General features: G+C 70.5%; 100 protein-coding genes and 1 pseudogene (2 of these 101 only partly in view). 36 read left to right on the top strand and 65 right to left on the bottom strand.

Going from position 1 to position 113,932, the window contains the following annotated elements:
- The 3 genes in view from ABZ664_RS02575 to ABZ664_RS02565 are tightly spaced (each overlapping or abutting the next) and all read left to right on the top strand, a layout consistent with a single transcriptional unit that may run on beyond the window.
- On the top strand, window positions 1-1,043 hold the 3' portion of the coding sequence (locus ABZ664_RS02575) for an iron chelate uptake ABC transporter family permease subunit (protein WP_362501914.1). The gene continues 43 nt to the left of window position 1, outside the view; only the last 1,043 of its 1,086 coding nucleotides appear in the window; its start codon lies beyond the left edge, outside the window; it ends in the stop codon at window positions 1,041-1,043.
- The gene (locus ABZ664_RS02570) at window positions 1,040-2,194 is read left to right on the top strand and encodes an iron chelate uptake ABC transporter family permease subunit (protein ID WP_362501912.1); all 1,155 of its coding nucleotides are present in this window, start codon (window positions 1,040-1,042) and stop codon (window positions 2,192-2,194) included. The genes ABZ664_RS02575 and ABZ664_RS02570 overlap by 4 nt, the downstream gene beginning before the upstream one ends.
- On the top strand, window positions 2,191-2,985 hold the full coding sequence (locus ABZ664_RS02565) for an ABC transporter ATP-binding protein (protein WP_362501910.1): 795 nt from the start codon (window positions 2,191-2,193) through the stop codon (window positions 2,983-2,985). The genes ABZ664_RS02570 and ABZ664_RS02565 overlap by 4 nt, the downstream gene beginning before the upstream one ends.
- A gap of 15 nt (window positions 2,986-3,000) precedes the next feature.
- On the opposite strand, the gene ABZ664_RS02560 is transcribed toward ABZ664_RS02565, so the two are convergent.
- On the bottom strand, window positions 3,001-4,644 hold the full coding sequence (locus tag ABZ664_RS02560; RefSeq protein ID WP_362501908.1) for a DUF885 domain-containing protein: 1,644 nt from the start codon (window positions 4,642-4,644) through the stop codon (window positions 3,001-3,003).
- Window positions 4,645-4,796: 152 nt separating this feature from the next.
- On the opposite strand from ABZ664_RS02560, the gene ABZ664_RS02555 reads away from it, so the two are divergent.
- Window positions 4,797-5,117, top strand: coding sequence for a co-chaperone GroES (locus tag ABZ664_RS02555; RefSeq protein ID WP_350947367.1), 321 nt, complete (start codon window positions 4,797-4,799; stop codon window positions 5,115-5,117).
- 102 nt (window positions 5,118-5,219) lie between these two features.
- Here the strand turns inward: ABZ664_RS02555 and ABZ664_RS02550 are convergent, their stop codons facing one another.
- A complete protein-coding gene (locus ABZ664_RS02550; protein WP_362501907.1) occupies window positions 5,220-6,182 on the bottom strand; it encodes a hypothetical protein in 963 nt (320 codons plus the stop codon).
- A 277-nt stretch (window positions 6,183-6,459) separates the two neighbouring features.
- Here ABZ664_RS02550 and ABZ664_RS02545 point away from each other — a divergent pair, with 277 nt between their 5' ends.
- The gene (locus tag ABZ664_RS02545) at window positions 6,460-8,496 is read left to right on the top strand and encodes a phosphatidylglycerol lysyltransferase domain-containing protein (protein WP_362501905.1); all 2,037 of its coding nucleotides are present in this window, start codon (window positions 6,460-6,462) and stop codon (window positions 8,494-8,496) included.
- Here the strand turns inward: ABZ664_RS02545 and ABZ664_RS02540 are convergent.
- The 3 genes from ABZ664_RS02540 to ABZ664_RS02530 form a co-directional block, all read right to left on the bottom strand.
- Window positions 8,444-8,722 carry a hypothetical protein gene (locus ABZ664_RS02540; protein ID WP_362501903.1) on the bottom strand — a complete coding sequence of 93 codons (279 nt, stop codon included), beginning with the start codon at window positions 8,720-8,722 and terminating at the stop codon, window positions 8,444-8,446. The genes ABZ664_RS02545 and ABZ664_RS02540 overlap by 53 nt on opposite strands.
- A gap of 168 nt (window positions 8,723-8,890) precedes the next feature.
- On the bottom strand, window positions 8,891-9,721 hold the full coding sequence (locus ABZ664_RS02535) for an ABC transporter permease (protein WP_362501901.1): 831 nt from the start codon (window positions 9,719-9,721) through the stop codon (window positions 8,891-8,893).
- 169 nt (window positions 9,722-9,890) lie between these two features.
- Window positions 9,891-10,901, bottom strand: a complete 1,011-nt coding sequence (locus tag ABZ664_RS02530; RefSeq protein ID WP_362501899.1) for an ATP-binding cassette domain-containing protein — start codon at window positions 10,899-10,901, stop codon at window positions 9,891-9,893.
- A 137-nt stretch (window positions 10,902-11,038) separates the two neighbouring features.
- On the opposite strand from ABZ664_RS02530, the gene ABZ664_RS02525 reads away from it, so the two are divergent.
- Window positions 11,039-11,809: a TetR/AcrR family transcriptional regulator gene (locus ABZ664_RS02525; protein ID WP_362501897.1), complete on the top strand. Its 771-nt coding sequence runs from the start codon at window positions 11,039-11,041 to the stop codon at window positions 11,807-11,809.
- A gap of 279 nt (window positions 11,810-12,088) precedes the next feature.
- Here ABZ664_RS02525 and ABZ664_RS02520 read toward each other — a convergent pair whose 3' ends face one another.
- From ABZ664_RS02520 to soxR, 4 genes are all read right to left on the bottom strand, one after another.
- Window positions 12,089-12,463, bottom strand: coding sequence for a hypothetical protein (locus ABZ664_RS02520; RefSeq protein ID WP_350947360.1), 375 nt, complete (start codon window positions 12,461-12,463; stop codon window positions 12,089-12,091).
- Between the two features lie 292 nt (window positions 12,464-12,755).
- Window positions 12,756-13,328, bottom strand: a complete 573-nt coding sequence (locus ABZ664_RS02515; RefSeq protein ID WP_362501895.1) for a TIGR02611 family protein — start codon at window positions 13,326-13,328, stop codon at window positions 12,756-12,758.
- A 244-nt stretch (window positions 13,329-13,572) separates the two neighbouring features.
- Complete coding sequence (locus ABZ664_RS02510; protein ID WP_362501893.1) at window positions 13,573-16,536, bottom strand: cellulose binding domain-containing protein; 2,964 nt, start codon at window positions 16,534-16,536, stop codon at window positions 13,573-13,575.
- Window positions 16,537-16,859: 323 nt separating this feature from the next.
- Window positions 16,860-17,312, bottom strand: a complete 453-nt coding sequence (soxR, locus tag ABZ664_RS02505; protein WP_362501891.1) for a redox-sensitive transcriptional activator SoxR — start codon at window positions 17,310-17,312, stop codon at window positions 16,860-16,862.
- Window positions 17,313-17,380: 68 nt separating this feature from the next.
- Between soxR and ABZ664_RS02500 the strand changes: the two genes are divergently transcribed.
- The 3 genes from ABZ664_RS02500 to ABZ664_RS02490 all read left to right on the top strand — a co-directional run bounded on the left by ABZ664_RS02500 (window position 17,381) and on the right by ABZ664_RS02490 (window position 19,381).
- Window positions 17,381-17,779: a PPOX class F420-dependent oxidoreductase gene (locus ABZ664_RS02500; RefSeq protein ID WP_362501889.1), complete on the top strand. Its 399-nt coding sequence runs from the start codon at window positions 17,381-17,383 to the stop codon at window positions 17,777-17,779.
- 56 nt (window positions 17,780-17,835) lie between these two features.
- The gene (locus tag ABZ664_RS02495; protein ID WP_362501887.1) at window positions 17,836-18,666 is read left to right on the top strand and encodes a patatin-like phospholipase family protein; all 831 of its coding nucleotides are present in this window, start codon (window positions 17,836-17,838) and stop codon (window positions 18,664-18,666) included.
- 136 nt (window positions 18,667-18,802) lie between these two features.
- Window positions 18,803-19,381: an AAA family ATPase gene (locus ABZ664_RS02490; RefSeq protein ID WP_362502244.1), complete on the top strand. Its 579-nt coding sequence runs from the start codon at window positions 18,803-18,805 to the stop codon at window positions 19,379-19,381.
- Window positions 19,382-19,407: 26 nt separating this feature from the next.
- Here the strand turns inward: ABZ664_RS02490 and ABZ664_RS02485 are convergent, their stop codons facing one another.
- Window positions 19,408-20,187 carry a putative hydro-lyase gene (locus ABZ664_RS02485; RefSeq protein ID WP_362501885.1) on the bottom strand — a complete coding sequence of 260 codons (780 nt, stop codon included), beginning with the start codon at window positions 20,185-20,187 and terminating at the stop codon, window positions 19,408-19,410.
- A gap of 327 nt (window positions 20,188-20,514) precedes the next feature.
- Here ABZ664_RS02485 and ABZ664_RS02480 point away from each other — a divergent pair, with 327 nt between their 5' ends.
- Both ABZ664_RS02480 and ABZ664_RS02475 read left to right on the top strand, forming a co-directional pair.
- Window positions 20,515-21,474, top strand: coding sequence for a LysR family transcriptional regulator (locus ABZ664_RS02480; protein ID WP_362501883.1), 960 nt, complete (start codon window positions 20,515-20,517; stop codon window positions 21,472-21,474).
- Window positions 21,475-21,683: 209 nt separating this feature from the next.
- A complete protein-coding gene (locus tag ABZ664_RS02475) occupies window positions 21,684-23,192 on the top strand; it encodes a hypothetical protein (RefSeq protein ID WP_362501881.1) in 1,509 nt (502 codons plus the stop codon).
- A 31-nt stretch (window positions 23,193-23,223) separates the two neighbouring features.
- Here ABZ664_RS02475 and ABZ664_RS02470 read toward each other — a convergent pair whose 3' ends face one another.
- The 5 genes from ABZ664_RS02470 to ABZ664_RS02450 form a co-directional block, all read right to left on the bottom strand.
- Window positions 23,224-24,063, bottom strand: coding sequence for a sugar phosphate isomerase/epimerase family protein (locus ABZ664_RS02470; protein WP_362501879.1), 840 nt, complete (start codon window positions 24,061-24,063; stop codon window positions 23,224-23,226).
- Between the two features lie 277 nt (window positions 24,064-24,340).
- Entirely contained in the window at window positions 24,341-25,561 is a 1,221-nt protein-coding gene (locus tag ABZ664_RS02465; RefSeq protein WP_362501877.1) for a substrate-binding domain-containing protein, read from the bottom strand.
- A gap of 31 nt (window positions 25,562-25,592) precedes the next feature.
- The gene (locus ABZ664_RS02460; protein ID WP_362501875.1) at window positions 25,593-26,531 is read right to left on the bottom strand and encodes an ABC transporter permease; all 939 of its coding nucleotides are present in this window, start codon (window positions 26,529-26,531) and stop codon (window positions 25,593-25,595) included.
- On the bottom strand, window positions 26,528-27,571 hold the full coding sequence (locus tag ABZ664_RS02455) for an ABC transporter permease (RefSeq protein ID WP_362501873.1): 1,044 nt from the start codon (window positions 27,569-27,571) through the stop codon (window positions 26,528-26,530). The genes ABZ664_RS02460 and ABZ664_RS02455 overlap by 4 nt, the downstream gene beginning before the upstream one ends.
- Entirely contained in the window at window positions 27,568-29,040 is a 1,473-nt protein-coding gene (locus tag ABZ664_RS02450) for a sugar ABC transporter ATP-binding protein (RefSeq protein WP_362501871.1), read from the bottom strand. Before ABZ664_RS02450 ends, ABZ664_RS02455 begins: the two co-directional genes overlap by 4 nt.
- A gap of 286 nt (window positions 29,041-29,326) precedes the next feature.
- On the opposite strand from ABZ664_RS02450, the gene ABZ664_RS02445 reads away from it, so the two are divergent.
- On the top strand, window positions 29,327-30,514 hold the full coding sequence (locus tag ABZ664_RS02445; protein ID WP_362501869.1) for an ROK family protein: 1,188 nt from the start codon (window positions 29,327-29,329) through the stop codon (window positions 30,512-30,514).
- A 111-nt stretch (window positions 30,515-30,625) separates the two neighbouring features.
- Here ABZ664_RS02445 and ABZ664_RS02440 read toward each other — a convergent pair whose 3' ends face one another.
- From ABZ664_RS02440 to ABZ664_RS02420, 5 genes are all read right to left on the bottom strand, one after another.
- Window positions 30,626-31,591 carry a UDP-glucuronic acid decarboxylase family protein gene (locus ABZ664_RS02440; RefSeq protein WP_362501867.1) on the bottom strand — a complete coding sequence of 322 codons (966 nt, stop codon included), beginning with the start codon at window positions 31,589-31,591 and terminating at the stop codon, window positions 30,626-30,628.
- Window positions 31,588-32,667: a glycosyltransferase family 9 protein gene (locus ABZ664_RS02435; protein WP_362501865.1), complete on the bottom strand. Its 1,080-nt coding sequence runs from the start codon at window positions 32,665-32,667 to the stop codon at window positions 31,588-31,590. The genes ABZ664_RS02440 and ABZ664_RS02435 overlap by 4 nt, the downstream gene beginning before the upstream one ends.
- Window positions 32,668-32,701: 34 nt before the next feature.
- Window positions 32,702-33,928: a glycosyltransferase family 9 protein gene (locus tag ABZ664_RS02430; protein ID WP_362501863.1), complete on the bottom strand. Its 1,227-nt coding sequence runs from the start codon at window positions 33,926-33,928 to the stop codon at window positions 32,702-32,704.
- A 409-nt stretch (window positions 33,929-34,337) separates the two neighbouring features.
- Entirely contained in the window at window positions 34,338-34,781 is a 444-nt protein-coding gene (locus ABZ664_RS02425; protein WP_350947339.1) for a deaminase, read from the bottom strand.
- A gap of 87 nt (window positions 34,782-34,868) precedes the next feature.
- Window positions 34,869-36,041 carry an RNA-guided endonuclease TnpB family protein gene (locus ABZ664_RS02420; RefSeq protein WP_362501861.1) on the bottom strand — a complete coding sequence of 391 codons (1,173 nt, stop codon included), beginning with the start codon at window positions 36,039-36,041 and terminating at the stop codon, window positions 34,869-34,871.
- A gap of 22 nt (window positions 36,042-36,063) precedes the next feature.
- Between ABZ664_RS02420 and tnpA the strand changes: the two genes are divergently transcribed.
- Complete coding sequence (gene tnpA, locus ABZ664_RS02415; RefSeq protein WP_362501859.1) at window positions 36,064-36,486, top strand: IS200/IS605 family transposase; 423 nt, start codon at window positions 36,064-36,066, stop codon at window positions 36,484-36,486.
- Between the two features lie 90 nt (window positions 36,487-36,576).
- Here tnpA and ABZ664_RS02410 read toward each other — a convergent pair whose 3' ends face one another.
- Window positions 36,577-37,281 carry a dihydrofolate reductase family protein gene (locus ABZ664_RS02410; RefSeq protein WP_362501857.1) on the bottom strand — a complete coding sequence of 235 codons (705 nt, stop codon included), beginning with the start codon at window positions 37,279-37,281 and terminating at the stop codon, window positions 36,577-36,579.
- Between the two features lie 464 nt (window positions 37,282-37,745).
- Between ABZ664_RS02410 and ABZ664_RS02405 the strand changes: the two genes are divergently transcribed.
- From ABZ664_RS02405 to ABZ664_RS02395, 3 genes are all read left to right on the top strand, one after another.
- Window positions 37,746-38,726, top strand: coding sequence for an inorganic phosphate transporter (locus ABZ664_RS02405; RefSeq protein ID WP_362501854.1), 981 nt, complete (start codon window positions 37,746-37,748; stop codon window positions 38,724-38,726).
- Window positions 38,723-39,382, top strand: a complete 660-nt coding sequence (locus tag ABZ664_RS02400; RefSeq protein WP_350947336.1) for a DUF47 family protein — start codon at window positions 38,723-38,725, stop codon at window positions 39,380-39,382. Before ABZ664_RS02405 ends, ABZ664_RS02400 begins: the two co-directional genes overlap by 4 nt.
- A gap of 82 nt (window positions 39,383-39,464) precedes the next feature.
- On the top strand, window positions 39,465-40,130 hold the full coding sequence (locus ABZ664_RS02395) for an AIM24 family protein (protein ID WP_362501852.1): 666 nt from the start codon (window positions 39,465-39,467) through the stop codon (window positions 40,128-40,130).
- 10 nt (window positions 40,131-40,140) lie between these two features.
- Here the strand turns inward: ABZ664_RS02395 and ABZ664_RS02390 are convergent, their stop codons facing one another.
- The gene (locus tag ABZ664_RS02390; RefSeq protein WP_362501850.1) at window positions 40,141-41,358 is read right to left on the bottom strand and encodes a damage-control phosphatase ARMT1 family protein; all 1,218 of its coding nucleotides are present in this window, start codon (window positions 41,356-41,358) and stop codon (window positions 40,141-40,143) included.
- Between the two features lie 95 nt (window positions 41,359-41,453).
- Between ABZ664_RS02390 and ABZ664_RS02385 the strand changes: the two genes are divergently transcribed.
- Window positions 41,454-42,083 carry a cupin domain-containing protein gene (locus tag ABZ664_RS02385; RefSeq protein ID WP_350947333.1) on the top strand — a complete coding sequence of 210 codons (630 nt, stop codon included), beginning with the start codon at window positions 41,454-41,456 and terminating at the stop codon, window positions 42,081-42,083.
- Between the two features lie 166 nt (window positions 42,084-42,249).
- Here ABZ664_RS02385 and ABZ664_RS02380 read toward each other — a convergent pair whose 3' ends face one another.
- The 14 genes from ABZ664_RS02380 to ABZ664_RS02315 form a co-directional block, all read right to left on the bottom strand.
- Window positions 42,250-43,626 carry an NAD(P)/FAD-dependent oxidoreductase gene (locus ABZ664_RS02380; RefSeq protein ID WP_362502241.1) on the bottom strand — a complete coding sequence of 459 codons (1,377 nt, stop codon included), beginning with the start codon at window positions 43,624-43,626 and terminating at the stop codon, window positions 42,250-42,252.
- On the bottom strand, window positions 43,581-45,074 hold the full coding sequence (kynU, locus tag ABZ664_RS02375) for a kynureninase (protein ID WP_362501848.1): 1,494 nt from the start codon (window positions 45,072-45,074) through the stop codon (window positions 43,581-43,583). Before kynU ends, ABZ664_RS02380 begins: the two co-directional genes overlap by 46 nt.
- Window positions 45,075-45,235: 161 nt before the next feature.
- Window positions 45,236-46,258: an LLM class flavin-dependent oxidoreductase gene (locus ABZ664_RS02370; protein ID WP_362501846.1), complete on the bottom strand. Its 1,023-nt coding sequence runs from the start codon at window positions 46,256-46,258 to the stop codon at window positions 45,236-45,238.
- A 170-nt stretch (window positions 46,259-46,428) separates the two neighbouring features.
- Window positions 46,429-46,788 carry a TIGR04076 family protein gene (locus tag ABZ664_RS02365; protein ID WP_362501844.1) on the bottom strand — a complete coding sequence of 120 codons (360 nt, stop codon included), beginning with the start codon at window positions 46,786-46,788 and terminating at the stop codon, window positions 46,429-46,431.
- Between the two features lie 13 nt (window positions 46,789-46,801).
- A complete protein-coding gene (locus ABZ664_RS02360; RefSeq protein ID WP_362501842.1) occupies window positions 46,802-47,791 on the bottom strand; it encodes a zinc-binding dehydrogenase in 990 nt (329 codons plus the stop codon).
- On the bottom strand, window positions 47,788-48,231 hold the full coding sequence (locus ABZ664_RS02355; protein WP_362501840.1) for a DUF4440 domain-containing protein: 444 nt from the start codon (window positions 48,229-48,231) through the stop codon (window positions 47,788-47,790). The genes ABZ664_RS02360 and ABZ664_RS02355 overlap by 4 nt, the downstream gene beginning before the upstream one ends.
- Complete coding sequence (locus tag ABZ664_RS02350) at window positions 48,228-49,598, bottom strand: amidohydrolase family protein (protein WP_362501838.1); 1,371 nt, start codon at window positions 49,596-49,598, stop codon at window positions 48,228-48,230. Before ABZ664_RS02350 ends, ABZ664_RS02355 begins: the two co-directional genes overlap by 4 nt.
- Window positions 49,595-51,466 (bottom strand): hydantoinase B/oxoprolinase family protein, encoded by a 1,872-nt coding sequence (locus ABZ664_RS02345; protein WP_362501836.1) that lies wholly within the window; start codon window positions 51,464-51,466, stop codon window positions 49,595-49,597. Before ABZ664_RS02345 ends, ABZ664_RS02350 begins: the two co-directional genes overlap by 4 nt.
- Complete coding sequence (locus tag ABZ664_RS02340) at window positions 51,459-53,153, bottom strand: hydantoinase B/oxoprolinase family protein (RefSeq protein WP_362501834.1); 1,695 nt, start codon at window positions 53,151-53,153, stop codon at window positions 51,459-51,461. The genes ABZ664_RS02345 and ABZ664_RS02340 overlap by 8 nt, the downstream gene beginning before the upstream one ends.
- Complete coding sequence (locus ABZ664_RS02335; RefSeq protein WP_362501832.1) at window positions 53,150-55,207, bottom strand: hydantoinase/oxoprolinase family protein; 2,058 nt, start codon at window positions 55,205-55,207, stop codon at window positions 53,150-53,152. The genes ABZ664_RS02340 and ABZ664_RS02335 overlap by 4 nt, the downstream gene beginning before the upstream one ends.
- Before the next feature lie 8 nt (window positions 55,208-55,215).
- Window positions 55,216-57,366 carry an ABC transporter ATP-binding protein gene (locus ABZ664_RS02330; RefSeq protein WP_362501830.1) on the bottom strand — a complete coding sequence of 717 codons (2,151 nt, stop codon included), beginning with the start codon at window positions 57,364-57,366 and terminating at the stop codon, window positions 55,216-55,218.
- A 6-nt stretch (window positions 57,367-57,372) separates the two neighbouring features.
- Window positions 57,373-58,218, bottom strand: a complete 846-nt coding sequence (locus ABZ664_RS02325; RefSeq protein ID WP_362501828.1) for an ABC transporter permease — start codon at window positions 58,216-58,218, stop codon at window positions 57,373-57,375.
- Window positions 58,218-59,228, bottom strand: a complete 1,011-nt coding sequence (locus tag ABZ664_RS02320) for an ABC transporter permease (protein ID WP_362501826.1) — start codon at window positions 59,226-59,228, stop codon at window positions 58,218-58,220. Before ABZ664_RS02320 ends, ABZ664_RS02325 begins: the two co-directional genes overlap by 1 nt.
- A gap of 3 nt (window positions 59,229-59,231) precedes the next feature.
- Window positions 59,232-60,908 carry an ABC transporter substrate-binding protein gene (locus tag ABZ664_RS02315; RefSeq protein WP_362501824.1) on the bottom strand — a complete coding sequence of 559 codons (1,677 nt, stop codon included), beginning with the start codon at window positions 60,906-60,908 and terminating at the stop codon, window positions 59,232-59,234.
- Window positions 60,909-61,354: 446 nt separating this feature from the next.
- Here ABZ664_RS02315 and ABZ664_RS02310 point away from each other — a divergent pair, with 446 nt between their 5' ends.
- Entirely contained in the window at window positions 61,355-61,540 is a 186-nt protein-coding gene (locus tag ABZ664_RS02310) for a hypothetical protein (RefSeq protein WP_362501822.1), read from the top strand.
- A 138-nt stretch (window positions 61,541-61,678) separates the two neighbouring features.
- Here ABZ664_RS02310 and araA read toward each other — a convergent pair whose 3' ends face one another.
- The 4 genes from araA to ABZ664_RS02290 form a co-directional block, all read right to left on the bottom strand.
- Window positions 61,679-63,175: an L-arabinose isomerase gene (gene araA / locus ABZ664_RS02305; RefSeq protein WP_362501820.1), complete on the bottom strand. Its 1,497-nt coding sequence runs from the start codon at window positions 63,173-63,175 to the stop codon at window positions 61,679-61,681.
- Window positions 63,172-63,840, bottom strand: a complete 669-nt coding sequence (locus ABZ664_RS02300; protein WP_362501818.1) for an L-ribulose-5-phosphate 4-epimerase — start codon at window positions 63,838-63,840, stop codon at window positions 63,172-63,174. Before ABZ664_RS02300 ends, araA begins: the two co-directional genes overlap by 4 nt.
- A gap of 115 nt (window positions 63,841-63,955) precedes the next feature.
- On the bottom strand, window positions 63,956-65,659 hold the full coding sequence (gene araB, locus ABZ664_RS02295; protein WP_362501816.1) for a ribulokinase: 1,704 nt from the start codon (window positions 65,657-65,659) through the stop codon (window positions 63,956-63,958).
- Between the two features lie 170 nt (window positions 65,660-65,829).
- Complete coding sequence (locus tag ABZ664_RS02290) at window positions 65,830-66,819, bottom strand: LacI family DNA-binding transcriptional regulator (RefSeq protein ID WP_362502238.1); 990 nt, start codon at window positions 66,817-66,819, stop codon at window positions 65,830-65,832.
- Between the two features lie 640 nt (window positions 66,820-67,459).
- Here ABZ664_RS02290 and chvE point away from each other — a divergent pair.
- The 4 genes from chvE (at window position 67,460) to ABZ664_RS02270 (ending at window position 72,748) form a co-directional block, all read left to right on the top strand.
- Window positions 67,460-68,602, top strand: coding sequence for a multiple monosaccharide ABC transporter substrate-binding protein (gene chvE, locus ABZ664_RS02285; RefSeq protein WP_362501814.1), 1,143 nt, complete (start codon window positions 67,460-67,462; stop codon window positions 68,600-68,602).
- Between the two features lie 100 nt (window positions 68,603-68,702).
- On the top strand, window positions 68,703-70,232 hold the full coding sequence (gene mmsA / locus ABZ664_RS02280) for a multiple monosaccharide ABC transporter ATP-binding protein (RefSeq protein WP_350944271.1): 1,530 nt from the start codon (window positions 68,703-68,705) through the stop codon (window positions 70,230-70,232).
- An 8-nt stretch (window positions 70,233-70,240) separates the two neighbouring features.
- Complete coding sequence (gene mmsB, locus ABZ664_RS02275; RefSeq protein WP_362501812.1) at window positions 70,241-71,524, top strand: multiple monosaccharide ABC transporter permease; 1,284 nt, start codon at window positions 70,241-70,243, stop codon at window positions 71,522-71,524.
- A 186-nt stretch (window positions 71,525-71,710) separates the two neighbouring features.
- A complete protein-coding gene (locus tag ABZ664_RS02270; protein WP_362501810.1) occupies window positions 71,711-72,748 on the top strand; it encodes a TerC family protein in 1,038 nt (345 codons plus the stop codon).
- Window positions 72,749-72,804: 56 nt separating this feature from the next.
- Here ABZ664_RS02270 and ABZ664_RS02265 read toward each other — a convergent pair whose 3' ends face one another.
- From ABZ664_RS02265 to ABZ664_RS02250, 4 genes are all read right to left on the bottom strand, one after another.
- Window positions 72,805-73,533, bottom strand: a complete 729-nt coding sequence (locus ABZ664_RS02265) for a maleylpyruvate isomerase family mycothiol-dependent enzyme (protein ID WP_362501808.1) — start codon at window positions 73,531-73,533, stop codon at window positions 72,805-72,807.
- Window positions 73,534-73,764: 231 nt separating this feature from the next.
- On the bottom strand, window positions 73,765-75,387 hold the full coding sequence (locus tag ABZ664_RS02260; protein WP_362501806.1) for a serine/threonine-protein kinase: 1,623 nt from the start codon (window positions 75,385-75,387) through the stop codon (window positions 73,765-73,767).
- A gap of 277 nt (window positions 75,388-75,664) precedes the next feature.
- The gene (locus ABZ664_RS02255) at window positions 75,665-76,222 is read right to left on the bottom strand and encodes a dihydrofolate reductase family protein (protein WP_362501804.1); all 558 of its coding nucleotides are present in this window, start codon (window positions 76,220-76,222) and stop codon (window positions 75,665-75,667) included.
- 118 nt (window positions 76,223-76,340) lie between these two features.
- Window positions 76,341-76,928, bottom strand: coding sequence for an NAD(P)H-dependent oxidoreductase (locus ABZ664_RS02250; RefSeq protein WP_362501802.1), 588 nt, complete (start codon window positions 76,926-76,928; stop codon window positions 76,341-76,343).
- Window positions 76,929-77,090: 162 nt separating this feature from the next.
- Here ABZ664_RS02250 and ABZ664_RS02245 point away from each other — a divergent pair, with 162 nt between their 5' ends.
- Together ABZ664_RS02245 and ABZ664_RS02240 are read left to right on the top strand one after the other, a co-directional pair.
- Window positions 77,091-80,648, top strand: coding sequence for a BTAD domain-containing putative transcriptional regulator (locus ABZ664_RS02245; protein WP_362501800.1), 3,558 nt, complete (start codon window positions 77,091-77,093; stop codon window positions 80,646-80,648).
- Window positions 80,649-80,688: 40 nt separating this feature from the next.
- A complete protein-coding gene (locus ABZ664_RS02240; protein ID WP_362501798.1) occupies window positions 80,689-82,965 on the top strand; it encodes an SDR family NAD(P)-dependent oxidoreductase in 2,277 nt (758 codons plus the stop codon).
- A 37-nt stretch (window positions 82,966-83,002) separates the two neighbouring features.
- Here ABZ664_RS02240 and ABZ664_RS02235 read toward each other — a convergent pair whose 3' ends face one another.
- The 3 genes from ABZ664_RS02235 to ABZ664_RS02225 all read right to left on the bottom strand — a co-directional run bounded on the left by ABZ664_RS02235 (window position 83,003) and on the right by ABZ664_RS02225 (window position 84,837).
- Window positions 83,003-83,512 carry a GNAT family N-acetyltransferase gene (locus tag ABZ664_RS02235; RefSeq protein ID WP_362501796.1) on the bottom strand — a complete coding sequence of 170 codons (510 nt, stop codon included), beginning with the start codon at window positions 83,510-83,512 and terminating at the stop codon, window positions 83,003-83,005.
- Window positions 83,513-83,767: 255 nt separating this feature from the next.
- Window positions 83,768-84,445 (bottom strand): metalloregulator ArsR/SmtB family transcription factor, encoded by a 678-nt coding sequence (locus ABZ664_RS02230; RefSeq protein WP_362501794.1) that lies wholly within the window; start codon window positions 84,443-84,445, stop codon window positions 83,768-83,770.
- A 5-nt stretch (window positions 84,446-84,450) separates the two neighbouring features.
- Window positions 84,451-84,837: a cupin domain-containing protein gene (locus tag ABZ664_RS02225; protein WP_362501792.1), complete on the bottom strand. Its 387-nt coding sequence runs from the start codon at window positions 84,835-84,837 to the stop codon at window positions 84,451-84,453.
- 60 nt (window positions 84,838-84,897) lie between these two features.
- Between ABZ664_RS02225 and ABZ664_RS02220 the strand changes: the two genes are divergently transcribed.
- From ABZ664_RS02220 to ABZ664_RS02210, 3 genes and pseudogenes are all read left to right on the top strand, one after another.
- On the top strand, window positions 84,898-85,128 hold the full coding sequence (locus ABZ664_RS02220; protein WP_362501790.1) for a hypothetical protein: 231 nt from the start codon (window positions 84,898-84,900) through the stop codon (window positions 85,126-85,128).
- Window positions 85,129-85,167: 39 nt separating this feature from the next.
- Window positions 85,168-85,668, top strand: a pseudogene (locus ABZ664_RS02215) (GDSL-type esterase/lipase family protein); the annotation flags it as partial.
- Complete coding sequence (locus tag ABZ664_RS02210; RefSeq protein ID WP_362502235.1) at window positions 85,645-86,118, top strand: cellulose-binding domain-containing protein; 474 nt, start codon at window positions 85,645-85,647, stop codon at window positions 86,116-86,118. The pseudogene ABZ664_RS02215 and the gene ABZ664_RS02210, both read left to right, overlap by 24 nt.
- 266 nt (window positions 86,119-86,384) lie before the next feature.
- Here the strand turns inward: ABZ664_RS02210 and ABZ664_RS02205 are convergent, their stop codons facing one another.
- The 11 genes from ABZ664_RS02205 to ABZ664_RS02155 are packed head-to-tail and all read right to left on the bottom strand — an operon-like array spanning window position 86,385 to window position 97,524.
- Window positions 86,385-86,912: a hypothetical protein gene (locus ABZ664_RS02205; protein ID WP_362501788.1), complete on the bottom strand. Its 528-nt coding sequence runs from the start codon at window positions 86,910-86,912 to the stop codon at window positions 86,385-86,387.
- Window positions 86,912-88,189, bottom strand: a complete 1,278-nt coding sequence (locus tag ABZ664_RS02200) for an aconitase family protein (protein WP_362501786.1) — start codon at window positions 88,187-88,189, stop codon at window positions 86,912-86,914. Before ABZ664_RS02200 ends, ABZ664_RS02205 begins: the two co-directional genes overlap by 1 nt.
- A 2-nt stretch (window positions 88,190-88,191) precedes the next feature.
- Complete coding sequence (locus ABZ664_RS02195; protein ID WP_362501784.1) at window positions 88,192-89,007, bottom strand: ABC transporter ATP-binding protein; 816 nt, start codon at window positions 89,005-89,007, stop codon at window positions 88,192-88,194.
- Window positions 89,008-89,036: 29 nt separating this feature from the next.
- On the bottom strand, window positions 89,037-89,873 hold the full coding sequence (locus ABZ664_RS02190; protein ID WP_362501782.1) for an ABC transporter permease: 837 nt from the start codon (window positions 89,871-89,873) through the stop codon (window positions 89,037-89,039).
- 13 nt (window positions 89,874-89,886) lie between these two features.
- A complete protein-coding gene (locus ABZ664_RS02185; protein ID WP_362501780.1) occupies window positions 89,887-90,318 on the bottom strand; it encodes a RidA family protein in 432 nt (143 codons plus the stop codon).
- 5 nt (window positions 90,319-90,323) lie between these two features.
- On the bottom strand, window positions 90,324-91,394 hold the full coding sequence (locus tag ABZ664_RS02180) for an amidohydrolase family protein (RefSeq protein ID WP_362501778.1): 1,071 nt from the start codon (window positions 91,392-91,394) through the stop codon (window positions 90,324-90,326).
- Window positions 91,391-92,437: a hypothetical protein gene (locus ABZ664_RS02175; protein ID WP_362501776.1), complete on the bottom strand. Its 1,047-nt coding sequence runs from the start codon at window positions 92,435-92,437 to the stop codon at window positions 91,391-91,393. The genes ABZ664_RS02180 and ABZ664_RS02175 overlap by 4 nt, the downstream gene beginning before the upstream one ends.
- Window positions 92,438-92,446: 9 nt before the next feature.
- A complete protein-coding gene (locus ABZ664_RS02170; protein WP_362501774.1) occupies window positions 92,447-93,340 on the bottom strand; it encodes an alpha/beta fold hydrolase in 894 nt (297 codons plus the stop codon).
- On the bottom strand, window positions 93,340-94,341 hold the full coding sequence (locus ABZ664_RS02165) for an ABC transporter substrate-binding protein (RefSeq protein ID WP_362501772.1): 1,002 nt from the start codon (window positions 94,339-94,341) through the stop codon (window positions 93,340-93,342). Before ABZ664_RS02165 ends, ABZ664_RS02170 begins: the two co-directional genes overlap by 1 nt.
- A 16-nt stretch (window positions 94,342-94,357) precedes the next feature.
- On the bottom strand, window positions 94,358-95,977 hold the full coding sequence (locus ABZ664_RS02160; protein ID WP_362501770.1) for an FAD-dependent monooxygenase: 1,620 nt from the start codon (window positions 95,975-95,977) through the stop codon (window positions 94,358-94,360).
- Entirely contained in the window at window positions 95,974-97,524 is a 1,551-nt protein-coding gene (locus tag ABZ664_RS02155) for an AMP-binding protein (RefSeq protein ID WP_362501768.1), read from the bottom strand. Before ABZ664_RS02155 ends, ABZ664_RS02160 begins: the two co-directional genes overlap by 4 nt.
- A gap of 261 nt (window positions 97,525-97,785) precedes the next feature.
- Between ABZ664_RS02155 and ABZ664_RS02150 the strand changes: the two genes are divergently transcribed.
- The gene (locus ABZ664_RS02150) at window positions 97,786-98,490 is read left to right on the top strand and encodes a GntR family transcriptional regulator (protein WP_362501766.1); all 705 of its coding nucleotides are present in this window, start codon (window positions 97,786-97,788) and stop codon (window positions 98,488-98,490) included.
- Between the two features lie 63 nt (window positions 98,491-98,553).
- Here ABZ664_RS02150 and ABZ664_RS02145 read toward each other — a convergent pair whose 3' ends face one another.
- Entirely contained in the window at window positions 98,554-99,483 is a 930-nt protein-coding gene (locus ABZ664_RS02145; RefSeq protein WP_362501764.1) for a nucleoside hydrolase, read from the bottom strand.
- A 245-nt stretch (window positions 99,484-99,728) separates the two neighbouring features.
- On the opposite strand from ABZ664_RS02145, the gene ABZ664_RS02140 reads away from it, so the two are divergent.
- The 5 genes from ABZ664_RS02140 to ABZ664_RS02120 all read left to right on the top strand — a co-directional run bounded on the left by ABZ664_RS02140 (window position 99,729) and on the right by ABZ664_RS02120 (window position 103,476).
- Window positions 99,729-100,256, top strand: a complete 528-nt coding sequence (locus tag ABZ664_RS02140; RefSeq protein WP_362501762.1) for an RNA polymerase sigma factor — start codon at window positions 99,729-99,731, stop codon at window positions 100,254-100,256.
- A complete protein-coding gene (locus ABZ664_RS02135; protein ID WP_362501760.1) occupies window positions 100,253-101,056 on the top strand; it encodes a zf-HC2 domain-containing protein in 804 nt (267 codons plus the stop codon). Before ABZ664_RS02140 ends, ABZ664_RS02135 begins: the two co-directional genes overlap by 4 nt.
- Window positions 101,053-101,889 (top strand): ABC transporter ATP-binding protein, encoded by an 837-nt coding sequence (locus tag ABZ664_RS02130; protein WP_362501758.1) that lies wholly within the window; start codon window positions 101,053-101,055, stop codon window positions 101,887-101,889. Before ABZ664_RS02135 ends, ABZ664_RS02130 begins: the two co-directional genes overlap by 4 nt.
- 130 nt (window positions 101,890-102,019) lie before the next feature.
- Entirely contained in the window at window positions 102,020-102,823 is an 804-nt protein-coding gene (locus ABZ664_RS02125) for a hypothetical protein (protein WP_362501756.1), read from the top strand.
- Complete coding sequence (locus tag ABZ664_RS02120) at window positions 102,820-103,476, top strand: sensor histidine kinase (protein ID WP_362501754.1); 657 nt, start codon at window positions 102,820-102,822, stop codon at window positions 103,474-103,476. The genes ABZ664_RS02125 and ABZ664_RS02120 overlap by 4 nt, the downstream gene beginning before the upstream one ends.
- Before the next feature lie 41 nt (window positions 103,477-103,517).
- Here ABZ664_RS02120 and ABZ664_RS02115 read toward each other — a convergent pair whose 3' ends face one another.
- The 3 genes from ABZ664_RS02115 to ABZ664_RS02105 all read right to left on the bottom strand — a co-directional run bounded on the left by ABZ664_RS02115 (window position 103,518) and on the right by ABZ664_RS02105 (window position 104,973).
- A complete protein-coding gene (locus ABZ664_RS02115) occupies window positions 103,518-104,195 on the bottom strand; it encodes a metalloregulator ArsR/SmtB family transcription factor (RefSeq protein WP_362501752.1) in 678 nt (225 codons plus the stop codon).
- Between the two features lie 5 nt (window positions 104,196-104,200).
- Window positions 104,201-104,689, bottom strand: a complete 489-nt coding sequence (locus ABZ664_RS02110; protein WP_362501750.1) for a cupin domain-containing protein — start codon at window positions 104,687-104,689, stop codon at window positions 104,201-104,203.
- A 161-nt stretch (window positions 104,690-104,850) separates the two neighbouring features.
- Window positions 104,851-104,973 carry a hypothetical protein gene (locus ABZ664_RS02105; RefSeq protein ID WP_350944302.1) on the bottom strand — a complete coding sequence of 41 codons (123 nt, stop codon included), beginning with the start codon at window positions 104,971-104,973 and terminating at the stop codon, window positions 104,851-104,853.
- A gap of 174 nt (window positions 104,974-105,147) precedes the next feature.
- Here ABZ664_RS02105 and ABZ664_RS02100 point away from each other — a divergent pair, with 174 nt between their 5' ends.
- Together ABZ664_RS02100 and ABZ664_RS02095 are read left to right on the top strand one after the other, a co-directional pair.
- Entirely contained in the window at window positions 105,148-106,101 is a 954-nt protein-coding gene (locus ABZ664_RS02100) for an ATP-binding cassette domain-containing protein (RefSeq protein ID WP_362501747.1), read from the top strand.
- A complete protein-coding gene (locus ABZ664_RS02095) occupies window positions 106,098-106,907 on the top strand; it encodes an ABC transporter permease (RefSeq protein WP_362501745.1) in 810 nt (269 codons plus the stop codon). Before ABZ664_RS02100 ends, ABZ664_RS02095 begins: the two co-directional genes overlap by 4 nt.
- Here the strand turns inward: ABZ664_RS02095 and ABZ664_RS02090 are convergent.
- Window positions 106,889-110,029 (bottom strand): BTAD domain-containing putative transcriptional regulator, encoded by a 3,141-nt coding sequence (locus tag ABZ664_RS02090; protein WP_362501743.1) that lies wholly within the window; start codon window positions 110,027-110,029, stop codon window positions 106,889-106,891. The two genes, ABZ664_RS02095 and ABZ664_RS02090, sit on opposite strands and share 19 nt — an antisense overlap.
- A gap of 200 nt (window positions 110,030-110,229) precedes the next feature.
- On the opposite strand from ABZ664_RS02090, the gene ABZ664_RS02085 reads away from it, so the two are divergent.
- Window positions 110,230-112,275, top strand: a complete 2,046-nt coding sequence (locus tag ABZ664_RS02085) for a hypothetical protein (protein WP_362501741.1) — start codon at window positions 110,230-110,232, stop codon at window positions 112,273-112,275.
- A 267-nt stretch (window positions 112,276-112,542) separates the two neighbouring features.
- On the opposite strand, the gene ABZ664_RS02080 is transcribed toward ABZ664_RS02085, so the two are convergent.
- Both ABZ664_RS02080 and ABZ664_RS02075 read right to left on the bottom strand, forming a co-directional pair.
- Complete coding sequence (locus tag ABZ664_RS02080; RefSeq protein WP_362501739.1) at window positions 112,543-113,649, bottom strand: CapA family protein; 1,107 nt, start codon at window positions 113,647-113,649, stop codon at window positions 112,543-112,545.
- Window positions 113,650-113,819: 170 nt separating this feature from the next.
- Window positions 113,820-113,932 carry the end of a GNAT family N-acetyltransferase gene (locus ABZ664_RS02075; protein WP_362501737.1) on the bottom strand. It continues 862 nt past the right edge of the window, so 113 of the gene's 975 nt are visible here — the last part of the coding sequence; its start codon lies off the right edge, out of view; its stop codon occupies window positions 113,820-113,822.

Genomic DNA, 113,932 nt, shown 5'->3' with positions numbered 1-113,932 from the left:
GGAAACCGGACGGGTCGCGTCCCAGGCGAGCGGGAGGGCCGAGCAGGCGCCCGGTGACGCTCGTGGCCGGGCTGCTGGCGGGGCTGGCCGCGCTGGTGCTGCTCACGATGGTCAGCATCGCGGTGGGATCGCGCTCGGTCCCGCTGTCCACGGTCCTGGACGCGCTGCTCACGCCCGACGGGTCCCCGGACCACACGGTCATCAGGGAACTTCGCGTACCGAGGACCCTGATCGGCATCGGCGTGGGCGCGGCACTCGGCCTGGCCGGGGCGCTGATGCAGAGCCTCACCCGCAACCCGCTCGCCGACCCCGGACTGCTCGGCGTCAACCAGGGCGCCATGTTCGGGGTGACGGTCGCGATCGGACTGCTCGGGGTGGGCGACCCCTCCCTCTACGTCTGGTTCGCGTTCGCCGGCGCGGCCGCCGCCGCCGCGCTCGCCTACGCGCTCGGCTCCGCCGGGCGCTCGGGTGGCGGGCCGGTACGGCTCACCCTCGCCGGTGTCGCGCTGGGCATGGTCTTCAACGCCGCCGCCTCGGCGATCCTGCGGACCGACAACGCGACCTTCGACCGGATGCGGTTCTGGCTCACCGGCTCGCTGGCCGGAGTGAGCGGCGACGTCGCGATACGGCTCGCCCCGTTCCTCGCGGCCGGACTGGTGCTCGGACTGCTGCTCGCCAAACCGCTCAACGCCCTCGCACTCGGCGACGAGGCGGGACGCGCGCTCGGCGTGAACATGGCCCGCACGCGCGGGCTCACCGCGATCGCCGTCACCCTGCTGTGCGGAGCCGCCACCGCCGCCGCCGGACCGCTCTGGTTCGTGGGCCTGGCCGTGCCACACGCGGTGCGCGCCCTCACCGGGCCCGACCAACGCTGGGTCCTGCCCTACACCCTCGTGCTCGCCCCCGTGGTGCTGCTCGGCTCCGACATCCTCGGCCGGGTCGTCGCCGCCCCCGGCGAGGTGCAGGTGGGCATCATGTGCGCGGTCGTCGGCGCCCCGGTGTTCATCCTGCTCGCCCGCCGCCGGAGGCTCGCCGCCCTATGAAGATCACCTCACGGCGGACGGACACCCCGAAGACCCGCCGCACGAACCCTCTCCTGAGAATCACCTCACGGACGACACCCGCCGCGGAGACCCTCCACTTCGCGAACGGCTCACCGCGAACACCCGCGGCGAAATCCCTCCCCACCGCCCTGCGCCTGCGTTCCTGGTCGCTGCGACTCCCACCGCGCGGTCTCGCCGCCGGGGCCGCCGTCACCCTCCTGGGACTGGCCGTCAGCCTCGTCGCGCTGTCCACCGGCGAGTTCACCGTTCCCATCCCCGACATCGTGGCCGCGCTGTTCGGCGAGGGGCCTCCGGTCGCCGAACTCATCGTGAGCCGCCTGCGGGCGCCGCGTGTGGTGACCGGCCTGCTGGTCGGCGCCGCGTTCGGGCTGAGCGGCGCCATCCTCCAGAGCCTCACCCGCAACCCGCTCGGCAGCCCCGACTTCATCGGCTTCACCGCCGGGGCCTCCACCGGAGGCATCGCCGCCGTCATCCTGGGCGGCACCGCCTGGCAGATCGCGGGAGCCTCCCTCGCCGGGTGCGTCCTCTCCGCACTGGTGGTCTACGCCCTCGCCTACCGGCGCGGGGTGCAGGGCTACCGGCTGATCCTGGTCGGCATCGGGGTCGGCGCGCTGCTGGTCTCCGCCGACTGGTACATGCTCACCCGCGCCGACATCAACGACGCCGCCACCGCGGGAGCGTGGATCACCGGCAGCCTCAGCGGGCGCGGCTGGGAACACGCGATCCCGGTCGCGTACGCGCTGGCGGTGCTCCTGCCCGTCTGCGCCTGGCTGTCTCGCCCGCTGCGGATGATGGAGATGGGCGACGACGCGGCCAGGGCCGCGGGCATCCGCGTCGAGCCGGTGCGCGCGACGGCGATCGCCGTCGCGGTGCTGCTGTGCGGGGTCGCCGTCGCCGCCGCCGGACCCGTGATCTTCGTGGCGATGGCCGCACCGCAGCTGGCCCGCCGGATCACCCGCTCCCCCGGCGTCACCCTGCTCACCTCGGCGCTGACCGGCGCCACCCTGCTGGTCGGCGCCGACCTGGCCGCACAGCGCGTCTTCGCACCGGTGCAGTTACCGGTCGGGATCATGACCGCCGCGATCGGCGGGATATACCTGGTGTTTCTACTCCGGAGGGAACGACGTTGAGACTGTACGGCACCGACCTGACGCTCTCCTACGACAAGCGCGTGGTGGCCAGCGACCTGAACGTCACGATCCCCGACGGGTCGTTCACCGTGATCATCGGCCCCAACGCGTGCGGCAAGTCCACCATGCTGCGCGCCCTGGCCCGCATGCTCAAGCCCCGCGCGGGGACGGTCCACCTGGACGGGGCCGCGATCACCTCGCTGCCGTCCAAAGAAGTGGCGCGCAGGCTGGGCCTGCTGCCGCAGAGCTCGATCGTGCCCGACGGCATCACGGTCGCCGACCTGGTGGGCAGAGGCCGCTACCCGCACCAGCGGCTGATGCGGCAGTGGTCCCGCGAGGACGAGGTCGCGGTGGCGGCGGCGATGGAGTCGACCGACGTGACCGAACTGGCGGACCGCTGCGTGGACGAGCTCTCCGGCGGCCAGCGCCAGCGGGTCTGGCTGGCGATGGCGCTCGCCCAGGAGACGCCGATCCTGCTGCTCGACGAACCGACGACCTTCCTGGACATCGCCCACCAGATCGAGGTGCTCGACCTCTGCGCCGACCTGCACGAGCGAGGCAGGACCCTCGTCGCCGTACTGCACGACCTGAACCAGGCCTGCCGCTACGCCACCCACCTGATCGTGATGCGCGACGGCCGGATCGTCGCCGAGGGCGACCCCTCCTCGATCATCACGGCCGCGCTGGTGGAGCAGGTCTTCGAACTGCGCTGCGAGATCATCGAGGATCCGCAGAGCGGCACCCCGCTGATCGTCCCCGAGACCCGCCGCCGCGCCCCCGTCCGCGCCTAGGCGCGATCCCGCCGCTCAGCCCTCCAGCGCGACCCGGCGGGCCAGTCCCAGGGGGAGCCCGCCGGAACCGGCCAGCGTGTCGTGGAAGGCGCGCAGGTCGCCGCGGCCCGCGGCCAGGTAGTCGTCGCGGATGCGGTCGATCTCCAGGGCACCGGTGAGGTAGGAGGGCGCCTGGGTGGGCCACGCGCAGTAGCGATCGACCTCGCCCCTCGCCGTGCCGGGGGTGAGCGACGATCTCGTGGTCATGTACTCCTCCGCCTGCTCGATCGTCATGTCGCCGCAGTGCAGTGAGGTGTCGACGACGATGCGGGCCGCACGGAAGAGCCTGAAGTCAAGGTGGGCGAGCTCCTGGGCCGGAGTGGTGAAGTAGCCCTGCTCGTGCATGAGCTTCTCGACGTACAGGCCCCAGCCCTCGGCGAAGTACGGGGTGCGAAACAGCCTGCGGGCCCGCCGGGGGTTGTCCGCCACCCACGACAGGTGCCAGTGGTGGCCGGGGTAGGCCTCGTGGACGGCGATGGAGGGCATCTGCGCCCTGGCGTTGGTACGCAGCCGCTGGCGGATCTGGTCCTCGGTGAAGGACGAAGGGGTGTACGGGACGAAGAAGTGCCCGATCCTGGAGGTCGACAGAGGCGGGGGCGACATGTAGGAGGCGACGGAGACGATGGGCCGCTGGAACTCCGGCGACGGGACGACCCTGCACTCCTCGCCCCGCGCGAAGGTCACCAGGCCGCGCTCGCGGACGAACCTCCTGGCCCGCTCCGTCTCGGCCTCGTACTCGGCCCGCATGTCCTCCAGCGTCGGCGCGTGGTCGTCCTGGAGTTCGGTGATGACCGCGTGCCAGTCACCGGAACCGCCGTCCAGCCTCGCCGCGACCTCGCGCATCCGCGCGTCCAGCTCGTCGTAGGCGGCCTGTCCCCGATCGCGCAGCTCGCCGGCGCCGTAGCCGAGCATCTCCCGCTCACGCAGCAGGGCGGAGTAGAGCTCCTCCCCCATCCGCCAGGTGCCGGTCGCCCGGAAACCTTCGAGGAACCCCACCAGCTCGTCGAAGGCCGCCGCCGCGGGTTCGGCCGCGGCCGCCAGCCGGGCGCGCAGGGCCTCGTCGGCGACCTGGCCGGGGACCGTCTCGGTGAGGAAACGCCTGGCGGTCCGCGACTGGCCCAGCCCTCGCTGGACCAGCAGCGGAGCCGCCAGGGCGGGATCGAGGTTCGCCCGGCAGGCGGCGATGACGTCCGGCACCTCGGCCAGCCGCGCGACGGCCGCGTCCACCAGTTCGGCCTCGGGAGACAGCCGCTGCAGGAACGGACCGAACATCGAGGAGAAGATCGGCCCCACGTAGGCGGAAGGATCGCGCCTCCAGAGGGGCCACGTCTCGTACGCGATCTCACCGCGCAGCATGGACATGACCAGCTCCCGGTCGATCTCGTCCTCGAAGCCCTCGGACCTTTCGGAGCCCGCGGGACTTCCGGGGCTCTTGGGAGCCTGGACCTGCTGGAGGCGCTCCAGCCATCGGCGCATCTCACGCTCCCTGGCGAGGATGCCGGACTCGGTGAAGTCACCGAGAGTCCTGTCGTACCCCTGCGCGCCCGCGAGGGCGGCGTAGGAGGGATTCGCCGCCAGATACCAGTCGAGAAAGCCGCTCACGAGCTCAGGAGACGTCATAACGCCGGATCCTACTGGGCGGATGATCTCGTCACCGGTGTTGCCGCCCGCCGGTTCCCCCGCGGCCGGAATCACCCTGACGTGTGGGCCTCGGGTGGACCGGAGTGCGCGGACGAGCGAGCACGACCCCGCGGTTCCCATAAACTCGTCTCGTGGGTGACCCGAAATTCGAGATCCAGATGCTCCACGACCGCGTCATGGTCAAGATCGAGCAGGAGTCCGAGGAACGCCGCAGCACGGCCGGCATCGTCATCCCGGCGACGGTGAAGATGGCCAACCGTCTCGTCTGGGGTGAGGTCTGCGGCGCGGGCCAGAACGTCCGTGCGGTGAAGGTCGGCGACAAGGTCCTGTTCAACCCCGAGGAGCAGTACGAGGTCGAGGTCCACGGCCAGGTCTATCTGGTGATGCGCGAGCGCGACCTGCACGCCATCGCCACCCCGCAGACCGACAACGGCACCGGCCTGTATCTCTGACGCCGTCGGCCGGTGTCTTCCGGCCGCACCCGCCTCCTCGGTGTCTCCGGGAGAAACCGCCCGCGCACCGCACCCGTGCGCGGACGTCTCACACGCCGTCGGTCACCGCCGGGTGTAGCCGAGATAGAGCTTGTTGGACCAGTCGGAGGCGGAGAAGGCCGCCAGGACCCGCGTCACCTTGCCCTTCAGCGTGGACAGGACCACCTGGTAGTGGCCCGAGGAGGGGACGACGGCGATGAAGTGCGTCTCGTCCCACCAGCCCCACAGGGCCTTCGGCTTGATGCTCGGCACCTTGGTCGTGAGCTTGCCCGAGGTACGGTCCCAGACGCAGACGTGCTCGGTGTAGCTGGAGGGGCACCAGGTCATCAGGCCCCGCCCCGAAGGGGTGAAGGCGTCCTCCCCACCGGCGGGCCTGCCTGTCTTGGCCAGGGTGCGGCGGATCGCGCCGTCCTGCCCGTAGAAGCGGGTGCCCCCCGCGTATTCGGCCACGACGTCGACACCGTCGGAGCTCCAGCGGAACCTCGCGGCCTTGTCGACATTGGCCACGGTCACCGTCTTGGCGGTCTTCGCCACCGTGTCGACGACCACGAAGCCGGAGGTCACCCACGCGGATCCGCTCTTCCTCTCGACGGTCAGCACCGCCTTGTCGCCCCTGCGGTTCCAGTGGACGTAGTGCGCGACGAGCGGCTTCTTCACCGTACGGATCCTGGTGCTCTTGGAGGCCGCGAGGTCGAGCAGGACGACCGAGTCGTAGCCCTCCTGGTAGGAGGCGGGCACCGCGAGGGCCTTGGTCGCCTTCGGCGCGACCGTGATCTCCTGGTAGGCGGCCTGCCGGGTGAATCCGGCGCCCCTTCGCAGGTAGGTCATCTTGCCGAAGGAGTATGAGGTCACTCTGAGCGCGTCCTTGGAATCCTCCCTGACGGTGACCCGGGTGCCGGGCAACACGATGTCTACGGGCGCGGCGAGAGGCACGGCGGCGGGTGCGGCGGCGGCCGGCTCGGCGGCGTGTGCGGCCGCCGGAACCGGCACGAGCACCGAGACCATGAGCGCGAGGCTTCCAACCACTCTGTAAATCCCAGGAGTCACGGACACGGCGGCATCCTAAGCCGGAAAGCCCTCAAGATCGTGATCTAGAACGAATCGGTTAGAAAAGGTGTGAGAGAGAGGGAACGGGGTGAGGGGACACTGGAAGCGCGTGGGACGGGAAATCGGGAACACGAGCGAGCGACAAACCAGGAATACGAGTGGGCAACGCAAAGTCGCCCGGACGAAGTGGGCTGGATTCGACCACGGTGAGTCCTGTCATGGAGTTAGAGACCGTATCGCCGATTAATGTCCTCCCATGAGGGATCGGTCATGTGCGCCTCGCTCCTGGGTGCCCACCGCGGCCGGTTACGCGGCGATGGTGATCGGCGTCCTGGACATCGTCAGGGCCGTGCTGCCCGCGTTCAGGAGAAGCCGGGTCGGCGAACTCACCGGACTCCTGCCGGGGACGTTCACCTCGCTCGCCCAGGCCGCCTCGCTCGTCCTGGGAATCCTCATCGTCATGCTCGCTCACGGCCTCCGGCGCAGGAAGAGAAGGGCCTGGCAGGCGGTGATGGTGCTCCTGCCGCTGAGCGTTCTCACCGAGTTCCTGCACTCGCACCGCCCCTTCACCGCCCTCCTCAGCACGCTGGTCGTCGCCCTGCTCGTGATCAGACAGCGCGAGTTCTACGCCCTCTCCGATCCCCGGACCCGCTGGCGGGCGCTGTGGAACCTCCTCGCCCTGAGCGCCCTGGACATCGTCATCGGCTGGGTCGTGGTCAACGCACACCCCCGGACGATCATCGGTGATCCCAGTGCCGGAGAGCGGCTCCAGCACGTGCTGCTCGGCCTCATCGGGGTGGAGGGCCCGGTCGGATACTCCTCGGAGCGGACCGCCGACCTGGTCTACTTCTCACTCCTCGGTCTCGGCGCGCTCACCGCGGTGACGACCCTCTACCTCGCGCTGCGGCCGGAGAGGCCCGTCGCCGAGTTGGGCCCCGAGCAGGAGGCCGCGGTCCGTGAGCTGCTCGCCGGACACGGCGCCCGCGACTCGCTGGGCTACTTCGCGCTGCGCCGCGACAAGAGCGTCATGTTCTCCCCGACGGGCAAGGCGGTGATCGCCTACCGCGTGGTCTCGGGGGTCATGCTCGCCAGCGGCGATCCCATCGGGGACGTCGAGGCGTGGCCGGGCGCGATCAGGCGGTTCATGGAGGAGGCGGAACGGCACGCCTGGGTGCCCGCCGTGATCGGTTGCAGCGAGACGGGCGGCGAGGTCTGGACGAGGGAGGGCCGCCTGTCCGCCCTGGAGATCGGTGACGAGGCGATCGTCGACGTCGCCGGCTTCACCCTTGAGGGCAGGACGATGCGCAACGTCCGGCAGATGGTGAAGCGGGTGGAGCGCGCGGGCTACACCTGTCTCGTACGGCGGGTCGGGGATCTCACCGAGGCGGAGAAGGACCGGATCCGGCACGCCGCCGACTTCTGGCGCGGCACGGACACCGAGCGGGGCTTCTCCATGGCCCTCGGCCGCTTCGGTGACCCCGCCGACGCCGAATGCGTCGTCGTCACGGCGCACAGGCCCGCCGAGGGCGCCGGAAACACCGCGAAGACCACGGATTTCAGGGATTCCAGGGATTCCAGAAGTTCCACGGATCGCGAGTACGGCGAGGGCGACACGGACGGCACAGGCGGTGAGGAGGCCGGGGACGGCGACAGGGACGGCGAGGGCGACGTGAACGGCACGAGCGGCACCACCGGCGCGGGTGGTGAAGGCGGCGCGAGCCGCATGACCGGCGCGGACGGCGCGGACGGCGCGGACGGCGCGGACACCATAGGCGGCAAGGACGCCGCGAAGGACGAGCGCGAGCCGGGTGAGGACATCCGCGCCATCCTGCACTTCGTCCCCTGGGGGGAGCACGGCATCTCCCTCGACCTGATGCGCCGTGACCACTCCGCCGACCCGGGCCTCAACGACCTGCTCATCGTCAAGGCCCTGCAGGCGGCCCCGGCCCTCGGTGTGAGCGTGGTCTCGCTCAATTTCGCCATGTTCCGCGCCGCGCTCGCCAGGGGCGAGCGACTGGGTGCGGGCCCGATCCTCCGTCTCTGGTACGGCGTCCTGGTCTTCCTGTCCAGGTGGTTCCAGATCGAGTCGCTGTACAGGTTCAACGCGAAGTTCCAGCCGCTGTGGAAACCTCGCTTCCTCGTCTATCCCTCGGCGCGGGACCTTCCGCGGATCGGTCTGTCGGCGCTCCAGGCGGAGGCCTTCGTCTCCCTCCGCCTTCCCAGGATCGCCTTTCGCCGCGTCAGGCCCCTCCGCCCGGCGCCTCCCCGCACCTCACGCACTCCATCTCCATGACCATGGGAACGTGGTGGCGCCGGTGCTCGTAGAACCGGTGACCGAGCCCTGCGGCGACGAGCACCCCGCCGAGCAGCACAAGCATGAACGGCCCGTACTTCTCGTGCCCTATCAGACCCATGACGAGATGGGCTATACCGGCGGCGACGATGATCGCGCCGACGTTGAGCAGTTCCCTGTTGAGCGTCCACCCCGAGGCGGATCGTTCCCGTTCCGTCTCACTCATGCCCTCAGATTCGCTACGGTCAGTTACAGGCCCCGACGGATTCCGTCACCGCGATGTAAAACGCGGAGCGGCGATGTAAAACGCGGAGCATCTTCTCGCGGTGGCAAATGTTGTGACCCATTGAGAAACAGGATTTTCCCCGCCCGCACGAAAGATCTGACCACTCCGTCAGCCGCCGAGCCGGCGGAACCTGTGCGCCGACAACGGCAGGAAGACGGCGATCAGTAGCAGCGGCCAGATCACCGCCATGAGCGTGGCGTTCTGCACGATCCACGACTCCCCTGCCCAGCCCGGGTTGTCGAAGAGCCGTCTCGCCGCCGTGGCGGTGGCCGAGAGCGGGTTCCACTCCGCGATCGCGCCGAGCCAGCCGGGCATGGTGGCGGGGTCGACGAACACGCTGGACAGGAAGCCGACCGGCCAGACCAGGATCTGCACCGACGTCACCACCTCCGGTCCTCCCGCGACGAGGCCGATGTAGATCCCCACCCAGATCAGGGCGAAGCGCAGCAGCAGGAGCAGGCCCACGGCGACCAGCGCGTCGGGCACCCCTCCTCCGGCACGCCAGCCGAGCAGCAGCCCGGCCCCGATCATGACGGCCAGCCCGACGACCGAGTTGAGCATGTCGGCGATCCCGCGGCCCATCACGACCGCCGAGGCGCTCATCGGCATCGAACGGAACCTGTCGGTCACGCCCTTGGCCGCGTCGGTGGTGACCGCCATCATCGTGCTCTCCAGGCCGAAGAGCATCGTCATCGCGAACATGCCGGGGATCAGGAAGTCGAAGTAGCCGCCCCCGCCGGGGACGCCGATGGCGCCGCCGAACAGGCCGCCGAACATCAGCACCATCAGGACCGGGAAGAGCCATCCGACGGCGACCGTTCCCGGGCGACGGCCCCAGTGGCTCAGGTCGCGCAGGGTGATGGTCCAGGAGTCGGCCAACGCCCAGCCGAACCGGGCGAGCGGGGAGGCGGCGGGCGTGGTCGGGGTCGTCGTGCTCACGTGGATGCCTCCGTATCGAGGGTCGGGATCGTGGTATTCACGCGGATGCCTCCGCATCGGGGATCGTCGTACTCGGCGGGGGCCCACCGGGAACGGTGACCGTCCGTGCCGGGGCGCAGGGCGGCGATGTCCGTCCGGCCCCTTTCACGGGAGAGCGAGGTCACGGTGCTCACGCGGACGCCCCGGCGCGGGCGGTCGCGCTCTCGGCACCGCCCGTGAGGTGCAGGAAGACCTCGTCGAGCGTGGGGCGGCGCAGCGTGACGTCGACCGGTTCGACCCCGGCGTCGCCGAGCGCGGTGGCCATGGTGACGAGCGCCCGGGTGCGCTCGTCGACCGGGATGCTGACCCGGCGCGACTCGGCGTCCACGTGGACCTCGCCGGAGGCGACCCGCGCCGCGAGGGCCTCGGTCGCGGCCACGTCCGCCGGATCGGCGAGGACGATGTCGAGCCAGTCGCCGCCGATGGCGGACTTCAGCTCCTCCGGGGTGCCCTCGGTCACCACCCGGCCCGCCCCGAGCATGGTGATCCGGTCGGCCAGCCGGTCCGCCTCCTCCAGATACTGGGTGGTGAGCAGCACTGTCGTGCCGGAGCCGACCAGGTCGCGGATGGCCGACCACACCTCCTGGCGGGCGGCCGGGTCGAGGCCGGTGGTGGGCTCGTCCACGAAGAGCACCTGGGGCGAGACGATGAGGCTCGCCGCCAGGTCGAGCCGCCTGCGCATACCGCCGGAGTACTCGCCGACCGGCTTGGCCCCGGTGTCGGCCAGTGAGAACCGCTCCAGCAGCTCGTCGGCCCGCCTCCGCGCCCCGGCCGCGGGCAGATGGTTCAGCCTGCCGAACATCACCAGGTTCTGCCGCCCGCTGAGGATCTCGTCGACCGCCGCGTACTGGCCGACCAACCCGATCCGTTCGCGTACCTGCCGCGCCTGTGTACGGACGTCGAATCCCGCGACGCTCGCCCGGCCCGAGTCCGGGCGCAGCAGCGTGGACAGGATTCTGATCGCCGTGGTCTTGCCCGCGCCATTGGGGCCGAGCAGGCCGCAGACCGTTCCTGCCGCCACCTCCAGATCGAACCCGTTGAGACCCGTGCCATCGGCGGCACCCGCGTAGTTCTTTCGCAGGTCGTACGCGGCGATCGCCGTCGCGTCCCGTCCGGCCGCCCTCGCGTCTGCTGGTTTCACTCTTCGCACCCGTCTTCCCGTCCGGTACCTACCGGCAGTTCGCCCGACCTCTGCGCACTTCTAGAACGTAGACCGTACCGTACACCGTACGGCTCGGCTACGGTGGTCCCAACGCCGAGAATCTGGAGACTGTTCCCGTGAGTGCGAAGAAAGCTTCCGACGCCGACCCGGCACGCAGCCTGGCGCTCCTGTGGGGCTCGCACAGCAAGCCGGGACGCTCTGGGCTGACGGTGCGTTCGATCGTCCTGGCGGCCATCGAGCTGGCCAACGCCGAAGGACTCGAAGCGGTCTCGATGCGCCAGGTCGCCGAGCGGCTGGGGGTCGGGACCATGTCCCTCTACACCCACGTCCCCGGCAAGGGCGAGCTGGTCGACCTCATGGTCGACACCGCGTACGGGGAGCTCTACGACGATGTGGACGCCCCGTCCCGGCAGCCGGGCGGGTGGCGGGGCGCGCTGGAGTTCGTCGCCGCCCGAAACTGGGACCTCTACCGGCGCAACCCGTGGATGCTGCAGGTCATCGACGCCCGCTCCACACTGGGGCCGAACGCCTCGCTCAAGTACGAGGCCGAGCTACGCCCGCTGGACGGCGTCGGCCTGACGGACGTCGAGATGGACTCCGTCCTGGCCCTGGTCCTCAGCCATGTGCAGAGCACCGCCAGAGCGGCGGCCAACCAGGCACGGGTCCAGGAGGAGAGCGGGATGACCGACGTCGAGTGGTGGGTGTCCAACGCCCCGCTGCTCGACAAGATCATGGACGGCACCCGCTTCCCTGTCGCCTCCCGGGTCGGCCAGGCCGCGGGCGAGGCCCACCAGGCGATCTCCGACCCCGCACACGCCCTCACCTTCGGCCTGGACCGCATCCTGGCCGGAATCGCCGACCTGATCGCGGTCCGGAATCGCTCATGAACCCGGATCCCATGGAGGGCACCGCGGACGATCCGTCACATGAGAACGGACGCCATCCCCTCAGGCCGTTCCCTCTCTTTCTTTCGGGACTCAGGTAGCGATCGTGGCCGCACATCGCGGGCGCACCCCCGCGCTGCTCGTGGAGGGGGGCCGACGACCGGTTCGCCGTCCTGCGCCGGTCGCGGGCGGGGATCGGTGCCCGGAAACAAAAAAGCGGGGTGTGCGGGACGGGAAGGGCCTTGGTGGCCGTCTCCGTCCCGCACACCCCGGAGGGCCGGTTTAGTAGTAACCGGTGCCCGTGATGGCCGCCGGCTGGTTGCCCATGTTCTTCACCCGGTAGCGGATGCACTGGGCGGGCGGGGTGGTGGTGGCGGCGACGTACGCGGCGTGGTCGTTCGCGGCGATCGGCACCGACCCGACGTACCTGCCGCGGCAGTTACCGATCTTCACCTTGACGGGCACGCTGTTCTCGTCAAGCTTGACCAGAACGTTTCCGCCGTACCGGGCGCCGGGGACGAGTTCGGGCGTGAGGAACACCTCCTCGCCCGGCTGGACCCTCGCGGCCAGGTTGACGTCGTCGGCGTGGGCGGGGGTGCCGGTCAGTGCGACGGCTCCGGCGGCCGCCAGGACCAACATCGAGGACAGGGCGCGCATCGAACGTCACTCTCCTTTACTCGTCTCTACGGATCGGACGTGGAGACACTACGAAGAGTCACATCCTCGAAAGATAACGAGGTGGAAGGGCCTGGGTAAAACTCCGGGGAGCGCCGGTCCCGTTTCCCGGACAGCTTGCGTCATAGGCGGTCAGAGTGCCGCCGGCGCCGTTGCCGTGGGTGACGGGCACGGGCGGGACATTCCGGTGAAAGCCCTGCGGGACGGACCGGAGGCCGCCGTCGCGGCGGGCGCAGGGGAAGGCGGAGCAAGGGCCAGGCGGGAGCGAGGGCGGCTATCGGGTGAGGAACTTCTGGGCCTCGACGACCAGGTCGATGTGGAGGCTGAGCTTGAGGCCGTAGTAGACGATCGCGGTGGCGGTCACCGCCGCGACGGCGACGACCAGGATCTTGACGCTCCAGCCCCGGCGGCCCAGCCAGGCCGTCCAGGCCGACAGGGTCCGCTTGCCGAACTCCAGCAGCCGGTGCGCCCAGTGGAACTCGGTGGCCAGCACCGCGAGCCCCGCGAAGACGACCAGCCAGCCGGGGCCGGGGAAGGGCACCATGATCAGTCCGCCGATGACCAGCACGGCGCCGATCACGCCGATGACGATCTTCAGGGTGAGGCGGCCCGCGCTGGTGGACCTGACGCCGTCGAGCCAGCCGTGGATGCCGGCCCGCCCGGCCGCCGCGTCTTTCAGCGCGTCGGCGTCGCCCAGCTCGACCCGGCCGTCACCCCCGACGCCGCCGATGGCGGCCTCGCCCTGGACGCCACCGAGGCCGGTCTCTCCGCGTACGCCGCCGGTGCCGGTCTCAGACGGCTGCCCGGTCGCGCCGTGAGGCTCGCGCACCCCATCTGAGATCGTCATGTTCTCCCCAGCACAGTCGGTTTCTTCCACAATAGGCTCTGCTGGGCGACCCGGCCCCGCTGACGTCTTCAGATCATCCTCAGGGGGGAGGAGCGGGGGTCCTCAGGGGGGAGTCCCGAGATCGCCGCGGTCGTCCCTCTAGCCCTTTCCGGGCGCGAGGAACGACCTGACGGCATTCGGTCGCCTCCTGGGTGAGGCCCGCCCGCCCTCTACGGAAAACGGTGAGAGAGCGGGCGGGAAGCGGTCAGGGGGCAGTGCAGGTGACGCTGGAGGGGACTCCGTTGGTGCCGGTCCAGGAGGCGCCGAAACCGAACGACGTGGAGGCTCCGGGGGCCAGGACGCCGTTCCAGTTCACGTTCTTCACGGTGACGTCCGCACCGGTCTGGGTGTGGGTGCCGCTCCAGAGCTGGGTGATCGTCTGACCGTTCGGGAACGACCACTTCACGGTCCAGCCGGTGGTCGCCGAGGTGCCGGTGTTCTTTACGGTCACCTCGCCCTGGAAACCGCCGGGCCAGGAGTTGGACACCGTGTAGGTCGCGGTGCAGCCACCGCCGACCTGCCCCGCGAGGGTCTTGAAGGTCACCGGGGTGGAGGCGTCCGAGCTGTTGCCCGCCGCGTCACGGGCGATCACATAGAAGGTGTACGACGTATCAGCGGTCAACCCGGTGAGCGCGAACGACGGCGAGGTCGGCGAACCCACCTTCACGTCCGTCGCCCCCGCCTCACGGTAGACGTCGTAACCACTCACCCCGACGGCATCCGTCGAGGCCGTCCAGGTCAACGTCGCACCCGACGACGTGATCGCCGAGGCCACCGGAGTACCGGGCCTGGTCGGCGGGACGGTGTCGGGGGGCGGGACGGTCCCGTCGTTGTCGGCGTACAGGATGCCCCGGCCGTTGGTGCCCAGGTAGACGCGACCGTAGACGCGCGGGTCGCCGGTGATCGCCTCGCCCGCGTTGCCGTACTGGTGCTTGTCGTCGTTGATCCTCACCCAGCTCGCGCCGGTGTCGTCGGAGCGGAAGACGCCGGTCACGCCGCCGATCGTGGCGACGGTGTACAGCGCCTGGTAGCCACCGGCGGTGGCGGATTTACCGAAGCCGATGTTGACGGCGCTCGTGACGCCGGACAGCTTGGTGAACGACGCGCCGCCGTTGGTGGAGCGCCAGATGCCCGAGGTGGTGCCCGTACCCCCGGCCAGCCAGATGTCGCCCTCACGGCCGGGTACGGCCTTGAACTTGACGTCGCCCTCCGTGGGGAGCCCGGTCGCGGCGGTGGCCGTGAAGGAGGCGCCGCCGTTGGTGCTGGCGTAGAACTTCCCGCCGCTGAAGCCGTAGAACTTGTTGGAGTTCACCCGGTCGGACTCGACGACGGCTCCCGTCGGGAGTCCGGTGGAGGGGGTCCAGGTGTTGCCGTAGCCGACCGAGTAGTGCACGCCCACGCCCTTGGGCGCCCAGACGAACCGGGAGCCGTTCGCCGCCGCGGCGATCGTGCCGCCCTCGTTGATGCCACCGGGTTCGGTGCCCTGGAACCAGTTGGCGCCGCCGTCCGTGGAGAACGCGGCGTGACTGTCGTTCGGCCGGTCGGCGTCGGTGAAGTTGCCCGCGCGGACCATGATCGCCGGGTTGGTCTCGGCGTAGTCGAGGCTGGTCGTCGAGGTGAAGACCGGCGAGGTGAACAGCATGGGCGGTACGGCGTCGAGGTTGGTGTGCCGGAAGCCTCCCAGGTCACCCAGGGCGCTGACCAGCGGGGCGCCGGTCGGCGGGCTGATCAGGTCGAGGACGGCGGTCTCCTCAAGCCCCTTGACCATGGGCTTGATGGTGAACCGGCCGCCGGTGTCCCACTTCTTGAGGTCCTCGGTGCCGTACACCGTGGCACCGGTGCCGTACATCATCCGGTTGCCGTCGAACGGGTCGATCTCCAGCGACTCCGTCATCCAGCCGAGCTTGGGCGTCGTCTCCGGCGGCTGCGGGTTGGTCCCGAAGGTCAGCCACGGCGAGGAGGAGATGTCCATCGTGTAGCGGAAGCTGCGCTCCGGGTAGGAGGTGAAGTCCCAGACGCGGGTCCAGGTCGCGCCGGAGTCGGTGGACCTGAAGAAGATCACGTCCGGCCACCAGGAGATCTGGGTCGCGACCATGATCGTGCCGGGGTTCTGCCGGTCGATCGTGAGGCCGCTGTAGCCGAAGTAGTTGTCGGACGAGCTGGAGGGGATCGGGCTGATCTGGGTCCAGGCCCCGGTGGTGGTGTTGAGCTTCCACACATCGCCCTTTGAGCCGTCGTACGGGCCGCCGGTGTCACTGGTGGCGATGTAGAGCGTACGGCTGACGTGATCGAACACGCCCTTGTGCGCCATGTAGCCGGTGGGCTGTCCGGCGACCCTGCTCCAGGTGGTCCCGCCGTCCGAGGAGCTGTAGACGGTGTTCGCCTTGTCCGCGACGCCCACGTAGATCTTCTGTGTCGTGTTCCCCGCGGTTCCCGAGGTCGGGTCGAAGGTCACCCAGACCACGCCGGGACGGTGGCTGAGGTAGCCGTTGGGATCGGAGGGGTCCTGGGCGTAGTTTCCCGGGTTGGGGAAGCTCGCGACCTTGGCCCAGGTCACCCCCTTGTCGGTGCTGCGCCACAGACCGTTGCCGTCGGGCGCGCCGAGGTAGACGATGCTGTTCCTGTTGGGGTCGACGGCGAGCCGCTCCCCCATCCCCCGGCCCGGCATGTTGCCGCCGAGTTTGAAGGGCAGCGGTGTGGCCTGCCAGGTCGCGCCCTTGTCGGCGGAACGCAGGATGGCCCCGTTGTTGGGATCCCAGCTGTTGGTGTACATCCCGGCGGCGACGTAGACGCGGTTGGTCTCCACCGGGTCGGTGGCGAGGCTGACCACACCGTTGTAGCCCCATTTGTCCCAGCCCACCCAGTCGAGCAGCGGGGTCCAGCTCTTGCTCGCCTGTTCCCAGCGGTACGCGCCGCCGATGTCGGTGCGGGCGTAGATCAGGTTTTTCTCGGTCTGGTTGAAGATGATCCCCGGCACGAACCCGCCGCCGTCGATCCTCACGTTCTTCCACTGGTATGTCTCTGCGGCGGCGGCCGCGGAACCGGTCCCGGTCGCCACCGTCTTCGTCGCGGCCCCCGACGCGGACGCCTGGGCGCCCCCGACGGCCGCGCCGACCGACGCGCACGCCACCGCCACGGCGGCGAGCATGCTGAACAGCCTTCTTCGCATGTACGGCTTCCCTTCGCAATGCAACGGACAAACCGCCATGCACGATCAGGTGACGGGACCCTGACCTTCGACCGCCATGATGCGCGTGCATGAACGCCCAGAGATTCACACGCCGGACCCCGGATCGTCAATAGTTTGAATAGGCAACTAACAAACCTGCGATGAACCCCCCGGGGGAACACCGGCGCTCCCACGGGAGCGCACCCTGTCGCCCGTCGCCGCCGCCCCTTGCCTGAGGTGCGGGATCGGCGTGAGAACGCGACACCGGAGCTGCGCGCGGGAGCGACTCGGGGCGTCGGCCTCAGCCCGCGGGACGGACCTCCTCACACCTCACAGGGAGCGCAGTTCTCGCGGGGAGGGAGCATCAGGCGCGAACCCGGTCCTCTCGCGGCGGCCACGTCGTCGGGGTTGGCGAGCGCACAGCGGTCCAGGGAGAGACACCCGCAGGCGATGCAGTCGGTCAGGCCGTGGCGGAGCCGTTCGAGCTGCCTGATGCGGTCGTCGAGCTCGTCCTGCCATACCGTCGAGAGCCTCGACCAGTCCTCCCTGGTGGGGGTGCGCTCGTCGGGAAGTGCGGACAGCGCCTCCTGGATCGTCCTGAGCGGGATCCCGACGCGCTGGGAGACCCTGATGAAGGCGATCCTGCGGAGCGTGTCACGGGGGAAACGACGCTGGTTACCCGCGGTGCGACGGCTGCGGATCAGACCCTTGGCCTCGTAGAAGTGCAGGGCGGAGACCGCGACCCCGCTGCGCGCGGAGAGCTGGCCGACACTCATCTCCGGATTGTTGGGCATGCGCCAGTCTAACTTGACCTCAATCAACATTGAGGTTACAGAGTGAGGACATGACATTCACGGAGGCGGAGCTCGCCTATCTCGAAGGGCAGCGCCTGGGCCGCCTGGCGACGACGGGCCCCGACGGTTCCCTGCAGAACAGCCCGACCGGTTTCCGCGTCGACACCGAGACAGGCGTCATCGACATCTACGGCCGCGCGATGGGCACCACCAGGAAGTTCCACAACGTCCGGACGAACCCGCGGGTGGCCTTCGTGGTCGACGACGTCGCCTCCACCGACCCCTGGCGGGTGAGGGGCGTGGAGATCCGGGGTGAGGCCGAGGCCGTCGAGGACCACGAACCGCCCTCCCCGTACCTGAGCCGGGAGATCATCCGCATCCACCCCCGGCGGATCATCTCCTGGGGCGTCGACCCCACCCAGGAGGGCATGAGAGGCCGTGACGTCTGACTCCGCCTCGTCGGGCGCTTCTTCTGCGGGGAAGACCTATCAGGTATGAATGGCGCATGACGAGAACACTGGTGCTGGGTGGCGGAGGCGTGGCGGGTATCGCCTGGGAGGCGGGGATCGTCACCGGTCTGCGCCGGGCCGGCATCGAGCTGGGAGAGGCGGACCTGATCATCGGCACCTCCGCCGGATCGGTGGTCGGGACGCTCGTCGCCACCGAGGCCGATCTGGAGAGCTCGGTCGGCGTCCAGGCGGACACGGAGGTCCCGAACGTCTCGACCGCCTCCGCCGTCGACATGGAGGCGGTGATGGCCGCCTTCGGCGTGCTCTACGACCCGTCCCTGGAGCCCCTGGAGGCCCGGCGCCGGGTCGGTGAGATGGCCCTCGCGGTGAAGGACACCAGCGCCAGGATCGAGACGATCGGTAACCGGCTGCCCGTCAAGGAGTGGCCGGAACGCCGCCTGCTGATCACCGCCGTCGACGCGGGGACCGGCGAGTTCGTGGTCTGGGAGCGCGACTCGGGGGCTCCACTGGTGGCGGCGGTCGCCTCCAGTTGCGCGGTCCCGTGCGTGTTCCCTCCGGTGGAGATCGGAGGGCGCCGTTACATGGACGGCGGGGTCCGCTCGGCGACGAACGCCGACCTGGCGGCGGGCAGCTCCGCCGTGGTCCTCCTGGAACCGCTGGCGCACGTCTCGCCGAGGTCCCGCCTCGAAGCCGAACTCGCCGAACTGGGTGAGGCCACCGTCGCCCACGTCGTCCCCGACGAGGCGTCGGTCGCCGTGTTCGGCACCAACGTCCTCGACCCGGCCCTGTGGCGCCCCGCCTTCCAGGCCGGCCTCGCCCAGGCGATCGCCGTCCAGGAGAGCGTGGCCAGGGCCTGGAAGGACTGAGACCGTGACCGGCCGGAGGCGGACCCGCGACAGGTTTTCTCGCGGGGCGCACGGGGGTCCACCGGGGTCCGCGGCGGAAAGCGCGGCGCCCCCCTCGGCGCCCCCGGTGGGATTCCACGGAGGGAAAGTGAGCGGAGTGGCGCCGCTGTGGGTGGTGAGCGGGCCACCGGGGGCGGGGAAGTCCACCGTAGCGGCGGCACTGCTCGCGCTGCTCGACCCGGTTCCCGCGCTGCTCGACAAGGACACCGTCTACGGCGGTTTCGTCGCGGCCACCCTCCGCGCCCACGGACGCGACGACGGGGAGCGCGAAGGCCGCTGGTACGACCAGAACATCAAACGCCATGAATACGAGGGGTTGACCGAGGTCGCCCGCCAGATCCGCTCCCACGGCTGTCCGGTGATGCTGGAAGGCCCGTTCACCACCCAGGTGCACGACGCGACGGTGTGGGAACGCTGGGTGGAGCGGCTGGGCGGCCCGCCGGTGCGTCTCCTCTGGGTCCGTTCGGACGGCCCTGCGTTGCGAGCCCGGCTGGAGGCGAGAGGGCTCGCGAGGGACGCGGGCAAGCTCGACCGCTTCGAGGACTATCTGCGGGCGATCAGGGTGGACGAACCGCCCGCCGTGCCCCACGACGAGATCGACAACCGTCCCGGCGCCCCCTCGCTCACGTCGCAGCTGGAAAGGCTCGTCACCTCCCGGAACTCTGCCCGCGCCTGAACGCCCGGCGGCGGAGGGCGCGGCGTTCAGGGGACCTGGAAGCGGTCGTCCCTGGCGTCGGTGATCGCCATATGGCCCGGGAGATGGCCGATGGCGAAGGACACCCCGCTCGCCATGACGGCCGCCTGCGGCGTCACCCCGCAGGCCCAGAAGACCGGGGTCTCCCCCGCCCGCACCTCGACGGGATCGCCGAAGTCGGGGACGCCGAGGTCGGCGATCCCGATCTCCTCGGGGGCGCCGACATGGATCGGCGCCCCGTGCACGGCCGGATATCTCGCGGTCACCCGTACGGCGGCCGGAACCAGGGAGGCCGGGACGGGGCGCATCGAGACGACCAGCGGGCCGCCCAGCGATCCCGCGGGACGGCAGGCGATCGAGGTGAGATACATGGGCACGTTCGTCCCCGTCTCGATGTGCCGTACCGGAACCCCGGCCCTGAGCAGCGCGTCCTCGAAGGTGAAGCTGCAGCCGAGCAGGAAGGCGACCAGGTCGTTCCGCCAGAGGTCGCGAACGTCGCCGACGTCGGCCACGGCCCTGCCGTCCTCGTAGACGCGGTAGGCGGGCAGGTCGGTGCGAAGGTCGCCGCCGAACAGAACGGTGCTCACCGCACCGGGATCGCCGACGTCCAGGACCGGGCAGGCGACGGGGTTGCGCTGGGCGAACAGGAGCAGGTCGTAGGCGAGTTCGCGGGGCACGGCGAGCAGGTTGGCCTGGGTCCAGCCCCGGCACCACCCTGCGGTGGGCACCCGCAACCCCTCCCTGAAGTGACTCCGGGCCCGCGCCGGGGTGAGCGCCGCTACGTCCATCGGCGGATCATAACCTCGGCGCCGTCCGCCGCCCAGCGTTCCTCGTCCGCGGGCGGGGATACGGATGCTGGATATCGGTGTCTCCGGCAGCCGAAACTTCGGCGCAATCCCGGTCCCCGAAATCTCGGATGTCGGACACCGCTGTCAGACTCCGGCCGGCGGGAGCGGGTGTCCTCCAGACGAGACGGCCGGAAAGAGGCTAACGGCTGTCCATAAATATATAAATTAAGGCGCCTAAAACGTTTTTGGAACGATTCGACAAAATTGAGTCATATTTCATGACAAGTTTGCATTGCAGGTATAACGCCCCGGCCTTACGTTCCCGGTATGGATCTCGAGCTCCGACACCTCAAGATCGTGCGCGCGGTGGCACAGGCCGGCAGCGTCACCAAGGCCGCCACCCACCTCGGATTGGCCCAACCCGCGCTGACGGCGCAGCTCAAACGGATAGAGCGGGTTCTCGGGGGAGCTCTTTTCGAACGCGACCACAACGGCGCCAGGCCCACACCCCTGGGGCAGCTGGTCCTGTCACGTGCGCTGGTGCTGCTGCCCGCGGCCCGCGAACTCCAGGAGGAGGCACTTCGATTCGCCAACGCGAACGCCGACCTCCCCAGCTACCGGCTGGGTGCCACCCACGGCCCGATACTCGGCGGTCTGGTGGACCGCCTCGCCACCGCCTGGCCGTCCACCCCGGTGAGCACCCACACCTCCTGGTCCGCGAGGGAGCTCACCGCCATGGTGATGCTGGGCCGGATCGACTTCGCGTTCATCGGCGCCTGCGGAGAGAGCCCTCCGCCGGTGGAGGGGCCGGTGGTGTGGTCGACCGTGGGGACCGACCCAGTCTTCGTGCTGCTCAACGAGGACCATCCGCTGGTGGACAGGAAGGAGGTTGAGCTCGCGGAGCTGGCCGACGAGCAGTGGACGGTGACCCCCGGCGACAGCTGCTTCGGCGACTGCTTCGCCACGGCCTGCGCCCGCGCCGGCTTCACCCCCAAGACCATCTACGAGACCGACGTGGCCACCTGCATGCACCTGGCCAAGGTCGGACGCGCCGCCGCGCTGTGCCAGGCGACCTTCCAGCCCGTCGAGGGGCTGCAGCTGGTACCGCTCGCGGGAGCTCCGCTGCGCTGGCGGCAGCTGCTCGGCTGGCACCCGGAGGCCGCGAGCGCCGCGGTCGCGGCGTCGATCCTCGAACACGCGAAGGCCGCGCATTCCGACGCGATCGGACGGAGCAGACGATACGCGGCGTGGCTGACCGAGAACCCCCGGCTGGGCACCTCTCCATAACGTGACGGTAGGGGGCATCTGGTAGAGGCGCGCCTCATGTGCACCCCGTTACGTTGACGGCACCCCCACCGGAGGGATTCCAGAGACCAGGCCGGTCCGCCGCCCCCGCGGCCCGGCCGTCCCCGCCGCCCTTCCCCGCCACGGGCTTGTGCGAGCTCCTGGCGGGGAGGGCGGCCTCTCCACGTCCGGGCGTCGAGAACAATGGAGGAATGAGCGACCTTCTGACGCTGAGCGAGGGCGCGGTGCTGACGCACCTCGCCACCCGGGCCGAGCTGGCGAGCGGGGTGCTGCCCGCCTCCGACGACCTGCGGCTGTGGGCACGGCTGGCCGACGGTGAGGGGGTGCCCCTGGCGGGCGGCGGCCGGGTGCGGACCTCGCTCGACACCGGCGAGCCCGTCCTGACCGGACCCGACGGCTGGCTCGCCGGGGTGGAGCCGGAGCAGGTGATCGCGCTGCGGTTGCGCGGCGGCACCCTGGAGCTGTCGGTCACCGAGTTGGACGACGTTCCCGCCGAGCGGGTGATGCGGGTCGTCCAGGAGTTCGGTGAGCAGGCGCTCGACGCGCTGCGCGCCTTCGCGGAAGGGCTGGAGCCCAGTCCCGGTGTGCCGGTCGACGTCGTGGTCCTGGAGCTGCTGATGAAGGCCCCCGAGACCTTCGCCGACCCGCTGCCGCCGCTGTCCCCGCTGCTGCTCAACGCCTCGCTGGAGCTGCGCGAGGGCCGGGTGGGCATCGTGGGCGCCCCGTGGGACACGGCGTCGGTCGCCGACCTGGCCCCGCTGGACATCATCAGGCTCGCCCTGGTGCGCAGCGCGCTGCGCACGTACGGCGAGGGCGCCGACCTCTCCAGCCTCCCCAAAGCCGTCACCTACCTGTCGCGGTCGGACACGGTGCTCGCGAGGATCGCCGACGAGGTGGAGCGCGAGCCGCTCGGCCCAGCACTGGTCGAGGCACTGCCCCGCACCGAGCCGGCCGCCCTGCTGCTGATCGCGAGGTCGGCCGAGGGCGAGGGCCGTTCGTTCGAGGCGGCAGGGCTGATCTCCGAGGTGCTCTCCCTCTCCCCCGATCTGGCACCGGCCGTTCGCGACGCGGCCGAGTACGCCGCGTGCCGCACCATCCCCGGGGCTCCGCTGCCCGAGCGGGCCGCGCACCTGTTCCGGCAGCTGCTCACGTACGCCTACCGCCCGGCCCGCAGGCGGCTGATCGAGGATCTGATCGCGCTGAGCGTCCGGGTGGCGGAGCCCGCCCTCGCGGACCTGGCGCTGTTCGAGAACGACGTCGTCGGCGAGTTCCTGGACGCGCGGGCCGAGTGGCTGCGCGACGACGAGGTGGAGCTGCTGGAGTCCTGGCGGCGGACGCCGCTGCGGCTGTGGGAGGTCCTCGACGTGTCCGGGGACGAGATCACCGTGTCCGCCGCCGGGGACGGGACCGGGGAGCGGGTGAGGCTGGTCGACGAGTTGCTCTCCGGGCAGGCGATACCCGGTGACCTGATGCTGACCAGGCTGCTGGGCGACGGGACGGGGCCGCACGTGTTCGGTCACCCGTTCAAGGTCGATCCCGAGCGTGGGGAGGAGATGCTCGCCCTGCTCTCCGACCCCGTCGACCCCTACGCGGTGGCCGCCTTCTTCAGGCGCCCCCGGCGGGCACCCGCCGCCCCCGGCACGGCGATGGACGCGACGGGGACGGACTCCACGGCGACGGACGACGACACCGGTCACTGAACGGCCCTGGGGAAGGTGGGGCCGAAGCCCCTCAGAGGGTGCGCAGGAAGGCCAGGCCCGTGGTCGCGAGGGCGTCCTGGGTCTCGGCGAGAGGTCGCCAGATCGAGGCGGCCGTGGCGATCGTCCGGTTGTGCGCGGTGAACGACTCGATGCAGAGCGGTCCCCGGTAGTCCACGGCGCGCAGGGCGTCGACGAGGGCGGGCCAGTCCATGTGGTCGGCCCCCGGCGCACCCCGGTCGTTCGCGCAGACCTGCACGTGCGCGACGAGATCCCCGGCCAGCCGTACGGCCGCCGCCGGATCCCGCTCCTCGATGTTCATGTGATAGACGTCCAGCGCGAGGCCGACGCCCGGGATCCCGCCGACCGCCTCGACGGCCTGCTCGACGGTGTTGACCAGGCTGGTCTCGTAGCGGTTGAGCGGTTCGACGGCGACCGTCACCCCGCGTTCCGCCGCGTACGCGCCGACCGGGGTCAGGTTCTCCCGCAGCTCGGCGTAGCGGCTCTTGCGCTCCTCCTCCGACATCCGCCAGGTCCGCCCCACCGAGGCGTAGGCGGGTCCGCCGATCACCGGGCTGCCCACCGCCACGGCGGCGTCCACACATCGCCGCAGGTAGTCCTGGGTGTCGGCGACCGTCGCCGCGTCGGCGTCGACCAGCTCCCTGCCCGGTGGCATGACGAGGACCACCGAGGCCTTCAGCCCGAGGCTCTCCAGCAGTTCGGCCGCCCGCGCGGGATCCCAGTCTCCGGCCTGCTCCACCGGTAGCTCGATCACGTCGAACCCCCAGGCGGCCACCTTCGGCGCCAGCCGGGCGAGATCCTCGTCCGTCAGCGGCGAGACCCATACCCACGTGTTGACCCCGATGGGGAACATCGGCAACCCCTTTTCGTGCTGAACGCGTACTCAATGTCTCCCGAGCCCGTCGGCGGACTCGTCTCGCGGGCTCTTCGTGAGCCTCGTGAACTCGACCTCCTCCCCGGCCAGAAGGGCCGGGGATTCTCCCGTCGCGTCGCGGTCAGGCGGCGCGTGGGGTAGCGGTGGGCTCCGGGCACCGCCTCGCGGTGCCCGGAGCCCGGTGGATCCGCCTTACTCACCGCTCTGGCCGGGGGATCGCTCTTGTTCGCCGCCCCGGCCCGCGGGGAGATCGGCCTTACTTACCGCCCCAGGCGGCGGGGAAGTCCGGCAGCTTCTCGCAACCGCAGAGCGCGTAGTGCAGCGGCGGCATGTTGGGCTGCAGGTAGGTGTCCAGGTTCTCGGAAGTGATCTTGGGCTGGGGCAGCTTCCAGGTCTTGGGCACCTCCTCACCCTTGAGGATCTTCAGGGCGGCGATGATCGGGGTGCGCCACTGGTAGGTGGGGTAGGTCGGCGCGACGGCCGTGAGGCCGCCGCTCTTCCACTTCTGCAGGAAGTCCTGCTGGTCCTCGCCGACGATCGCCGGCACCGGGACCCCGGCGTCCTCGAACGCCTCGACGGCCGCCACGGCGGTCGCGCCCGCGTCCATCCACACCCCGTCGATCTTGCCGTGCCGCTGGATGTAGTCGCTCACGATGCTCTTGGTCTTGGCCGCGTCGCCGTCGGTGAACTCCACCCCGACCACGTCGAGCTGGCTCTGGTCGAAGGTGACCTTCGCCGCCGACCAGCGGGTCTCCAGCACGTCGACGCCCGGCAGGATCCGCAGCGCGAGGACCTTGCCCCCGGCCGGCACCTTCTCCACCAGGAACTCGGCGCCGTCGGCGCCGAAGGCGTAACCGCCGATGGGGTTGATGAACGTCACCGGGCAGTCGGTCTCCACGCCTCGGTCGAAGACGATCACCGGGACCTTGGGGCAGGCGCCCGTCACCGCGGGGGTGAGCGTCGCGGTGGTGTTGGGCGAGACGATCAGGGCGTCACAGCCCTTGCCGACCAGCTCGGCGATGTCGGAGATCTGCTTGTCGTCCTTGCCCTCCGCGTCGAGGGCGGTGAACTTCTTGATCTCCTTGTGCAGCGCCACCTCGGCCTGCATGGTCTTCCAGCCCACCTGCCGCCACGGGTTGTTCACCGCGGCGTTGGAGAAGCACAGGTTGTAGGGACCGTCCTTCTTGTACTTGGCCGTGTCCACCATCTCCGGGGCGATGGCCTGCTCCCACGGCTTGTCCGCGGGCCCCTCCGCGCTCTGGGCCCGCATGGCGAGCTGGGCGTCGTAGTCGGCCTGGACGAAGAACTTCGACTGCTCTCCGGTGTTGGAGGACGCGGCGGTGGACGCGCCGGTGGACGGGGCGGCCGCCGAGCTCTCCGGTGCCGCGCTGGAGGTCGCCGGCTTGTCACTGGCGCATCCCGCGGCGAGCAACATCGCGGAGACACCCGCGACGAGCACCGTGATCGATCTGTTCAATGAAGGCTCTCCTTGTTTCTCTGGGGTGCGTTCAGACGCGTAGGGCGCGCCTGAACGGAAGCCGTACGGAACTCACCGCGACGGCGGCGATGATGATCACGCCCTGGACCGCGAACTCCAGGGCCCCCGAGATCCCGTACAGGTTGAGCAGGGTGAACAGCGCTTCGAGGGTGAAGGCCCCGGCCATCGCGGCGACCACGGAGCCGCGCCCGCCACCGAGCGCGACGCCACCGAGGACGACGGCCGTGATGGCCTGGAACTCCAGGCCCTGCCCGACCTGGGCCGAGACGCCCGCGAAGCCGCCGAGCAGGATGCCCGCGACGGCCGCGGCCAGGCCGGAGATGACGAAGGCGGCGATCCTGGTCCGGTCGACCCTCACCCCGGACAGTCCTGCCGCGCGTTCGTTGTCGCCGGTGGCGATGAGCCGCTTACCGAAGTCGGAGCGCATGAGGAGGATCGCCGCGGTGCCCGCGACGAGAAGGATGAGTACCGACCAGGGCACCGGGCCGAGATCCCTGCGACCGAACATCCGGAACGTCTCCGACAGCGCGCCGCGCGGGGCGCCGCCGGTCCACAGGAACACCGCGCCGGACAGCACCAGCATCATGCCGAGCGTGGTGATGAACGACGGCACCCGCAGCTTGGTGGTGATGGCCCCGTTGGCGAGCCCGACCAGCAGCCCGATCACGATCAGCAGGGCCAGCACCGGCCAGGTCGCCTGCTCCTGCCCGTCGATCAGCCGGGCGGCCACCACGACCTGCACGGTGACGAGTGACCCCACCGACAGGTCGAACTCCCCCGAGACGATCACGAAGTACTGCCCGGCGGCCAGGATGACCAGCGGCGCGGCCCTCTTGAGGAAGGCGAGGAACCCGGCGGGCTCCAGGAAGAACGGGTTCACCAGCGCGATCAGCACCAGCAGCACCGCCAGCACGGCGAGGATCGGCCCCATGGACCTGAGGGCTCTCATCGGGATCGCCCCCTCGCGCCGCGGCGGGCGTAGACGGCCACGGCGACGACGATCACCACGCCGCGGACCACGTCCTTGAAGAACGCGTTGACCTCCAGCTGGTTGAAGACGCTGTCGAGCACGGCGAGCAGCAACACCCCGCCGACCGTCCCGGCGACCCCGCCCCTGCCTCCGGCCAGGGCCGTACCGCCGAGGACCACCGCGGCGATCGACTCCAGGTCGTAGCCGCCGTCGGTGCCGACCGTGGGCGCGCCCGCGCCGAGCCTGCTCGCCAGCAGCAGCCCGGCGACGCCCGCGCAGACCGAGCACAGGATGTGTGCGGCGACGACGATCCTGCCGGTCCGTACGCCGGACAGCCTGGCCACCTCCTCGTCACCGCCGACCGCGTAGATCCGGTACCCGAGCCTGGTACGGCGCAGCAGGAACCAGACGGCGAGCGCGACGGCGGCCCACAGCAGCGCGGAGACGGGGACCGGTCCGATCCTGTCGTAGCCGAGCCGCTGGAAGGAGTCGGGCACGCTGCCCGCGGGACCGTCGTAGAGGTGGTCCACGATCCCCTTGACGATGAGGGCCGTGCCGAGGGTCGCGATGAAGGCGTGGACGTGCAGCCGGGTGATGACCAGGCCGTTAACCAGCCCGATCAGCGCGCTCACCGCGAGCACCGCCGCGACGCCGGGAACGATTCCGCCGTCCTGCCCGGCCATGATCTCGGCCGCGACGAGGGAGGTGAGGCTGATCAGGTACGCCACCGACAGGTCCAGCGACCCGACCAGGATCGCCAGCGTCTGACCCACCGCGACGATGCCCAGCGCGGCCGAGCGCTGCTGGATACCGACGATGGTCTCCAGCGTGAGGAAGTCGCCCCCGTCGAGGGCGACCAACACCCATCCGACGAGCATGACCCCGGCCAGGGCGAGGTAGATGACCTGGGTCGAGCCGATGCGGCCCACCAGGGCGCGTCTTCTCTCCCCTTCCGGCGGGATGGGGGCGGCGGGCGCGGCGGTGCCGGTCGCCGCCGCGGGCCTGCCCCGGCCGGTCATGACGTCACCTCACCGGCGGCCAGGCGCATGACGGCCTCCTCCGAGGATCCGGCGGGCAGCGCACCGGCGATGCGGCCGTCGCGCATCACGACGACGCGGTCGCTCATGCCGATCAGCTCGGGAAGCTCGGACGAGATCATCATGATCGCCATTCCGTCCTCGGCCAGGCCGCGCATCAAATCGTGGATGGCGGCCTTGGCACCCACGTCGACCCCGCGCGTGGGCTCGTCGAAGATCAGGACCTTCGGCGCCACGGTCATCCACTTGGCCAGCACGACCTTCTGCTGGTTGCCGCCGGACAGGTAGCGGACCTCCTGCTCGGGGCGGGGCGGGTGGAGTCGTACCGCCTCCAGGAGTTCGAGGACACCGGTCCCGCCGGTCCCGCCGATCCTGCCGCCGTTGCCGATCCTGCGCACCGAGCGGGAGACCAGCAGGGCGTTGTCCCGTACGGACTGGCGCAGCGCGAGCCCTTCGGCCTTGCGGTCCTCGTTCACCAGGCCGATCCCGGCGGCCACGGCCTGCCGCACCGATGTCGGCCGCAGCGGGCTCATCGTGCCGCGCGTGAACGGCTCGGCTCCGAACAGGGCCTTGGCCAGCTCGGTGCGGCCCGACCCCTGCAGGCCGGCCACCCCGAGGATCTCGCGTTCGCGCAGTTCGAGGTCGATCCCGTCGAGCACGGCGTTGCCTCCGCCGCGCACGCTGAGCCGCACCTCTCCGGGCTCCGTGCCCCTGTCGGGGAAGTAGGTGCCGAGGTCGCGGCCGACCATCAGCCGGACCAGCTCGTCGGAGGTGATCTCGGCGGTGTCCGCGGTCCTGACCAGCGTGCCGTCCTTCAGCACCGTCACCCGGTCGGACAGGTCGAAGACCTCTCGCAGCCGGTGGGAGATGTAGAGGACGGCGATGCTCCGCTCCCGCAGGCGGGCCACCAGCCGGTAGAGCAGCTCCACCTCGTGATCCGCGAGTGCCGCCGTGGGCTCGTCCATCACGATGATCCTGGCGTCCTGGGAGAGCGCCTTGACGATCTCCACGACCTGCTGCTGGGCGATGGAGAGGTGACGGACCAGGTCCCGGGGGGTGAAGGAGGTCTCGCCGAGTTCCTGGAGCAGCCGGGCGGTGGCGGTCTCCATCGCCTCCCTGTCGACCAGCCCCCGCCGGACGGGCTCGCGGCCGAGGAAGACGTTCTCGGCGACGCTGCGCTCGGGCAGCAGGTTGAACTCCTGGTAGATGATCGCGACCCCGGCGCGCTGCGCCTCGACCGGGTGGGCGAAGGAGACCTCGGTGCCGTCGATCTCGATGCTGCCCTCGTCAGGGGCGTGCACCCCGGCGAGGACTTTCATCAGCGTGGACTTTCCCGCGCCGTTCTCACCGACGACCGCGTGCACCTCTCCGGCGGCGACCTCCAGATCGACCTCGCTCAGTACGCGAACCCCGAGAAAACTCTTGGCGATGCCGCGCATTCTCAGGATCATGAGGCTACCGTCCCCGCGCGAGATACGGCGGCGGGAAAACGCGCCTGAGGTGCCAGGGATACCTGGGATATCAGGGACAGGGCTAACACATCCGAAAATCCGGTCCCGACGTCACCGGATGGTAATCGATTCGTCGGTAACCGGCCGATTTCCTTCATGTGTCCGGATGCTAAAGCGCTCTTATGGCGACGGTCAAGCAAAAGGATGTCACCATTTGGCATAATGAGGCAGGCCGAGCGCCTAAGTCGCTTTGACGCAGCGGAAACAAGGGGTGTTGACTGTGTGCATGTTCAGCGAAGCGAACGGTTCGATCGCCGGTGCGGGGGCGCTTCTCAACATCCTGCGCGACGGTCAGGCCAGAACGAGGGCCGAACTGGTCCAGCTCACCGGGCTGGCCAGGTCCACCCTGGCCCAGCGTCTCGACGCGTTGCTGAGCCAGCAGTGGATCATCCCCACCGAGGAGGCCATCTCCTCAGGGGGCCGCCCCGCCATCGCCTTCACGTTCAACCGCACCGCCCGCGTCGTCCTCTCCGCCGACCTCGGTGCCACTCACGCCCGGGTGGCGGTCACCGACCTCGGCACCACGGTCCTCGCCGAGCGCGCGGCCGAGGTGCCGATAGACCGCGGACCCGAGGAGACGCTCGGCTGGCTCCAGCGCACCTTCGAGGAGATGCTCGCCGAGATCGGTCACCGCCCGGAGGAGATCTGCGGCATCGGCGTCGGCCTGCCCGGCCCGGTCGAGCACAGCTCGGGACGCCCGGTCAATCCGCCGATAATGCCGGGCTGGGATGGTTTCCCCGTTCCCGAGTGGCTCGGCTCGCGCCTCGGCGCCCCCGTCCTCGTCGACAACGACGTGAACATCATGGCGCTGGGCGAGCACTGGGCCGCCCGCCCCGGCGCCGACCACCTCATCTTCGTCAAGATTGGCACCGGCATCGGCTGCGGCATCATCAGCGACCGCCGTCTGCACCGGGGCGCCCAGGGCGCGGCCGGCGACATCGGGCACATCCGGGTGGCCTCGGCCCTGAACACCGTCTGCCGCTGCGGCAACGTCGGCTGCCTGGAAGCCGTCGCCAGTGGCGCCGCCATGGCCGCCAAGCTGTCCGCGGACGGGGTGGAGGCCGACGACAGCCGCGACGTGGTCCGCCTCGTACGCGCGGGCAACACCGACGCCGTGCAGCTCATCCGGCAGGCGGGCCGCGAGGTCGGCGACGTGCTCGCCTCGATCGTCAACTTCTTCAACCCCTCGGTGATCGTGGTCGGCGGCGACATCTCCGAGGCCGGTGAGCAGGTGCTCGCCGGGCTTCGCGAGGTCATCTACAGCCGGTCGCTGCCCCTCGCCACCCAGCACCTGACGATCACCGCCAGCGAGCTGGGCGACCGCGCGGGTGTGATCGGCGCCGCCGTCATGGTCATCGAGCACGTGCTCGCCCCCGGCAGCGTCGACCGCTCCGTCTCCGTCCCCGCCGTCTGACCGATCCCCGATGGGACCGTCGCGGCCTACCCCGCTCACCCCGCCTACCCCGCTTCCCGGCGGGTAGGTGGCTTTCGCGATCCACCCCGGCCCCGGCGGGAAGGAGACCTCTCAGCGGGGGATCAGCTCCTGCGACGCGCTGAGTTCCCGCGCGAACCAGGCGATGGTACGGCGCAGTCCCTCGATGACGTCGATTTTCGGCCGCCATCCCAGCGCGGAGACGGCGAGGGAGATGTCGGGACGGCGGATCTGCGGATCGTCGTCGGGGCGGCCGACGAAGCGGATCGGTGACTCCGAGCCGGTCAGGTGCCGGACCGTCTCGGCGAGGGCCAGCACGCTCAGCTCGGTGGGATTGCCGATGTTGACCGGCCCGGTCATCTCGCCGCGGGCCAGAGCCACGATCCCCTCCACGGTGTCGTCGACGTAGCACACCGACCGGGTCTGCCCTCCGTCGCCGGCCACCGTGATCGGCTCACCGCGCAACGCCTGGCGCACGAAGGTGGGAATGGCCCGGCCGTCATAGGGCCGCATCCTCGGCCCGTAGGTGTTGAAGATCCGTACGATCGCGGTGTCGGTGCCGTGACAGGTCCGGTACGCGGTGGTCAGCGCCTCGGCGAACCGCTTGGCCTCGTCATAGACGCTGCGCGGTCCCACCGGGTTGACGTTGCCCCAGTAGGTCTCGCGCTGCGGATGCTCCAGCGGATCGCCGTAGACCTCGCTGGTGGAGGCGAGCACGAGCCGGGCGCCCTTGTTCCTGGCCAGCCCCAGCGCGTGCAGCGTGCCCAGGCTGCCCGCCTTCAACGTCTCGATCGGATGGCGCAGGTAGTCCACCGGCGAGGCCGCCGAGGCGAGGTGCAACACCAGGTCCACCTCCCCGGGCACCCGCAGAAAACTCGTGACGTCGCACTCCACCAGCCGGAAGGCGGGCAACCCGACCAGGTGCCCGACGTTGGCCGGCGAACCGGTGAGGAAGTTGTCCAGGCAGACCACCTCCGCCCCCTCGTCCAGCAGCCGCTCACACAGGTGTGACCCGACGAATCCCGCGCCACCGGTCACCACCACCCGCCGCCCGTTCACCGCACCCCCACCTCCATCAGGCGCGCGGCGGCGTCGAGGACGTCCCAGACCCCGATCTCCAGCAGTCCCGGATCGGGCCGGTACCCGTAGGGATCGCCGAGACCTCCTGCCCACAGGACGGTGTGCGGCCCCGTCGGCGGCGGTCCCCACAGCGCGGGCGAGACGGGGCCGAACAGCGTCACCGAAGGGGTGAGGAAGGCGGCCGCCAGGTGAGCCACGCCGGTGTCGCCGCAGATCACCAGCCGTGCCCCCGCCACCAACCCGGCCAGTTCGAGCAACCCGGTGCGCCCGGCGAGTACGGACGTGGACGGCAGCCCCGCGAGCAGGGCCACCCGTTCGGCGAGGTCCCTTTCCCGCTCGCCCCCCGTGACCACGACCCGGTGCCCGTTGTCCCGCAGTTCCGCGGCCACGAGCGCGAACCGCTCCGGCGGCCAGCGCCTGGCCGGGTATGCGGCTCCCGGGTGGATGACGACCGGCCGCGAGCCCTCGTCGGCGAGGGGAGGGCGTTCCAGTTCCAGATCGGCGGGATCGGCCTCGATGCCGTACCAGCCGAGCAGGTCGCACCAGCGCCGCACCTCGTGCACGCCTTCCGCCCAGTCCGGTCCGTACGCGTCGGGGAAGGCGGGATGCCGGTAGGTCAGCAGCCGAGCCGGGCCGGTGCGGTGGAGCGCGGCGATGCCTCGCCGGCCACCGCCGTACAGGTTGACGGCGACGTCGACACGCCGCCCGAGGCGCGGCACGTGACCGGGGCCCGACACGTCGCACACCTCGTCCACCCCGCCGATCAACGGCACCAGGGGCGCCAGCGCGGCGGGCGCGGCCAGCACGATCCGGTGGTCGGGATGGGATCGCCGCAGAGCCCGCAGGGCGGGGACGACGGTGAGCAGGTCACCCAGCCCCAGTCCGCGCAGCACGATCATGACCGGCTGATCGTCCTCCAGGGCGACGTTCCGCCCCGCGGTGTCGCTGCCGGTGTCGGCGCCGGACTCGACGCCGGTCTCGACGCCGGTCTCGCTGTCGGTCTCGCTGCCGGCGTCAGAAGGACGCGCATGGTCAGATAACGGGGGGAGTCTCATGTGACGACCTCTTTCACGAACGTCGGGGCGATCCTCATGTGACGGTCTCCTTCACGAACGTCAGGTGGTCGACCGCCTCGACGACCCGCGCGCTCGGCACCGACGCCGGACACGGGTGACCGGCGACCGGACGGGTTCCGGCCCACGTCGTCTCGCGGGACGTCCGCCTGTCTCCGAGGAGCACGGCCGGCACCCCGTACGGCGCCCAGCGCCCGGCGGGGGCGAACAGGCTGACGACCGGTGTGCCGACCGCCGCCGCGAGGTGGGCGGGTCCCGTGTCGGCGACGACCACCGCGCACGCTCCTTCGAGCACCGCGGCGAACTCGGGGTAGGTCGTCCTGCCGCCCAGATCGACGACGGACCTACCCGGGTGGCCGCCGGGCCGCCCGTCACGCGGGCCCGGGTGGCCGTTCGAACCCCGGCCACCCGTCGCGGCCGACTCACCGTCGACCCAGCCCGCCGTGAAGGCGGGCTCGTCCATCTCCCAGCCGCGCAGGCGGGCGGGGCCTTCGCTCATCCAGTCGCCCGCGAAGAGGGGACCCGGCGACAGGCCGTGCTGCCCGGCACCCGAAGCGATCCGCGCGGTGAGTCCCCGCTCGTCCCGGTCGCCGGTCACGACGACCCTGCGACCCGAGCGGACCAGGTCGTGGACCGCGCGTGCCCAGTTCTCCTCCGGCCACGCCCCGGCGGGGGCCGAGACGCCGGGGTGCAGGACCACGTAGCCCGGCGCCCCGGTGAGGTGGCCGACATCGGGCAGCGGGCGTCGCACGGCGAGGCCGCCCGCGTCTTCCGCCGGAAGCTCGAATCCCGCCGCCGCGGCCAGCCCGAGCATTCGCTCGGGCTCCGGCATGTCCGCCTCCTCGTCGACGGCGTGCCACACGTCGAGCAGCGAGCCCGGGTGGTCGGTGGAGATCGCGGCGATCCTCGGCGTATCCGCCAGCCTGAGCAGCAGGGCCAGCGGCAGCGCAGACCGGTGGCGCGAGGTGAGGATGAGCGCCTGGTCGGGGGCCACGTCACGGACGACGCGCAGCAACCTCAGGACGTGCGTGCCGGTCACGAGCGGCGCGGCGGGGTCGATCCACGGCGTACGCCACTCCACCACTCTCGACACCCCGGGCAGCAGTTCGGCGGCGGCCCGGCCGCACGGCCCGGTCAGCAGCACGACCTCCCGCGCGCTCGCGGCCACCGCGCGGATCGCGGGTCCCGCCAGCAGGACGTCGCCCGCCTTGTCCAGGCGGGCGACGAGAACGGTGCCGATCACCGTCGCTCCCCCGGTCGCGTCACGACGTGGGCGATCTTCCCGTTGACCGCAAAAACGGCCAATAAGTCATGAAATGTCGTATTTTTACCGAGAAATCCCATGGCGCTCGGCCTCTCGTTCGATATCTACTGACTACCGAGAGGAGCGACCACACAAACCGAAAAATCGTACATAAGCGCAGTTAAGAGGAGTATGCAATTACTTTTATCACTATAAGTAATCGCTATGGTGATTACCCGGCCCATCGGCCGGGTAGCGAAGCTTCGCGACGGTGAATCCCCGCGAGACCGGACGGCCCTGGTGATCGGATAACCGGGGGCGGTCACGGGAGGCGGCGGGCGAGGAGCCGATCGGCCGGCGGCAGGGCACGCGGAAAGCCGATCAGCCGGAGAGCCGGGTGCAGAGCCCCTCAGCCGGGAACGAGGTGGGCGTTGGGCTCGCGGGCCCGGTCCGCCAGCTCGGGAATCTCCAGCACGGTCACCCCGGCCGCCGCGAGTTCCTCGGCCCCATGGCAGTCGACGAAGACCAGCGGCTCGCGCCACGCCATCACCACGCGCCGCACGCCGCTGTCCAGGATCAGCCGGGTGCAGGTCCTGGGACGCGAGGCGCGCGCGCTGCACGGCTCCAGACTGCTGTAGACCGTGGCGCCGGCCAGCCGGGGATCGTCCGGGGAGATCTTGGCCAGCGCCGACTCCTCCGCGTGGACGTGGGGGTCGTTCTCCCGCGAGTAGCCCCGGGAGATCTCCTCACCGTCGGCGGAGACGACCACGGCGCCGACCGAGAAGGCCGTCTCCGAGGGCGGGCACGACCTCGCCAGGTCGCACGCCAGCTCCAGCCATTCGCGGTCGCTCATCTCGGCCTCCCCCGTGGACGGCGTCTCAGGTCAGCAGTCGACGCGCTCCCCGGCCTGAAGGCCGGGGATTCAGCCCGCGCCGCGCGTTCACGCGGCACCTCTGAGGCTTCCTGTTTCGTCGACCTGAGCCACCGCGAGCGGTGGTCTTACCGGGTCTCCACAGTCGTTTAGCCTGTCCGCCCGTCCGGCGGCCAGGATGTTGATCGCCGCGTTGATGTCCCGGTCGTGGACGGCCCCGCACAGGCAGGTCCACGACCGGACGTTGAGCGGCATCGACTCGGCGATGTGCCCGCAGTCAGAGCAGAGCTTGGAGGAGGGGAACCAGCGGTCGATCTTCGTGAAGGTCCGCCCGTACCGCTTGGCCTTGTACTCCAACATGGTCGTGAACTGCGACCATCCGGCGTCGTGTACCGACTTGGCGAGTCGTGTGCGTCCGAGACCGGACACCGACAGGTTCTCCACGGCCACCGCTTGGTTCTCGCGGATGATGCTCGTGGAGAGCTTGTGGGCGAAGTCGCGGCGCGCGTCGGTCACCCGGGCGTGCGCCCTGGCGACCTTGGCCTTGGCCTTGGTGCGGTTGTTCGATCCCTTGGCCTTGCGGAGCTTCTTCGCGGCCCGGCGCAGGAAGCGCGGGTTGTCCACCTTCCGGCCGTCCGACAGCACCGCGAAATGCGTCAAACCGAGATCGATCCCCACTTCGGCGGCCGACTCCGGGAGTTGCTCGCCGCCGGTCTCGACGACGAAGCTCGCGAAGTACCTGCCGGAGGCGTCCTTGATGACCGTCACGCTCGACGGGTCGGCGGGCAGATCCCGCGACCAGCGGACGTTCACGTCGCCGATCTTCGGCAGGCGAAGTTTCCCGCCCGCCGTGACCTGGAACCGGGCGTTCTTCGTGAACCGGATGGCCTGCCGGTTGTCCTTGCGGGATCGGAACCGGGGGGCGGCGACCTTGGGCCCCTTCCGTTTGCCCGACAGCGAGGCGAAGAAGTTGCGGTAGGCGGTGTTCAGGTCCGCGAGCGCCTGCTGCAACACCACGGCTGACACCTCGCCCAGCCATGCTCGTTGCGGGGTGTTCTTCGCGGCGGTGATGACCCGCTTGGACAACTCCGCGTCCGAGACGTACGCCACCCCCTGCTCGCGGGCGTCGGTCCGGGCGCGCAGCCCGTCGTTGTACACCGTCCGCGCGCACCCGAACGCTCGCGCCAGCGATTCGCGCTGACCCGGCGACGGGTAGAGGCGGACGTTGTACCGAAGCTGCACACCATGACCCTACCATTGGTCTATGGCCGAACATGGAGACATCAGAACCGGCAGGCACTGTGTTTTTGTCCTTCATGCCCATTTGGTTTTCGTGACCAAGTTCCGGCATCGGGTGTTCACCGGGGCACACCTGGAACGCCTGGAACAGATCATGCGGGACGTCTGCGCCGACTTCGAGACCGAACTGGCCGAGTTCAACGGCGAGGCCAGCCATGTTCACCTGCTGGTCAATTTCCCGCCCAAGATCGCCCTGTCCCGGCTCGTCAACAGCCTCAAGGGCGTCTCCTCCCGCCGGATGCGAACCGAGTTCCCCGAACTGGCCCGCCACTACTACCGGGCGAACAAGCTGTGGTCGGGCTCCTACTTCGCCGGAAGCGTGGGCGGCGCACCGATCAGCGTCCTGCGCCGGTACATCGAGCAGCAGAACCGCCCCGTCCGAGCCTGACCGGACGCCGATCCGCCGTGGCGGCGGATCGGCTTTTCCTGCCCCGCTACGCGGGCGAGTCCGCTTCACCCCGGCCTGAACGCCGGAGCACTACGGACGAATCTGGTAGCGCAGGAGGGTGACGTCGCCCATCTTGCGGACCTCCGCCAGGTCCATTCTGCGATCGCGGTCACGGGGGAACTCCCCGCCCCCGACGAAACGCGGGGCCGCCGGATCGCCGACGAAGAACGGCGCGACGACGAGGTGGAGTTCGTCCACGAGATCCTCCCGCAGGAAGCGGGTGTGCACGGAGGTGCCGCCCTCGACCATCAGGCGGCGCACCCCCCGCCCGTACAGGTCACACAGGACGCGGCCCAGGTCGACCGCGCCGCCCGCGCCACCGTCGACGCCCGGGGCACCGGCGTCGACCACCTCGGCGGCCCCGCCGAGACGCTCGGCGAGCTTCGCCACCGCCGCCGGCGCGGCGTACACGATCCTCTCCGCGTCACCGGCCGTGAAGAAGGCGGCGCCCGGGTCGAGGTCTCCGGTGGCGGTGAGCGTCACCTTCGCGGGAGACGGCGGCAGGCCGCGCGCGACCCGCTCCAGCGCGCGCTCCCGCGACCTGACGAGGAGTCGCGGATCGTCGCGGCGGACGGTGCCCGCTCCGACCAGGATCGCGTCGCAGGTGGCGCGGACCGCGTCGACCCGGTCGAAGTCCTCGTCGTTGGAGAGCAGGAGCCGTCGCGGCGTCTCGTCGTCGATGTATCCGTCGACGGACATCGCGCAGCTCAGCAGCACGTAGGGGCGCTCGCCCACCCTCCACCTCCCCGCTTGGGCACCGGCCGATCGTAACAACCTCGCCGTACCCGCTCGTGGCGACGTCCCCTCCGCGCGTCCCGCCCGGCCACTCCCCGCCGGTCGCGTACCGGCGAAGACAGGATGTCATCTGTACGTCAGCGGCAATTCCCCCTTCGTTTACCCTCTGTTAACCTAAAAATAAAGCTTTCTCATTGAAGGGGCATAAATGCGCGCGAGTCCGCCGAGACGTGGCCACGGACGCTCCCCGGGTCTTCTTCGACCTCTCGGAAGGCCGACCCGCCACCGTCTCCGCGACACCGGCCGCGCGCGCCCCCTCGCCACCCTCGTCACCCTCGCCGCCCCCGTCTCTCGCACCGCCAGTGCCCTCCGCGCTTCCGGGGGCGAGGGGGAGGCGTGACGGCGAGGCATCCGGGACGCGAGTGCGGCGCGGGCGCGAGGCGCGAACGGCGGTATCACCGCTGATGGGATGGACCCTCGCGTTCGCCGCCGTGGCGATCCTCTTCGTGCTGGCCAGCGGGGCCAATGACGGGGCCACCATCATCGGTCTCGGGCTCAGGTTCCCCCGCTCCCCCGGATGGGCGGTCACCGTGCTCCTCGTGGCCGTGCTCTTCGCCGTCCCGTACCTCCTGGGGGTCGCGGTCGCGCGCACGTTCACCGAGCGGCTGGCCGGGCTCGGGACGAGCGGCGGCGCGGCGGCGTTCCTGGTGGGAGTGGTGATCGCGGTGGCGGTGGTCGCGGTGCTGACCGGCAGGGGCCTGCCGACCAGCCTCACCCTCGCGGTGATCGGCGGCATCAGCGGCGCGGGACTCGGCGCCGGGCTCTCCGTGTCGTGGGGGGACCTGGGCACCGTCCTCGCGATCGGGGCCTGCGCGCCCCTCGCCGGGCTGGTCCTGGGCTATCTGCTGGGGGCCCTGTCGCACCACGTGCCGTCCTACCGTCGCATGCCGCGACTGGTGTTCACCACCCACCTGCTCGCCTACTCGGCCCAGTGCGTGGCGTACGCGGTGAACGACGGCCAGAAGATGATCGCGGTGGTGAGCGTGGCGATCGGCGTGAGCCGTCACGGGCTCGGCGGGGTGGGGCCCGTCGAGGTCCCGCCGGTGTGGATGGCCGCCCTCGTGGCGCTCTTCCTCGCCGGTGCCCTGACGAGTCTGATCCGCGTCGGAGGCCGGTTGGGCCGCGGGGTGGTCATCACCCGCCCGCTGCACATCGTCTCCGCCGAGACGGCGGCCACCGGCGCCGTCCTCGGCAGTTCGGCCCTGGGAAGCCCGGTGAGCATGACCCAGTCGATCACCGCGGGGGTGGTCGGCGCGGCGACGAGCGAGGGAACGAGGAGGGTGCGATGGCAGGGCGTCGTGAACGTGGGTACGGCATGGCTGGTCACGCTGCCGTCGTCGATGGCGCTGGGCTGTCTCGGCGGTCTCGCGCTGAGGCTGATGTGAGCGGCACCGAGGGCCGCACCCGGAGGTTCGCGCGTGCCTGGGACGACCTGCGCGGCCGGTCGGGGCGGCGGATCGTCTCTCTGGTGAGGGAGCAGGTCGCCATCGCGCGGGCGGGAGCCGTGCTCGCCCTCTCGGTCGCGGACGGCGAGATCGAACGGTCGAAGGCACGCGCCCGGATGGCCGACGTGGAGCACGAGGGGGACGAGGCCAGAGCCCGGCTGGTACGGATCCTGCGGCGGGTGCTGGCGACCCCTCTCGACAGGGAGGACCTGTTCAGGCTCTCCCGTTCGATCGACGACGTGCTGGACCAGCTACGCGACTGCGTGCGCGAGATCGACCTGTTCGGGCCACAGGACGTGCGGTTCGCGGTCGAGCCGCTGCGGGCGGTGATCGACGGTCTCGACGAACTGGAGGGCGCCGTACTGAAGATGATCGACGACCCGGCCTCGGTCACCGGGGCCGTGCTCGCCACCCGCAAGGCGTGCAGTCGCGTCCGCCAGCTCTACCAGGCCCGGCTCGCCGAGTTGTTCGCCGAGCGGCTGACCATGGACACCCTGCGCAGGCGCGAGCTGCTGTCGCGGCTCGACGCGGTGGGCCGCCGGCTCGGCGAGGCCGCCGACGCGCTCGCGGACGCGATGCTCAAACGGAGCCACTGAAGGGAACTCCCGGGTGGCCGGGTTCGTCAATCCCATGCGACCGTTCACCATGCGACGTCCCCGACGCTGAGAGGCATCTCCCGTGCGCAGCTCGTTCTTCGGAAACCTTGACCAGGACCGGTTCCCCGGCCACTTCGCCCTGCAGAACGCCAAGATGCTGCGGGTGCGGCTGAACGGGGAGGTGCTCGCCCGGCAGGGGTCGATGGTCGCCTTCCAAGGACAGATGGACTTCGACTACGAGGGCGCGGGGAGCGTCGGCCGCTTCCTGAAGAAGATGGTCAGCGGGGAGGGCGCGCCGCTGATGCGCGTCCGGGGGCAGGGCGTGATCTTCTTCGCCGACAACGCCACCGACGTGCACCTGTTCTACCTGGAGGACGAGGCGCTCACCGTCAACGGCACCAACCTGCTCGCCTTCGACCCGCAGCTCACCTGGGACATCCAGCGCGTCCAGGGCGCGGGCGTCGCCACCGGCGGCCTGTTCAACACCACGCTCAAGGGCACCGGCTGGGTGGCGGTCACCGCGCACGGCGCCCCCGTGCTCCTCGACACCTCCCAGGCGCCGACCTTCGCCGACGGCCAGTCCGCGGTGTGCTGGAGCGCGGGGTTGCACGTGGGGGTCAACCGCACGATGAAGGCGGGGGCTCTGATCGGGCGAGGCAGCGGCGAGGCTCTGCAGCTCGCGTTCAGGGGAGAGGGCTTCGTCCTCGTCCAGGCGAGCGAGGGCCCGATCATCCCCAACTCCGGCTGACCCCCGCCGCTCACGCTCTGGCCTGGATGAGGCCGTGGGCGCCGGTGGTCAGCCAAGGGCGGCCCGTGGCCTCCAGCGACGTGACCACGTCTCCGTCCAGGCCGACCGCGACCTCGGACTTCAGGGTGCGCAGCGCCACGACCGGGCCGGGGAAGTAGGCGGTGGCCTCGGCGAACGGGGTGGTGTGCGGCCAGGCCCTGTCGCCGACGAGACGGCGGTAGTTCAGGTCACCCTTCATGATCGTGAGTGACGCGGTCGCGAAGTCCTCCCGCATACCGAAAGGCATCTCCCGGTAGGGCAGGGGCGCGCAGGAGAAGGCGTACGCCCGCATGAGCAGCCTGCCCGACCCGAGCGCCGCCCGCAGCCGCCCCGCGACCTCTCCCGCCTCGCCACCGGCGGCGGCCATCCTGCGCAGGCAGGCCAGGACGTCGGCCGGGGTGGCGTCGGACACGTAGTACGGCAGGGGCTTGACGTGCAGGACGACCTTGCCCGCTCCCCTGGCGTGCAGCAGGTGGTCGATGAGGACGAGGTCGGGCAGCAGCTCGCTCCCGGCGTTGTCCGCGACGAGGCAGATCCTCGCGAGCCCCCCGCGACCGGCCTCCTCGCCGTCGACGAGTGACCACAGGAGCGCGCTGTCGTCGGCGAGGAGCCCGGACTCCCTCCCGGCGAGCTCGGGGCCGGCCGCGACCCGGAACACCAGGTCGGCCCGGTTCCCCCACAGCGCCCTCAGAACGAGCGCCTGGGCCCGCTCCGCGGAGGGCAGCGCGGCCACCGCGTCGAGCTCGCGAAGCTCCTCGTCGACGGCCTCGCCGAACAGCTCGGCCTGCTTGAAGGGCTCGAACGGGTCGACGCCTCGCCACGGTCCCGGCCCGAAGTAGCCGACCGCGGACAGGAGCCTGCGGTAGAAGTAACTCTCCGCCCACAGGAACGGCGCGTCGTCCCACCGCCGCCCGACATGGCCCCGGTCCCAGCTCTCCCACAGGTCACGGTCGTGCGCGGACTCCTCAAGCGGCTCGATCACCCCCTCGATCTCCTCAAGCAGCAGGTCGAGCGCCCGGTTCGCCCCGAGGTCGTACGGCGTGGCGGTGCGGACCTTCTCGATCAGGGCGGGGTGCCGTTCATGAAGAACGCGCCACGGATAGGAACCGGGGACGTCGCTCAGGAACACCGGCGGATCCTGCGGCGCCGAGGGCCCCGCAGGCCGCTGCCGGGCATCACCGTCTGCCATTTCCGACTCCTTTTTGACGCGGGACGACTCTTGTTATGAAATATGTTTAGCTAGAGCGAACAGGCGGTCACGCTGCCTGACGGAGGGAGCCGCAGGTGGGCACATCGGAGCGTCACAGCGGTGAGGAGCTGGACCGCCACGACGCCGTCGGAGCCCGGATGCGGCAGTTCCGCAAGGAACGCGGTCTGACACTACGCGGTCTCGCCACCCACTCCGGGCTCTCGATCGGGTTCCTCTCGCAGGTCGAGAGGGGGATCTCCTCCATCGGCCTCACCGCGCTCAACAGCGTGGCCACCGCGCTCGACCGCAGCGTGGCGGAGTTCTTCAACGACGTGCCGCCCGAGGAGGAGACGCAGGAGACGCGCGCCCCGGTCTCCCATCTGCCGAGCCACTTCACGCTCACCCGCTCGGCGACGGCCGCCACCGAATACATCTCGGGCCAGCAGACCTACCGCATGCTCTCGGCGAGGGGCCCGAACCTGGTGCTCGAACCGCTGCTGGTGCACATCGCTCCCGGCGGCAAACGCGAGAACTCCTACGGTCACGCCGGGGAGGAGTTCGCCTTCGTGCTGGAGGGCGAGCTGCTGTACGAGGTCGACGGCGTCGAGCACCGGCTGTACCCGGGCGACAGCGTCCACCTGAGATCGACCGTCCCGCACAGCATGTTCAACGACACCGACCGGGTCACCACGGTCGTGTCCGTGGTGACCCCCCGGTTGTTCTGACTCCCTCCCCGCCGGGCGCGAAGGCGATCCGGCGCGGAGCGATCCACCGCCACGGCAGGACGTCACGACCACGCGGGACGGCCCCCGCGCGCAACGCTCGCCGGGCGACCGCACGACGCGGCCGACAGCGGCTCGGGACGCTCGGCGAGCGACCGCGCGGAGGTGGTCAGCGGCGGCGCAGGGCGCGGGTGGCCAGCGCGACCGCGGCCAGCGCGCCGAGTGCCCCGGCGGCGACCGCCCCGCGCTGGCGGGAGATGCGCCGCTGGATCTCGGCGTAGGGCACCGTGCTGAACGAGACGAGCTCGTAGCGGGAGACGTAGACGCCGGGCAGCAGCCGTTCCAGGCCGTGCTCGACGCGTTTGCGCAGCAGGAACGACCGGGAGGCGACCTTGTCGCGCATCTCGACGAAGTTCTCCAGCGCGAGTTCGGCGATGGTGTCGGCGTGCTCCTTGCGCCGGGCCCCGTACATGGCGAGGGCCCGGGGGAAGTCGTCGCCGGCCTCCTCCAGGCAGCGGTCGAGCTCCACGCAGTCCTCGAAGCCGCAGTTCGCGCCCTGGCCGTAGAAGGGGACGATCGCGTGGGCCGCGTCTCCGAGCAGGCCGACCGCCGCTCCCCCTGTGCCGCGTACGTGCCAGGGGCGGGCCCGCATGGTGACCAGGTGCCCGATCGGGTTGTGGGCGTAGTCGTCGGCGAGGTCGGGCATGAGGGCGTGGGCGTCGGCGTAGTTCGCGGCGAAGAACTCCTCGAAGCGCTCCGCGGTGTCCAGCTCGGCGAAGCTGCCCGGCCCCGACTTGGGCCAGAACAGCGTGCACGTGAAGGACCTGTCCGGGTTGGGCAGGGCGATCATCATCGCCTTGCCGCGCGGCCAGATGTGCAGCGCGCCCGGGTCGAGGGCGAACCCGCCGTCGCGCGCCGGGATCGTCAGCTCCTTGTAGCCGTAGTCGAGGTACTCCTGGCTGAAGTCGAAGCCGGGAAGGAACTGCAGCCGTCCCCGTACCGCGCTGTAGGCGCCGTCGGCGGCGAGCACGACCTGGGCGGTGCGGGTGACGGGACCGCCGGGCGTGTCGAAGTCCATCCGGCCCGAGTCGACGTCGAGTCCGGTCAGCCGGTGCTCGAAGAGCGCGCGGACCCCCGGCATGCCGAGGGCGGCGTCCAGCAGGGTGCGGTTGAGCTCGGAGCGGCTGATGGAGTTGATCGCCCGCTGCCCTCCCGCGCTGTAGGGCTGGAAGCTGAGCGTGCCGTCGGGGGCGTGCATCATCCGGCCGGGCATCGGCAGCGCGGCCTTCAGAACGGTCTCGTCCAGCCCGATCCGGCGCAGCGCGTCGATCCCCCGCTCGGAGATCGCCAGGTTGATCGAGCGTCCGCGCTCGGGGGCGGCCTCGCGCGGGTCGGGCCTGCGCTCGTACAGGGTGACCTCGTAGCCTCGGCGGGCCAGGTAGCAGGCCGTCAGGCAGCCGACCAGCCCCGCGCCGACCACGGCGACCTCGCCGGGGGACCTCATCTCGGGCTCACCTCCCTGGCGAGCGCGTCGGCGGCCCGCCAGCAGTCGTGGAACGTGGAGTACAGGGGCACGGGGGCGAGCCGGATGACGTCCGGGCGCCGCACGTCGGCGAGGACGCCGTGGACCTCGTGCAGCCGGGCGGCGAGGTTCGCGGCGTCATCGGCGCCGGGGACGCCGCCGGTCACCCGGAGGGAGAGCTGGGCTCCGCGCCTGGCCGGGTCGGCGGGCGTGACGATCTGCAGCGGGCGGTCGCGGACCACCTCGGCGAGCAGCCCTTCCAGGTAGCCGGTGAGCGCCAGGCTCCGCTCCCTCAGCGCCGCCATCCCGGTCTCGGCGAACATCCGCAGCGAGACCCGTACCGGGGCCATCGCGAGGATCGGCGGGTTGGAGATCTGCCAGGCGTCGGCGGTGGGTACCTGGACGAGTTCGGGCCGCATCTCGAAGCGGGTCGCCTCCTCGGTGCTCCACCATCCGGCGAGCCGGGGCAGCGTGGGATCGGTCACGTGGCGCCGGTGCACGAAGCATCCGGCGACGGCGCCGGGACCTGAGTTGAGATATTTGTACGAGCACCAGGCCGCGAAGTCCACGTCCCAGTCGTGCAGCGCGAGCGGCACGTTCCCCGCGGCGTGCGCGAGGTCCCAGCCGACGCGGCACCCGGCCGCGTGCCCGGCCGCGGTGACGGCGGGGATGTCGAGGAACTCACCGGTCAGGTAGTTGACCCCGCCCAGGAGCACGAGCGCCACCCGGTGCCCCTCGCGGGCCAGGTAGTCCACGATGTCGGCGGTGCGCAGGCAGTCCTCGCCCTCGCGGGGGCGCAGGCGGACCACCGTCTCGTCGGGGTCGAGGCCGTGGTGTACGGCCTGGCTGCGCACCGCGTAGCTGTCGGAGGAGAAGGCGTGGTCCTCGATCACGATGCGGGTGCGCTCACCCGCCGGGCGGTAGAAGGTCGCCATCATCAGGTGCAGGTTGACCGTGAGGGAGTTCATCACCACGGTCTCGTCGGGGAACGCGCCCACGAGCGCCGCGGCGTCCTCGCGCAGTTCCGCGTGGTAGGGCAACCAGGGGTGCGCCGCGCGGTGGTGGCCCTCGACCGCGTGCATGGCCCAGTCGTCCAGCTCGGCGGAGATCGCGGCGCGGGCCGCGCGGGGCTGGAGGCCGAGCGAGTTGCCGGCGAAGTAGGCGAGCTCGGGGTGCCGGGAGGTGGCGGGGGCGGGCGGGACGAGGAACTCCGCGCGGCGGCACACCGGCCTTCCGGCGGCCCTGGCCTGTCGTGCGGACTCGGCGTCGGCGGCGAGCGCCTCCCGCTCACCGGGCAGACCGGTCTCCCCAAGGCCGCCACGGCCACCGGATCCTTCGTATCCGCCCAGGTCACGGCGCGGGGCGCGGTCCACGTCACCGCCGGTGTCATGGAGATCGCCGAGGCCCCCGGCCCCCGCGGCCGTCACGTCCGACATCTCCGTTGCCGGACCCCCGGCGCGTTCACTCGTCACATCATCTCCTTCTCCTCTCTTATGTTCACCCATACTGAACTCAAGTGAAAATCAGCAGAGTGAGATGATTCGGGCCGTGCGCTTTCCGGACGGAAGGTTCTCGGGACATCCGGTTTCAAGATGACGGAGCGTCACCCGAGGGTGTCGCGATTCGCACCGGGCTACCGCTCTCTCACCGCGGGGGATCTGTCCAGCAGCGGCAGCACCTCGGCCCCGAGCAGCTCCACGCCCCGGTCGTCGGTGAGGCCGTGCGGGGTGCCGAACTCCACCCGGTGCGCGCCCGCGTCGATGAGGGCCTGGGCCTGCGCGGCGACCTGCTCGGGGGTGCCGGAGAAGGCGAACAGGTCGAGCAGGTCGTCGGGGATGAGCCGCCCCGCCTCGGCGTCCCTCCCCTCCCCGACCAACGTCTTCACCCTGTCGAGCAGGTCGGCGGGGATCTCCACGGTCGGATCGAGGTCGGCGACCACCGCGAGATACATCGCGACCTCGCCGCGCGCCTTGGCGCGGGCCGCGGCGCCGTCGGTGTCCACGACGGTCACCGCGCCTAGGACGACGCCGATCTCGCCGGGATCGCGCCCGGCCGCCACCGCCCCGGCCGCGACCCGCTCGCGGATCACCCCGACCATCGCCGGGTTCGCGCTGCCGCCCACCTTGATCTCGTCGGCGACCCGTCCGGCCAGCGCCGCCCCCCGCGGCCCCCACGTGCCGAGCAGCAGCGGCGGCCGGGGCCGGTGCACGGGGTAGCGCAGCCCGGTGCCCGGCGCGAGGCGGAACATCTCCCCCTCGTACCCTCCGGTGTCACCGGCGAGCAGCCGGTAAACCACCTCCGCCGCCTCCGCCAGCGCGGTGAGCGGCCTGGGCTGGGCGATGCCCACCGCGCCGAGCCAGGTGCCGCGTGCCAGCCCGAGGTAGGCGCGGCCGTGCGAGGCGAGGTCGAGGGCGGCGAGCTGCCCGGCGATCTCGTACGGTGCCGTGGAGTAGGGGTTGAGACAGGCCGTGCCGAGCCGCACCCGCCCGGTGGCGGCGGCCATCTCCAGCAGGGGGAAGATCGGCGGCTGGTACATCAGGTCGCCGAACACGCTCAGCACGTCGAAGCCGTGCTCCTCGGCGCGGCGCGCGAGCCGCGCGTAGTCACCGGCCCGCTTGTCGCTCTGCAGGCCGAGGCCGATCTCGGCGGCGGTCATCGGGGGCTCTCCTGCCCGGTGGCGGTCGTCACGGCTTCCTCACAGTCTGCGGTCGTCGCGGATCGCCGCGTGATCACGGCGGTCGTCGGGGATCCCTCCGGAACGCCGGTCATCGCGGGTCCTTCTCGGTTCAGGTCGGCTCAGGTCAGGTCGGCTCAGGTCAGGTCGGCTCAGGTCAGGTCGGCGGAGTTCATCCGGCGGCGCCCGGTCCGCTCGACCCGCATCACCAGCCGCTCCTCCGGGTCGGGGCAGGTGAACAGGGTGTCTCGCTCCAGCCAGTCGCCCTCGGCGAGGTCGCGCTGCTTGGCGGCGAGGAACGGCAGGACCGAGGCGAGCGCGTAGACGCAGAAGTGCTCGCCGTCGGGGAGGCGCAGGTGGGCGCTGTTCTCCAGCGTGAAGCAGTCGCCCACCTCCATCCCGCAGACGGACCTGCCCTCGATGCGGTCGACCACCACCCGCAGGTCGTACAGCTCCATGTCGCCACCGTCGCCACCGTCGCCGCCGTCGCCGTTCCCACTGATGTCGTTCATGCCGCTTCCTCCCTCAGCCCGTCCGGACCATGATCTTTCCTGTCGTACGGCGTTCGGCCAGGTCGGCCAGGGCCGCGGGCGTTTCCGCCAGGCCCACCACGCGCGACACGAGCGGCCGTACGGCGCCGGAGCCGAGCAGGGCGAACAGCTCCTCGTAGGCGTCCCGCACCGCGGCCGGTCTCCGCCACGGGTACGCCGACCCCCACGACACCCCGACCAGGGAGGCGTTGGCGGCGACGAACGCCATCGGGTCGACCGGCGGCGGAAACCCTCCGGCCGCACCGACGGCCACCAGGCGCCCCTCGAAGGCGAGGCAGTCCAGCGAGCGCGCGAGGACGTCGCCGCCGACGGGGTCGACGACGACGTCGGCGCCGTGGCCGTCCGTGAGGTCCATCACCGAGGCGGCGAAGTCGACCTCCAGGTAGTCGATCGCCTCGGCCGCGCCGTTCTCCCGGCACAGTGCGGTCTTGGCCGGGCCGCCCGCCGTGCAGATCACCCGCGCCCCGAAGGCGAGCGCGAGCTGGGTGGCGGCGATGCCGACACCTCCCGCGCCCGCGTGCACGAGCACCGTCTCCCCCGCCGCCAGCCCGGCCCGGCGCAGCGCGAACCACGCGGTCTGGTACGTGACGGGCAGCGCCGCGACCGTGACGGGGTCGAGCCCGGCCGGGTAGGGCACGACGAGGGCGGCGTCGACGGTGACGACGTCGCCGAGGGCTCCGTGCGGCAGGGTGGGGCAGGCGAGGACCGCCCTGCCCTCCAGGTGCTCGGCACCCGCCCCGGCGGCGACCACCGTCCCCGCGGCCTCGACGCCGGGCGTCATCGGCGGATCCGGGCGTACGGGGTAGGTGCCCCTGCACAGCATGACGTCGAGGTAGTTCAGCCCGACGGCCCGCACCGCGATCCTCACCTCGCCGTCGCCGGGGGCGCGCTCCTCGGGCACCTCCGCCAGGGAGAGGACCTCCTCGGGCTCGCCGTGCTCGTAGGCGACCAGCCGCCGGTTCACGGCGTGAGCAGTTCTGAGTGGTGGTGCACGATGAGCCAGTCTCCGCCGACGCGGCGCAGCACGTCGGTCACCCGGCTGCGCTGGACGGGTCCGTCCGGCAGCTGGGCGACCAGCACGTAGCGGGCGACGCCGGTGTCGTCCCACACGTCGATCCACTTGTCCTCGGCCTCCAGCCTGTCGAGGCGGGGACGCGCACCCGAGCCGTCCCTCTCGTCGCGGTAGGCGTCGAGTTCCCGCCGGGTCCTCAGCGGTCCCGGCAGATGCGTCTCCCAGGTGGTCACCTCGTCGTGCAGGTGCCCGTCGAAGCGGTGGCGGTCGGCCGCGAGGAACGCGTCGTACATGTCGTCGATGCCGGCCGAGATCAGATCGGCGTCCGCACCGGACCCGGTGTTCACGACTTCTCCCATCAGGTCGGTGCCCACCTCGGAATCGGGTTTCACTGCTTCTCCCATCCCGACCGGTCGTCGCGGACGACCCGGCCGCCCTTCATCACCCAGCGGACCCCGCGGAAGGCCGAGGTGCCCGCGAGCGGGTCGGCGTCCATCGCGATGAGGTCCGCGTACTTGCCGACCTCGACGGTGCCGAGGTCGGCCTCGGCGCCGAGCCAGCGGACCGGGCCGAGCGTGCCCGCGTACAGCGCTCCGGCCGGGCCGAGACCGCCTTCGGACATGCACTCCAGCTCGCGTACCGAGGCGTTGGTCCCCTCGAAGTCCCAGAACGGCGGCATGTCGCTGCCCAGCAGGACGTCCACCCCCGCGTCGAGGGCGATGGCGTAGCTCTCCAGGTGGCGGGGTCCGGCGCCGAGCGAGCGGCACTGCATCCACTCCGGCACCCCGAGTTCGTCGAAGAACTCCTTACAACGGGTGACGAGCAGCGTCGGTACCAGGGACGTGCCGCGTTCGGCCATCCTCTTCGCGACCTCGGGGGTGAGCTGGTAACCGTGCTCGACGCAGTCGAGGCCCATCTCGACGGCCTCGGCGATCACCGCCGCCGGACCCGCGTGCGCGGTGACCTTGCGGCCCCAGGCGTGCGCGGTCTGCAGCGCCGCCGCCAGCTCGTCGGAGAACAGCTGCGGGGTGTCCATCTTCTCGTGTTCCCCGGCGATACCGCCCGAGATCATGATCTTGATGAGGTCGGCGCCCGCCTTGATCTGGCTGCGCACCCCGCGCCGGAACCCGTCGGCGCCGTCGCACTCCAGGGTGTCGCTCCCCTCGTGCCCGTGGCCACCGGTGCAGACCAGGGCGCGACCCGCGGTGAAGATGCGCGGGCCGACCGCCCGGCCCGACTCGATCGCCCGGCGCAGCGCGAAGTCGGCGTGGTCCTTCTCGGCCACACACCTCACCGTGGTCACCCCGCAGTGCAGGGTGCGCCGGGCGCCGTCCGCCATGTAGAGGGCGAGTTCGTGCGCCGTCATGTTCTTGACGCTGTCGCCTCCCTGGCCGGGGAGCGACAGGGACAGGTGGGTGTGCATGTTGACCAGGCCGGGAGTGACGTACGCGCCGTCCAGGTCGAGCAGGTGGGCGTCGCCGGTCCGCTCCAGGATCCGCTCGCGAGGACCCACGGCCGCGATCCTGTCACCCCGGATCCACACCGCGGCGTCGGCGATCCGCCCCTGCCCTTCCGCCGTCAGGACCGCGGTGTCGGTGATCTGCCCGTCCGCCGTCCGGATCTCCGGCCCAATGGCCGCGTCGCCCGAGAACGGGACGCCCGCCGTACGACCTCCCGAGGCCATGCCGGCAAGACCGGCGGCGCGGGCGTCGGTGACGGTGCAGTTGACGAGGACCACGTCGTTGACCATGTCGTTCATCGGACGACCTCGGCTCCATAGATCTCGCGGGCGGCCTCGGGGGAGACGTAGCCCTCGGCGACGTCGCGGCGCACCAGGTCGGGATCGCGTTCGCGCGGATCCCCGTGCCCGCCACCACCCGCCGTGAGCAGCGTGATCCGGTCGCCGACCTCCACCCTGGTCCGTTTGGTGCTCACCCGGTGCTCACGCTCGGTGCCGGGAAAGACCACCACCTGATTTGGCTCGGGCTCCAGCCCGCCCTCCAGCGCCCACGGCCGCGACCTCGTCTTCTTGATCACCGACAGGAACTCCCCCGGCACCACGAAACGAATGTCACGCCGCAAACCCACCCCACCCCGCAGCCGCCCCGCACCCCCGGAGTCCTCACGCATCTCCACCCGCTCGAAGAACATCCCGGTCCTCGCCTCCAGAACCTCGACGGGGGTGTTGCGGGCCTGGGTCTGGCACAGGTGGTTGGCGGCGTTCATGCCGTCGTGGGACGGGGTCGCACCCCAGCCGACCGGGTCGTTGTTGCTGACGGCGAACATCTGCCCGGTCTCCGGATGGATCCCGACCATCATGAACCCCGGCACGTCACCCCCCGAGGAGGCGGGAAGCCGCTCCGGCATGCCCTGCGCCAGCGCCTTGTAGATCAGCTCCAGGGCGACCGTCCCCGTCCACTGGGTGAAGGTCGCCGCCGGGTAGGCGGCGTGGAAGAGCGTGCCGGGCTCGGCCCGCACCTCCAGCGGGGCGAAGTGCCCGGCGTTGGTCTGCTCTGTCGGCGTGGTGATCGCCTTGAACGCGACCCGGCAGGTCGCGATGGTCGCGCCGAACGGGAGGTTGACCGGTCCCGCGGTCGCGCCGGACGATCCGGCGAAGTCGACGGTGAAGGTGCCGTCGGCGACGGTGACGGTGACCTCCATGCGGACCGGATCCCCGGTGACCCCGTCGTCGTCCAGCCAGTCGACCGCCGTCCACGAGCCCTGCGGCAGGCGGGCGACGGCCTCGGCGGCGGACTCGGCGGCGGCGGTGATCACGGTCTCGACGACGGAGGCGACGACGTCCCCGCCGTAGCGGGTGTGCAGCTCGCTGAGGCGGCGCTCGCCGGTGCGCAGCGCGGCGACCTGCGCGTTCAGATCACCGATCACCAGATCCGGCATCCGCGAATTGAACCGGATCAACTCAATGATCTCCCGATTCGCCACCCCCTCCGAGAACACCTTCGTCCCCGGAAAGATAATCCCCTCCTGATGCATGTCCGTGGAATCCAGCACATACCCCGGATCCTTCGCCCCCAGATCCATCCAGTGAGCCCGCACACACAAAAAACCCACCAGGTCCGCACCCACGAACACCGGGCAGAACAACGTCGCATCATAAGAATGCGCCGCGTTCCAGTACGGATAGTTCAGCAACACCACATCACCGGGACGCAGATTCTCCCGCCCCACATACTCCACCCCCTTACGGATGGAATAGTCGTTGGCACCGAGAAAACGACTCAGGCCTGTCGACTCCGCGACCAGGCGGAGGTCCGCGTCGTAGACGGAGATGCCGAAGTCGAACACCTCGTAGATCACCGGGTTGAAGGCGGTACGGACGAGCGTGGCCCGCATCTCCTCGGCGACCGAGGAGAGGTGGCTGCGCACCACCTCGACCGTCGCGCCGTCCACCGGACCGAGGCCCCCGCCCGCGCGGCCGGTCCTTCGCCCACCTGAGGCGGCGGGCCCGGTGGACTCCGGGGCCGCGGGGCCGGAGGGAGCGGACGGGTCGGAGACGGCGACCCCTGAGATGGCGGAGCCGGACGGCGTGGAGGGACCGGACGAGTCGGAGACGGCGGCCCCCGGGACGACGGAGCCGGACGGCGTGGAGGCGGCGGGCTCAGACATCGTCGATCCCGTAGGTCTCGCGGGCGGCCTCGGGGGAGACGTAGCCCTCGGCGACGTCGCGGCGCACCAGGTCGGGATCGCGTTCGCGCGGATCCCCGTGCCCGCCACCACCCGCCGTGAGCAGCGTGATCCGGTCGCCGACCTCCACCCTGGTCCGTTTGGTGCTCACCCGGTGCTCACGCTCGGTGCCGGGAAAGACCACCACCTGATTTGGCTCGGGCTCCAGCCCGCCCTCCAGCGCCCACGGCCGCGACCTCGTCTTCTTGATCACCGACAGGAACTCCCCCGGCACCACGAAACGAATGTCACGCCGCAAACCCACCCCACCCCGGAACCGCCCCGCACCCCCGGAGTCCTCACGCATCTCCACCCGCTCGAAGAACATCCCGGTCCTCGCCTCCAGAACCTCGATCGGGGTGATGCGTCCCGTGCTCCCCGAGACGTGGGTGGCGGCGTTCATGCCGTCGTGGGACGGGGTCGCACCCCAGCCGACCGGGTCGTTGTTGCTGACGGCGAACATCTGCCCGGTCTCCGGATGGATCCCGACCATCATGAACCCCGGCACGTCACCCCCCGAGGAGGCGGGAAGCCGCTCCGGCATGCCCTGCGCCAGCGCCTTCAGGATGAGCTCGACCGCGACGATGCCGGTCCACAGGGTGAACGTCGGCTGCGGGTAGACGGCGTGGAAGAGCGTGCCCGGTTCGGCCCGCACCTCAAGGGGAACGGTCGTGCCGAAGTTGGACGGCTCGTCGGGCGAGGTGAGCGCCTTCAGGACGACCTTGCAGATCGCGATGGTCGCGCCGAACGGCATGTTGATGGGACCGGCGGTGGCGTGCGAGGAACCGGCGAAGTCGACGGTGAAGGTGCCGTCGGCGACGGTGACGGTGACCTCCATGCGGACCGGATCCTCGGTGATCCCGTCGTCGTCCAGCCAGTCGACCGCCGTCCACGAGCCCTGCGGCAACTCGGCGAGGGCGGCGCGGGTGCGCGCCTCCCCGTCCTCGACCATCCGCTGGACCGCCGCCTCCACGGTCGGGCGGCCGAACTTCTCCAGGATCTCCTGGAAGCGGCGCTCGCCGGTGCGCAGCGCGGCGACCTGCGCGTTCAGATCACCGATCACCAGATCCGGCATCCGCGAATTGAACCGGATCAACTCAATGATCTCCCGATTCGCCACCCCCTCCGAGAACACCTTCGTCCCCGGAAAGATAATCCCCTCCTGATGCATGTCCGTGGAATCCAGCACATACCCCGGATCCTTCGCCCCCAGATCCATCCAGTGAGCCCGCACACACAAAAAACCCACCAGGTCCGCACCCACGAACACCGGGCAGAACAACGTCGCGTCATACGCGTGTGCCGCGTTCCAATATGGATAGTTCAGCAACACCACATCACCGGGACGCAGATTCTCCCGCCCCACATACTCCACCCCTTTACGGAGTGAGAAGTCGTTGGCGCCGAGGAAGAAGGTGAGCCCGGTGGCCTCGGCGATCAGCCGAAGGTCCGCGTCGTACATCGACATGCCGAAGTCGTGGACCTCGTAGATCACCGGGTTGAAGGAGGTGCGGATCAGCGTGGCCCGCATCTCCTCCGCCGCCGCGAGCAGGTAACTGCGCACCACCTCGGCGGTCGCGCCGTCCAGCCGAGCACCGTCCGCCCCGGCACCGTCCAGCCGCTCCGTCATGCCGTCGCCTCCACAAGCCGTACCAGCAGGTAGCCGTGTTCCTCGACCTCGACCCGCTGTCCCGAGGGGACCACGGTGGTCGAGGTGCCCTCGTCGACCAGGGCGGGCCCTTCGAACGCGTCACCCGGCTCCAGCAGCGCGCGCTCGTAAACGGCGAACGACGCCGTGGCGCGGGTGCCGAAGTCGTAGGCGTCCCTGCGGGCGAGCAGCGCCCGGCTCGCGTCGCCGTCGCCCGGCGGGCGCGTCACCAGCTCGGGCCTGTCGGTACGACCGATGCCGCGCACCCGCAGGTTGAGGATCTGCACCCGGTTGTCCATCGCGTGCCCGTACCGCGCCGCGTGGGTCTCCTCGAACGCCCGCCTGATCGCGTCGCGGTCGAGGTCGCGGCCCGTGGTGATGATGAGCGAGTGCTCCTGGCCCAGGTAGCGCAGCTCGAACTGGCGCTCAAGGACCATGCGGTCCGCCGGGACCCGCTGCGCCTCCAGGGAGGCGACCGCCTCGGCCTCGACGCTCTTGAACACCGTCTCCAGCCCGTCGAGGTCGGCGTCGTCCAGGGTGGCCATCACCGTACGGGAGAAGTCGTCGACGATGTCGGCGCTGAGCATGCCCCAGGCGGAGAAGCCCGAGGGCGCGAACGGCACGATGACCTCGCCGATGCCCATCTCCGCCGCGAGCAGCGGGGCGAGCAGCGGCCCCGCCCCGCCGAACGCGAGCAGTGAGAAGCCCCGGGGGTCGTGTCCCCGCTCGACCGTGATCTGCCGGACCGCGCCGACGGTCTTGGCGAGCAGCACGTCGAAGACGCCCGCCGCCGCGGCCTCGGGGCTGAGCCCGAGTGGCCCGGCCACCTGCTCGTCGAGCGCCGCGCGGGCGGCGTCGGCCCGCAGCTCCATGGTCCCGGCCAGGAAACGGTCCGGGTCCACGTAGCCGAGGACGACCGCCGCGTCCGTGACGGTGGGGCGGGTGCCGCCCCGGCCGTAACACACCGGGCCGGGGTCGGCACCCGCACTCTGCGGCCCCACCTTCAGCAATCCCCGCTCCAGCCACGCGATCGAGCCCCCTCCGGCGCCGATCGTGCGGATGTCGTAGGTGGGGATCAGCAGCGGGAAGTGCTCCAGCTGCGCCTCGTAGGCGGCCACCGGGGACCCGTGCTCGATCACGCACGCGTCCAGCGAGGTACCGCCGATGTCGAAGGTGAGAAGGTCCCGGCGACCGAGGGCGGCGGCGATGTGCGCCGCGCCCACGATGCCGCCCGCCGGGCCCGACAGCACGGTGTGCGTCGGGGAGGTCTTGGCCACGGCCGACGTCATGGAACCGCCGCCGGAGCGCATGATCAGGAATCGCCCGTCGAAGCCGCGCTCGGCGAGCCCGCGCTCCAGCCGGTCCACGTACCTCTCGAAGATCGGCCGGATGTAGGCGTCGAGGACGGTCGTGCTGGTCCGCTCGTACTCGCGGTACTCCCTCACGATGTCGGTGGAGACCGAGACCGTCACCTGGGGGTACGCCTCGCGGATGATCCGGGCGGCCTCCCGCTCGTGGGAGGGGTCGAGGAAGGAGTGCAGGAAGCAGACGGCGATCGACACCACTCCCCGCTCCTCGACCAGGACGCGGGCGGCCTCCCGCACCCCGGCGGCGTCGAGCTCCTCGACCACCCGGCCCCGGTGGTCGAGCCGCCCACGCACCCCGGCGGTGTGGCGCCGCAGCACGAGGCTGTCGGGCCGCTCGTACTGGAAGTCGTACATGTGGTCGGAGGGCACGTTGCCCCGGCCGATGAGGAAGATGTCGCGGAAGCCGTCGTTGGTGATGATCCCGGTGGGCTCGCCGCGCCGCTCCAGGACGGCGTTGAGCCCGAGGGTGGTGCCGTGGATGAACAGCTCCACCTCCGACAGGTCGGTGCCGAGCGCGGTGACCGCGTCGAGCACGCCCTCCCAGGGGCGCGCCGGGGTCGTCGAGGCCTTCCTGAAGCGCACCTCGTGGGTGCGCGCGTCCAGCTCCATCGCGTCGACGAAGGTGCCGCCGATGTCGACGGCCAGACGGATGTGCTTGGGGTCGGGCATTGCGGGTGTCACCTTTCGATCAGCGCGGGGATCTCGGCGGCGCGGTGGCAGGCGACCAGGCTCGCGCCGTACGGGCGGAGTTCCTGCTCCTGCCGCCGGCACTCGCCGGTCGCGAAGGGGCAGCGCGGCGCGAGGGCACAGCCCGCGGCGGCGTCCGCCTCCTCCAGATCCTTGGTCAGTTCGACCCGCGGTCCGCCGTACCCGGCGCCGAGGCTCGGGGCGCTGGACAGCAGCGCCCGGGTGTAGGGGTGCAGGGGGTTGCCGAAGACCTCCTCCACCGGCCCCTCCTCCACGATCCGCCCCAGGTAGAGAACCACGACGCGGTCGCAGAATCCTCGAACGGTGGCCAGGTCGTGGGAGATGAAGACGCTGCCGCGCGAGCGGTCGCCGCTCACCTCGGCGATCACCTTCAGGATCTGCGCCTGCACGGTGACGTCGAGCGCCGAGGTCGGCTCGTCGAAGACGATCAGGTCGGGGTCGCCGACGAGCGCGCGGGCGATGCCGACGCGCTGCGCCTGCCCGCCGGACAGCTCGTGCGGGCGCCGCCCCAGGATCGACGGGTCCAGCTCCATGCGTTCCAGGACTCCGGCGACGCGCGAGACGCGCTCGGCGGCGGGCACCCCGGCGGCGCGCAGCGGCTCGCCGATCGCGTCCTGCACGGTCCGCCGGGGGCTGAGCGAGCCCACCGGGTCCTGGAAGACCAGCTGTGCCCGGGTGCGCAGACGGCGCAGCTCCCGGCCGCGCACCTTGGACAGGACCCGCCCGGCCACCTCGACCCTCCCCGTGGAAGGGGCGACCAGCCCGAGCATCAGTCTGGCCAGGGTGCTCTTACCGCAGCCGCTCTCCCCGACGACGCCCAGGGTCTCACCGGCGGCGACGCTGAGGCTGACCCCGCGCAGGGCGTGGTGGCCCCCGCCGCCGAAACGGGAACCGTAGACGACGTGCGCGTCCTCGACGCGCAGCACCTCCCCGCCCGTCCCGCCTCCGGGGCGCGTCCCCTCTCCCGGGTCCGTCTTCTCACCTGAGCGCGTCCCCTTTCCCGGGCGCGTTCCCGCGCCGGAGGACGTTCCCTGCGCGGGGCGGGTCCCCTCCCCCGTCGAGACGGCGGCCGTACGGGCGGGCGGCTCCGTGAGCGACGGGGAAGGGGCGTCGAGGGGCCCGGTGAGCGGCCCGGTGAGCGGCTCGGTGAGCGGCTCGGTGAGGGGCCCTGAGCGGGGGTGGAAGCAGGCGGCGCTCCAGTCGGAGGAGAGGGTCCGGGCGTGCGGGCGCTCCGCCACGCACAGCTCCGTCGCGTGCGCGCAGCGCGGTACGAACGGGCAGGAGGAGGGCGCCTCGGAGAGCAGCGGCATCGCACCGGGGGTGGCGATCACCGCACGCCCGTCGATGTCGGGCACCGAGCGCAGCAGCGCCCGCGTGTAGGGGTGGGCGGGCTCGTCGAGCACCTGCGGTCCGGGACCGCTCTCCACCACCGTCCCCGCGTACAGCACCACGACGCGGTCGCAGACCTCGGCGATGGAGGCGAGGTCGTGCGAGATGAGCAGGACGCCGCGCCGCTCGGCGTTCGCGGCGAGCCGGAAGCGGTTGAGGATCTCCCTGGTGAGGGTGACGTCCAGCCCGGTGGTGGGCTCGTCGGCGATGAGCAGGCCGGGGGCGCAGCCGGTGGCGAGTGAGATCATGACGCGCTGCGCCATACCGCCGGAGAGCTCGTGCGGGTAGGCGTCCAGCCGGCGCCTCGGGCTGCGGATGCCGACCGACTCGAACAGCTTGGCGGCGACCTCCCTCGCGGGGGCGGGGGCGAGCGCCTGGTGGGTGACGAGCCGGTCGACGAGCTGGCGGCCGACGGTCCTGGTGGGGCTGAGCGCGCCGCGCGGGTTCTGGAAGCAGATCGCGGCGCCGTGCCCCCGGAAGGACTCCAGCTCGGCGGCGCCCATCGTCAGCACGTCGGTGCCCTCGAACAGGACCCTCCCGGTCGTACGGGAGCCGCCGGGCAGCAGGCCCACGATCGAGCGGGCCACCATGCTCTTGCCGCCGCCGCTCTCACCGACCAGGCCGACCACCTCGCCCGGTTCGACGCTCAGGTTCACCCCGCTCAGCGCGGCGACCCGGCGTCCTGGGCGGTGGATCACGACGGAGAGGTCCTCGATCGACAGAAGTGTCATCGTCCGTCACCTCCTCGTGGAGTCGGCGCGTTCCTGCAGGCCCTCACCGAGGAGGCTGAAGCCCAGGACGCAGATCAGCAGGAAGAGACCGGGCGGCACCGAGGTCCACCACCGGCCGGCGACGACGTCTCCGGCACCGAGGCTGATCATGGCGCCCCACTCGGCGGTGGGCACCGGCACGCCGAGCCCGAGGAAGGACAGCCCGGCGAGCGTGAGCATCGCCCAGCCGCAGTTCAGCGGGGCGATGACGCGCACCGGCGTGAGGCTGTTGGGCAGGACGTGCCGCCAGAGCACCCCCCAGAAGGAGGAGCCCGAGGTGCGGGACGCCTCCACGAACGGCAGCTCCCGCACCGAGCGCACCTCGGCCCGCACCAGCCGGGCGTACGCGGGCGCGTTCACCAGCGCGATCACCGCGATCAGGTTCGCGGTCCCGCCGCCGAGCAGCGCGGCCACCGCGAGGGCGAGGATGAAGGTGGGGAACGCCTGGAAGACGTCGAGCACTCGCATCAGCACGTCGTCCGGCCAGCCGCCCCGGTATCCGGCGACGAGGCCGACGAGGCTGCCCGCGACCACGGCGAGGGCGACCGCGGCGATCGCGATGCCGACGTCGAGCCTGGCGGCGTACAGGACCCTGCTCCACACGTCCATGCCGTTGAGGTCGGTGCCCAGCAGGTGGGCGCCGCCCGGCGCCGCGAGGGGCGCGAGGGGGTCGATCTCCTCGGGGCCCCACGCGCTGAGCAGCGGCGCGAACACGACCGCCACGGCGACCAGCGCCAGGACGGCGGAACCCGCGATGATCAGGGACGACGCGAAACCGCGGTCCCCGCCGACCTCCCGGACGCGCTGCGACATCAGATCCTCACTCTCGGGTCGAGGATCGCGTGGACGACGTCGGCGATGAGGAACACCACCACGTAGAACAGCGCGATCACGAGCACCGACGCCTGCACCACCGGGTAGTCCCGGTAGAGCAGGCCGCGCAGCGCCCACTGCCCGAAGCCCTGCCAGGAGAAGACGTACTCCACGAGGACGGTCGAGCCGATGGAGAAGCCGAACACCAGGGCCGCCAGCGCGGGGAGCCGCACCAGCGCGGCCCGTACCAGGTAGCCGCGGAGCAGCAGGCGGTCCCTGAGCCCGTGCGCGGCGGCGGCCGTGTACGCCTCGGAGGCGAGCACCTCCAGCGCGGAGGCCCGGACGCTGCGCAGCAGCGGCGCGACGATGGCGATCACCAGCGTGGCCACCGGCAGCGCGAGGTGCTCCAGCGCGGAGACGAACGCGGGACCGTTCGCCGTCAGCGCCGCGTCGAGCAGGTCGGCGCCGGTGATCAGGCTGAGATCGGTGTCTGGGTCCACCCGGCCGCTCGGCGCGGGGAACCAGCCCAGGACGCTGTAGCCGACGAGGACGAGCACCAGGCCGAGCCAGAACTCGGGCACCGAGTTGCCGACGAGCGCCGCGACGCGGACGGTGTGGTCGCCGAACCGGCCCGCGTTCCGCGCCGACCAGATGCCGAGCACCGTGGCCAGCACCAGCGCCACGGTGAGCGCGATCACGACGAGTTCCATGGTGGGCCCGATACGCACGGCCATCTCGGCGCCCACGGAGGTGCCGCTCTGGATCGAGGTGCCGAAGTCACCGGTGAACAGTCCCCCGACGTAGTCGAGGAACTGCCGCCACAGGGGCTGGTCCAGCCCGAACCTGGCCCGCGCGGCGGCGGCGTCGGCCTCCGTGGCGTTGGGGCCGAGGATGGTACGGATCGGATCGCCCGGCAGGACCCTCACGAGGAGGAAGGTCACGACGACCACCCCGAGGAGCACCGGGACGAGCTGGAGCAGCCGCCTGAGGAGAAACCGGAGGACACGCATGAATCACCCGGTGACGCTCAGGTAGCGCAGCCGGGCCAGACCGTCCATCGGCTGGACCCATCCCTCCACCTCTTCCCTGACGGGGAGGTTGAAGTTGGGCTGGCAGACGACGACCCACGGCACGTCCTCGGCCATGATCTCCTGCACGCGCAGCCAGAGCTTGGCGCGCTCGGCCTCGTCGACGACGGTGTGGGACTCCTCGAAGATCTTCTCGATCTCGTCGTTGACGTAGTTGGAGTAGTTGAGGTTCGCTCCCTTGGTGAAGCTGGTCCCGAGCATGTACTCCACGTCGTTGACCCAGAGCTGGCCCAGAGTGATCTGCAGGGGGATGTTCTTCTTCTCCCTGCGCTCGGCGAGCGTGGCGGGGTCGAGCGGGGTGAGCTTCAGCTCGATGCCCGCCTTCCTCGCCTCGCTCTGCACGAGGACGGCGATCTGCTGCTGCTCCTCGTTGTCGGTCTGGAAGACCAGCTCGGAGGTGATCGAGGTCTTGCCCGCCCCGGCCAGCGTCTCCTTGGCCTTGGCGACGTCGTGGGTGTAGGGGTAGCCGCTCTCGGAGTAGCCGGGCATGTCCAGCGGGACGACGCTCTTGGTGGGCCGCGCGTCGCCGCCGTAGACGTTGGCGATGATCTGCTCGTACGGGACGGCCTGGGCGAGCGCCTTGCGCACCGCGGGGTCGTCGAAGGGGGCGGTGGTCACCGACATCTGGATGGCGAGCTGGTTGTTGCTCGGCGCGGAGATGACCTTGATGCCCTGGGTGGTCTTGAGGTCCTTGATGTCGCGCTGGCCGATTCCGAAGGCGATGTCGATGTCGCCGTTCTGCAGCTGGAGGCGCTGGTTGGAGGCCGCGGGCACCACGGTGAGCCTGATCTGCGGGCTCTTGGCGCCGTCGGTGCCGGGATAGCCGGTGTTGGCGCTGAGCAGGATCTCCTGGCCCTGGACCGCCTTCTCCACGTTGAAGTAGCCGCCGGTCGGGGGGTTCTTGGCGAACCACTCCTTGGCCCAGGGGTCGTCGTCGGTGGCGTGCTTCTTCGCCTCTTCCGAGTCGAAGACGTACAGCGAGATGGCCTGGATCTGCCGGGTGAGGGCGCTGGGGAACGCCTGGGTGAACCTCACGGTGTAGTTGTCGACCACCTCGACCTGGTCGGCCTTGGTGAGCCCGATCAGCCGGTAGACCCCGGCGACGTTCGCCTTCGCGGCGAAGGCGCGGTCCTTGGACCACTTGACGTCGTTGGCGGTCATCTCGTTGCCGCTCGCGAACTTGACGCCCTGGCGCAGCTTGAGGGTCCAGACCTTGTTGTCGGCGTCGGGCTCGAAGGACTCGGCGAAGGTCGGGGCGATCGCCTCGGTGTCGAGGATCTGGCCGTCGCCGACCGAGGTGACCCCGTAGTCGATCATGTAGGGGAAGACGTTCTTGTAGAGCATCAGCGCGGTCAGGTCGAATCCGACGAAGTCCTGGTCCCAGCTGCTCAGGTAGCTGCCCACCGCGATCCGCAACGCCCTGGCGGCGGGGGCGCCGCTCCCGCCGGGAGCGGTGCTCGCCGCGGGGGCGGGGTCGCCCGCCTTGGTGCCCGCGGCGCACCCGGTCGCGAAGAGGAGGGCGACCCCACCCCCGAGCTGCAGGATCGAGCGGCGGGACAGCGCGGGGGATCCCGGACCGTGGGGGTGAGAGAAACCGGGCATCGCAGTCCTCCAGGGGCCATGAGGGTTAGGCCGCGAGATGAGCGGATCGTTCCAGCGACGACCCACTCGACCTACATGTGCCGCTTGTTCTATCAGACCTGAGTTCCGTGAACAAGGGAGTAAGGCTTGTTCACAGATAAAACCAATGCTCAGAGAGCTAATTGGGAGATCTGAAGACCGGAGGGAGTGCCTGTGTTCACAGAATTTCACACGAACGACGCTCGGATGTGACCGACGCTTCCTACCCTGTCGGCAAGGCCGCGCCGCCCGGAGAGCCCGCACGGGACGACGAGACGGCGGCACCGCGGACCACATGCCTCCGCGAGACATGATTACATCTCTCAGAACGGGCAGGACCTGTAGGGGCGAGCGCGGATCCGACCGGATCCGGGTCTCGGCCACCGTGTCGCCGGAACCCCGGCGACACCCCCTGCGGGAGTGAGCCGATGTTCTCCGTACCTGTACTGCTCGTCGTGACCACCGCGGTCGTGATCGCCGTGCTGGCCTGCGCGCTCGCACTGGTGGCCGGGTCGGCCTGGCCGCTCTCCGTGCTCAGCGGCGTCGCGGCGGGTGCGGCCACCATCAGCCTGCTCTCCCGCCTGGTGGACGGCGGCCACCGGCTGCGTCCCTAGCGCTCGGATGTTCCCCTGTTCCCCGTGAGCCGGAGCGGGTCCCGCAGAAAGGCGCCTGTGACGACAACGGCTTCCGGCACCCCCGCGAGCGGCGGGGGCACCGGAAGCCGGCGGCAACGGGAGGGGAAGGGATCCGGATCAGAAACCGCGCGCCAGGTGGTAGTACGCCTGGTTCCAGCGGATCTCCTTGGCGAACTGGCGGGCGGTGGTGTCGGCGTCGATGACCAGCAACTCGACGCCGAGCATGTCGGAGAGGTCGGTGAGCTCCTCGGTGGTCAGGGCGGACGACAGCACGGTGTGGTGCGGGCCTCCCGCGGTGAGCCACGCCTCGGCCGAGGTGCTCAGGTTCGGACGGGGCCTCCACACCGCGCGGGCGACGGGCAGGCTGGGCAGCGGCTCGGCGGGGTTGACCACGTCGATCTCGTTCGCCACCAGCCTGAACCGGTCCCCCATGTCGGACAGGCCGATCACCACGGCGGGTCCGGGTTCCGCGTCGAAGACCAGCCGGACCGGGTCCTCGCGACCGCCGATGCTCAGCGGGTGGATCTCGCACGAGGGCACACCCGCGGCGATCGTCGGGCAGACCTCCAGCATGTGCGCGCCCAGGATCACCTCCTGGCCGGGGGTGAGATGGTAGGTGTAGTCCTCCATGAAGGAGGTGCCGCCCTCAAGGCCGGCCGACATCACCTTCAGGGTGCGCACCAGCACCGAGGTCTTCCAGTCGCCCTCGCCGCCGAAGCCGTAGCCGTCGGCCATCAGCCGCTGCACGGCGAGCCCCGGCAGCTGCCGCAGCCCGCCGAGGTCCTCGAAGTTGGTGGTGAACGCGCCGAAGCCCCCCTCGGTGAGGAAGTGGCGCAGTCCCAGCTCGATGCGGGCGGCATAGCGCAGCGAGTCGTTGCGCTCGCCTCCGGCGCGCAGCTCGGGGGCGACCTTGTAGGTGTCCTCGTACTCGGTGATCAGGGTGTCCACGTCGGAGTCCGCCGTGGCGTCGACTGCGGCGACCAGGTCGTTGACGCCGTAGGTGTTGACCGAGACGCCGAAGCGCAGCTGCGCCTCCACCTTGTCACCCTCGGTGACCGCCACGTCGCGCATGTTGTCACCGAAGCGGGCGAGCCGCAGCGAGCTCAGCTCCGCGCGCCCGGCCGCGGCCCGCGCCCACGCGCCGATGCGCGCCGCCACCGCCGGGTCGCTCACGTGCCCGGCGACGGTCTTGCGCGCCACGCCCAGCCGGGCCTGGATGTAGCCGAACTCGCGGTCGCCGTGCGCGGCCTGGTTGAGGTTCATGAAGTCCATGTCGATGGAACTCCACGGCAGCGCCACGTTGGCCTGGGTGTGCAGGTGCAGCAGCGGCGTGCGCAGCGCGTCCAGCCCGGCGATCCACATCTTGGCCGGGGAGAAGGTGTGCATCCAGGCGATCACCCCGACGCAGGCGTCCGAGGCGTTCGCCTCCAGGCAGACCCGGTGGATCGACGCGGCGTCGGTCAGCACCGGCTTCCAGACCACCCGGAACGCCAGCGCGTCGTCGAGGCGCTCGGCGATGCTCCGGGACTGTTCCGCCACCTGGGCCAGCGTGTCCTCGCCGTACAGGCCCTGGCTTCCGGTGAGAAACCAGATCTCACGCTCGTGAAGGGTCACCGCGGACTCCTTTGCCCGTAGACGTTCTGGTAGCGGTCGTACAAACTGTCGATGTCTGCTGCCGCGATCGGCAGCGGCTCGCCCAGCTGGCGGGCCACGTGCACGGTACGGGCGACGTCCTCGCACATCACCGCGGCCTTGACGGCCGCGCGGGCGTCCGCGCCGATGGTGAAGACGCCGTGGTTGCGCATCAGCACCGCCGGGGAGCGGTGGCCCTCCAGGGTGGCGACGATTCCCTTGCCGATGTCGTCCCCGCCGATCAGCGCGAACGGCCCGACCGGGATCTCCCCGCCGAACTCGTCCGCCATCGCCGTCAGCACGCACGGGATGGACTCGCCCCGCGCCGCCCAGGCGGAGGCGTACGTGGAGTGGGTGTGCACCACCCCGCCCACCCGCGGCATCGCCCGGTAGACGTACGCGTGCGCGGCGGTGTCGCTGGACGGCGACAGCTCGCCCTCGACCAGCTCACCGTCCAGGTCGCACACCACGATCGACTCGGGGGTGAGGGCGTCGTAGGTCACCCCCGACGGCTTGATGACGAACAGGTTCTCGCCGGGGACCCGGCCCGAGACGTTGCCCGCGGTCCAGGCGACCAGGTTGTAGCGGACCAGCTCCTGGTGGAGCGCCGACACCGTCTCCCGCAGCTTCCTGACGACGGCGCTCATCCGGCCACCGCCGTCTCGCACGTGGCCGGGTACCCGGCCGCCCGCAGGGCCGGATGTCCGGCCGCGCACGGGGGCGGGGACTGCGCTCGCCCGATCGGTTGTTCCTCGCGCCCGGTCACGCGTCCTCCTCGTTCGTCGACGTGTTCTTCTCGTTCTCGCCGGCCGGTGTGCTCGCCTCGTAGCGCAGGGCCCGCAGGCCGTGCAGCATCTTCCCGTCGGCGAAGTGGTCGTGCAGGCGGCGGTACTCGGCGTACAGACGGTCGTAGGCGTCCGCGCGACCGGCGTCGGGGATGTAGGCGGCCTCGGCGCGGCTGCCCATCACGGCCGAGGCGGAGGTGATGTCGGGGTAGGCCCCGGCGGCGACCGCCGCGTGGATGGCGGACCCCAGGGCGCACCCCTGCTCGGAGCCGATCAGCGAGATCGGGCGGCGCAGCACGTCGGCGTAGACCTGCATCAGGAAGCGGTTCTTGATCAGGCCCCCCGCGGCGACGAACTCGGTCACGGGCACCCCGGAGCTCTCGAAGGTCTCCACGATCGTGCGGGCGCCGAACGCGGTGGCCTCGATCAGCGCCCGGTAGGTGTCCTCGGGTTTCGTGGCGAGCGTCTGGCCCACCACCACCGCGGAGAGGTTGTGGTCGACCAGCACCGAGCGGTTGCCGTTGTGCCAGTCGAGCGCCACCAGGCCGTGCTGTCCCACCCGCTGCGCCGCGGCCAGCTCGGTGAGGAGGTCGTGCACGCTGAGGCCGCGCTGTTCCGCCTCGCGCTCGTAGAAGCCGGGCACCGAGGTCTCGACGAACCAGCCGAAGATGTCGCCGACACCCGACTGACCCGCCTCGTACCCCCACAGGCCGGGCACGATGCCGTCGCGGACCACCCCGCACATGCCCGGCACCTCGGCCAGCGCGTCGGAGGACATGACGTGGCAGGTGGAGGTGCCCATGATGGCCACCATCTGGCCGGGCCGCACGGCGTCGGCGGCGGCGGCCGTGACGTGCGCGTCGACGTTGCCGATCGAGATCGCGATGCCCTCGGGCAGCTTCGTCCACCCGGCGGCGCGGGCGTCCAGCCGTCCGGCGAGGCCCCCCAGAGGGGCCGGGTTCTGGCCGAGCTTGGCGGTGAAACCGGTGAAGGCGGGGTTGAGCTCGGCGAGGAACTCCTCGGACGGGTAGGCCCCGTCCTGGTAGACGGCCTTGTATCCGGCGGTGCACACGTTGCGCGTCTCCACGCCGGTGAGCTGCCAGACGATCCAGTCGGCGGCCTCGATCCAGCGCTCCGTCCGGTCGTAGATCTCCGGGTCCTCCTCCAGCACCTGCAGACCCTTGGCGAACGCCCACTCCGAGGAGATCTTCCCGCCGTAGCGGGGCAGCCACGCCTCTCCCCTGCGGGCGGCGACGGCGTTGATCCGGTCCGCGTGCGACTGCGCCGAGTGGTGCTTCCACAGCTTCGGCCACGCGTGGGGGCGGGAGGCGAACCCGTCGATCTCGCACAGCGGGGTGCCGTCGGCGGTGGCGGGAAGTATGGTGCAGGCCGTGAAGTCGGTCCCGAGGCCGATGACCTGCGACGGGGAGATCCCGGCCGCCGCCACCGCCTTGGGCACCGCCTGGCGGAGCACCTCCCGCCAGTCCTCCGGCGACTGCAGCGCCCAGTCGGGGCCCAGGCGCACGGTGGTGTCCGGCAGCCGCTCCTCGATCACCCGATGGGCGTACTCGTGCACGGCGGTGCCCATCTCGGCGCCGTCGCCCACCCGTACCACCACGGCGCGGCCCGACAGTGTGCCGAAGTCGACACCGACCACGTAACGGTCGTTGTTAGCGTTCACATTCTCTCCAGGACATCAGGACGGCGGGACCTCGCTCGGGGGGGTTCTCAGGTACGGGGGACCGCGCCGGATCCACGGGGCTCAGGCGTGGCGGGGCGGGTCCGGGCGTCGCGGATCCGGGCGCGGAACCACGCCCGGGTGCGGCCACCGGTGCGAAACGATACGCGGTCCTAGGCGCGGAACGGCGCGGTACTGGTCCTCGCCACGAACCGTGGCGGGACGACATGTCGCTCTTGGGACCATTCCGCTCCCGCCTCCATCTGCCTGAGCAGGACCTCGATGCTGTATTTACCGACCGCCCCGAAGTCCTGCCTGATCGTGGTGAGCGGCGGAGTGAAGAACTCCGACTCGGGGATGTCGTCGAACCCCACGACGCTGATCTGCTCGGGGACCCGCACGCCCAGCTCGGCGAAGGCCCGCAGCATCCCGAGCGCCATCTGGTCGTTGGCGACGAACACGGCGGTGACACCGGGTGTCGCCGCCAGGCGCAGCCCGGCCTCGTAGCCTGAGCGCGGGCTCCAGTCGCCGGACAACAACTCGGGGGCCGTGCGGCCCGCGGCGCTCAGCACCTCGCGCCAGCCCTCGATCCGCCCGTCGGCCTCCAGCCAGTCCGAAGGGCCGGCGATGTGCCATACGGTCTCGTGGCCGAGGTCGAGCAGGTGCCGGGTGGCCAGGCGGGCGCCCTCGATCTGGTCGACGCTCACCACCGAAACGTCTCCCGTGTGGCTGCCCTCGACGGCCACGACGGGGATGTCGGTGGGCGCGCCGGCGAGCGCGGGAGCCGCCGAGCGCTGGGGCGCGACCACCACGATGCCGTCGACGGCCTGCTCGGCCAGATAGCCGAGCGCGTCGCGCACACCCGCGGTGTCGATGGTCTTGAGGCTGACCATGCTGACGAAGTAGCCTGCCGCCCTCGCCGCCTGCTCGATGCCGTAGACCGTGCTCGCGGGCCCGTAGAGGGTCGTGTCGAAACTGACCACGCCCAGGGTGCGCGTGTGCCTGGTGACCAGGGCTCGGGCGACCATGTTGCGCCGGTAACCGAGCTCACGGATCGCCGCCAGGACCCGCTCGCGGGTCTCGGCGCGGACGTTGGGGTGGTCGTTGAGCACGCGCGACACCGTCTGGTGCGACACACCGGCCCTCGTGGCGACGTCCGCCATCACGGGCGGACGGCGTTCGAGGCTCGGACTCACTTGGTCGGCTCCTTCATGGTGGCTTGGGACAGACTGTGAGCGCTAACAACACCTCGCGTCAAGCACCCCTGAGATTACATTCTGATTACTCGGAGATCATCCGTTAACACCTACTTGACGTTGCCGTCATGACGCCCTTAACTGGCGCATACCTTGTTGTTAACGCTCACATCTCCTGCGAGAAGGACTCCATGACGCGAGGACTCCTGACCGCCCGGGGGTTGACAGTCGGCCGACCCGGGCATTTGATTGCTCGTCACACAGCCGAAGGGACCGTCCGGTGGCCTCACGCCGCTGATGTGAGCGCTCACAACAGCGCTTACGACGGCACTTACGACGATGCTCATGACGGTGTCCGCGGCGACGCTCACGGACACGTTCACCGACGCCGGAGCGGGCCGGGTCCCGACCGGCTCCGGTGTCGCCGTGGACCCGATTCGGACAGAACACGCCCCGGCGGCACGCCGGAATCCGGGGCGTGCCGCCACGGCGCCCGCTACTCCCGGGACGCACCGCTCCTTGCTGTGCCCCATTGGCCAAATCGGCCCCCCCGTGTCCCCGGCTCACCCCGGACCGGAGGCACGGAACCCCACCCTGGAGGTATTCGATGAAGTTCGGGAAGCTGGCCACCGCCGCGGTGAGCCTGGCTCTCGCCATGGGAGTGACGGCCTGTGGCTCCAGCGTCAAGACCGTCGACGAGGACGCGGGCGCGTCGGGAGCGGCCTCCGCGGCGCCCGCCGAGACTCTCGTCGGCGTCACCATGCCCACCAAGTCCTCCGAGCGCTGGATCCACGACGGCGACAACGTCAAGAGCGCCCTGGAGAAGCTGGGTTACAAGGTCGACCTGCAGTACGCGGAGAATGACATCCCCACGCAGGTCAACCAGATCGAGAACCAGATCACCAAGGGCGCCAAGCTGCTGATCATCGCCTCGATCGACGGCACCGCCATCACCACGCAGCTCCAGCAGGCCGCCGACAAGAAGATCCCGGTCATCGCCTACGACCGGCTCATCCGCAACTCGCCGAACGTCGACTACTACGCCACCTTCGACAACTACAAGGTGGGCGTGCAGCAGGCGACCTCGCTGCTGGTCGGCCTGAAGCTGCAGAAGGAGGACGGCTCCGAGGGCGACGCCAAGGGCCCGTTCAACATCGAGATCTTCGCCGGCTCCCCCGACGACAACAACGCCACCTTCTTCTACAACGGCGCGATGGACACCCTGAAGCCGTACATCGACAAGGGCACCCTCGTCGTCAAGAGCAAGGAGACCGACTTCAAGACCGTCGCGATCCTGCGCTGGGACCCGGCCACCGCGCAGAAGCGCATGGAGGACCTGATCACCAAGGCCTACTCCGGCGACACCAAGGTCCAGGGCGTGCTCTCCCCGTACGACGGCCTGTCCATCGGCATCCTGTCGGCGCTGAAGAGCAGCGGCTACGGCACCTCCGGCCAGCCCTACCCGATCGTGACCGGCCAGGACGCCGAGGTCGCCTCGGTGAAGTCGATCATCGGGGACGAGCAGTACGCGACGATCTACAAGGACACCCGTAAGCTGGCCGCCGTGACCGTCGAGATGGCCGACGCCGTGCTCAAGGGCGGCAAGCCCGAGGTCAACAACACCGAGGACTACGACAACGGCAACAAGGTCGTCCCGTCGAACCTGCTCGAGCCGGTGATCGTCTACAAGGACAACTACAAGCAGGTCCTCGTCGACTCCGGCTACTACACCGAGGACAAGCTCAAGTAAGCGGTGCCGGTGTCATAACGGATGGCACCCGGCCGGCGGCGCTCCACCCGCCGCCGGCCGGGTGCACGCGGAGCGGGAAGGCAGTACGGAGGCGGACGGCATGACCGACGACATACTTCGGATGCGGGGGATCACCAAGACGTTCCCGGGCGTCAAAGCCCTGCAGGACGTCAACCTGGTGGTACGCAGAGGCGAGATACACGCGATCTGCGGAGAGAACGGCGCCGGCAAGTCGACGCTGATGAAGGTCCTGTCCGGCGTGTACCCGCACGGCTCGTACGAGGGCGAGATCCTCTTCGACGGCGAGCCGTGCCGCTTCTCCGACATCAGGGACAGCGAGAAGCGCGGCATCGTGATCATTCACCAGGAGCTCGCGCTCAGCCCCTACCTCTCGATCGCCGAGAACATCTTCCTCGGCAACGAGCGGACCACCCGCGGCCTGATCGACTGGAACCGGACGAACGCCGAGGCCGCCGAGCTGCTGGAGCGGGTCGGGCTGCGGGAGAACCCGGTGACGCTCTCGATGGACATCGGGGTCGGCAAGCAGCAGCTGGTGGAGATCGCCAAGGCGCTGTCCAAGCGGGTCAGGCTGCTCATCCTCGACGAGCCGACCGCCTCGCTCAACGACGAGGACTCCGCGCACCTGCTCGACCTGCTGCGCGGACTACGCGACGAGGGCATCACCTCGGTGATCATCTCGCACAAGCTGAACGAGATCCAGGCGATCGCCGACTCGACCACGATCCTGCGCGACGGCCGGACGATCGAGACCCTGGACATGAAGAACGACCGGGTCACCGAGGACCGCATCATCTCGGGCATGGTCGGCCGCGACCTGGAGCACCGCTTCCCGCCGCACGAGCCGAAGATCGGCGAGGAGGCGCTGCGGATCGAGGACTGGACGGTTCACAGCCCCAGCCAGCACGGCCGCGTCGTCGTCTCCGGCGCGAGCCTCACGCTGCGCCGCGGCGAGATCGTCGGCCTCGCCGGGCTGATGGGCGCCGGGCGCACCGAGCTCGCGATGAGCGTGTTCGGCCGCAGCTACGGGGTCGACATCTCCGGCCGCGTCTACAAGAACGGGCGGGAGATCCAGCTCCGCACGGTCGGCGAGGCGATCGGCCACGGGCTGGCGTACGCCACCGAGGACCGCAAGCGGTACGGGCTCAACCTGATCGAGGACATCAAGCGGAACGTCTCGGCCGCGGCGCTGGGGAAGCTGGCGAAGCGCGGCTGGGTCGACGACAACAAGGAGTACCAGGTCGCCGACGGCTTCCGGGAGAGCATGAACATCAAGGCTCCCAGCGTGCTGTCGGTCACCGGCAAGCTCAGCGGCGGCAACCAGCAGAAAGTGGTGCTGTCGAAATGGATCTTCACCGACGCTGACGTGCTCATCCTCGACGAGCCCACCCGGGGCATCGACGTGGGTGCCAAGTACGAGATCTACTCGATCATCAACCAGCTCGCCGACCAGGGCAAGGCCATCCTGGTCATCTCCTCGGAGCTTCCCGAGCTGCTCGGCGTCTGCGACCGCATCTACGCCATGTCGGCCGGTCGCATCACCGGTGAGGTCTCGCGGGCGGAGGCCACCCCTGAGCGGCTCATGCAGTTCATGACCAAGGAAAAGGATTAGGGAGCACGATGAGCAGCGGCCAGGTCCCGGCGCACGGAGTCGCCGAACCCGTAGGAAACACCGGAGCACCACCACCGGGCGGCGACCTGTTGTCGGTGCCCGCGAAGGCACCCGGCAGCCGTTTCTCGATGAACCTGCGGCAGAGCGGCATCTACATCGCCTTCGCACTGATCATCCTGCTGTTCTCCATCCTGACCGACGGTGAGCTGCTCAGCCCGCAGAACATCTCGAACATCATGGTGCAGAACTCCTACGTCCTGATCCTCGCGATCGGCATGATCCTGATCATCATCGCCGGGCACATCGATCTGTCCGTGGGTTCCGTGGTGGGGCTCACCGGCGCCATCGCGGCCGTGCTGATGGTCGACATGGACGTGGCGTGGCCGCTCGCGATCCTCATCACGCTGATCGCCGGCGCGCTGATCGGGGCCTGGCAGGGGTACTGGATCGCCTACTTCGGCATCCCGGCGTTCATCGTCACCCTCGCCGGAATGCTGATCTTCAGGGCGCTCACCCTCACCGTGCTCGGCAACCAGGGCATCGGCCCCTTCCCCGACGAGGTACGGACCCTCGCCAACGGCTTCGTGCCCGGCTTCTTCGGCAACATCGGCCTCGGCCCGCTCGGCGGCGCCGACCTGCTCACGCTGCTCGTCGGCCTGGCCGCGGTGGCCGGGATCGCCGGCACGCAGTGGCGTGCCCGCCAGGCGCGGCTGGGCTACCGGCAGAAGGTCGACGCGCTGCCCCTGTTCTTCCTGAAGATCGGCGCCGCCTCCGCGGTGGTGATGGTCGTGATCGTGCAGCTGGCCAGGTTCAAGAACCTGCCCTGGGTGCTGGTGCTCCTCGCGCTCCTCGTCCTGGGCTACACACTCCTGACCAACCGCGCCGTCTTCGGCCGCCACATCTACGCCATCGGCGGCAACCTGAACGCGGCGAGCCTGTCGGGCATCAAGGTCAAGTCCGTCACGTTCTGGATCTTCGTCAACATGGGGGTGCTCGCCGCGGTCGCCGGCATCATCTTCGCCGGCCGCCTGAACCAGGCGGGCCCGACGGCGGGCAACGGCTTCGAGCTGGACGCCATCGCCGCCGCGTTCATCGGCGGGGCCGCCGTCCAGGGCGGCGTGGGCAAGGTCGTCGGCGCACTCACCGGCGGTCTCATCATGGCCGTGATCAACAACGGCATGTCCCTCATCGGCGCGCCCAGCGAGCAGGTGATGCTCTTCAAGGGCCTGGTCCTGCTCGCCGCGGTCGCCCTCGACGTGTGGACCAAGCGCCGCTCGGGCGCGGGCCACTGACCCGGCCAGGCCCTCGCGCCCGGCCACCGTCCCCTCCCCTGTCCCCCGCCCTCCGCCCATCCTCCCCTCCACCCTCGGCCCGCCGACACCCCGGCGGGCCGAGGGCGTATCGGCCGATGATCACCGGGTGTGGAGGTCCCCGCCCTGGGTAAGGCGAATGATCTCGACCGGTAAGAGGGGACAGCGATGGCCATCGACTCGTTGGGCATGTGGATCGCGGTCATCGCAGTGGTGGTGGCGCTGCTCACCCTCGACTTCGTGGTGGCGGCACGCCGGCCGCACGTCGTGGGCATGCGCGAGGCCGCCGCCTGGACGGTCTTCTACATCGGCGTCGCCATCGCCTTCGGCCTGGTCCTGCTGTGGCTGGCCGGGGCGGGACTCGCGACGGAGTACTTCGCCGGATGGATCGTCGAGAAAAGCCTCTCCGTCGACAACCTCTTCGTCTTCGTCATCATCATGGCGCGGTTCTCGGTGCCCGAGGAGCACCAGCAGAAGGTGCTGCTCTTCGGCATCGCCACCGCGCTGGTGCTGCGGGCCATCCTCATCGCGGTCGGCGCGGCGGCCATCTCCCTCTTCTCCTTCACGTTCCTCATCTTCGGCCTGCTCCTGATCTGGACGGCGATCCAGCTCGTACGGCACCGCAACCAGGACCCCGACGTCGAGAACAACCCGCTGATCCGCCACGCGGGCAAGGTGCTGCCGGTCAGCGACGACATGCACGGCGGCAGGCTCGTCGCCCGCGAGAACGGCAGGCGGGTGGTCACTCCGCTGTTCCTGGTCTTCCTCGCCATCGGAAGCACCGACCTGCTGTTCGCCCTCGACTCCATTCCCGCCGTCTTCGGCGTCACCAGGCACCCGCTCATCGTTTTCGCCGCCAACGCCTTCGCGCTGCTGGGGCTGCGTGCCCTGTACTTCCTGATCGAAGGGCTGCTGGAGCGCCTCGTCTACCTGTCGATCGGCCTCGCGGTCATCCTCGGCTTCATCGGCCTCAAGCTCATCCTGTCGTTCCTGCACGAGGACATCTCGAAGTCCTTCCCCGAGGTCCCGACCCCGGTCTCCCTCGGAGTGATCTTCCTGGTGCTGCTCGTCACCGTCGTCGCCAGCCTGCGGAGGGTGCGCGCGCACCCGGAGGAGCGCGCCCACGCGGGCACCCTGCACCGGATGCGCCGCAGGGACAGAACCGACGAGAGCAGCAAGGACAGCAAAGGCAGGGACAACGACTGAGGTCCCGGCAGCGGATCGCCGGCTGGGCGACGCACCGAAGAGCGCAGCGGAAAAGCTCAGGCCAGACAGCGCAGGGCGGCCCTGAGCCTGCGGTCGAGAGGATGGTCGACGGGGTGGTCGTCCGGCAGGCGGCCGACGGTCGCCGCCACGAACGTCACAGGCGCCAGTTGCGCGCTCATGTCGTAGGCGTGCACCCAGATCCCGTCGGCGGTCAGCTCGACCTGGACCTTCGCCCCCTGCTCCGCGAGCGCGAACGCGCCCACCCTCACCCGCCACCAGACCCGCTCGTCCTCCTCGCCCTCCGCCACGGGCGCGCCGACGTCGTCGGCATGGGTGGCGTACTCCGAGTCGTAGTGGAAGGTCTGCGACCCCACCGGGTACGGTCCCGCGAGGGTCGGCAGCAGGGCGTCGCGGCCGAGCTCGCGCATCCGCTCGCGCGTCTCCCCGTTCTCGCGCCGCCACTCCTGGAGCACCTCCTCGACCGGAACGTCACGGCGGCGCTCCACGCACCAGGCGTTGAAGGCGTTGAAACCACCTTCAACGCCCTCGCTCCCGAGCATCGCGACAAACCCGTCGACGTCGTCGTCCAGGCAGGCGTGGTTGTACAGCTCCTCCCCCGCCAGGTGCCCGAGCACGTCGCGCACCGACCAGCCCGGCAGCCGTGAGGGACGCCGCCAGTCCTCCGCGTCGAGCCCGGAGAAGAAGCGGTCGAGGCGGAGGGCCTCGGTGTCGAATATGTCGAACGGGTTGAGATCCGCCAGCGGATCCTTCGATTCAGCGGTCATACCTCAGCAGTACCCGGGAACGACGGACATCCCCGTCCCGCGCTCCGGCGCCTGCGGGTATTCAAGATCACGAGGTTTCGCCCGCACTGGTCTTTCCCGTCGGCGAGCCGTCGTCATGGCACCCGGCCGGACAGTGGAGCACCGGTCCGGCAGCCGGTGGAGCCGGAACACCCGACCGTCCCACCCGGACACGAGGAGGAGCGGCCGAGGCGATCTCGACCACGTACCGGCCTAGTCCTCGTTCTCGTGGTCGTCATCGTTCTCGTCGTCGTTGTCGCCGCCGCGATGACGTGGCCCTGGCTCCCGGCCCTCCGTCCGGAAGGCGAACCCGGATTTGCGCAGGAAGTCGAAGAGCGGTCCGTCGGAGGCGAGCCTGCCCTTCCGCCTCGCCTCGGACAGGTCCCGGCCGAACTTGCGCAGTTCGTCACGCGCCTTACGCTCATCGCCCTTCCACAGGGCCTCGCCCGCTTTGGTGACCCTCTTGCGGATCTCGCGGGCCGTCCTGGGGTCGATCTTCCCCTGGAGCTCCTGTTCGGTGATCGCCCGGTGGAGGACGGGCAGCAGTGTCTGCCATCCGGTCCCCGCGGGCGGCGACAGGACCGGATCCGGGGACGGCGCCGCCGCGCTCCGCGAGACGGACGGCGACGGTGACGGTGTGGGGGTGGGTGACGGCGACGCGGGCTGCGTGGGCCGCTCAGGAGAGGGCGTCTCGGACGGCACCCCGGCCGTGCTGACCTGCCCGGTCGGCTCCGACGGCGTCAGCGCCCAGACGGTCGCCGCCACCAGCACGGCCACCGCGCCCAGGGCGATCGCGACGGTCCGCCCGGGAGGCCGCCCCCGCGTGAGCGCGGAGAGGACATCGGGCACGGGCCCGGAGACCGGCCCCCGCGTGATCTTCGTCGGCGCCGGCGCCTGTGCCGGTATCGGTGCCCCGATGTCGTACGTGGCCGTCGGTGCCGCAGGGGCCGCGGGGACGCTGTCGCGGACGGGCGACGTGTGGCGGGCCGTCGCGGTGACCTGGCGGATCACCTCTCCCCCGGTCGGCCGCGCGGCGGGATCCTTCTCCAGCAGGGCCAGGACCAGCCCCTCAAGCTCCGGCGGGACATCGGGCCGGTACCGCCTGAGCGGATCCGGCCGGTCACGGACGTGCTGGGAGATCACCTCCGCGTCGGGGCCGACGAACGGGGGCCGTCCGCACAGCAGCTCGTAAAAGACGCAGCCGAGCGCGTACAGGTCGGAGGCCGTGTTCCCCGGCGTGCCGAGGATCTGCTCGGGAGACAGGTAGGCGGCCGTACCGATGACGCTTCCCGCCGAGGTCAGCCGCATCGCGGCCTCGCTCGCGACCCTGGCGGTGCCGAAGTCGACGACCTTGAGCACGCCCCCCGTGCCCAGGTGCAGGTTCGCGGGTTTGACGTCGCGGTGCACGACCCCGGCCCGGTGCGCGGCGTCCAGCCCGAGCGCGGCCTGCCTGACCAGGTCGCACGTCTCGGACACGCTCAGCGGTCCCCGCTCGGCCAGCTCGGCGGCGAGATCCCGGCCGGTCAGCGACTCCATCACCAGGTACGGCCGACCCTCGTGCTCGCCCATGTCGAGCACCGTCACCACGTTGGGGTGGACGACGCGCGCGGCGGTCCTCGCCTCCCCGGCGAACCTCTCACACACCGCGGCGTCGGCCACCTGCGGTGACAGGATCTTGATCGCCACCGCCCAGCCGGGGCGCAGGTCGTACCCGCGCCATACCTCGCCCGTACCGCCACGGCCGATCAGCTCGTCCAGCCGGTACCGACCGGCGAGCACGGCCCCTGCCCCCTCCTGAACGCCCACGATCCTCGCCATCGATTCCGAGCCCGACAATTGGCACACAACTATATGAGGGGACTTCTCCGACTTATGGATCTATGCCGTAAGTCCCTCGACGAACCGCGGCTTCTCGTCCCGTCGGATCACGCCGGGTCGTGGGCGATCCCGGCCTGCGGTGTCCTCTCCCGAGAAGGGTCTCCGCTGCTCGGCGGCCCGCGGCCGGCCGCCGGTGACCCGGGCGGCACCGGAAACGAACCGGAGAACGCGAGGAAACCCGGAAGTCCCGGAAGCGGCGGGCGCCTCCGGGACTCCAGGACTCCGGCCGTGTCGCTCAGCCGGCGTTCGCCGCGTTCACCGGGCGGTAGGCGAGGGCGACGAGACCGGTGTCGAACGTCGTGCTGTCGACGAGTTCCAGGGTCGCCGTGACGTTCTCCCCCCGGAACAGCCGCTGTCCCTGACCGAGGATGACCGGGGAGACCAGGAGCCGGTACTCGTCGAGCAGGCCGTTCTCCATGAGCGTGTCGGTGAGCCGGCCACAGCCCCAGATCATGATGTTCCCGCCGGGCCGCCTCTTCAGTTCGGTCACCGTGGCGACGAGGTCGTCGCCGTGGACGATGGTCGAGTTCTCCCACTCGGCCTTCTCCAGGGTCGAGGAGACCACGTACTTCTCGGTGCCGTTCACGTGGTCGGCGTAGGGGTTGCTCATACCGGGCCAGGCCTGGGCCATGCCCACGTAGGTGACCCGCCCCAGCAGCAGGGTGTCGCAGCCGAGGGTGAGGTTCAGGGCGTACGCCATCGACTCCTCGTTCGAGTACGGCATGGACCACAGGTGGGGGTTGTCGATGTAGCCGTCGACCGTGGTGTGGGTCATGGCAATGATCTTCCGCATGATTTTCTCCGTGTCGTTCTCATTGAATGAAGCCCGTTAGGGCTGGATGAGGCCTGCTGAGACTGAACGAGTCCGGATAAGTCCGGATAAAAATGGATGGGGTGGTGTGTGAAGACGGTCAGGGGACGTACGGGCTCCTGGCGCGGGCGTCGCGCAGGGCGCGGGCCCACCAGGTCAGCCGGTCGAGCGTGCTCTTCGCCGCGCTGTTGCACTCCGTGCCGGCCCTCGGCCAGGTGCCGTCGGTCGCGAAGAGGTCCCAGTAGCGGGGAAGGATGACGGCGTCGCGGATGGCGACGGCGTGCAGTTCGGTGAAGACCTGGCGGAGCTGGTCGACCGCGTGCAGGCCACCGGAGTCCCTGCCATAGGCGACGAAGGCGACGGGCTTGGCCTGCCACTCCTCGTAGTACCAGTCGATCGCGGTCTTCAGCGGAGCGGGGAAGCTCCGGTTGTACTCGGGGGTGACCACGACGAAGGCGTCGGCGGCGGCGAGCCTCGGCGCCAGGGCGGCCACCTCCGCGGGTGCGGGCTCCTCCTGATCGGTGAGGGTCTGCGGCAGGCCGGTCTCGGCCAGGTCGATCAGGTCGACGTCCAGGTCTCCGCGCCTGCGGGCCCGGGAGGTGAACCAGTCCGCCACGGTGGGCCCGAACCGGCCGTCGCGGGTGCTCCCGACGATGACCGCCAGTCGCAGCCTGCCCTCCTCCGGCATCTCCGTACCTCCCTCGTGTCCCGCTCCGTTCGATGTGCCCTCAGCATGGCCGAACCCCTTTACGGAAAAGCTCCCGTCGCTTTACGGCCGATCCGGGGTGCACGGAAATCCGCCGTAAGACGAGTCGTAACGCGGTGAGTGCCCGGGGTTATCGTGGCCTTCATGCGTTTCGGGGTGCTTGGGCCGCTCGCCGTGTGGACGACCGCCGGTGAGCCGGTGGCGATACCCGGGCTGAAGGTCCGGACCCTGCTCGCCGACCTCCTCGCGCACGAGGGACGCCCGGTGCCCGCCGACCGGCTGGTCGACGACCTGTGGGGCGACGATCCGCCGGGCAATCCGACCGGCGCCCTCTCGGCCAAGGTCTCGCAGCTGCGCAGGGTGCTGGAGGACGCGGAACCCGGCTGCCGGGACCTGGTCACCCGTCATCCCGCGGGCTACGTGCTGAGAGCCGACACCGACGTGGCCGACTTCCTGCGCCTGCTCGACGAGGCGGCCCTCGCGGGGGATCCGCGGGTCAGGGCGGCGCTGCTGGCCGACGCGCTGGCGTCGTGGCGCGGCCCCGCGTTCGCCGACTTCGGCGACGAGCCGTTCGCGCGCCCCGCGATCACGAGACTGCTGGAACGGTGGCTGACCGCGCAGGAGGAGCACGCGGAGACACGGCTGGAGCTGGGCGAGCACGTCCGGCTCGCGGGGGAGCTCGGCGGCCTGCTCGCCGCCCACCCTTTCAGGGAGCGGCTGCGCGCCGCGCACATGCGTGCCCTGTACCGCTCCGGGCGGCAGAGCGAGGCGCTGGACAGCTACGAGGAGCTGCGCCTCCTGCTCGCCGACGAGCTGGGCCTGGATCCGGGCGCCGACCTGGTCACCCTGCACCGGGCCGTCCTCACCCAGGACCCGGCGCTGGCCGCGTCCGGCTCTCCCCCCGACAGGCCGGACACCAATCTCCCCGCGCCGCTCACCGACCTGATCGGCAGGGAGGAGGCCGTCGCCGAGATCCGCGCCCTGCTGGAGACGGAACGGCTGGTGACGCTCACCGGTCCCGGCGGCGTGGGCAAGACCCGCCTCGCGGTCGAGACCGCCAGACATCTGACCGACCTGGGTCCTTCCGGCACCACGCCCTCCGCCTCCGCTTCCCACCCCGCTCCCGGAACCACCGCCCCCTCCAGCACCGCCCCCTCCGGCACCGCCCCCTCCGGCACCGTCGCTCCCGGCACCGTCGCTCCCGGCCTCGTACGTGACGGGGTGTGGCTGGTCGAACTCGCCGCGCTCGACCGTCCCGGTGACGAGGACGCGGTCCACCGGCTGGCTGAGACGATCATGACGGTGCTGGACGTCCAGGACTCCGCGGGTGGCGCGGGACCGGTGACCGCCGCCGACCGGCTCACCGAGGCGCTGCGCCCCCGGAGGCTGCTGCTGGTGCTGGACAACTGCGAGCACGTCGTCGAGCCGGTCGCAGAGCTGGCCGGATCGCTGCTGCGCGCCGCCCCCGGGCTGCGAATCCTGGCGACCAGCCAGGAGTCGCTCGCCCTGCCCGGCGAGGTGGTCTGGAGCGTCCCACCGCTGGAGGTGCCCGGCCGGGCCTTCGACGACATCCCCGAGCTGGAGCGGACGGGGTCCGTGCGGCTGTTCGTGGCACGCGCGTCCGCCGCGGCCAAGGGGTTCGTCCTCGACGCGGACACCGCTCCGGCGGTCGCGGCGCTGTGCCGCAGGCTGGACGGTATCCCGCTCGCGCTTGAGCTGGCCGCGACGAGGGTCCCCGCCCTCGGGGTGCACGGTCTCGTCGCCCGCCTCGACGACCGGTTCAGGCTGCTGGCCACCGGACACCGGGGCGTCCCACCCCGCCAGCAGACCCTGACTGCGATGATCGACTGGAGCTGGGAGCTGCTGACCGGCGCCGAGCGCGCCGTCCTGCGCCGCCTCGCCGTCCACGCGGACGGCTGCGACATGGAGGCCGCCGAGGCCGTCTGCGCGGATGACGACGTCCCCGCCGCAGGTGTGCTCGACCTGGTGGCACGGCTGGTGAACCGGTCGCTGGTGGTCATGGTGGACGGTGCCGACGGGCCGAGATACCGGCTGCTGGAGTCGGTGGCGGCGTACTGCGTCGAGCGTCTGCAGCGGGCCGGGGAGTACGAGCGGGTGCGGCTGCGGCACCTGCGCCACTACACCGACCTGGCCGAACGGGCCGAGCCGCGTCTCTACGAGGCGGACCAGCGGCGCTGGCTGCGGCGTCTCGACTCCGAAGCCGCGAACCTCCGCGCCGCGCTGAACGCGGCCGTCAGGAACGGCGACGCGGAGGGTGCGCTGCGCCTCGTCTGCGCGATGGGCTGGTACTGGTTCCTGCGCGGCCGGCTGACCGAAGCCCACCGATCCCTGGCGGCGGCACTCGCCGCCCCCTGCGGATACCCCGCCGTCTCCCCCGTCGACGAACCCGGCGACGAACCCGTCGACGAATCCGGCACCGTCGGAAACCACGGATCGAGCGGCGAATCCGGCGGCGCCGGGCTCCTCGCACCGGACACCGCCCGTGGCTCCGGAGCCGTCTCGTTCGCCGCCCTCCGGGCCAAGGCTCTCACCTGGAAGGCCGTGATCGGGCTCCTCCGAGGTGACGTCGCCGCCGCCGACCGGGAGGAGCTCCGCAGGGCCGCCCTGGAGGCGTACGAGGAGGCGGACGATCCCGGCGGGCGTGCCAGGGCGTGGTGGATCCTCGCCTACGCGGGGGTCGACCTCGGTGACCTGTCCGTCGCCGCGGACCTGCTGGACCGGGCGCTGCCCGCCTTCGAGGCGCTCGGTGACCGCTGGGGAACGGCCGCCGCCCTCGCCCTGCGGGCCAAACTCGCCCACGTACGCGGTGACCTGGACGGGCTCGGACGCGACGGCGAGCGCAGCGCGCGGATCTTCGACGAGCTCGGGGAGCGCTGGGGGCAACTGGAGTCCGGCGGCTGGCTCGGCGCGCTGGCCGAGATGACCGGCGACCTCGACCGGGCCGAACGGCTGCAGCGTGACGGCATGCGCCTCGCCGAGGAGCTCGGGCTGTGGACGGAGCTCGCCGGGCGGCTGGGCTGGCTGGGCTGGATCGCGCTGCAGCGCGGTGACTACGCGCGGGCGGCGGAGTGGAGCGAGAGGTCGCTGCGGCTCACCCTGGAGCAGGGTCACCGGGCCGGGCAGACCTTCGCCCGGATGGGGCTCGCCTTCGCCGCGCGCAGGGACGGCCGCCTCGACGTCGCCGAGACCCACCTGCGCGACGTGCTGGACCACACCCCTCCCGTCTCCGGGGAGCCGCCGCCCTACCTCCCAATGATCATGACCGAGCTCGGCTTCGTCGCCGAGGGGCGCGGCGACGCGGCGGCGGCCCTCGACCTGCACCTGGTCGCCCTCGATCTGATGGCCAGGTTCGACGGGACCAGGGAGATGAAGGTCGCCGTGTACGGCCTGGCCGGGGCACTCTCCGTCGCCGGGCACCACGACCGGGCCGCCCGGCTCCTGGGCGCGGGCGCCGCGGCCCTCGCGTCGAGCCCCATGCCCCTCACCTCCGTGGAGAGCGTCGACGTCGACCGGATCACCGCGCGGATCCGTGACGCGCTGGGCGAGGAGCGCTTCGCCGCGGAACGCGAACGCGGTACCGCGCTCACCCCCGAACAGATCAGGTCCCTCGCCGTCATACCGGAAGGCGCCGCGTCCTCACCGGCGGACGAGGCTCCGTGGCCCGCAGCTCTCGGACAGTGAAATACATTCCGTTGGAATATTGGAATATGGGAGGCAACGGATGAGCACCGGGGAAGCGACCGCCGACGACATGCCCGGCGCGAAGACGACCGTCGGCGGCGAGGCCGGGGCGACCCCTGGGACGACCGCCGACCGCGAAGGCGCACACGACGTGAGGGTGACCGCCGGCCGCGACGGCGTACCCGGCCGGGGGATGACGGCCGTCGTCGGCGGCGGTGCGGCGGGCATAGCGGCGGCGAAGGCCCTCATCGAGGCCGGTCTGCCCGTCCTCGGCATCGAACGCGCCACCTCCCTCGGCGGCCTGTGGCGACTGGAGGCCGACACCGCGTCCTACGAGGGCCTGCGCCTCAACACGAGCAAGCCCCGCACGGAGTTCTCCGACTTCCCGATGCCCGCCGAGTGGCCCGACTACCCGACCCGCGCCCAGATGCTCGAATACCTGCGCTCGTACGCCGACCGTTTCGGGGTCGGCGAGCGCTTCCGGTTCGGCACGACGCTGGAATCGGCCCGGCGCACCGAGGGCGGCTGGGAGCTGGAGCTGACCGGTCCCGGCGGGCCGTACCGCGAGACGGTGGAGCACCTGGTGGTGGCGAACGGCCACAACCACGAGCCCCGGCTGCCCGAACCTCCCTACCCGGGGACGTTCACCGGCACCGAGTCGCACGCGCACGACTACGTCACCCCCACCGAGCTGGCGGGCAGGCGTGTGCTCGTCGTGGGCACCGGCAACTCCGCGATGGACATCGCCGCCGAACTGACCGACCACGCGTCCGCCGTGCTGCTGTCGGCGAGGCGAGGCGTCTGGGTGCTGCCCAAGCGGCTGCTGGGCCGCCCCTCCGACCAGCTCAACGGCGCCCTCGCGGCCCTCCTCCCCTGGCGGGTGCGGCAGGTGGTCTCCCAGGCGGTGCTCAGGGTCGCCGACAGGAAACCCGCGGGGCCGCGTCTGCCCGCTCCCCGCCGGGGCGTGCTCCAGGACCACCCCACGCTGAGCGACTCTGTTCCCCGCCTGGTCGCGGAGGGAAGGGTGCTCGCGCGCCAGGGCATCGCGCGCCTGGACGGCTCGCGGGTCCATTTCACCGACGGGCAGGTGGACGAGGTCGACCACATCATCTGGTGCACCGGCTACCGGGCCGTGACCCCGTTCCTCGACACCGTCGCCACCACTGACACCCAGACCGACACCGGCACGGCGCCCGACCCGGCGAGCACGCTGCTCTACCGCCATGTCTTCCCCATCGGCGACGACTCGATCAGCTACGTCGGGCTGATGCAGTCGACCGGTTCGGCGCTGCCCGTCGTCGAGGCACAGGGCCGCCTCCTCGCCGCCGTACGCGCCGGAACCCACCGGCTGCCCGACCCCGAGACCGCGCGCAGCATCGCCTCCGCCGAACTCGACGCCGCCCGCGACCGCTGGGGGCAGCGCAGGCCCCACATGCGGATCGACGTCGACCATTATCTCCGCGTCATGCGGCGCGAGCTGCGCGCCTCCCCCTCCCGCGCGCTCGCCGGACGCCGGATCCTGGTCACCGGCGCGGCCGGCACCTTCGGCAGGGCGATGAGCGCTCGGTTCACCGCCCAGGGCGCGCACGTGGTCGGCCTGGACATCGCCCGCCCCGACGACTCCGACATCCCGATCATCGCGTGCGACATCACCTCCTCCGAATCCGTCGACGCGGCGGTGGCCGAGGCGGCGGCCCTGCTCGGCGGCATCGACCTGCTGGTCAACAACGCCGGCCGGGGCGGGCCCGCACCGGCCGAGCTCGCCCCGGGCGACGAGGTCGAGGCGCAGCTGCGGCTGAACCTCCTCGGCGCCTGGCGGGTGACGGCGGCGGTCATGCCCCACCTGGTGCGTGCGCGCGGGCAGGTGGTCTTCATCGCCTCACGGATGGCGGTCCTGCCCCTGCCGCTCGCGGCGGCGTACGGCGTCTCCAAGCGAGCCCTCGCCGCCTACGCCGACGCGCTCCGGCTGGAGGTCGGCACGCACGTCGGCGTGACGACCGTCTACCCGAGCATGGTCCGCAGCCCGATCCACGACAGCACGAAACAGGCCGGGCTCTCCCTGGACGCGGTGTCCCGGCCGGAGCCCGTCGAGGGCGTGGTCGACGCGATCGTCCGCGCCGTCACCGCCCGCCGTGCCCCGCGCGACGTGGCGACCACCGTCCGGGGACGCCTGGAGATGATGGTCGGCAGGCACGCCCCCTCCCTCGCCGACCGTCTCGTCCGCCGCACCGTCGCGGCCCGCGTGGCGGCCGGTGACTTCGCGAACGCCCCCCTCGCGGCCGGGATGGTGAGCAGGCACCGCGGCCAGGACCTGTGAGGGCCTCGGATCGCCGCCGCCGCGCGGGTCGGCACGCCTAGAGTGTCAGCTCGTACTCGACCTCGTCGATCAGGTTCCCGTCGCCGAAGTCGTGTCTCCTTTCCGCGCCCGACTCGGCGAAACCGGTCTTGGCGTAGAAGCGGCGTGACTGCGGGGTGTCGCGCAGGGTCCACAGGTGGACGCGCGGAAACCCCTCGGCCCTCAGGCGCTCGACGGTGGCGGTCATCAGGGCGGCGGCGATGCCGCTGCCCCAGCCGTCCGGGTGGCCGTAGAAGCCGAAGATCTCGGCGGCGCCGGGGTGTTCCGGGGAGTTTCCGAAGTAGGAGAAGGCCAGGGGGCGGCCGTTCAGGGCGGCGAGCAGGATCGTGTCCTGCCCGCTCGCCACGACCGCACCCCATTTGGTACGGCGGCGGCCCACGGCCTCGGCGAAGAACTCCGGCCCGAAGAAGGACTCGTAGGCGACGGCCCAGGAGTCTGCGTGGATCTCGCCCAGCGCGTCGGCGTCGGCGGCGGTCGCCGGATGGATGGTCAGGGGGAGGTCGGTCATGACACCACCGGTGCTCCTTGTCGTCCGATCGCCCAGATCGTCAGGGCGGGTCCCAACAGCACTATGCCTGCGACGCTCACCGCCTGCCACTTCGACGGTTCACCCGTTGGCACCACCACGGACCACGAACCCGCGACGGCGCCGATGAGCGACACCACGAGGCCACGAACCTGTGACGGCGCCGCGCACGACCCGTCACGGAGCCACGAACCCCCACGAGACCACGGTCCCGCGACAGCGCCACGAACGACCCCGTCACAGGCCCGAGGGGGTGGAACCGGTCCGCAGCCGGTTGCCCGTACGACGCCAGCGGGCGAGTCCGCCCTCCAGCGGACGTGCCCGGAATCCGTGGTCGCGCAGCAGCCGCACCGCCTCCGGGGAGACCACGCAGTAGGGGCCACCGCAGTAGGCCACGATCTCGACGTCCGCGGGCAGCTCGTCGAGACGGTCCCGCAGCTCGGCCAGCGGAACCGAGACCGCCCCCGGCACATGGCCGAGGGCGTGGTCGGCGGCCGAACGGACGTCGACGACCACGATGTCGGGGTCGGTGAGACGCCCGGCGAGTTCCTCGGCGGTCACCGCCTCCAAAACGGCGACCTCGCCGAGGTGTTCGGAGACCGCCTCACGCAGGTCGGCGAGCCTTACGGCGGCGAAGTCCTGCAGCTCGCCCAGAAACCGCGAGACCCGCTCGTCGGCGAGCCGATAGTAGATCCGCGTACCGTCCCTGCCGCTCGTCACCAGATGGGCGGCACGCAACTGCTGCAGCTGGGCCGAGGTGTTCTTCAGCGGGATGCCGGCCGACTCCGACAACTGCTCGACGGTGCGCTCCCGCTGGTCGAGCACGTCGAGCAGCCTCAGCCGCACGGGACTGGCCAGCGTCCTGCCGATCCGCGCCAGCTGCCGGTAGATCGGCTCCTCGCGAAACTCCGCCATCACCGTCAGACCATGTACTGATCGTGGCGCAGGTAGACATCCGTCCACTCCTCGTCGGTGAGCCGACGCCCGCTGCTCGCGATCTCGGCGAGTTCCTCGAAGTACGCCTCGCGCGGCGCGCCCGGGGCGAAGAGCAGGAGCATCGAGGCCGGTTCGCCGGACTCGTTGCGGAAGCTGTGCACCCCGCCCTCGGGGACGTAGAGGAAGTCTCCCGCCGTCGCGTCGGTCCAGGACCTCCCGTCGAACAGCCGCACCGTCCCCGACAGCACGAAGAAGGACTCGGAGATCGTCCGATGGAAGTGAGCCGCCGGCCCTGAGGGCTTTGGCCCCATGTCCCAGCGATACAGGCCGAACTGCCCGTTCGTCGAGGCACCGGTGCCCAGATAGCGCACCCCGAGGCCGCCTGGGGCCGGCCTCGGCGGCCCGGACCGGTGAGCCGGGGAGCCCCCGCGGTGACGCCCGACACCTCGGAGATCGCCCGCGTGTTCGCCGAGGATTACGGTCGCGCGGTCGCGGTCCTGGTCCGCGTCTTCGGTGACATCGACATCGCCGAGGAGGCGGTCCAGGACGCCTTCACCATCGCGGTGCAACGCTGGCCGTCGTCCGGCGGTGCCTGCACCGAGAACGCGGCCGTACGCGACTTCCTGCGCCGCAGCCATCGGGCGCTCAGCGGGGCCGGATAACCGACTGGATTCTCCACCAAGCTCGTCGAGTTCGTCGGCGACTCCATCACCGTCGGGACCACCAGCTCGAAGAACGCGCTCACCGCGTACGGCTGGCTCATCGGCGAGCGGCTCGGCGTCCGGCACACGCAGATCGCCCAGGGCGGCGCCTGCCTGGTGGCGACCTCCGACGGATGCGTGGGCCTGGAGAACCAGTTCCTCAAGCTGAACCCCAACGCGGCGACCCCCGACTGGAACTTCTCCCGCTACCAGGCGAACGCCGTCGTGATCAACCTCGGCACCAACGACGTCGGCCACGGCGTGCACACCCCGGAGTTCCAGACCTCCTACACCAACCTGCTGCGCAGGGTGCGGGCGGCGTATCCGAAAGCCGTGATCTTCGCCCTGGAGACCTTCACCAGGCGGTTCGCCGCGCAGACCCAGGCCGCGGTCAAGACCCTCAACGACGGCGGCGACGCCAACGTCCTCTACGTCAACACCGAGGGCTGGCTGACCAGCGCCGACCTGACCGATTCCGTGCACCCGAACGACGCCGGGCACATCAGGATCGCCGGCCTGCTCGCCCCGATCATCTCCGCGAGGATCGGCACGACGGCGTCCCCCACCCCGACGCCGACGCCGACCCCGAGCGCGACACCCACGCCCACGCCCACGCCGACGACCTCGGCGAGTTGCGCGGTGAGGTACGCGGTCACCAACCAGTGGCAGGGCGGTTTCCAGGGCGAGGTGACCGTCACCAACACCGGTACGGGGAGCATCGACGGCTGGACGCTGACCTGGTCCTTCGCAGGCGGGCAGCAGCTGTCCCAGGCGTGGAACGCCACCTACGCGCAGACCGGCGCCACCGTCACGGTCACCGGCGCGAGCTGGAACGCCTCCATTCCGGCGAAGGGTTCGGCGAGCTTCGGCTTCATCGCCGGCCAGCCCGGTATCAACAGCGCCCCCACCGCCTTCAACCTCAGCGGAAAGGCGTGCGCGGTGACATCCTGACCGGCAGGCGCGCGTCCGCCCTCGTCTCCACCCTCTCCACCCTCTCCACCCTCTCCACCGCGACCGGCCATCGGGACTCCGTGGAGACGAGGGCCCGGCCCGGCTCTGCAGGAGGATGATCCAGCTGGGCTTCCGCCCCCACATCGCCATCGGTGGTTCCCCGCCCCAGCCACCCAACGGCCAGGGCTGCACCGTCCGCTTCGAGAACATCCGCCATTCGACGGATCACCTTCCCGACCCGCGAAACGGTTGGTGAACCCGACCGGTCACCGGTCGCGGCGCCTCAACTCGGCCCGCACGGAACCTTCGAGCCCGCCGTGTCTGACGATGTCGACCAAGAATCGATCGAACGGCACGGCGGCGATCCTGCCTCCCCTCGTGTGATTCTCGATGTCTCCCGACGCGAAGTCCACGGTGAGGCGGTCTCCGTCCTCAATCGTGCTCAGCTGTTCTCCCGGCAGGGTCGCCGCCGGGATGCCTTCGGCGACGAGGCGGCGGACCGCCAGGTGAGGCAGTGAGCGGGCGACCACGCCAACGCCCGCCGCCCTGAGTGCCAGGAAGGGCTGAACGTGCAGCTTGCCGGTGCCGAAGTGCCCGTTGACGACAAGGATGTCGCCGGGGTTCAGTCTTTCCGCGATGCCAGGCCGGACCCCCTCGAACAGGTGATGACGCAGCTCTTCGCCGTCGGCGATCCTCTGGATGGCGAAACGCAGCGGAAGCACTCCTCCATCAGACGGCAGATCCCGGTCGAAACACCAGGCCCGACCGCTCAGCCGGGTGGTAATGGTGTCCATCAGCGCACGTCCCGTGGGTCGGTGATCTCTCCGGCCAGAGCAGACGCGGCGACCGTCGCCGGACTCGCGAGGTAGATGTGAGCCCCCATCGCGCCAAGCCTGCCCTGCTGGTTGTCGTTGATCGAGGCGATGGACGTCTCTCCTCCGGCCAGGGCGCCGGCCCTGCCTCCGGCACACGGTCCGCAGCCGGGCTCGGTCACCATCGCCCCCGCGTCCCGGAAGATCTTCAGCAGCCCCTCGTCGAGGCAGCGATCGTAGGTGTCCTGAGTCGCCGGCGTCACGATGAGCCGCACGTGATCGGCGATGCGTCCGCCGGCCAGCACCCGCGCCGCGGCGAGCATGTCCTCGTACATTCCTGAGGCGCATGACCCGATCACCGCTTGGTCGATCCTGTGGCCCAGCAGCGTCGTGAGATCGCGGAGGCCCTGGCCGTCGGGCGCCGCGATCTGTGGTTCGAGCGTTGACAGGTCGAGGGAGACGACTTCCCGATACCGGGCATCGTCGTCGGAGACCACCCGCTCGAACTCCCTGCCGCCGGCTCGTGACTGCCGCTCGCACCGCTCCGGCGTGGGCTCGACAACGACCGTTGCGGGTCCGGCGGACGTCACGCTGTTACACAACGTGACCAGAGCGTCCAGGCTGAGCGCCTCGGCGCCGGGCCCGCCGATCTCGACCGCGTCGAAGTGGTCGGCGTCGCTCAGCACCGCCTCAAGTCGCGTGCGCGCCCACATCGAGAGATCGCGGGGAGAGGTTCCCTCGCGAAGCTGCCCCACGAGCCGCACACGGACCGTTTCCGGTACCTGGACCCAGCTCGTTCCCAGGGCCAGAGCCGAGAGGATCTCGCTGCCCAGGCAGATCACGACGCAGCCGACCGCCCCGAAGTTCGTCGCGTTGCCGTCGGCTGCGAACACGAACTGGCCCGGTCCGACGATCCCACGTTCGACGGGAAAGACATTGCCGTGGCCGCCGCGACCGCAGTCGTAGAACTGGCGGATGCCGTACCGTCTCGCCAGTTCTCGCAGCATCCGGCCCCGAGTGGCCGCGATCTCGTTCTCGTACGAGACGTTGTGGTCGGTGGAGATGAGCACCCGGTCGGGGTCGGCCAGGCGTTCCAGCGCGACCGCCTCGAACTGACGGGTGAGTAGCTCGGCGTATCCGTCGTGGAAGGTCACCAGATCCGGGACCGGACGTACGATCTGCCCGGGAACCACCTCGAGCTCGTCGGAGGCCCTGGCCAGCACTTTCTCCACCAGCGTCATCGGTCGGCGTACCGGCATCGCTAGGCTCCCCGCCGGCTCTCGGCCACCTCGGCGTGCGATTCCGCGGTCGACTGGCTCAACAACTGCCAGATCTCGTTCTCCAGGTCGTGAAACTTGTCAGTCCTCTTGATTTCCAGCGGACGCGGGCGCCCAAAGGGGACCTGGATATCCAAAATCGCCTTGGCGGGACGTTGGCTGAGCACCACGACCCGATCCGACAGGAAGAGCGCCTCGTCGATCTGGTGCGTGATGAACAGCGCTGTGATCTTGTGTGTCTCCCAGATCCGGAGCAGCTCGGCCTGCATCGTCTCGCGTGTCTGCGCGTCCAGTGCCGCGAACGGCTCGTCCAGCAGGAGAACCTCGGGACGGAGCGCCAGTGCCCGCGCGATGTTCACCCGCTGCTGCATTCCGCCGCTGAGCTGGTGGGGATAGTAGTCCTCGAATCCCTCCAAGCCGACAAGCGACACATGCCGGCGAGCGATGTCGTTTCGCTCTGCCTTGCTGCCGACCTTCGTCATGTCGAGCCCGTACCTGACGTTCTGGATGACCGTCCGCCACGGCAGGAGGCACGACTCCTGGAAGACGACGGCCCGGTCGGGTCCCGGGGCGGAGGCCTTCTTGCCCGCGACGTAGATCGCACCGGAATCGATGGGGATCAACCCGTCGAGCGCCATGAGCAGGGTGCTCTTGCCGCACCCGCTCGGCCCGACGACGGACACGAACTCACCCGGGGCGACGTCCAGGTCCAGCCCCTGAATCGCCGACGTGATCTGATCGTCGGAGCGGTAGGAGACCGAGATGTTCTCCGCGCGAAGGCTTGAGGGCTTCGTCGTCACGACCGCTCCTTCGGTGTCGTTCGAGTTGGCTACGCCCGCCATGCCGCCAGCTTCCTTTCCGTCCTGGTTGCCAGTGCCGCCAGGAGAATCCCCATGGTGGCGGTGATGATGACGACGGCGAAGAGCTGGGCGATGTCGAAGTTCGAGCTCGCCTTCGCCAGCCTGTTGCCCAGGCCGGCTCGCGACGACAGCAGCTCCGCGACGACGACCGCGATCAGGCCGCGTCCGATCGCCAGCCTGACGCCGGTCACGATGTACGGCAGCGCGTGGGGAAGCGAGACACTCCACGCGAGCTGCCACTGGTTGGCGTTGTAGCTCTTCGCCAGGCGGATGTGCCGCGCCTCGCGGGTCTTGATGCCCGTCGCCGTGTTGAGGATGATGATCGCGATGCAGCTCAGCACGACGATGACGACCTTCGACGTCGTGCCGATGCCGAACCACAGCGTGAGCACCGGGACCAGCGCGATCTGGGGTGTCGCGTTCCAGCCGAGAATCAGCGGCGAGAGCACGGCGTGAACCTTTTCGGAGGCCCCGTAAAAGATTCCGACCACGACACCGAGGACAATGGAGATGACCATTCCGAGGAAGAACTCGATCGACGTCACCTCGATGTCCGGCCAGATCTCGCCCGACGCGAACAGCCTGACGAGTTCCCGAACGACGTCTACGGGACCGGCGAAGAACATGGGCTCCACCAGGCCCAGCGACCACACGAGCTGCCACACGGCCAGGAACAGTGCTACTCCCGCGACTCCGAGCAGGCGGTTCTTGGTGACCAGCCTGCCGGCAACGGTCGATTCACGTCGGCGCCCGGCCGGCTTTTCGGGTTCTACGGGGAACTTCTTGTCTGTTGTCTGAACTGTCACGCGAACTTCCCTGTCACTGTGCCGACGGTCGACGGCTTGTCCCGCCGGAAGAGGGGGTGGACGTGTGGTAAGCCACGACTTCCATCAGGATCAGCGTGCTGTCACCCTCGCCCCCCATGTCGCTGACCTCGACCGCGAAGCGGACCGGCTGCTCGTCGCCGAACTCGGCCGCCCAGACCTTGTTCAGGATCGGACGGGTGCGGTGCATGTCCTTGAGGTAGATACCGGCCTTGACGACGTTGGCCGGTGAGAGACCGAGTGCCTCCAGCTGCGCCCGGAGGATCTCCAGCAGCCGGGTGGCCTGGACGTGGGGGTCGTCCGAGATGGAGCCGTCCTCGTTCACTCCTCGCATGGCGGCGAAGAAGACGAAGTCACCGCAGCGCACCGCCTTGGGCTGGCCGCTCAGATGGCCCGGTCCCGGAAGATCGTAAAATCGTTCGATCATGGACATCATGTGTTTCCTCGTTCTTGGAGTGGCGGATGCCAGCGGAACAGGTCGCCCGCGCTGCGGTGTCTCATCGACTCGATCTCGTCGCGGGTGAACGACCCGTCGGTGACGAGGCTGAAGTCGGCGGGCTCCCGGACGAAGGGGTAGTCGGACCCCGCGCAGACCCGGTCCGCCCCCACCACGTCGACCAGCTGGCGCAGTCCCCGAGCGCCGAAGACCACCGAGTCGAAGTAGAGCGAGGAAAGCGTCTGCCGAGGTGATATGCCCATGAGGTCCCGTGCCTGCGGGTCGGTGTTCCACAACCACTCAAGCCTCTGAATCGCCCAGGCCGCGCCGCCACCGCCGTGGCTAACGAACAGCCTCGCGTGCGGAAGACGTGCCAGCGTTCCCCGCGCGGCCAGCGAGAGCACGTACGACGCGATCTCCGGCGGGTAGGTGGCCGCGATGTCGACGGTGGGAGCGACATGGGTCGCCGCGTACGGAGGATGGAACGCGTGGACGAAAACGACCAGGCCCAGTCGGGCAGCCTCGTCTACGAAGTCACGGAAAAGCGGATCGGCGAACGAGCGTCCGTTGACGTTGCTGCCCACCTCGACGCCCACCAGACCGAGTTCGGCGAACATCGAGAGCATCTCGCAGGCCAGGTCCGGATCCTGCAGGGGCACGATCCCAAGCCCCCGGAACACGGCGGGATGCTCCTCGACACTCGCCGCGATCCACCGGTTGACCGACTCGTAGTATCCGCGGGTCACCGCGGCGTCCGACCAGTAGCAGAACAGTTCGGGCATCGGTGAGAGCACCGCGGCGTCCACACCGTGCCCGCGCATCTCGACGCGGCGTGCATCGAGGTTCCACGCCACCCGGCTGACTGTGCGGAACGGCCGTTCTCCGATGATCACATTGGCGCTCTCGCCGTCGATCACCGTGCGGGGCAGCCGGCTGTCGATATCATCGAACGAGGGCAGACCGGCCGGCACGACATGACTGTGCGCGTCGAGGAGCGGCGACATTCGCCGACCGGCCGCGTTCTCGTTCGTGAAGGTGCGGGGAGTGCGACAGGCTGTGGTGTTCATCGCAGGATCGCGAAGGTCTTACTGGAGTTGAAGATCCACGATTCGACCATGTGGGCCCACTCGGTCTTCAGGCCCGCCCGCTCGGCGGCACCGAGCATGCAGTGCCAGTTCAGCATCTCCTGCTGACCGGAAAGTTCAAGGTCACCCGTCGAGGCCCCCCTCCATGTGTCGAAGTCGGATGCCCGGAGGGCCGCGAGATACTCGCGATCACTTTCCATGTCGGGCCACAGGTGCATCGACCGGTCGTTGAGGAACGCGTGGGACCAACTCGACGACGCCAGCAGAACGGCCCGAAGGTCACTGCCGGCCAGTACCTCGGCGACCGCGGCACCGAGCTCCATGCACCGTTGGGGTGTGGGGCCCGGGGGGTCGGCGACGACATCGCCGAGCTCCGACATCTGGACGACCCCACCCTTGCGACTGATCACCGCGCTTCCGTAGCAGTTGACGCTTATCGGCAACACCGGATACGGAAACCCGGTGCGATCGGAGTCCAGGTAGAGCAGTGAGTTCCCGAAGGCGTGCGGAACGGGGCGATCCTCACGGAGTTTGTACGCGTAGGGGAGGTCGAATCCGCGCGAGAGCAGCTCGCCCGCGAGCCGGCGGCCGATGTCGCGCGCGCCGGGATAGCTCAGCGTCAAGTCGGCCGGCTCATCCCAAGCGTTGGCGTACTTCGCCTCGCGCCAGGGCTGGAAGCCGAACCGGTCGAGCGCATAGAGACAGAACGGGGGAACGATGTCCTCGCGGAACTGCTCGTACTGGTCGTCACCCCAGATGACGACCACGTCCGGCCTGAAGTTATCGATCGCCGCCCGTACCCGGGCAAAGGATTCCCGAAGCTGCTCGCGGTGCGCCGCGGCAGCCGTCGTCCCCTGGTCGTCGCCCCACTCGGCCCGCATGTCCTCCGGCCACGAGGCCGGATCCTTCAGCTGTGCCGGGATGCCGGGGTCGGACAGTGTCCTCCTCAACGTCGCCGTCATCTGGTCGTCCGGCCCGGCCAGGCGCGGATAGTGTGTGATGCCGATGCCAAGCAGCTCAGCCATCTGTCGTCCTCACCGCCCCTTGTCCGAACCGTGCTCTCCCGTGCCCGGCGCGGAGCGGAAGAACTCTCCGACGACGGTGTTGAACTCGCCGGCGTGCTCGATCTGCGCCCAGTGTCCGCACTGGGAGAACATGTGCAGCGTCGCGTTCGGCAGCAGGTGGAAGAGGTCCTGACCCACGTCCCAGGGGATGACCCGGTCCTCGCGCCCGTGCACGACGAGCGTCGGGGTGGTGACGGACGCGATCTCGTCGCGGGGCAGCCAGTGCTCGTTGCCCTGGTGGCCCGCGTCGTGGAACATCTTCCGGTACGTCTCGTGGACTCCGGGCCGGCGACTCGACTCGTAGCGCTCGTGCACCAACTGCTCGGTCAGCAGGGAGCTGTCGTAGAGGAACGTGTCGGCGATCAGCGAGCGCATGTTCTCCGGGGTCGGCTCGTAGTCACGCAGCTGACGCAGGCCGGGAGACATCTGCTTGGGCTCCAGTCCGCCCGATCCCATCAGCACCATCTGCGACACCCGGTCGGGGTGATATCTGGCGATGCGCAGTGCGATCGCTCCGCCCATGGAGTTGCCGACGATCCGGACCCGGTCGAGCAGCAGAGCGTCGAGGAAGTCCAGAACGTGACGCGTCCAGGTCTCGACACCGTAGACGAGCCCTTCGGGACGCGCCGTCTGCCCGAATCCAACATATTCGGGGGCGATGGTACGGAAGGTGGTTGAGAGTGATGGAATCGTGCTGCGCCAGTTCGACCAGGCCGTGACACCCGGGCCCGAACCGTGCAGCAGCAGGACCGGATCCCCCTCGCCGACATCGAGGTAGTGGGTCTGGATGCCGTTCGCGTCGGTCCAGAGACCCGACGGCTCGGCGGAGGTCTCGGCCGAACTCCTCTCGTGCATGCCGATCATCACTTGCCCGCCTTGGTGAACTCGTTGGTGTACATGTCCTCGGCCTTGACGCCCTTGACGTTCGGAAGAACCGACGCGGTGGCCTCCACCACGTCCTTCATGCCCGCCTCGTTGACCTCGCCGGTGGCCGACCACGTCATGCCGCTCGGCTCCTCGATGTACGGGTCGTATGACCCTTCGCACACCTGCTCGGTGCTCTTGGTGTACGTCTGACAGAGCTTGACCACGGCCGCGCGGTTCGAGGCCTCACGCACGTACTTGGTGCCCTTTTGGATGGCTCCGACGAAGCCTGCGACGGTCTTGCCGTTCTTGTCGAGATAGCTGGTGGCGGCACCGAGGAGAATCGCCGGCAGGTGGTTGCCGCTCTTCTCGCTGTCGATGAGGATGTTCGTCTTGCCCTCGTACTGCGACCGGATCTGGGTGGCCTGCGCGGCCCCGTCGAAGGCTCCGCTGATCACACCCGCGAGACGCTGGGGAGCTCCCCCACCGACGGCGTAGGTGAAGTCGGCCGGGTCGTGTCCCTCCTTGGACACCGCGTACTGGAACCAGATCTGATCCTGCGACCCGTTGTTACTGATGGCGACGCTGCCCTTTTTCAGCTCGTCGAGCGAGGAGATCTTCTTGTTGGCGATCACGTCGAACGGCGCGTCGTACAACTGGTAGAACAACTTGCCGGTGAGGGCGCCGCTGGCGATCGTCGCGACGAAGGGCGGCACGCCCGTCGAGAGCACCTCGATGTCGCCGGAGGCCAGTGCGGACAGCGGCTGGGTGCCGCCCCCCGAGAAGTCGGTGATCTTGATCTCGATACCGGCGTCGTCGAAGTAGCCCTGGTCGATGGCGGCGTAGATCGGGGCCTGTGCCATGGATGCGGACACGATCCCGAGCTGGACGACGCTCTTCCCGCCTTCGACGGTGGTGTCGCCACCGCAGGCCGCGAGGCCGGTGCCAAGCAGGAGCAGGACGCAGCACGCGCTCATCTTCGAGGCCAGTCGGTGTTTCATTTCGTTCTCCTACTTATTACGTCCCGATGATGCCCGAGACAGTCGAGGCGAGTTCATTCGGGTTCGATGGGGGGTGGTGGCCACGCCAGGCGACATGAAGATCCGGCCGCACCAGCAGCATGGGGTAGCCGTACGCGCGCGCCGCGAACTCGTCGTCGACGACGACGTGGCCGAGTGTCGAGCCGAGACGGGCCATGGCGTCGATGAGCGGCTCTGCCTCCCGACTCGCCGATACGGACGTGAGCAGGGTGAATCCCCACCCCAGCAGGTCGTTGACCGCCGTGCCGTCCGGTAGGTAATGGTTCGGCAGACGCACTCCCGGATCCGTCGAGGGCGTGTACCCGAAGCTGTCGGGATCGGAGGTCATCGACTCGTCCGGGACGATGAGGGGGGAACCGTCGTACCTGTATCCGAGCTCGATGCCGAGCAGGTCGTTGCTCTTGCGCTGCTCGACGTCCGCGACCTCGATCAGATTCCGCCTTGCGGCGGCGCCTGCGGATGATTCGTCGAAGATCTCGGGGGTGAAGGTGCTCCGCCACGAGCTGCGGCCTACGAACGCCTTCCGGGACGCCTCGATGTTCCGTTGCCCGACCGGTCGTCTCTCCAGCTCGTACGTCGGGAGCAGGCCACCGCCGCCGCTGCCCTGGATGGTCATCGCGAGTTTCCAGGACAGGTCGATCGCGTCCCCGACCCCGGTGTTCATCCCGAGCCCGCCGGTCGGGATGACGAGGTGAGCCGCGTCACCGGCCAGGAAGACGCGCCGGTCGGCGTAGCGGTCGGCGAGCATCAGGCGCATCGTCCACTGCCCGACGTAGAGTGTCTCGAACTCGACGGGGAACCCCACGACGGTGCGGAAAAGCTCTTCCATTTGCCCGGGCTCGTCGACCATGGAGTGGAGGCTGAAGTGCCGCCGGTCGCCCTGGACCACGAGTGCGGTGAACTTGTCGTCGACGACGTGGTAGTGGCGTCCCTTGCCGATCGGGATCCGGTCGAAGAGATCGTCGCTGCGGAACAGGGCCTGGGTGAGCCTGCCCAGATCCGGCGTTCCCTCCAGTCTGGCTCCGATGCAGTCCCTGACCGTGCTGTTCGCACCGTCGCACCCGACCAGGTAGTCGGCTTCGACCGTCATGATCGTGCCGTCGTCGCGGATGATCCGGGCGATCACGGTGTCGTCACGCTGCTCCAGTGACTCGAAGGCGTGCCCGAACCGCACCGTCACGCCGTCGATGCCCTCGGCGACCGACCGCAGCAGCGGTTCGAGCCGGTACTGCGAGACAAGCTGGTAGGGCTCCGCGGGAAGTGAGCCGTCGTTGGCGGCTCGCGCCCGCGCCTTGAGCTCGTCGACGCTCGGGTACGGATGGTGCAGCCACGGCTTCCGAGCGAGGGACTCGACGATGAAGACATCCATCGGGGAGTCGGTGGGGAATCCTTCCGCACGCACCGTGTCGGCGATGCCGAGCCGCCGGAAGTGCTCCATGGTCCGCGCGTTGCAACGTTCCATCTTCGGGAGGAATCCCGGTTCCGGGCGCTTGTCGACGAGCAGGCAGCTCACTCCGCGACGGCCGAGGTCGATGGCCAGCGTGAGGCCCACGGGTCCGCCGCCGATGATCAGTACCGGCGTCCGACAGCTGGTCACCGGCTCTCCTTGGATCCGGCACCGAGGCTGCGCCTCATGATCTTGCCGGTCGACGTCATCGGCAGGGTGCTGACGCGAACCACCCGGCGTGGCAGCTTGTAGGCGGCGAGATGCGGCCGGCAGTAGTCGATCAGAGCCGCCTCGTCGATCTCGGCGTCGCCACGCGGCACCACGTACGCCACCGCCAGCTCACCCTTTACGGCATCGAACTCCCGGCCCACCGCGACGAGGGAGACATCCGGATGGGATGCGATGACCCTCTCGACCTCGGCGGGATACACGTTGTAGCCACCGGTGATGATGACGTCCTTGACCCGGTCGACGACGAAATAGTGGCCCGAGGCGTCGCGATAGGCGATGTCTCCCGTGCGTAGCCAGCCGGAGTCGAGCAGGACCTCGGCCGTCGCCTCCGGATTGCCGAAGTAGCCCTGCATAACGATCGGCCCTCGGACATGAAGCTCACCGTGCTCCCCTGTCGGGACCTCGTCGCCGTGCGTGTTGGCGACACGCAGTTCGATGCCCGGCAGAGCCACTCCGATGGATCCGTGGACGTTGGTCGCGTACGGGCTGTGGGTGGCTCCCAGACCCGAGATCTCGGTCATCCCCCACAGTTCCAGCAGCGGCGCCCCAGCCCGTCGTTCCCAGGAGCGGATCGACTCCGCCGACATCGTCTGCCCGCCGACCGTGCAGCGCGTGAGCGACGTCAGGTCCGCGGACTCCAGCGCCGGATCGCTCAACATCATGGCGTACATCGTCGGAACCCCCTCGAACATCGTCGCCCGGTGCCGCTCGATCAGCCCCAGCGCCTGGGCCGGTTCGAAACGTGCCATCAGGACGACCGTGCCGCCCGCGAGGAACGTCGCGTTGATCGCCGCGTTGCCGTACACATGGGGGGCGGGGAGAGCCGTCACCATCACATCCGCGGCGGTACGCACGTGCATGGTCGCGGTCAGCGCGACATTCGTCATCACGGCGCGATGGCTCTGTGAGGCGCCCTTCGGATGGCCGGTCGTCCCGGAGGTGTACCCGATCGTCGACGTCGTGTCCACGTCGACGTCCACCGGCTCCAGGCAGAGGTCTCCCCGGATCAGGTCGTCAAACGCCAGGACGTCCTCCTGCATCCCGTCGAAGGACACGACCGTCTTGATTCCGGGCGCCTCCTGCCTGAGGGGGCCGAGAGCCACGGCCGTGGAGGCGCTGACGAACAGTGCCTTCACCCCGCAGTCGTTGGCGACGTAGGCCAGTTCCTCCGCCGTCAGCATCATGTTGACGGGGTTCACCACGGCCCCCATCCTCATCGCCGCGTGGTAGGCGACGATCCACTCCCATCGGTTCTCCGAGTAGATCGAGACCCGGTCGCCGACCTGGATCTCCTGCTCGGTCAGAGCGTGTGCGAGCCGGGCCGCAGCGGCATCGAGCTCACCGTACGTGAGTGTCCGGGGGGTCGTCACGAGGGCGACGTCGTCCGGATGCGACGCCGCCGCGTCAGAGAGCAGGTGACCGATGCCGCGAGGCGCCAGCATGCGGGCCTGAGTGTGTGTCGCCAACCAGCTTCTCCCTTCTTTGTATAACAATCGCGAATGTAACCGAGGTCACTCGGGGGGTCAAGGGGTTGCGGTAGATGTGCGAGAAGTCTGCCGATGTACGAGAACTTGAGAGAATCCAAATGCTTGACGGTACGCTCTAGCGAGGATTGACTAACAAGATGAGGTACGGGGATGCGAGTTCCGGAGATGGAGAGTCGATTGAGAAGGGCCGGTCAGTCGGTTGCGGGTGAGACCCGTGCGGACGGGGGCCGACAGGTGTCGGTGACCGACTACATCTACGAGACCATGTCGGAGCACCTGCGCACGGGCCACTACCGCGCGGGCGAGCGGCTCACCGAGGCGCGGCTGACCGCCGAGCTCGGGGTGAGCCGCGTTCCGTTGCGGGAGGTGCTTCGGCGACTGGCGGCCGAGGGAGCCATCGAGATCAACCCTCACCGGGGTGCCAGCGTTCGGATACTGACAAGGGACCACATCGCCCAGCTGTTCCAGGTCCGCATGGCCGTCGAGGGAATGGCCGCGCGACTCGCGGCCCAGCGCATCAACGAGCCCGGCATGCGCGACCAGATCATGAAGTTGCTGGAGCTCGCCTGCCCCGTGCACGACCCGGACGCGCACGACCTCGGGAACGACGAGACACCCGGGGGAGGCGCGGGAAACCCTTCCGAGTCGCAGATCCACGGAGGCATCGTGGAACAGTCGGGGAACGAGCTGCTGCTCGCGCACTGGAAGATGCTCGAGTTCCCCGTCCATCGTCTGCGTTACCAGTCACGCACCCAGCCCGAGCAGCGCCTGCTGTCGCAGCGCGACCACGAAGCGGTACTGCGCGCCATCCTCGCCGGCGACCATGAGCAGGCCCAGCGACAGATGTCGAACCACGTCGAAAGAGTGGCCAACGCGATTCATCAGCTCCGGGACGAAGAGTTCAACGCCACGGTCAATCCCGGGCTGGTGCCCGGTGAGACCTGAGGTGCCACAGGCTCCGGTTCACGGCCCGTCGCAGGGAAGGCGCCTTTGCCCCGGTGACCTCCCTCAGCCCGGTCCGCAGCACGGCGTGGCCGAGCCGATCCGCGTGACGTAGAGGTCCCAGAACCGGTCCCGGTCCACCTCCAGCACGGTGCGGCCGTCCGAGTCGGAGACGATCTCGGGACGGAGGAAGGCCGCCGCGGCCACGGCGTCCCAGACGAACGCCCGATGTCCCGGGTCACCGGCGAAGAGCGGCCCCTGAAGCTCCTTGAAGAGCCTCCTGACCGGGGTCTCCTCGCCCGCGACCACCCGCTCGTAGGTCCGCCTGTCCAGGGTGAGCCGCTGCGCCGCCTCCAGCGTGACGACCAGCTCGCGCCGGAACGGGGCCTCGAACACGACCCGGGACGCCTCGGGGTCGAACCAGCGGTTGAACTCCTCCCCCTCGGTGTCGGCTCCCAGATAGACGACCTCCTTGACCAGGGGGACCATCTCGGGATGCTCCCGTACGGCGCGTGCCAGGTTGGTGGCCGGGCCGAGCGCGAAGACGGTCACCTCTCCGGGGTGGCGCCGCACCTGGTCGGCGATGAAGTCGGAGGCACTGCCCGCCGCGGGCCGGGTCGTCGCGTAGCCACCGTGCGGTGGAGTGGCCAGCGCGCGGTGGGACGCCGGTCGCGGCCGGTCCAGGGCTCCGGCGTAGTCGTCCCTCGGCTCCGGCGTGTTGGTCTCGCCGGTCACCACGGGGATGTCGGCCCTGCCGATGAGCTCCAGCTGGCGCAGCGCGTACGCGGTGCCCTCCTCCGGCCAGGTGTTGCCGCCCACGGTCGTGACCCCGAGCACCTCCACCCCTTCGGCGGCGGCCAGCAGGAACATGGCCTGCGCGTCGTCGTTCAGCTCGCCCATGTCCGCGTCGACGATGATTTTCCCGGTGCCGGGGGGCCTGTCGAGCGGCACCCCCGGTGAGCACGACGCCGCGGCGCACACCGTGGACAGCACCACCAGCGAAAATAGTATTTTCCTTCTCATGCCTCACTTGTCGGACGTAACACCGCGTTCGGTTCGTTCCATGCGATGAACCACCGGGGCCGCCGAACACGACAGCCCCCTGATCACCCGGCCTCCGAGCTCTCGAACCTCGGATCTCCGGACACGGCGAACCCGTACGGCGCCGGACACCACCAAACCGTGAACCGCTGGAGCGGCCCGATGCGACAGAGAGGCATGACACCGTTGAAGGGGCTCCCATGAGTGAGCACGAGAGCTGGACGGACGCTCGACTGCTCGAGGCCGTCGCCGACGGGGACCGCCGGGCCCTGGAGGTCCTTTACGCCCGGCACGCACCCTGGCTCGTCATCCGGCTCACCCGCCGATGCGCCGATCCGGCGCTGGTGGACGAGGCGATCCAGGACACCTTCGTGGCCGTCTGGCGTACGGCACGCACCTGGAAGGGCAAAGGGGAGGTGGCCGCGTGGATCTGGGGCATCGGCATCCGCCGTCTGCTGGACCAGCTCCGCCGTCGTCCGGCGGTGCCACTGCCCGCCTACGAGCAGGTCATGGTCTCGGCCGAGGAGCAGGTGCTGCTCGGCATCGAGTACGGCGAACTCGGCCAGGCGATGGGCCGGCTCTCCCCGGAGCTGCGCGCCGTGGTCCAGGCGACGGTCTTGGACGGCCTGACCACCCGTGAGGCCGGGCGGTTGCTCGGCATCCCCGCCGGGACCGTCAAGACCCGGATGATGCGCGCGAAGGCACTGCTGAGGGAGGAACTGGCATGAGCACCTGGCACATGGACGACGGCCTGGCCGTCAGGTACGCCGACGGGGAGCTGAACCCGACCCTGGCCGCCTCGGTCGAGGCCCACCTGCTGGCCTGCGATCAATGCCGGAGCCTGCTCGCGCCCCAGGTGCCGCGCTCCCGGCTGGACCGGGTCTGGGCGGAGGTGGCCGACGCGGTGGACGCGCCCGTGCCGGGACCGTTCGAGCGGCTGCTGCGGGCGATCGGTGTCCACGAGCACACGGCCCGGCTGCTGGGCGCCGCCCACTCGCTACGCCTGCCGTGGATCGCGGCCAGCGCCGTGGCGCTCCTGTTCGCCGCGCTGGCCTCGGGAGAGACGACGCGATGGGGGCTGCTCGTCTATCTCACGCTGGCCCCGATCCTGCCGGTCGCCGGGGTCGCCGTGGCCTTCGGCAGGGACGGTGATCCGGCCCACGAGATCGGCCTGGCGGCTCCGTACTCGATGTTCCGGCTGATGCTGATACGCGCCGCCGCAGTGCTGACGTCCTCGTCGGCGCTGGCGTTGGTGATGGGCCTCGGCCTGCTGGACCACGACTGGACCGCGGCCGCGTGGCTGCTGCCCTCGCTCGCCCTGACCTCGCTGACCCTCGCCCTGTCCAGCCGGTTCGATCCGCGCCACTGCGGGGCCGCCGTGGCGGCGACCTGGCTGGTCGTGGTCGTCTCCGTCAACCTTCGCGAGCCGAGCCTGGCGATGTTCGGCGGCGTCGGCCAGGCGGGCTACCTGGTCGTCACCTTCGTGTCCGTCGCGCTTCTCTTCTTTCGCCGCAGGGAGTTCTCATGATCGAGGCAGTCGGCCTGGTGAAGACCTACGGCCGCAACCGGGTCCTGGACGGGCTCACCTTCACCGTGGGCAAGGGGGTGACCGGCCTGCTCGGGCCGAACGGCGCGGGCAAGACCACGCTCATCAGGATGCTGGCGACGGTGCTCGCCCCGGACGAGGGCGAGCTGAGACTGCTCGGCAGGAACCCGGCCGGAGACCGGCTGGAGATCCGGCGACGGCTGGGATACCTGCCGCAGGAGCCGGGATACCAGCGGGGGTTCACCGTCTTCGAGTTCGTCGACTACGTGGCGATCCTGAAGGAGATGGTGGAGCGGCGGGCCCGGCACGACGAGGTGCGCCGGGTGATCGAGGAGGTCGGGCTGACCTCCGTGAGCGGCAAACGGATCCGGACGCTGTCTGGCGGGATGCGGCGGCGACTGGGCATCGCGCAGGCGCTGCTCGGCGACCCCGAGCTGATCCTGCTGGACGAGCCGACCGTCGGCCTGGACCCCGAGCAGCGGCTCCGGTTCCGCGAGCTGATCTCGCACATCGGACAGGACCGCGCCGTCGTGCTCTCCACCCACCAGACCGAGGACGTCTCCGCCCTGTGCAGCCGGGTGGTCGTGCTCAAGGCGGGACGGTGCGTGTTCAAAGGCACGCCCGAGGAGGTCCGGGCCCTGGCCGAGGGCAGGGTCTGGTTCTCGGCGGAGAAGTCGGGGGTGCTCTCCTGGCGTACCGGCGACGGGCTGTTCCGCAACATCGGGCCCGCTCCCGAGGGTGCCCGGCCGGCCGAGCCGACCGTGGAGGACGGCTACCTGCTGCTGCTCGGCGACAAGACGGCGGCGACGGCATGACGTGCGACCACGGACCCCGTCCCCGGCAGGCGGGCCGGGGACGGACGAGGACGCGGACACCATCCCGGGCGGGCGCGTCGCCCCGGGTACGGACACGCGGACCGGCCATCCGGCCGCGGAAAGGACTGTCATGACAGGCTCGTCATCGCTCGCCGGCCGGTGGCCCGCCACCACGCGTCACGCGGTGCCCACGCTGGCCTACGCCGAGCTCCGGCGGCTGCTCCGCCACCCGCTCACCCTGCTCGGGCCCGCGCTGATGACGGCGGTGCTGCTCGGCCACACCTGGGAGTGGCCGCAGGACTCCTTCAGGGTGATCACCGCTCAGATGGTGATGGTGTGGGGCGTACCTGCCTTCTTCGCCGCGAATCTCATCGGCACCGCGGCGCACCGGGCGGGCACGGACGAGTTGCTGTCCACCGCCCCGGTCGACCGCGCGAACCGTACGGCCGCCGCCTGCCTGGTCGCCCTCGGGCCGTTCGTGCTGGCCTGCCTGTTCCAGGCGGTGCTGCTGCGCCTCTGCCTGACGTTCCAGGTGGACCTGGGACGTACTCCCACGGTGTGGGAGATGGCCGCCGGGCCGCTGTGCGTGCTCGGAGCCACGCTCCTGGGGACCGCGACCGCCCACTGGGCACCCCACCGGGGCGTGCCGTTCGCGGTCATGTTCGTGCTGGTCGGTTTCAACTACATCGTCTACCAGGGCTCCGAGCGCTTCCTTGGTTTCCTCGTGGAGTTCGTGCTGTGGACCTCCCCCGTGTGGACGTTCCAGGAGGCCGAGGGGTCGGCGCTCTGGCACGCGGTCTACCTGCTGGCGCTGAGCCTGGGAGCGGCGGCGCTGGCGATGCTGCGCGACTCGGTCCGGCGTGGGTTCTGGCTCGGGATCGGCGCGACACTGCTTCTGACCGCGGTGCTCTCCGGCATCTGGCAGTTGCCGTGACCGCCGTCACCGATCCGGAGGGCACGCCGACGACCGTGCTGGCACGTGTCCGTGCAGAAGAGCGCCGCCGACTGTGCCGAGATCTGCACGACGGGCTCGGCCACGCGCTGACCGAGATGGCGATGGTCGTCAACATGGCCAGGATCAGCCTGCGCACCGCCCCCGCCTCGACCGACCGCCTCCTGGCGGAACTGCGCGACGGCATGGACGCGGTCGGCCAGGAGATCAGAGAACTGGTACACGGCCTGCACCCGCCCACCCTGGACACGCTCGGCCTGGCCGGGGCCGTACGGGCACTGGCGGACAACGGGCCCTCGGTGATCGTCGAGACCGAGGGCGACCTGTCCGGCCTGCCCTCGGCCGTCGAGGTGGCCGCGTACCGCATCGCGCAGGAGGCGCTCACCAACGTCCGCCGACACGCCGGGGCTCGCACGGCGACGATCTCGCTCCGGCGTGACGACTCCTTCCTCACGGTCCGGATCCGCGACGACGGGAGCGGGCCGCCCCCGGCTCCCCGGCCGGGGATCGGTCTCGTCTCGATGCGTGAGCGCGCCCGCGAACTCGGCGGGAGCTGCGTGGTGGGCCCGGCACCGGGCGGCGGCACACTCGTGAAGGCCGTACTCCCCCTGTCGACCGGTATCTCCGCGTCATGAGGACCTCGGATGGTCGCCGTCCTCGCGGTTCCACGGATCCGTCACAGGCCCGAGGTGGTGGAACCGGTCCGCAGCCGGTTGCCCGTACGACGCCAGCGGGCGAGTCCGCCCTCCAGCGGACGTGCCCGGAATCCGTGGTCGCGCAGCAGCCGCACCGCCTCCGGGGAGACCACGCAGTAGGGGCCACCGCAGTAGGCCACGATCTCGACGTCCGCGGGCAGCTCGTCGAGACGGTCCCGCAGCTCGGCCAGCGGAACCGAGACCGCCCCCGGCACATGGCCGAGGGCGTGGTCGGCGGCCGAACGGACGTCGACGACCACGATGTCGGGGTCGGTGAGACGCCCGGCGAGTTCCTCGGCGGTCACCGCCTCCAAAACGGCGACCTCGCCGAGGTGTTCGGAGACCGCCTCACGCAGGTCGGCGAGCCTTTCGGCGGCGAAGTCCTGCAGCTCGCCCAGAAACCGCGAGACCCGCTCGTCGGCGAGCCGATAGTAGATCCGCGTACCGTCCCTGCGGCTCGTCACCAGATGGGCGGCACGCAACTGCTGCAGCTGGGCCGAGGTGTTCTTCAGCGGGATGCCGGCCGCCTCCGACAACTGCTCGACGGTGCGCTCCCGCTGGTCGAGCACGTCGAGCAGCCTCAGCCGCACGGGACTGGCCAGCGTCCTGCCGATCCGCGCCAGCTGCCGGTAGATCGGCTCCTCGCGAAACTCCGCCATCACCGTCAGACCATGTACTGATCGTGGCGCAGGTAGACATCCGTCCACTCCTCGTCGGTGAGCCGACGCCCGCTGCTCGCGATCTCGGCGAGTTCCTCGAAGTACGCCTCGCGCGGCGCGCCCGGGGCGAAGAGCAGGAGCATCGAGGCCGGTTCGCCGGACTCGTTGCGGAAGCTGTGCACCCCGCCCTCGGGGACGTAGAGGAAGTCTCCCGCCGTCGCGTCGGTCCAGGACCTCCCGTCGAACAGCCGCACCGTCCCCGACAGCACGAAGAAGGACTCGGAGATCGTCCGATGGAAGTGAGCCGCCGGCCCTGAGGGTTTCGGCCCCATGTCCCAGCGATACAGGCCGAACTGCCCGTTCGTCGAGGCACCGGTGCCCAGATAGCGCACCGTCGTGCCACCGATCACCAGATCCGGCCCCGCGCTCGCCGGCCTGAACACCCCGCTGCTCTCGCCCGCCTCGTCCAGGTAACGAGCTTCCGGATACGACATCGCACTCCCCGTCCTGTGAGCAAATATTCTAAAAAACTATAGAACATGGGGATAAAGGAACGAAAGGTGTCACACGAGGCGGGGAGAACCGATGCGAACGGTCCCGCCGACTCCGGTCGACGGATCATCCGGCGCGACGTCCACGACGGACGGTGGGCGGGTCAGCGGAGAAACAGGTTCAGCACGACCGTGAGAAGGATCGAGAGCAGCACGGAGACGAGGATCATGGTCAGGCAGCCGGCCCAGCCGCCCAGGATCCTGACCTCGGTGTTTCCGATGCGCATGTTCACGCGTTACCCGGTGACGACCTCGGAAAACCGGCCCCCCGCCGCGGGGCCGTCCGAGGAACGCGCCTCCCGCGTGTCATGCCGACCGGCTCGCCGACACGGATCTGTGCCGTCGCCGACACGCGGCTCCTCCAGTGTGCGTGGGGTGAAGACACCACCGGGAAGAACCTCATGACCCTCGCCTTCGAGACGCGAGGACTCGTCAAACGTTTCGGAAAGACGACCGCGCTCGCCGGGGTCGACCTGGCCGCCCCGCAGGGCACGGTCCTCGGCGTACTCGGGCCGAACGGCGCGGGAAAGACCACCGCCGTGCGCGTGCTGGCCACCCTGCTCAGACCCGACGAGGGACACGCCACGGTCGGCGGGCTCGACGTCGTACGGCACGCCGCCAGGGTGCGCCGCCTGATCGGCCTGACCGGGCAGTACGCGTCGGTCGACGACGACCTCACCGGCACGGAGAACCTCGTGCTGATCGGGGAACTGCTCGACCTGCGCCGCGGGGAGGCCAAGGCGAGGGCCGCGGAACTGCTGAAGGAGTTCGGGCTCGCCGAGGCGGCGGGCCGGGCGGCCAAGACGTACTCGGGGGGCATGCGGCGCCGCCTCGACCTCGCCGCCGGTCTCGTCGGCCGTCCCTCCGTCGTCTATCTCGACGAGCCGACGACCGGTCTGGACCCGGCCAAACGGGACGACATGTGGAGCGTCATCCGCTCGCTGGCCGACGACGGGGTCACCGTGCTGCTCACCACGCAGTATCTGGAGGAGGCCGACGCCCTCGCCGACAACATCTCGGTCATCGACCACGGACGGGTCATCGCGAACGGCACCCCGGCCGAACTCAAGCACGTCGTGGGCGGGCAGACGATCCTCGTCAGGCCCGCGGACCCGGCCCGGCTGGCGGACGCCGCCGCGCTCGTCGGCGCGGTGGTCGGCCGCACCCCGGAATCGCCGGGCCGGGGCGTGATCACCGTTCCGGTCGAGAGCGACACCGCGTTCACCGAGGTCGTACGGCGGCTCGACCAGGAGCGGATCTCGGTCACCGAGCTCAGCCTCCGGCTGCCCAGCCTGGACGAGGTCTTCTTCACGCTCACCGGACGTCACGCCGAGGAGGAGGAGAACGCGGCATGACCCTAACCGTGGAACGCGCGCAGGCAGCGACCCCCCTCAGAAAGCGGCCTTTCGGGCTGGTACGACACAGCCTCGCGCTCGGCAGGAGGAGCCTGACCAAGACACTGCGCACCCCCGAGCAACTACTCGACGTGACGCTGCAGCCGATCGTCTTCGTGCTGATCTACGTCTATCTGCTCGGCGGGGCGGTGGCCGGCTCCACCCACGACTACCTGCAGTTCCTGCTTCCCGCCATCCTGGTGCAGACGGTGATGTTCGCCGGGATGGCCACCGGGGTGAACCTCAACACCGACATCGAAAAAGGGGTCTTCGACCGGTTCCGCAGCCTGCCGATCGGCCGGTCCGCACCGCTGATCGGCTCGGTGCTCGGCGACCTGATGCGCTATCTGGTGGCCGTCGTCTCCCTGCTCGGCTGCGGCCTCCTGCTGGGGTTCCGGGTTCAGACCGACCCGCTCTCCGCGCTCGCCGCGTGCCTGCTCACCGTCTTCTTCGCGTTCAGCCTGAGCTGGGCGTTCGTCCTGATCGGGATGCTCATGCGCAGCCCGGGCGGGGTGCAGGGGACGGCCTTCCTGGTGCTGTTCCCGCTCACCTTCGGCACGAGCATGATCGCACCGAAGGAGACCCTTCCCGGCTGGCTGCAGACCTGGGTGGAGATCAACCCGGTCGCGCACGCGATGGACGCCTCGCGCGCCCTGATGCTGGGCGGGTCGGCGACGGGCCCGGTGATGTGGACGCTGCTGTCCTCGGTGCTCTTCCTCGCGGTGTTCGCGCCGCTCGCGGTCCGCGCCTACCGGCGCCGTACCTGATCGAGCGCGGCGGCACGGTCGAGGGCCATGCCCCGCGCGTGGGCGGCGTCGTAGGCGGCGTCGCCCAGCTCGTCCCTGAGCCGCCGGATCAGCCCGGCGATCTCCAGGTTGAACCGGTCGGGGGCGCCGCGGAGCCGCTCGGCGACGCCGAGGGTCTCCGCGGCCCCCGCCAGGTCGCCCTCGTGGGCGCGCAGGGCCGCCGCGGCGACGCCGACGTGGGCCAGGACCGGCATGTCCTTCCCCTCGACCGCCCAGTCGGTCGCCTCGGTGACCCACCGTTCCGCGGCCACCAGGTCACCGCGGTCCACCGCCAGATGCGCCATCGCCCGCAGGATCAACGCGCGGAACTGCGGGGCGACGAACCCGATCTCCTCGATGCCGGTCGCCGCCGCCTCGTAGTGCCGCTCCGCCCCGTCCAGGTCGCCCGCACGACGGTCGAGGTCCCCCAGCGCGAGATGGGCGAACGCGACGTTCCGCTGTGACCACCGCCGCTCGCCGGGCCGCGTCATGGCCAGAAGTTCGGCGCGCGCCCTGTCCACGTCGCCCTGCTGCGCCCGCGCACCGGCGAGCGTGATCCGCTGGTGCACGGCGTGGTCGTCGGGGTTGAGCTCCCCCAGCAACCGGATCGCCTCCTCCATCGTCTCGACGGCCTCGTCGAAGTCGCCGAAGACCAGGTGTGCCTCCGCCAGCGAGCTCAGCACCTGGGCGAGCCCCCAGCGGTCCCCCAGGCCGCGGAACCCGGCGGCGGCGGCGAGCAGGTCGCGGCGCCTTCCCACCTGGTCCCCCTCGTTCTCCAGGAGCGCCGACCTGATCATGAAGAGCATCGCGCGGGTCCACGGGTGGGGGTGCGACATCTGTCGCTCGACGGCGGCCACGCCCCGGACGACGTCGTCGGTGAAGATCGCGAGGATGGGTTCGATCAGGGCGAGGAACGGATCCTCTGTGTCGGGAGCAACGGCCCCGGCCAGCGCCCCGAACCGCTCGACGACGTCCTCCACACCCTCGTGCTCACCGGAGAGCATCCTGTTGATCAGGTGGAAGGCGGTCGCGACCGACCGGCGCTCCGAGGAGACCTCACCGGGAACGTCGAGGGCGAGACGGAGCCGGACCACGGCCTCGGCGTGGTTCTCGCGCATCATCCAGAAGGTGCTCAGCGCGGCGGCCAGCCGTACCGCCGTGTCCGCGTCGCCCGCGTCGGCGGCGAAGTGCAGGGCGGCGAGCAGGTTGTCGTGCTCGGTCTCCAGCACGGCGAGCCAGACCAGCTGCCGCTCCTCACGCAGAAAGGGTTCGGCCGTCTCGGCGAGGTCCAGGAAGTACGCCGCGTGCGCGGCCCGCACCCGGGCGATCTCCCCGTTCTCCGCGAGCCGCTCCAGCCCGTACTCCCGGATCGTCTCCAGCATGCGGTAGCGCGGCTGCGGCGCCTCGACCACCTGCAGCAGCGACCTGTCCACCAGCGCGCCGAGCAGGTCCAGGGCCGTGCCCGGCTCCGCGCACACCCGCTCGGCCGCCTCCACCGAGATCCCGCCGGGAAACACCGCGAGTCGCTCGGCGAACCGGCGTTCGTCGCCGAGCAGGTCCCAGCTCCAGTCGACGACCGCGCGCAACGTCCGATGGCGGGGCAGGGCGGTACGGCTGCCACCGGTCAGCAGCCGGAACCTGTCGCCGAGCCGCTCGGCCACCTGCGGCGCGGTCAGGGAACGCAGCCGCGCCGCGGCCAGCTCGATCGCGAGAGGCAACCCGTCCAGCCGCCGGCAGATCTCCACCACGGCCGCGACGTTCTCCTCGGTGACCGCGAACCCTGGTCGTACGGCGGCGGCCCGCTCGGCGAGCAGCCGCACCGCCGGGCTGGTCACGGCCTGCCGCACCGAGGCGTCCGGCTCGGGCAGCGCGAGCGGGGCGACCGGGCACAGTACCTCGCCGAGTATCCCGAGGGGTTCCCTGCTGGTGGCGAGGACCCGCAGCCCGGGGCAGCGCCCCAGGAGGTCTTCCGCCAGGTGGGCCACGGCCTCGACCAGGTGCTCGCAGTTGTCCAGCACGATCAGGGTCTCGGCGCGCGAGAGCGCCTCGACCAGGCGGCTCGTCGTGTCCCTGGGCGCTCCCTGGGGATCGAGCACCCGGGTGCCGAGCGCGCCGAACACCGCCTGGGGCACGTCGGCCGTGTCGGTCACCGCCGCGAGTTCCACCAGCCAGGCCCCACCGGGCCACCGCTCGGCGAGCTCTCCGGCGACGGTGGTCGCGAGCCGGGTCTTGCCCGCCCCGCCGGGACCGACCAGCGTGACCAGCCGCCCCTCCGCCAGCGACGCGCCGACCCGCCGCACCTCGGCCGTACGCCCGACGAAGCTGGTCAGCGCGGTCCGCAGGTTGCCCTTCTGCGGGCGGGCGGGCTCCGCCCGGCCCTCCTGGAGCAGCGCGAGGTGAATCTCCCGCAGCTCGGGCCCCGGGTCGGCCCCCAGCTCCTCCGCCAGACGGAGCCGGATCCTCTCGTAGCCGGCCAGCGCCTCGGCCTGACGCCCCTGGGCGTGCAGCGCCCGCAGCAGCAGTCCCTGCAGCCGCTCTCTCAGCGGGTGACGGGTCGCCGCCTCGGAGAGCTCGGCCACCAGGTGAGCGTGCCGCCCGGACGCCAGGTCCGCCTCGGCCCGGTCCTCGATCGCGGCCAGCCGCGCCTCCTCCAGCCCGGCCGCGTACGCCGTGGCGAAGGAGGCTCCGGCCGCGTCCGCCAGCGCGGGCCCTCGCCAGAGCGCGAGCGCCTCACCGAGCAGGGATCCGGCGGCCTGCGCGTCCCCGCCGTTCAGTGCGCGCCTCCCCGCCCGCGCCAGCCGCTCGAACCGGTGCGCGTCGACGGCGTCGGGGGGCAGTTCGAGCCGGTAACCGCCGCGATCCGACCGCAGCACCGAGGCGTCCGGCAGGCTGCGGCGCAGCCTGGCGACGAGCGACCGTACCGCGTTGGCGCGGTCGGCGGGCTGTTCCTGGGGCCAGAGCGCGTCCGACAGCTCGTCGGCGGTGACGACCCGTCCCGCTCCCAGCGCCAGCCGGATCAGGAGCACGCGGAGCCGGACACCTCCGATCTCGACGCTCTCACCGGCAGCCGCCACCTCCAGCGGACCCAGGATGCCCACGCGCATGGAGCCAACTGTGCCACGCCCCGGGACGCCACGGCTCCTGCGTTTCCACGGCGCCGCGCACGCTCGCCGACCCGCCCCTTACTCTCCGTACCGTCGAGATTCCGATCTGTCAGCGATAATGGCACGATCGACGGCGCGGAGCCGCGAGCCCGGCCCTTTCGGGGTGGGGAGGCCGACGGCAACGGGAGTGGGGGTTCACGGTGCGGACGCATTTCGATCCGGAGGAGACCGAGGAGTTCGAGTCGGCCAAGGACCTGCTGGTCCGTCGCTGCCTCGCCTGGGCGGACGAGCGCGGCACGCGGGCCGACGAGGCGATGCTCGCGGCTGTCCTGGACGCGCGCCACCGCAGCCGTGACGGGCGGCTCGCCTACTGGGACACGCGACAGGTGCGGCGTTTCCTCCTGGAATGGATCCCCCGGCACCTCGCGGCCGAGCGCGAGACCCTCGCCGCCGCGCCGGAGAACCTGCTCACCCTCCTGCGCTACCTCACCGCGTCCGGCCTGCGCGACCCCCGGGGCGCCTCCCTCGCCGAGCTGGAGGCGGCCGTGGCCGAGGCCGAGGCGGAGTTTCCCGCGGCGCTCGCCGACCCGGCCCGGCAGGGCATCGGGAGGCTCTGGGCGCAGACCGCCCTCGACAACGGCTTCGTCCTCGACGACGAAAAGGAGATGGCCCGCTTCCAGCGCGATGTCAGCAGCGGCCGGATACAGTTCGACGCCGACGTGATCGAAGCGCTTCTCCAGGCCGAGTTCGGCGGCGCGGGACCCGACGACGATCGGGCCTTCTCCCAGTGTCCCATCGCCCTCCCTCCCGCCGCCGAGCTCGCCGCCGACGCCGCGAGGAGCGAGATCGTACGGCAGCTGACCGCCCTGACCGGCTGGGTGGGGAAGGAGGGGCGCCCTCTCACCAAGACCGGAGACCTACGGGCAGCCGACGTCCGAGAGCTGGCGGAGCTGCTGGGCACCGGGGAACGGGATCAGCGGGCGCACGACTCCGCGCAGACGCCCCGGGTGAGCCTCCTGCTGGCCTGGGCGAAGAAAGCGCGCCTGGTACGAGTGCGCAAGGATCGCCTGGTCCCGGTGGCCAAGGCCGCCCCGCTCCTGCGTGACCCGGAGGCGCTGTGGCTGCGCGCGTTCGAGGCGGTCTTCGAGCTGGGCACCGCGATCTGCGCACCCAACTCCGGGGAGTCCGGCTTCTCGATGCTCGTCACGGCGTTCGACGAGCTGCTGCCCGACGTGCTGAACACCATGTACAGCCTGCCGGCCCCGATCCCCGTCGCCCGGCTGCAGGAGACCGTATGGCTCGCCTGCCAGGAATACTTCCTGCTCGACTTCGCGGAGAACGGCTCTCGTCAGGAGGTCTGGCGCCGTCGGGTCGACGAGGATCTCCTCGGGGTGTTCGACGTCCTTTCCCGCCTCGGCGCCGTCGAGACGAGCCACGGCGTGCCCGACGAGCTGTACTCCAGCGACCTGCGTCCCGGCTTCGTCGAGGGGATCGGCGAGCTCACCGAGGAGGACCTGCCCTTGCCGCCCGAGGCGTGCGCCCGGCTCCTGACGCGCCTCGCGGAGCCCGGCCCGCTGGTATGGCTGACGCCCCTGGGCACCCGAGCCGTCCGCGAGCGGCTGCTCGCCGACGGCCGGGACGCTCCCCTCATCGGGGAGCTGGTGGACGTCGAGGCGGGCGAGCTGCTGGGGGTGATCGCCCAGCACTACACCCAGGAGACGGCGCTCGCCGAGCTCGAAGGCTGGCTGGCGGCGCACGGAGGTGACGTCGAGCCGCTTCTGGACGCCATCCGCGCCTGCCCCTTCCGCACCCGCGCCTCCGCCATGCTCTCCGTCCTGGCGGAGTCGCTCCCTGAGGGCCGGTCGATACGGGCGAGCCTCCGGCACGACCCGGCGCTGGGCCCCCTCGTCCTCACCGCCCTCCTGGAGACAGGAGAGCTGGGCCCCGAGGATCTCACCGCCCGCGAGCACTCGCTGCTCCTCGCCGAGGGGATGGTCATCCTGCTGGAGCTGGGCGGCCCCGAGGCCGTCGTGGAGCAGCTCCGCGAGTCGGCGGGCAGGGACGCGCCGGAGTTCGTCGCGGAGGTGCTGGATTCCGGGCACCCCGCGCGGGAGGCGCTGGAGGAGCTGCGCGTGCTGGTGTACGAGCCGATGCTGGCCAGGAGCGCCCGGCTGCGGCTCGTGCCCAGCCCGGCGCCCGGTTCACGGGGCCGCCCCAACGGCCGCGGCGGGAAACGCCGCCACTGACTCCCCGCCCCGCCTGCACCACCACGGTCACCGGCACCAGGAACGGGACGCTCGTTGTCCGCTCCGGCGTCACCCGCCTGAACGACGCCCGGATCAACGGCGGGGTGACCGTCTTGGCGGGCACGTCCCTGGTGGTGACCGGCGGCACGATCAACGGAGCGGTCAGCGTCCCGCCTCCGTGTTCTCAGAGACCGTCCCGACCGCACGACCGGACACCGTCCACGGTCACCCCAGGCACCCGGGGCACTCCCGATGTCTCGCTCACCTTCACCGCAGCACGAGCGTGCCGTCCGGTTCGAGGCCGACGCGTGACCCGAAGTTCCGGCTGACCCGGTCGAGAACCCCCCGCAGCCATTCGGAGTCCTCCTCCGAGGCGTGCTGGAGCCGCATCCGGCGGGCCCGCAGGGGCACCATCCGCAGACCGGTCAGGTGGCCCGAACCGGGCTCCACCGACGCGAAGTACAGCAGCCGCAGATCGTCCCGGTACTCCTCGTAGCCGGCGATGCCCTCGTAGTCGTCGACGAGGTCACCGCAGCCGTACAGGACGAGCCGATCCCGGTAGACCTCGACAGGCCGGGGATGGTGCGAGGAGTGCCCGTGCACCACGTCGACCCCGCCGTCGACCAGCCGGTGCGCGAAGCGTGTCTGCTCCCGAGGGACGTGGTAGCCCCAGTTGGAACCCCAGTGGATGGAGACCACCACGACGTCACCGGGACGCTTGACCCGCCGTACCCGGTCGGCCAGCTCGGCCGCGGCGGCCTCCGACAGCTCGGGCACGAAATCGACCCCGGCCCGGTCCGGCGCCGCCGCCCATTCCGGCGGGACACCACTGGACTCCGTCCCGCAGGCGAAGACCAGGACCCGCCCTCCCCCCTCCGCGGGGACGACCGCCGGTCGCCTCGCCTCGCCCACCTCCCGGCCGGCCCCCACCGACCGCAGCCCCGCCCCGGCGAGGACGTCGAGCGTCTCCTCCAGCCCCCGTCGGCCGAAGTCCATGACGTGGTTGTTCGCCAGCACGCAGGCATCGGGCCGGGCGACCGCCAGGCAGGGAAGGTTGGCCGGACTCATCCGGTAGTTCACGGCCTTCCCCGCCGCGAAGTCGTCGCTCCGGGTGACGCTCGTCTCCAGGTTCACCACCCGGACCTCCGGCGCGACCTCCGCCAGCACCCGCAGGGCATCCCCCCACGGCCAGGAGAAGCCGACCGGCCAGGGAATCCGGCCGTTCGCCGCCTCCGCGAGATCAACGTAGGTCATGGCGTCCTGGACATACTCCTCCCGCAGCGTCGGGTCACCCGGATGAGGAAGGATCTGATCGACGCCGCGGCCGAGCATGACGTCCCCACCGAGGAACAACGTCACCGGATCGGTACGCACACCTCCAGGCTAGGCGGCCCTCGCCCGCCGGTCACGGACGTACCGCCGACTCGCACACCGTTCCGGCGGAAAAGGACGGCCGGGACGTGCCAAGTCCCGCACCCGGCTCACGGGGCCGCCCCAGCGGCCGCGGCGGGAAACGCGGACACCGACAAAAGCCCGTATGCGGATCACGTCACCGCCGGACCCAGCGGAAGCGTGTACTCGATCGAACGACGTTCGATCCCGAACCCGGCGCGGGTGTAGATGCCGAAGGCCCCGGTCGGATTGTCGGCGTCCACCC

The sequence above is a fragment of the Streptosporangium sp. NPDC006930 genome (assembly GCF_040635605.1).
GTDB lineage: Bacteria > Actinomycetota > Actinomycetes > Streptosporangiales > Streptosporangiaceae > Streptosporangium.
The sequence above is the reverse complement of the archived record's forward strand: the minus strand, read 5'-3'. Positions and strand labels throughout refer to the sequence as shown.

What these genes read in the sequence shown, in the direction of transcription:
- ABZ664_RS02570 (WP_362501912.1), top strand. Translation starts at nt 1,040, where the DNA reads ATGAAGATCACCTCACGGCGGACGGACACCCCGAAGACCCGCCGCACG.
- ABZ664_RS02560 (WP_362501908.1), bottom strand. Translation starts at nt 4,644, where the DNA reads ATGACGTCTCCTGAGCTCGTGAGCGGCTTTCTCGACTGGTATCTGGCG.
- ABZ664_RS02545 (WP_362501905.1), top strand. Translation starts at nt 6,460, where the DNA reads ATGAGGGATCGGTCATGTGCGCCTCGCTCCTGGGTGCCCACCGCGGCC.
- ABZ664_RS02540 (WP_362501903.1), bottom strand. Translation starts at nt 8,722, where the DNA reads ATGAGTGAGACGGAACGGGAACGATCCGCCTCGGGGTGGACGCTCAAC.
- ABZ664_RS02520 (WP_350947360.1), bottom strand. Translation starts at nt 12,463, where the DNA reads ATGCGCGCCCTGTCCTCGATGTTGGTCCTGGCGGCCGCCGGAGCCGTC.
- ABZ664_RS02515 (WP_362501895.1), bottom strand. Translation starts at nt 13,328, where the DNA reads ATGACGATCTCAGATGGGGTGCGCGAGCCTCACGGCGCGACCGGGCAG.
- ABZ664_RS02510 (WP_362501893.1), bottom strand. Translation starts at nt 16,536, where the DNA reads ATGCGAAGAAGGCTGTTCAGCATGCTCGCCGCCGTGGCGGTGGCGTGC.
- soxR (WP_362501891.1), bottom strand. Translation starts at nt 17,312, where the DNA reads ATGAGTGTCGGCCAGCTCTCCGCGCGCAGCGGGGTCGCGGTCTCCGCC.
- ABZ664_RS02500 (WP_362501889.1), top strand. Translation starts at nt 17,381, where the DNA reads ATGACATTCACGGAGGCGGAGCTCGCCTATCTCGAAGGGCAGCGCCTG.
- ABZ664_RS02495 (WP_362501887.1), top strand. Translation starts at nt 17,836, where the DNA reads ATGACGAGAACACTGGTGCTGGGTGGCGGAGGCGTGGCGGGTATCGCC.
- ABZ664_RS02485 (WP_362501885.1), bottom strand. Translation starts at nt 20,187, where the DNA reads ATGGACGTAGCGGCGCTCACCCCGGCGCGGGCCCGGAGTCACTTCAGG.
- ABZ664_RS02480 (WP_362501883.1), top strand. Translation starts at nt 20,515, where the DNA reads ATGGATCTCGAGCTCCGACACCTCAAGATCGTGCGCGCGGTGGCACAG.
- ABZ664_RS02475 (WP_362501881.1), top strand. Translation starts at nt 21,684, where the DNA reads ATGAGCGACCTTCTGACGCTGAGCGAGGGCGCGGTGCTGACGCACCTC.
- ABZ664_RS02470 (WP_362501879.1), bottom strand. Translation starts at nt 24,063, where the DNA reads ATGTTCCCCATCGGGGTCAACACGTGGGTATGGGTCTCGCCGCTGACG.
- ABZ664_RS02460 (WP_362501875.1), bottom strand. Translation starts at nt 26,531, where the DNA reads ATGAGAGCCCTCAGGTCCATGGGGCCGATCCTCGCCGTGCTGGCGGTG.
- ABZ664_RS02455 (WP_362501873.1), bottom strand. Translation starts at nt 27,571, where the DNA reads ATGACCGGCCGGGGCAGGCCCGCGGCGGCGACCGGCACCGCCGCGCCC.
- ABZ664_RS02450 (WP_362501871.1), bottom strand. Translation starts at nt 29,040, where the DNA reads ATGATCCTGAGAATGCGCGGCATCGCCAAGAGTTTTCTCGGGGTTCGC.
- ABZ664_RS02445 (WP_362501869.1), top strand. Translation starts at nt 29,327, where the DNA reads ATGTTCAGCGAAGCGAACGGTTCGATCGCCGGTGCGGGGGCGCTTCTC.
- ABZ664_RS02435 (WP_362501865.1), bottom strand. Translation starts at nt 32,667, where the DNA reads ATGAGACTCCCCCCGTTATCTGACCATGCGCGTCCTTCTGACGCCGGC.
- ABZ664_RS02425 (WP_350947339.1), bottom strand. Translation starts at nt 34,781, where the DNA reads ATGAGCGACCGCGAATGGCTGGAGCTGGCGTGCGACCTGGCGAGGTCG.
- tnpA (WP_362501859.1), top strand. Translation starts at nt 36,064, where the DNA reads ATGGCCGAACATGGAGACATCAGAACCGGCAGGCACTGTGTTTTTGTC.
- ABZ664_RS02405 (WP_362501854.1), top strand. Translation starts at nt 37,746, where the DNA reads ATGGGATGGACCCTCGCGTTCGCCGCCGTGGCGATCCTCTTCGTGCTG.
- ABZ664_RS02390 (WP_362501850.1), bottom strand. Translation starts at nt 41,358, where the DNA reads ATGGCAGACGGTGATGCCCGGCAGCGGCCTGCGGGGCCCTCGGCGCCG.
- ABZ664_RS02370 (WP_362501846.1), bottom strand. Translation starts at nt 46,258, where the DNA reads ATGACCGCCGCCGAGATCGGCCTCGGCCTGCAGAGCGACAAGCGGGCC.
- ABZ664_RS02365 (WP_362501844.1), bottom strand. Translation starts at nt 46,788, where the DNA reads ATGAACGACATCAGTGGGAACGGCGACGGCGGCGACGGTGGCGACGGT.
- ABZ664_RS02350 (WP_362501838.1), bottom strand. Translation starts at nt 49,598, where the DNA reads ATGAACGACATGGTCAACGACGTGGTCCTCGTCAACTGCACCGTCACC.
- ABZ664_RS02345 (WP_362501836.1), bottom strand. Translation starts at nt 51,466, where the DNA reads ATGTCTGAGCCCGCCGCCTCCACGCCGTCCGGCTCCGTCGTCCCGGGG.
- ABZ664_RS02340 (WP_362501834.1), bottom strand. Translation starts at nt 53,153, where the DNA reads ATGACGGAGCGGCTGGACGGTGCCGGGGCGGACGGTGCTCGGCTGGAC.
- ABZ664_RS02335 (WP_362501832.1), bottom strand. Translation starts at nt 55,207, where the DNA reads ATGCCCGACCCCAAGCACATCCGTCTGGCCGTCGACATCGGCGGCACC.
- ABZ664_RS02330 (WP_362501830.1), bottom strand. Translation starts at nt 57,366, where the DNA reads ATGACACTTCTGTCGATCGAGGACCTCTCCGTCGTGATCCACCGCCCA.
- ABZ664_RS02325 (WP_362501828.1), bottom strand. Translation starts at nt 58,218, where the DNA reads ATGTCGCAGCGCGTCCGGGAGGTCGGCGGGGACCGCGGTTTCGCGTCG.
- ABZ664_RS02320 (WP_362501826.1), bottom strand. Translation starts at nt 59,228, where the DNA reads ATGCGTGTCCTCCGGTTTCTCCTCAGGCGGCTGCTCCAGCTCGTCCCG.
- ABZ664_RS02315 (WP_362501824.1), bottom strand. Translation starts at nt 60,908, where the DNA reads ATGCCCGGTTTCTCTCACCCCCACGGTCCGGGATCCCCCGCGCTGTCC.
- ABZ664_RS02310 (WP_362501822.1), top strand. Translation starts at nt 61,355, where the DNA reads ATGTTCTCCGTACCTGTACTGCTCGTCGTGACCACCGCGGTCGTGATC.
- ABZ664_RS02300 (WP_362501818.1), bottom strand. Translation starts at nt 63,840, where the DNA reads ATGAGCGCCGTCGTCAGGAAGCTGCGGGAGACGGTGTCGGCGCTCCAC.
- ABZ664_RS02290 (WP_362502238.1), bottom strand. Translation starts at nt 66,819, where the DNA reads ATGGCGGACGTCGCCACGAGGGCCGGTGTGTCGCACCAGACGGTGTCG.
- chvE (WP_362501814.1), top strand. Translation starts at nt 67,460, where the DNA reads ATGAAGTTCGGGAAGCTGGCCACCGCCGCGGTGAGCCTGGCTCTCGCC.
- mmsA (WP_350944271.1), top strand. Translation starts at nt 68,703, where the DNA reads ATGACCGACGACATACTTCGGATGCGGGGGATCACCAAGACGTTCCCG.
- mmsB (WP_362501812.1), top strand. Translation starts at nt 70,241, where the DNA reads ATGAGCAGCGGCCAGGTCCCGGCGCACGGAGTCGCCGAACCCGTAGGA.
- ABZ664_RS02270 (WP_362501810.1), top strand. Translation starts at nt 71,711, where the DNA reads ATGGCCATCGACTCGTTGGGCATGTGGATCGCGGTCATCGCAGTGGTG.
- ABZ664_RS02265 (WP_362501808.1), bottom strand. Translation starts at nt 73,533, where the DNA reads ATGACCGCTGAATCGAAGGATCCGCTGGCGGATCTCAACCCGTTCGAC.
- ABZ664_RS02255 (WP_362501804.1), bottom strand. Translation starts at nt 76,222, where the DNA reads ATGCGGAAGATCATTGCCATGACCCACACCACGGTCGACGGCTACATC.
- ABZ664_RS02250 (WP_362501802.1), bottom strand. Translation starts at nt 76,928, where the DNA reads ATGCCGGAGGAGGGCAGGCTGCGACTGGCGGTCATCGTCGGGAGCACC.
- ABZ664_RS02245 (WP_362501800.1), top strand. Translation starts at nt 77,091, where the DNA reads ATGCGTTTCGGGGTGCTTGGGCCGCTCGCCGTGTGGACGACCGCCGGT.
- ABZ664_RS02240 (WP_362501798.1), top strand. Translation starts at nt 80,689, where the DNA reads ATGAGCACCGGGGAAGCGACCGCCGACGACATGCCCGGCGCGAAGACG.
- ABZ664_RS02235 (WP_362501796.1), bottom strand. Translation starts at nt 83,512, where the DNA reads ATGACCGACCTCCCCCTGACCATCCATCCGGCGACCGCCGCCGACGCC.
- ABZ664_RS02230 (WP_362501794.1), bottom strand. Translation starts at nt 84,445, where the DNA reads ATGGCGGAGTTTCGCGAGGAGCCGATCTACCGGCAGCTGGCGCGGATC.
- ABZ664_RS02205 (WP_362501788.1), bottom strand. Translation starts at nt 86,912, where the DNA reads ATGGACACCATTACCACCCGGCTGAGCGGTCGGGCCTGGTGTTTCGAC.
- ABZ664_RS02200 (WP_362501786.1), bottom strand. Translation starts at nt 88,189, where the DNA reads ATGCCGGTACGCCGACCGATGACGCTGGTGGAGAAAGTGCTGGCCAGG.
- ABZ664_RS02185 (WP_362501780.1), bottom strand. Translation starts at nt 90,318, where the DNA reads ATGATCGAACGATTTTACGATCTTCCGGGACCGGGCCATCTGAGCGGC.
- ABZ664_RS02180 (WP_362501778.1), bottom strand. Translation starts at nt 91,394, where the DNA reads ATGAACACCACAGCCTGTCGCACTCCCCGCACCTTCACGAACGAGAAC.
- ABZ664_RS02175 (WP_362501776.1), bottom strand. Translation starts at nt 92,437, where the DNA reads ATGGCTGAGCTGCTTGGCATCGGCATCACACACTATCCGCGCCTGGCC.
- ABZ664_RS02170 (WP_362501774.1), bottom strand. Translation starts at nt 93,340, where the DNA reads ATGATCGGCATGCACGAGAGGAGTTCGGCCGAGACCTCCGCCGAGCCG.
- ABZ664_RS02165 (WP_362501772.1), bottom strand. Translation starts at nt 94,341, where the DNA reads ATGAAACACCGACTGGCCTCGAAGATGAGCGCGTGCTGCGTCCTGCTC.
- ABZ664_RS02140 (WP_362501762.1), top strand. Translation starts at nt 99,729, where the DNA reads ATGAGTGAGCACGAGAGCTGGACGGACGCTCGACTGCTCGAGGCCGTC.
- ABZ664_RS02135 (WP_362501760.1), top strand. Translation starts at nt 100,253, where the DNA reads ATGAGCACCTGGCACATGGACGACGGCCTGGCCGTCAGGTACGCCGAC.
- ABZ664_RS02130 (WP_362501758.1), top strand. Translation starts at nt 101,053, where the DNA reads ATGATCGAGGCAGTCGGCCTGGTGAAGACCTACGGCCGCAACCGGGTC.
- ABZ664_RS02125 (WP_362501756.1), top strand. Translation starts at nt 102,020, where the DNA reads ATGACAGGCTCGTCATCGCTCGCCGGCCGGTGGCCCGCCACCACGCGT.
- ABZ664_RS02115 (WP_362501752.1), bottom strand. Translation starts at nt 104,195, where the DNA reads ATGGCGGAGTTTCGCGAGGAGCCGATCTACCGGCAGCTGGCGCGGATC.
- ABZ664_RS02110 (WP_362501750.1), bottom strand. Translation starts at nt 104,689, where the DNA reads ATGTCGTATCCGGAAGCTCGTTACCTGGACGAGGCGGGCGAGAGCAGC.
- ABZ664_RS02105 (WP_350944302.1), bottom strand. Translation starts at nt 104,973, where the DNA reads ATGCGCATCGGAAACACCGAGGTCAGGATCCTGGGCGGCTGGGCCGGC.
- ABZ664_RS02100 (WP_362501747.1), top strand. Translation starts at nt 105,148, where the DNA reads ATGACCCTCGCCTTCGAGACGCGAGGACTCGTCAAACGTTTCGGAAAG.
- ABZ664_RS02095 (WP_362501745.1), top strand. Translation starts at nt 106,098, where the DNA reads ATGACCCTAACCGTGGAACGCGCGCAGGCAGCGACCCCCCTCAGAAAG.
- ABZ664_RS02090 (WP_362501743.1), bottom strand. Translation starts at nt 110,029, where the DNA reads ATGCGCGTGGGCATCCTGGGTCCGCTGGAGGTGGCGGCTGCCGGTGAG.